The sequence below is a fragment of the Bulleidia extructa W1219 genome (assembly GCF_000177375.1).
Classification (GTDB): Bacteria; Bacillota_I; Bacilli_A; order Erysipelotrichales; family Erysipelotrichaceae; genus Bulleidia; species Bulleidia extructa.
The window spans coordinates 1-115,343 of sequence record NZ_ADFR01000009.1; the positions used below are offsets into that span (position 1 = coordinate 1).

Below are 115,343 nucleotides of genomic sequence, written 5' to 3' on the forward strand. Positions count from 1 at the left end.
TGGGAAATTAAATATAAATTACAAAAACAATTATTTTGGTTTTTATTCCCATCTTATACATTCATGAACTTATCTTTTCTCCTTTACAAAATCATATCCAGACGCTTTCGTTGTCAACATAGAAAATAATCTTTATTTTCATAAATCCATCAAGTTCATATAAAGATTTTCAAACAAATATATTTCGGAACATTAGACATTATTAGGAAGATTTATTCTGTTTTCAGACCTTTTTAAAATAGACATCTTGTTTCTTGGGTCATTGAGGTTACGGCGTTTAAACCATTTAGAACGAAGCGTGTTATTTTTAAGTCATAAAAAAGTACACTCCCTAATCAATGTTTGATTTATGGGAGTGCACTTTTCTCAACTTTATTAGCTGTTAATAATTTGATGGTCATAACAATTATACCTAATGAAATGGCAGAGAAAAAAGAGGTATAAAATTGTTTCGATATCACGCAAGAAAATATCACAATAATCATATCAATCATAAATATGATTTTAGATAACTTCCATCGATGATTCATTTTCTGTATTAAATAAGCAATTGTATCCGTGCCTCCTGTTGCACAACGTTCTCGAATGGCAATAGAAATCGATATACCGACCAGTATCCCGCCGAAAATAGAAGCAATGAGTATGTGATTGACCACATGTATCTGCGGTATCATTCGTAAGAATAACGGTATCATAACTGTAATCAGAATCGTTTTAAATACAAATTTATTCCCTAACACAAAAAAACTGATCATCAACAGTGGCACTGAAATACAAAGAGAAATAAAATCAACCGGTAATCGGAGCAAAGAACTCAATATAATAGCCATCCCCGTAATTCCACCAGGCGTTAATGAATACTCCACAAAGAAGAGCCTGACTGCCAAAGCAGTCAGACCGGAAGATAACACCAAGAAACCAATTTCTTTAAATGACGTCCTAAACATTATTCCAAATTGAACTTTTCGGCCGCATCATCGATTACTTTACGGCATTTTTTGACAGCGGCAGTGATCCCTTCTGGATCTTTAAAAATAGCTGAAGACATGATGATAACGTCAGGATTACAAGCAATTAACGGTTCCATATTATCCGCCCGTAACCCACCATCCAGTGCAAGTTCACACTTCGGATTTTTTTCATCAATCAGTTTGCGAGCGCGTACAACTAAATCAGTAACGCTTCTTCTCCATCCCCAGTTATCTGCGCCATCCGTTTCATCCACACCATGTGTAACAATTTGTAAGCGGTCAATATCATAAATGGATTCTTCCACAAAACAAAGTGGCGTATAACAACCGATCGTCAAACCAACTTTAATGTTCCTTTCTCGACACCAGTTAATAATATACGTTAGTTGTGCTCCTATAAAATGTTCGGCAGGAACAATCAACATGTTTGCGCCGGCAGCGTGAATTTGTTCAATAAACATTTTATCCATGGAAACCGTATAAATATGACATTCCACTGGTATTTTAACTTCCGGACGGATTGCCTGAATAATTTGCCATCCCCCCATCAACTTCATATTTTGCAAATCATGCATATCCGCCGCATCGGAATGGATATAATCCACACCCGCCGCTTCCGCTTCCCTAACAAGTTGTGTTAATTTTCCATAATTAATGTGAGCAAGTCCGGCCGCAATTTTAATGTGTTTCATCATTCATCTCTCCTTTTCTGACCATATTTCTTTTAATATATTCTCTATTGTTTCTTCTGATTCCATCGGTAAATGCAAATTTGTAATAAACATATGGATATGATCAATGGTATCTTGATCCATGTTGTAATCCGAAATATGTTTGTTTAATTCGCATTCCTGCATAAATGTATCTACCATTTCTATAAAGCATTTTGCGGCATCAATCTCATCAGAAAATTTCCTTGTTGGGAAAAGATACCGTGCAAGAGCGGCGTATTTCTTTTGATACTTTTGTAATGTATGATGCAAAAAAGGCGGATAAACAATAGCCAAAGCCTCACCATGGCATATATTTGTATAACTTCCGATGATTTCCGAAAGAGGATGAGGTAACATCGCACCACAATTACTTAATGAAATTCCTCCAAATGTATCCGCAAGCATCAATTCTTCTCGATATTCAATGCGATTTTCCTTTAGAACAAGCGGTAAATTCTTTGTGACTTTTTTAATCCCCTCTTTTGCCAACAGATTACAAATCGAATTTTCACTCCTTAGAAAAGATTCCACACAATGGGAAAAGGCATCAAACGCTGTTGCTTTTGTAATGGCTGGTGGTAATGACAAAGTCAGAGTTGGATCTAAAATGGCTAACGTGGCATAAAGATCTTGATGAAAAATCGTTTTCTTAAGTTTATCTGTATCCGTAAGCACACACGCTTGTGTACACTGTGATCCGGTTCCAGATGTGGTTGGAATAGCAAACAACGGTAGTCGATTCGTCATCTTCTCATAATGCTTTCGAAAATCATTAAAAGTATCAAACAAGAAATCCCATGTATACTGTTTATTCCCATACAGAATTGAGCTGATTTTCGCAACGTCAAGAACCGATCCGCCACCAACGCCAATAACAACATCCGGTTCAAAATCACGCATCATTTTCACTACCGCATCAACTGTACGAATAGAGGGATTGGGTTCTACTTGATAGAAAGTTTGAAATGTCATTTTTTTGGAAAGTATGTTTTCGATTCGTGCCAATAAAGGCTGTATCGCTTCACATAGAACAGGCCCAATCACAAAAGCTTTCTGACCATATTCAAGTGCATATTGAGCCAGTGAATCGACTTTATTTTTCCCAAATACAATCTTTGTCGGTTGATAATTTATGAACTCCATACTACCTCCTGATACAAGCATTATAAGAGAAAATAAAAGACTTGTTTTTTTCGCTATATACCAATAGAATGTGGTACTTTTATACCAAACAAATGCCTCCGAAACTTTTGCGATACAGTTCATTTTTATAGACATCATGTCATCGACATGTAGTGTATTTCCTATACACTACGGTAATCAGACATTACGACCATACAACTTTAAGGGATTATACTACATATATAGTAGGAGATGAAAAGTATGAAAAAACAACTAGAAAAACTGATTGATATCTGGTTACAAGTAGGCATCAACATTCAAGGCGGTCAACCGTTATACATTACATTACCGGATGAATACACCTACTTAAAAGAAATCTTTGATGTCAAAGCCCAGCAATTAGGAGTCACAAATATCACCTATCAATTCACCCAATCTTACGATTCGCTGTTGAAGAATTATCATGGTCATTTTACAACATACGATAATGATTTAAGAGAACGATACGCCATAAAAGAAGACTTATTAAAAAATAACTGTGCCTATTTGGAAATCAGAAGAGGAATTGATTATTTTCAAGAAAATCAAGCTGACGCCTTACAAAGCCTCAAACAAATCGAAAATCGCCACAATCTTTCATTTCGGAACAAGAAAAGACAACAAGGTAATATCGTTTCTTGTAAAACCGTAATCCCAACACAATATTGGGCCGATTATCTTTTCCCAAAAGAAAAGAATGCTCTGACAAAATTATGGGATTTGTATTTTGACATTACACTAGCCAATTTAGATGATGCTATTTCTTTATGGAATCAAAGGATTGATAACATTCAAAAACAGGTTATCTATTTGAATCAACAGCAATTTAAATCATTATCATTTACAACTGAAAAATCTCACTTAAATGTCGAACTGGTTGATAACCATGCTTGGGTAGGGGGATGTGAGATAACAGACAAGAATATTCGTTACATGCCTAATTTTCCAACACAAGAAATATTTACAGCCCCTAAAAAGACCGGTGTAACCGGTGTGATGTGCAACACCAAACCGCTCTGTCATACTGGTAGAGTTGCAGATGATTTTACATTGTGCTTTGAACATGGAAAGCTAATTCAATATAACGCTATGAAAAACCAGGAATTATTAGAAGAAATCGTCCATGCGGATGAGAATAATTCCTATTGTGGTGAGATTGCTATTTTACCGGGAACAACAGAAATTTCCAAAACAAATACTGTCTTTCATACGACAATACTAGATGAAAACGCAGCTTGCCATCTTGCTCTTGGATGTGCCTATCCATGTAGCATCCACCAAAAAATAAAATTCACAAAAGAAGAGTTTGAAAAAGCTCATTTGAATTATTCAACTTCCCATGTAGATGTTATATTTGGAGATCTCAGTATCACTATTATAGCCCACACGAAAAATGGTGAAGTAATTCCCTTGATGCAAGATGGGAAATGGTCTATCTAAAAAAACCATTTCTTTTTTCTTGACGGATATCTTGTATTTTTTCATTTAATAAATGTATGAACTCCGGATTCATCAACTCAGGGATTGAAATCACTTCTATATCAGAAGAGACGTGATCAACCGTACTCAAAATAAAATCGCCATGAAAGTTTTGTAATTCCACTTCATCTTGAAGCTCGATAATTTTCATATGAAAGGCAGATGTGTGAAGTATATTTAAAAATAACTTCTTTTTAAATGAGTGTGCTTGTGACCAAAATCCGCAAACAATTGTATCGGATTGAATTTCCTGCACCGATGCCAAAAGCAACGTAATTGTTGCAATAGCATCTTTTGGTAAAGTGGCTTGTAAAGTGTTTTCTGTAAAAGTATTTATAGAACCGGCAATTGAAAATAGTTTTGGAAATTTATGGATAATAAGATCTGTACTCGGATTATAGCAATCGTATTCAAAGTTGAATTTTTGCATCGTCTTTTCTAGAAATGGAAATAATTCTTTTTCAAATTGTTTTGTGTTTTTGATTTTTACAATCGAATTTATATGATTTGTAAATTGATGAATGATCTCTAGCAGCAAAATGGGATTGCTGGATTCACGATATATATTCATCTGTCGAACAAAGGTACACCGACAACTGAGCAATGAGATAAATCATTTCTTCATCGGATAATTCCACATGGAAATGACGAGTTAGTGTTTTTAGATGTTCTTCCAGATAATGGCGAACTTCAGAGTTTTTAATTTTTTGCGCTGTACCTGCATTCAGAGAAGTAAACTGGTGAGCCTGCATTCTGAAAATGGCAATTTGCACAAATAAAACGGCTCTTTGTAAGTCACTTTCTGTGATTTTTGTATGAGTTTCTTTAGCGGTTTTAAGAATGAAATTTCTGATTTTTTGTATGATAGATACTTGAGTTCTATCACTTAGATATTGATAAACTTCTGGCGATAAAGAGTAGACGGATATATCGTGATTCAGCATAGAACAAGTTAAATCCAACAAACAATGTCTAATCCGCTTTTCACCGGACAAAATACAAAGACCTGTTTTTCTGTTTTTAGAAATAGTGATGTTATATTTTGAGAAAAATTGTTTGATGTGCTTTAAATCATCATAAATACTAGGACGGGTAATATACAATTTCCTTTCTAACATGGAAATCGTCACTTTATGAAAACTGGTCAACAGAAGAAATGCAATAATATTCTGCCGTATTTCAGAAGAGACTCGCGTGCTTTTGGTTACTTCGGTTTCACAAAAGTGATAACATTTTAAAATGTCTTCTTTCGTTCCATGTAAGCGAATTCCGATACCTGGATTTTTCTGAATTTTTATTTTGTAATTATGAAATAGCGAAATGATTTCAGGCATGTTATTACGGACGGTTTTATTGGATAATTTTACCTTGTTTGAAATGATTTCATAGGTAAATGTCTCTGTTTCTGTTAGCATTGCAATAGCAATGGTATAAATATTAAGTGGCATATATAAACTCCATTTTTATCATTATAAACGTGGATATTTACATTTGTATATAATTGCCACAATGAAGTGTTATTTCAAGATAAATTTTGTAAGCGATTTCCTTGCTAAACTAAAACCATACTAGTAGGAGGAGAAAATGAAACTGATTCAAGAGAAATTACAATCATTTGCAGGCGCAATGATGGTTCCAATCATTTTGTTAGTGCTTGTCGGATTTTATGTAGGTATCGGCGCTGCAGTAACAAACTACATTATGCCAGGCAAAAATATCATAAATACAATCTTCACCATGTTTACAAAAATAGGATTCATGTTTATGAACAACTTGCCACTCTGGTTTGCTATCGGCATTTCATTCACATTAGCGAAAAAAGAGAAAGGGTGGGCAGGATTTGCCGGCATCATCATGTTCTTCTGTTATATTACCTGTATTGGTACTTATGCGAAAGCACAAGGATGGACAGCAGAAACCGTTGCCGTTAAGAATTTAATTAAAATCGGATATACACAAGGAGCAGCTTTAAATTTCAATGCACTGTGGGGAACTGTTTCGGGAATCTTCACCTTCAACATGGGTATTTTTAGCGGTATCATCGCGGGTATTTCAGCAGGATTTATTCACAACAGATTTTGTGAAACAAAGTTTAATTCCATGTTTGCTTTCTTCCAAGGAACAAAATTTGTCATTATCATGGTCACTATTCTGGCTGTACCGTTAGCCATCGTTACTTATTATATTTGGCCAATTTTTGCCGGTCTATTACAATCCATTACGAAATTGATCACGTCTTCAGGATACTTTGGAACATGGTTATTCGGTTTCATTGACAAAGCGCTATTACCGTTTGGTATTCATCATTTAATTGCCTTCCCAATTGAATACTCCGCTGTCGGTGGAACAATGACCATTGATGGGACGGTTTATGAAGGGGTTAGAAATATTATCGTTGGTCAAGCGGCTTCTGCCAGTGCTACGGGATATATCGTTCGTAACTTTACAACGGGAAGAATATTATTCCAATTTGCGGGCTTACCTGGTGCTGCATTTGCTATGTATAAATGTGCAAAAGTGGAAAACCGAAAGAAGGTTGCTTCCTTGCTAATACCGGCAGTACTGACATTAGCTTTGGTCGGTATTTCTGAGCCAATTGAATATACTTTCTTATTTGCTTCACCAATTTTATATTGGTTGGTATATGCACCATTATGTGGAATATGTTATGTTTTAACAGAATTAACGAAAGTATCTATTAATGGAAACGCATTATTCTTTATGATTCCAAATTTATTCCAACCAAACAAAGTACATATTTTCTCATTGTTATACTTATTACCTCTGACATTTGTTACCTATTATGTAGCATTTAAATTTATGATTAAGAAATTTAACATCAAAACTCCAGGAAGAGGAGATGATGAGGTGAAACTGATCAGTAAGAAAGAATATCAAAAACTTAAAAACCAAAATTCTGATAATGATCGTCTAGAAGCAAGAATTGTAGAAGCTTTTGGTGGTGCTGATAATATTGAAAGTGTTACCTGTTGTGCAACACGTCTTCGTGTCACTGTTAAAGATGAAACAAAAGTAGTGGAAGATGAAGATTGGAAAAAATACTTAGAAGCGATGGGTTGTGTTCATAGTGGAAAGAGTTATCAAATTATCTATGGTGTAAGCGTGAATACAATCACCACTGCTGTAAAAGATATTCTAAAAATAGACTAAGAATTTCATCTATCAAAACATTGAGTATCTATCCAGAAATGAGTTACTTATAAATCACTCATAAAAATGCCAAAAGTGTCGTTTATCACAACCTTTGGCATTTTTAATTTACTCTATAAACCTTTTATTTATCATTCTTTAAAACCATATCATGATGTATTTCATCTACCATTTATTTTCCATTTCTTCTCTTACATCAGTAACATCTAATTTATTTCCATTTTTAAATTTCTTCATTATTTTCATGATTTCAAAGTAGTCATCTATCAGAATATAAACATAGTAAACCATATATATCAGCTCAAAACAAAAAAAGTACCATAATCATTTATGGTACTCACTTTTGAACATTATAACTTGCCTACCAGATCCAATCCCGGTGTTAATGTTTCTTTGCCAGGTTCCCATCTAGCAGGACATACCTGATCGCCATGTTGTGCAACAAATTGAGCCGCTTGAAGCTTCCTTAACAATTCTTTAGCATTTCTTCCTATGCCATTGGAATTAACTTCATATAAAACCACTTCATTTTGTGGATTAATCACAAAAGTTCCTCTTAAAGCTTGCCCTTCTCCGTCAATTAAAACTTCAAATTGTTCAGAAAGATGAAAAGATCTATCGGAAATCATTGGATATTTAATTTTTTTGATTGTTTCTGAAGCATCCCACCATGCCTTATGAACAAATTCTGAATCTGTTGATACTGAATAAATTTCACAATCAATCGCTTTAAACTGATCATAAATCAAAGCTAAATCTTCCAACTCCGTTGGACATACAAAAGTAAAATCCCCTGGATAAAAGAAAAGAACACTCCATTTTCCTTCCAAATCTTTATCCGTTACCGTTATTAGTTCTCCATTGTGATACGCCGGAACACTAAATTCTTCTATTTTTTTCCCTATTAAACTCACGATATTTACCTCCTATCATTTTAGTTTCTATCTAAGGTAAGCATACTATATCACAACCAGGAATCATTCAACCACTCATATGACCACATTGAACATCTCAAATTTCATTTTCACAAACTTACCCATCGTTTCATTTCAACCTTTTTGATACTTGGTTCATCGTTTGATATAACATCCAAAATATGGTTATTGGTATTCATCCTGTAATGACAGACATGATAAGACCTGATTCTTTTCACATTTATTTTAAAATTTACGAAATATAAGTACTGAGGAAATCGCATATCTAAAAACAATTATCTCCCATACCGTTTTTTATCTCCTTTTTCAAAATTTTATTGGCTGCTATCATCATAGAAATGAAAAGTGGTGCTACTTGAATGATAAGTGCTGGAAACAACTTAATGAAAATGGTTAAAACAGTTCCTTTTTTCTCATACCAAGCACTTCCCCAACTTCCATTAACCAAAGGAAATGTCGATTCATAAATGCCGATAAACCACTTTACAAAAGTGTTATCTACATATTTACTATTTCCGATAAAACCGAATATAAACCAACAAATAACAGGTATGTATATCGTGATGATAAGCCAAGTTATTTTTCTGGTATTTTTCGTAGCTTTCATTAAGATTTTTTCTTTCTCATCTTCGCTTAAATTTTGTAAAGCTTCATTTTTAAGGCATTCTCGCTTAAATTTATATTTGATATACCTATACTGAATAGACTTTCGCACATCAAATTTTATCACTGTACTCCTCCTGATTATCGTTATTTCGGATAGTATCTTATTTTATTATTGTTAAAAAGTCAATGTAACTCTCTCGTTAGTTCTTTCCAATTGACAAGACTTTCTAATCATTTTTATCGTCTGTAGTAAATTCCATACTCATCGTATCTTGGCATTATATTATCTCTAACAATAATGATTTTCCTAAAGAAATCATCAATTCGTTTTAGAGAGTTTCTTTATCCTATCTTTTAGCAACATACAAAACATAAGCTTTTTCAAAATATGCCAAATACTTTGGAATAGTATTATTTGATATATTTATCTTTTTTCTGAAGCATATTTTATTTGTTGGATAGCTTAAAAGGATTTGTAAGCGATCCTACTGATGATGATACAAAATCTAGTAAAACTTCTAATACTTTGAAGTGCACCCAATTTCTTGGACACTTTAATTGGCAGACATGATAAGGCTTGATTTCTTGCCTGACAAGGAGTTAGGCCTTTTAATTTTGTCTGTATTCTTCCAACGTATGGAATTCATATTCATGTCCATAGAGCATCTCATTCTTCATCTTTCCAAAGAAGTTCTCCATCACACAGTTGTCTAAGCAGTTTCCTTTGCAAGACATCAATGATGTTTGTAAAGACAACATTGAAAGAGGAAACAATGAGTCACCCTAAGTCTCCTACATCAAAAAAGGAGAACTTCTACACTTTAGTGTAAAGAGTCTCCCCCAATTATAACAATGAAAAATATTCCTATTGTATAATCTTTACTCATTCCTTATTTCTACTATACTTGATTTTTACGTCTATATCCTATTAGTACCAGTAATACTCCTGAGGTGAACATGAACCATGTATATTGGAATATGTTATTTCTATCTCCTGTATTTGGCACTCGTGGCTTATTAGATCCCGGATTATTTGGTGTTGGTGTGAAAGGCTTTGTTGAAGTTTCTTTTTGGCTGATTATTATGAAACCATCTTTCATATTTCCTTTATAAGCCACTTTATATCGCTTTCCACCAATCAAAACACTATTTGAATTTTCTCCAACTTCTTTTATTGTATACTTATGTTTTTTCCACCCAGCGTCGCTGATACCGGCAATCCCTTAAATGTTACTGTCCAGTTATTTCTTTTGTTCAACTCTTTTACATTACCTGTTGCTGTTCCATCTTTATACAGTTCTACTTTGATACTATCTACAGGTGCTTTTATCTTGTTACCATCTGATCCTTTCCAATCTATTGTTACTTTGACATCTCTTGTTGGTGGTATCATTGGTGTCCATGGTTTTTCTGGTGTTAGCACTTCTTTCTTATCTGTTACCGTTAATTTATTTCCATTTGTTTTCACTTCATTTCCATTTGCATTTTTAACTGTAACTTTTCCTTGCTCATCCACCTCAAAAGTAATATCTGTAACTTTTAAGTATCCGTTAGGAGCTACTTCTTCATGGAATATATAGGTTCCGGCTTTTAACTTAACTGTTTCACTTTGTCCTTCTTTAGATATCCACTCCTTTACCACTTGCCCTTGTTCATCTTTTATTTGAATTTTGGCTCCCGCGATTTCTTCTGACGCTATGTTTACCTTACTAAAAATCACTTCTTTTTCAACTATTTCCTTAGGTAAAATTGTAAATGTTTGTGATTTATCTTTCGGATCTTGATGTAATAACTCTTGTTTCTTATCCGGTTTTCCATCTCCATCCGTATCTATCACATTTCCTAATGAAACAACTTTTTCAAATACTACATAAGATTTTCCTGCTTCTAAATTAAGCTTGCCAAAATTTAATATCCATTCACCATTTCCTGTTGCATTCGGTTTTAAATTACTACTATTAACCAGAGAAACAGGACGCCCCGGATTAACAAGTTTTCCATCTTTTACTTCGTAAATTTCACCTATTACATCATATTCTGCATTTGGATAAAGTCCTTTATATGTTATCTTATCGGAAACTTCAACTCCACCTTTAGTATCATTTCCCTTTAATGTCGCAATTTCATTTTCAGTTGAAGTTTTTCCCCCGGCTGTTACTGTTGTCTTTATTTCTCCAACAGGTTGGTCTTTTTTTAATCTACCGGTTACAATAGCTTGATATCCGATTTGACTAGGTTTATAACCACGAAGTTCAAAATCAGCAGGTACAGTAATATTGTCTACAGCCTCACGCAATAAATATACCGCTTTTCGAGCCTGTTCTGAGTATTTATAAAACCAATATTGGTTACTATCTTTATCAACTTTGTAACCATCTGTATAACGCCATATTTCATTTTGAACAACAGTATGGAATTCATTAATTGCATCTTGTTTAGTTGCCCAACCTGATCTTCCAATAACATTTGTAGGATCTTTTAAATAAATATAAATAAGCTTAGATACTTTATTCCAAAGCACGTCATGACTTGTAGAAACGCTACCCGGTAAGTGATTATCTCTAACCAGTTTATTAAAACTTTCTTTGTTTAGATTTAATATTTGTTCATATACACCAAAATATTCATCCTTAGCAGCATTGTATCCGGGGTATTTCTTGCTGTTTGCCATACAAAAACCGAACAGTTCTACCGGAGTATGAGACTCGTCCGATGTAACCATACCTAAACGATTATTGTTACCTGCTGAGTAATATCTACCATCTGGGGATACCCCTGTGGCATCATTAGGGAATCCACCAGAATTAGTTTTTGAAGATAATTGAATTGTACTTGATATTATCATCAAAAAGATAACCAAAAACGAAACTGTGCTTTTAAAAATTTGCTTGCTTCTTTTTTTCATTTCATTACTCCTCCCATATTGAAGCGCAGATCATTTACACCTTAATAATTTCACAGTAAATACTCATAATATTTTAGGTCACTTAACTTTATGTAAAAAATATAAACAGATTTTAATTATCATATAAAACCAATCAAAAATGGTTTCAATTTCTTCTAGTTAACATTTCTAAATTTTTGTCAGCTAAATTATAGCATAAGCTAAAATAAATTGTTGACTGTTTTTACGTACTTTTTATAATATTTATTTTCATATACAAAATGTAAAGATTGCAATACATATTGCAATTATCTCATCAATCATGCCCTCCTGATGCAATTTGCCGATGGTTACTACTTCAGGTATAATCTACTCTAATCTCTTAAACAGTTGTTCAAGTTCAATCCGATCACGGATGATTTCTTTAACTGACAGAACATTATCGCTAAGGTGTCAATTAGTGAGCACGTGTCTCTATCTTCCTTTCCCGTCTGGCAGTCCAAGGAAAACATCATCATAACGGGTGTGCTCGCGGTAAAATTTTTCACTTACCTCTACCTATTTACGGGTACTTTTGAGGTAGATATCATCCAGTTAACATTTATGTCCAGGAAACTGGATATACATTAATTCCTCTATCCTCCTTTTTTATCCGCTAGAACCAAATAATGAATATCTTTAATCACCCTTTCAAAGATCTCAATGTTTTTACTAACAAGTTATTTTACATACTCAAATGTTTCTTTAATGATTTTTGGCTAATTGTAAGTTCCCTAAGGACCATATCGGTCTCTTGCAAAGTCAAAGTATTCCCTTCAATTGCATTCAAATTATACGCATATTCCATAGACATTTTATTTTTAAGAATAAGCAAAGTTTTTTCTCTAGTGTTGTAAGCACTCAATTTATCACTCCTTAATATATCTCATAAATAAGTTCTGAATCCGGTTGGAAATTATCATCAAATTTTACTAAAAAATATAATTCTCCAGCAGGAGATTCACCGACATGGTATCCGAAAGCAAATGCGTTATAGCAACCACTGGCATCAAATAAGATATCTGTGAGAGATATTGTTTCGGTATTTTCGCTATGGAATGTATCTTCGATAATCCGATGTGCTTTTTTATCTAATTCATTCAGTTTGGTAGCAAGCTTTTCCATAAAGTGACATGGAATGGAATGGATATCTTCTTCACAATATCCGCTGAAGTTAAACTGTAATTCTTGTTCAAATTTATGTCCTATAAAATAAATACCACTGCTACGAGAGTCCCAATATTTTCCATTCCACAGAGCAAGTAATTCTTCTTTTTTCATAACTCACCTTCCGTCTTATAAAAACCAGTGCTATTCGTATTTCGTGACATCATACCCCAATTCTCTCAATGCATCTACCTGCTTTCTTTGATGTTCGACAGTGCCACAAGCACAGTTAATATTTGAATAAATATAACTTTCCGGCCAATTATCGTACACATTGTCCAAAAATCTGGGAATGCTCTCGTACATGGGCAAGATATTTGAAAGAAAGCCTTTTTTTAGACACTGTATATATTCATCTTTAGTGATTAATGTTGAACACCCGTTTTTGTCAGATGCATTGCATCTCTCAAGAGAAGCTTTAATGTCCCAAGGAGTGAAATAAATTAAGTAGGAAGGTGTGCTCCAACGCTCGGAATCTTTTTTATCCGGAGACGGTAAAATTTTTCCCCAGAATCCTCTTTTTACTGCAAAGGAGCCTGTAGAAATATATAGACGATATGGTGTTTTTTCGAATGTTTCGTGACAAATTTCTTTGTCTGTTCGTTCAAATATACCGTATACATCGTGTGATAAGAGACGAGCGTAGTAAGGTATTTGTGCGGGTATCTTATAGATTGCGCCAAGTTCATATCTTGCCATTTTTTCCTCCTGTTTTCTATTTTCACTTTTTGAATGCAACCACTCATAGTCTGAACATAAATATTTTCTCTTTCACACTTTCTGAACCTATCATTTATAAAATCTCTGCATATTTTCTGATTTCATCTTCAATGCCAAGAATCTTGCTGTATTTAATAAGATTTCTGATATTTTTATCTTGATTCTTAAAATATCCGGTCATTGCATTAATAAATATCTGCTCATCAATTGATTTCCTTCCCAAAATAATATCACAGATACATCTTTCCATGTTATAGCATTTAACAGAAGCACCAAGCGGTGTTTTTTTATTAATAGCTCCTAAATGAAAAAATCTCTCTTTATATAATGCACCTTGATGTTAGGAAATTTACGTTTGATATGCCCTGCATTATACCCTTGTGGAACACTGATATGAAAAACATTAGGTGTTCTGTCACTAAATCCAAGAAGATACAAAGCTGTATGAAAAGAGAAGACAACTTGCTCATTATTAAGTGATATAGCAGCAAAATCATCATCTACGGCATCTTTTTTCTTGTAGACGCCATTTTTAACTCTCTCCAGTTCACCTTTTTGGGCAAGTGAAGCTAAGACATGCCTTTTGATACCTATTCTTTCTGCCTGTTTATTTGTAATAATATTATTTTCCAAAATCTATATGTTTATCAACATCAAGTTTGGACAATAATGCTATCGTCTCCACATGGATGAACTTTACAAAATACGCAAAAACTATGGAATTTATATGGGTAAGGAGATGGAGCGATAGCCATCTCCTTATTGTTTTTAATGTCTTTCTAGTGCAGCTCCATTTAGCCAGCTCTTTAGAGAAGCATATCTACTACTATCGCCTTGATCTATAACCCAGAACTCATAAGTACTCTTTCCACTTATTTTTTCATATTCTATGTATGGATAAAGACCTAAATATTCAAGACCTTTAAAAGTACTAGATTCTTCCATTACTGGCAGTATACATGATTTTCCATTTAACATGCCATCTGCTAACCCCAATTCCCATGGACACCATTTTGAATTAACAATATTTCTAGTGGCGATATAAGATAAGCCTTTACAATTAGATATTCTATTTTTAATAACATTAGCCGTCTTAGGCGATACATTATTTCTATCCAAATTTTTGTCATCTATCCAATCTACATATACAGAATAACCTGCATTGTTAAATAAATCAATTAGTGTTAGTATCAGTTTTTTATCTAAAAAACTATGTGATATAAACAAGTCATATGATTCTTTTTTTGAAAAAACCATGTAATTTTCATTTAAAATCCTTGTTTCCGATGCATTACTAATGTCTCTTTTTATAGATTCTCTTCTTAAAAATTCATTTGTTAAAATCATATATATTCCTCCTAGAATCTTTTATCTTTTGACAATTTCCAATAATGCAATCCTAAAGGAGTCAACCTGCATGACTTACTATTCATTGCCGCAAAATACATATGTTCCTCATCGACTGGTTCAATCAAACCAACACTCTCATACAGTTGTAGTTCTTTAAATTTATTAATATTTTCATCTTTTGCATATGGTTCCTTAATTTCAATTTCATACTCTGGATTATTAGTAAATTCAAAAGATGGGTCTAAAGAATATTCACTATCAGGATTTTGAAAATAATCACTTAACTTCCTTAAAACTTCAATAGGAACTTTAGGTTTTATTTTTCTAATCGGAAGAAATCTGGATATATTTGTTTTAAAAAGAGGTCGTTGTTCCCATGCTCCCAACGATTGATCAACAAATGAATATAAACTTGCTGGTGTGATATTTCCGCCAACATCAGCGGCTCCACCCAACAATCCCTGAATTAACAATTCAGTAAATACTCCATGGCCAGTAATTCCATTTTCTACAGCGTATTGATCTCTACTGCTGGCAGTCATAATTGTCACACCTTCGCCTAATACTGTTTCATTTGATGAAATGACTCCCAACTCTCCAAATTTGCCAGAAAAACAGCAATCCAATATGACAACTTTGTTTTTACTTTTTGACTGTTTTAATAAAGCCAAGATATCCGACATTGATACTCCCATATCTCTGCCTTTAAAATCAGGTGTAACTATCTTCCCCGTAACTTCATCTGTTCCATGACCTGAAAAGTAAAACAATGAGATATCAGAATCACCTTCACAAAAAAGAGCATTTAGCAGATCCAAAAGCTCATCCTTTGTCTGTATATTTGGAGCAAACTTAACTTCAAAATTCGGAGAGCCATCTCCATTTGTTTCAAGTAAGTTTTTTATTTCTTCTGCATCATTTACACATCCATTTAAAGGGCAACTCGGATAATCATCAATACCAACAACAAGTGCTTTTCTACTCATCCTAAAACCTCTCTTTCATTATATATTATCAATCCACTTTGAAATGTTTGACCATGTCCAATCCATTAGTCTAATATATCCGCATTCACTTGGAATGGTAACTCCAGAGTGACTATCATTTCCGTATATTCCAACAATTGGAATATTTTCATCTTTTGCACACTTCATTTCCCAAATTTGTCCATCTGCATTTTTTGTGTTCTTTGTGACTATTGATATCACACCGTCACAGCCTTTTATTCTTGTTCTACAATTTGTTTTCCACTGTGAATCCCATGGTTTTTTAACTGACATATCCACAAATTCAAAGGGGCTATTTTCATTTTTCGCTTGTCCTTTTAAAAAATCTCTTAAATGTTCATCCTCAATTGCAAAACTAATAAAAATTCTTTTCATAATTATTTGACCTCCTTAATGTCATTAATTTCTATAATATCTTCAATATTACATTCTAAGGTGTTACAAATTCTAAGCAAAACATCTGTGGTAACATTTTGTCCATTCTTTATCTTATAAAATGTACTTTTACTGATATTTGCCTTCTCCATCAATTCATTATTAGTCATATCCAAATCTATAAGTTTTTTAAACAACTTCTTATAACTGAAAGTTCTCATCCTTTTTCCTCCATTCATCAAAATATAGAGTAATAATATTATATCATATTTTTTCTGTTTTTACATCAATATATTCTCTTTTCCAATACTATCGTATGTAAAAAGAGCCGGTGCAGTCCTAAGACCACACCGACCATATATTTATCTCTCAGCCTCTCTGTTTGCTTCTTTCTTTTCTTTAGGCTTTTCCTTATCTCCAGCCTGATATTTCTTGATAGCTTCAAGCACAGATTCTTTCTTTTCTTCCTGTCCTTTCATCTGCTCTTTTGCCTTTAACAATTTTGAAGAAAGTATCCTTACACTACTATGTTCCTTTCCATTGTCGTCAATGGAAGTTCTGATTTGACCAAAGAGCTTCACAAAATCTCCCTGCTTAAAGTCCTTGGGAATATCACTCTTTTCTCCATAAGCGGAGCAATTATGATACACCTTATTACCCTCATCATCTTTGGATACTACGGAGAAATTTACCACCTTAAAGGCTTCTCCACTCTTATTTTCTCTTTCAATGACATCGACCTTGCCTACAATATTTCCGACAATATTGATAAGATTATCCTTTTCTTCCTGAACATAAGGCAGGTCTTTTATCTGTCCCTGTTCCCTTAAATCCTCAATCATATAGTCAAATTCCTCATGCAGTAAATTAAGGCTGTCATTATCCATATAGGCATCGTATAGCTTATCTAAAGCACTTTCATCGTTGATACCTTTTTCCATGCTGATAACCGCCTTAACAAAGTTCTTGTGATTATCATTTACCATATCCTCAATTTTATCTCTCATTGTTTTGTAATCCATATTTTTATCTCCTTTCATGGTAAAAGGGAGCTTTTCGCTCCCTTATCGTACATATTCCTGTTCTTTTGTTGTTTGTTTTTCTTCTGCCTTACTCTCGCTTTGATAAGCTCTTATCTGTCCTAAGATAGATGGTTTATCACCCGTTTTCTGCGTGGCTTCCTCTTTGGTATGCAAGTTATCTTCCACATCATAAGTTGACTCAAAATAGTCGCTATCCTTAAAATCATTGTCATATCTATCAGGAATACCGTCATTATCGAGGTCTTTAGAAAGTGGATCATAGAAGTTTCCTTCATCATCAATATCAAGTCCAGTTGCTGCTCTTAAATCTTCAGAATCAACATAAACCAAATCACTAAAAGAGGACAGCTCTATTTCATTTTTCATATTCCTTAGAGCTTCATTCTCTCCTTTATTCTCATAATCAAAGCTCACAGTTTTTATGGGTGTATCATCAATGTACTGTGTCCAAGTTTTCTCCTCTAAATCAAGCTCATACTGAATACCATGCCTTTCATCCGGTGTATTGGTATAGGCGATACCGATATGCTTCAAGTCAGGATACAAGGTATCAAACTCATCATAGCTGTGGTTTTCTTCATACTCTCTGTTACAGAAGTCAATAATCGCTCTCTTTACATCTTCCACAAGAGGATTGTCATTTTTCTTTTCTTCCACCTCTCCCATGTCGAGCAGTTTATTCAGTTCCGCAAGTCTTAATACCTTACTTTTCAGCTCATCGGCTTTTTCAAAAGGCTTTTTTAATTCTTCTTTGGCATTTTCCAGTTGTTCCTTTGTGCTGATAAGTTTTTCTTCAAGTCTATTTAATTTCTCAGGCATTTTCTCAATGGCATTATCCAATCTTATGATATTACCGTCTGCACTTGTGCCAAGCTCTCCTGAATGCTTTGCAGCACCATTTAAGCTGAAATTATGCTCATTGGTAAAGAAGTTATAACTGACCTCTAAATCCATATTTCTATACTTGCCTATCATCTTACTTTCATTGATTTTTACTTTAGAAATAGCTTCAAGTAGCTTTTCTCCTGCAATCTTTTTATCAAATATTCTCTCGTCTTTTATGGTAATCGAAGTAAACTTTTCCTCACCCTCTGCTTTAGGTTCTACATTTGCCATATCTTTCTTTACAGCTTCAATGAGTTTTTCCGTTCTTGTGATTTCTTCAGGATAATTTTTTGCGACCTTATCCTCTAATCTGTAACGGTTGGACTTGTAGTTTGCTTCCAGCATTTTAAGTTTTGTAACCTCATTGTCCAAATCCATTTTTTCTTTGATTTTCGGATCGCCTGTCGCCAGTGCTTTAATCTCCGCATAATTAAGGGAGCTTTCGTCTACATCTTCCGCCACTCTGACAGGTGTTTTACTTGTCATAATCTGAGATATGAACTTCTGTTTATTCTCTATGGTCTGCCACAAATACGCATCAAAGGTATTCTCCGTTACATAACGATAGATATTTACCTCTTTATTTTCATTTCCCTGTCTTACAATTCTACCCGCACGCTGCTCTAAATCGGCAGGACGCCAAGGGACATCGAGGTCATGAAGTGCAATCAACTTGTTTTGGACATTCGTACCTGCTCCCATCTTCTGAGTAGAGCCGAGTAATATCCTCACATCTCCTTTTCTTACCTTTGCAAAGAGTTCATCTTTTTGTTTGTCGGAGTTTGCTTCATGGATAAAGGCAATTTCTTCCTTTGGTATCCCTAAATCTACAAGTTTATCTCTAATATCATCATAAATGTTAAAACTACCATCACCCTTTGGTGTAGACATATCGGAAAATAGAAGCTGTGTTGACCTATCTTCTTTTGTCTTATCCCAAATGGCAAACACATTTTTCACGCATATATTGACCTTGCTATCAGGATTGTCAGCAAGCAACGGATTGATTAAACGCTGATCTAAAGCAAGTTTCTTACCGTCATTGGTAATTTTCAGCATATTATCTTCATCAGGTTCTACCACTCTGTTTCTGACATCATCAGCTCTTTCGGATAAGCTCTTTAGGATTTCCTTTTGCTCCTCACTTGGCAAAGTCTTAATAACTTCATAATGTGCTTCAGGTGTTGGAAGATTCAGCATATCTGCTGTTTGAATATCTGCAACTTCCTTAAACATAGACATAAGCTCCGGAAGATTATAGAACTTTGAAAATCTTGTCTTAACTCTGTACCCTGTTCCCTCCGGAGATAATTCAAAGGCAGACTGTGTTTCCCCAAAGGTAGATGCCCAGCTATCAAAATGCTCTAAATTATTCTTTTTAAGACTTTCATACTGAAGATAACGCTGCATTGTATAAAGTTCCGTCATGGAATTTGATACAGGAGTTCCTGTGGCAAATACAATACCTTTTCCACCCGTCATTTCATCCATATATCTACACTTCATAAACATATCGGAGGACTTAAAGGCTTCAGACTGCCCAATCCCTGCTACATTTCTCATTTTTGTGTAGAGATAGAGATTTTTGTAATTGTGTGCTTCGTCGATAAAGAGCTTATCAACGCCTAATTCCTCAAAGGTAATGACATCGTCTTTCTTAAAATCATCATTTAATTTTTCAAGCCTTGTTTCCAGTTTTTTCTTGGTCTTTTCAAGCTGCTTTACCGTAAAGTTCTGATTTCTATCATGCTTATATTCCTCAACATAGTTGATGATTTCATCAATCTGATCCTGAATGTGTTTTTCCTGATATTCTTTACTCATCGGAATTTTTTCAAACTGCGTATGCCCGATTACAACCGCATCATATTCGCCAGTAGCAATTCTTCCTATGAACCTTTTTCTGTTTTTCGGCTCAAAGTCTTTCTTATCTGCCACCATAATATTAGCTGACGGATAAAGCTGCATAAACTCTCTGCCAATTTGACCTGTCAGGTGATTCGGTACAACAAATAAAGACTTGGAACACATCCCAAGCCTTTTAGATTTCATTGCGGAAGCCACCATTTCAAAGGTCTTTCCGCTACCAACCACATGGGCAAGAAGCGTATTTCCTCCGTAAAGGCTTCTTGCAATAGCATTTTTCTGATGAGGTCTAAGCTCTATTTTAGTATTCATCCCCTCAAAAGACAGGTTGCTTCCGTCATATTCACGATTCCTGATAGAGTTAAAACGCTCATTATACAGTTTTACAAGTCTGCTTCTTCTTTCCTGATCATTAAATATCCAGTTCTTAAATTCTTCCTTTAGAAGTTCTTGTTTCTGCCCTGCAAGAAGCGTTTCTTTTTTATTTAGCACAGAAGTTTTGGAGCCGTCAGGATTTACAATTTGGTCAAATACTTTCGTTTCTTTAAGGTTTAATGCATCTTCAATCAGCTTATAGGCACTTACTCTACTTGTACCGTAGGTCATTTCAGCAAGGTCATTTCCTCTGTCTTTGCTTTTTCCTTCAATATTCCATTCGCTTGTAAGATTTGAAAACTTAACCTTAATATCCCATCTTGCCCAGCCCGGAGTTTTCAGTGTTTCAAAGATGAATTTCTCAATATCTTTAATCGGTATCCAAGTAGCACCAAGTCTTACATTGATTTCATTTGCTTCAAGCTCCTTTGGTAAAACTTTTACAAGCTCTGCCTTTTGGTATTCTAAACGGTTCATCTCATAGCTTATCAGCTCTTTTTCTTTGCCATCTTCCGCATATCCAAGATGAGGTAGCTCTCTTTCCGTTTGTCTAAGTTTTGATAGATAACTGTCAACAATGGCGATTTTATCCCTGATATTTCCTGATAAATATTCATCTTTTGTTACATAGCCATACTTATATGAATTGCTGCCGTTTGCACAGGCGAAAGGTAAATCCCCATCTTCCAAGTTAAAGGATAGTGGTCTGTAAAAGTTCTGTTCTTCCCTGATGTTTAGGTATATTTCTCCCCTTAATTCTTCTATCAAAGTCGATCTGTCTTTTCCTGTCAGGCTTTCCATATAGTCAAAGTCCACATAACCCTTTTCGGACATAGATAACACAAGAGCTTCTAAAGAAGTATCTACATGGTCGATAGTCTTTGCCTTTGTAATTGTTCTTTTTGAAAAAATATCACCTTTTTCCTTAAAGTTTTCTTCTTCATCAAGGATTTCAATGGAGGAAACAAGAGGGAAGTTACTATCTTCTTTTAAGGCTCTGGTATTAGAAAGGTTATTAACATACCCATGCTTTTTAGAAAAACTGTCATAGACTTCATTTAACTTCTCCTGAACTTTCCTTACTTCATCATCAGAAAAATCTTCCTTTTGCTTATAGATAACATCTTTAAGGGCAGCATTCAGCTCAAGATAATCCTTAATCTTTTCCTTGTTTTTATCCGTTACTTCTTTCTTTACAAATAGAGAGTTTTCTCTGTAATACACCTCATCGTCAATAATGGTATAGGAAAAGTTCTTGACATCGTCTGTTGCGGGTATTGTGCTGATTTCATCATCAAGTAGCTCTATTTCTTCATAATTAGCATCTTTAGAGATTTCTTCACTTGCTTTTGTAAGTAATTCCTTTAAGTCAGCATTTTCTTTCGGTAGACAAGCAAGGGTATTTCCAAATCTTCCTGATACTTCACGCATTGTGCCGAGTACCTGTTCGGGATGATCTACAAAGTATTTGTTATATACAAGTCCCTTTTCATCTTCAGATAGATGTACCCAGTCCTCATCCCTTTCTCTAATACTATCTCTTTTCTTTAGGAAAATAATGTCCGATGTTACTTCCGTTCCTGCAACGCCCTTAAAAGTATCATTTGGAAGTCTGATTGCTCCTAAAAACTCTGCTCTTGCTGCAATATAGCGTCTGACACTTTCGTCCTTTTTATCCATTGTGCCTGAAGATGTGATAAAGGCGATAACACCACCATTTCTTACTTTATCAATGGATTTAGCAAAGAAATAATCATGGATAAGGAAATTATTTTTGTTATACTCCCTGTCATTTACCTTATATTCTCCAAAGGGAACATTACCGATAACTGCATCAAAGAAGTTATTGGAAAAGGTAGTTTCTTCAAATCCCTTAATTTGCACTTCACTTTCAGGATATAAGAGTTTTCCAATACGACCGCTTACCGAATCAAGCTCCACACCATAAAACTTGGACTTTTTCATTTCATCAGGAAGATTACCGATAAAGTTTCCTACTCCCATACTTGGTTCTAATATATTACCGCTCTTAAATCCCATATCAGAAAGTGTCTTATATACGCTGTCAATAACTGCTTTCGGTGTGTAAAAGCTCGTTAAGGTAGATTCTCTTGCAGCTTCATATTCAGATGGTGATAGATTTTCCTTTAAGAAACTTCTTGCAACTTCCCATTGTCCCTCTTTACTTTCGTCAAACACATCAGCAAGTCCGCCCCATCCTACATACTTTGCCAAAGTTTCCTGAGCGGTACTATCAAGCTCTCTTTGTCCACTCTCTACACGATTAAGCATAGAGATTACTTCAAGGTTATTGTTTAATCTCTCACTTGGAGATAACTTTTCAGGCAGCGTTTCTTCTGTGATTTTGAAGTTATGAGCCTCAGTTTTCTTTATTTCTACTTCCTCAATAGTCTTTTCAAGTTTCGTATAGGTTAGATTTTGAAATACCCTCTCAAGGTCACTTTCAAGACGATAAGAAATTACATCGGAGCCTGTTATCATACCGCCAAGATATTCTGTATTGTCCTTAACCGTTACTGTCTTTAGGTTATCTCCCATATCATCAAAGCGTGTGATGGTATAGGCTTTATCCTTATATTTAACTTCATCACCAACAATAAAATTTGGTCTTTCAATGCTTACCTGCTTTAATAAATCCTCATCCCCATCAAATGCTACAATCGGGATTTGATGATTGCCACTTCTTACCGGATCAAGCCATAAATCATTTCTTCCTGTGATTTTGTTTTTAGAAATCTCCCTAACCCTGTATTCTTCATGGTAAAAATAGACGGTATCGCCTTCTTTAACTGCAAATTCATCGGTAAGACTTTCCTTTTCTTCATTAAGTTCTACTTCCTCTCTTTCCTTTAGATAGTCAAATAGCGTTCCTTGAACAGGTGTTGCAGCTACTCTTTCTTCTGTTTCTTCAGATACATCAAGCTCTGTTTCTTCTTCAAAGCTAAGCTCCCCATTAAAGGCTGATTGAAGCTCCTGCTCATCCATCTGCTTGACAAGTTCCGTATCTTTAAGTTCTCTAAAGGTCTTTGGAAAATCTTCTAAAATAAGCCTTTGGGCATTTAATTCTTTCAATTCTTCAAGATTGAAATATCCCCATTCAGGTTCAATCCCAAGTACAAGTCCGAAAGCATCACCACTTTCCCTATCGTATTCTGTCATATACCAAGTCCAATTACTTCTCAATGGAATGATATATGCAGCATGAACTTGCTTATCTGCTAAAGATACATCTTCTTGTGCATAAAGTTCAGGCACTCTTTCAAGCATTTCATCCGTCATTAAGTTTTCAGGATTGTCTTTGGAATAATATTGCGGTTCTTTTTCTTCTATCTCTGTATTACTTTCTATTTTCTTTTCCTCAAGATAAAGATTTTTAGAAAGCAGCTCATCAATATGTTTTGCCACACTTGACCAAGTAAGAAATACATCACTGCAATCTTTCTTCTGTAATTTAAGTCCCTTAGCATCGTGCCATTCATCACTTCCCATTGCACCTGAAACAGCATGAGAGCTTCCACCTATGCCATACTCATCTTTTAAAAAGTTAGCTTTTTCTTGAAGCGTATGGTTTTCCTTGAAAAATTTTGTAATTCGCTCTTTTCCCTTATCTATTCCGCTTCCTCTTGACAGGGTAGCAAGAACTTCGTCATCTGTAATAAATGGCTTTACTTTAGGAAATTCTGTCAGATTGGTACTATATTCCTTTCGTGGCAGATCAAGTTCCTGTAATTTCTGATAAAGGTTATCTACCTTGTGATAATGAAATCTTAGTACACCTCTGTTTTCTTTGTAGCCTGCTAAGAACCTACTGTATTCTTTGATTGTTTCCTTTAGGTATTCAGGATTTTTTAATGCTTCAGACAATCTTTTCGTTTCTTCCGGAAAGTCACCACCTCTTTCTATAAAATCAAAATACCCATGTGCTTTTCCTTCTTCGCTTAAATCGTGATATATATACCATAGGGATTCTGAAATTCTATCTCTTTCATAATCAAGGGATTCTGAAAGTTCCACATTTGTGGCAAACTCTCCAGTTTCCAAAAGCTCATTTATTCTACTTGCTGCATCATTCCAGCTTAGAATTTGCGTATCATCTTCTCTTGCTGAAGTCCCATAAGCTAAATGAATGCCTTTATCCGAATACCAGGAAGATGCCCCTCTTTCATCAATGTAAAATCCGTTTCCACCCCCAAAGGTATCTTTGAGGTATTCTCCTAATTCTTCATTGCTCTTTCCTTTGGAAAACTCAGCAATAAGAGGAAGTCTACTTCCATCGTGGTTCCCTCCGTTAATAAGGATAGTGTCTATCTCTTTCTGATTAAGAGGAATAGTAAGCCTCATCTGTCCATAAGAATTCTCAGGTAAAGAAAAAGAAGCCTTATCAGCTTCTCTTATCTCTACTTCAATATTTTCTTTTAGATTTCTACCACTTCCTTGATGGTCATCTCTTTCAGAGCTGAGATCATTGCCCCATACTGCAGATTGTTCTCGTCCTCTATCTTCCACGCTGCCATCAATTTCGGCTTCTCCGTTCTCATAAAGTCTATCGCTTGTTTCTGAATATCCATCAGGTGTCCTGTCAGCTTCTTCTCCTTGTATAGGTCTACCAACATCTCGAAGTGGCTCTGCTCCTCGCTCTGTGATAGATAATCCAGCCTCATCACTGCGTAAGTCGGATTCGGGAATTCTTTCATGAAGTCCGCCTGTTCCTCCAAGCTGTTTAGCGTATTCTCCCTGATTTTCTCTATTATCTCGTCCGTACTCTCCATTTCGGAGAACTCGCTCGTTTTCATTTCTTTTCTGATCATCTCGTCGAAGTACATTTTCTTCTACCTCCTCAATTTCTTCTTTAATCTTATTATATCCTGCTTCTTTTCCTCTTAAAACTTCTTTTTGAAGCTCAATCTCTTTGCTCTTTTGAATCGTCTGATCAATGACTGTGCTGCTAATATCCGATACAGTTTCACCAAGTAGCATAAGGGATATGCTATCAAGTCTTTGAAAATTCTCTCTTAAAAGTTCGTTATCCATAGTATAATCAAGCTGAAATCTTGAAGCAACTGCATAGCTTATTGAGTCCCTCACAAACTTTGTAAAAGATATTCTATCCTCATCTGCTATTCTAAGCTCATTCATAAGTCTATCTATCTTTTCATCTCCGTAAAGCCTGCTTAAAGAAAAGATATTTTCTAAGATGCTTTCACTCTCTTCATATCCCTCACTTTTTATCATTTCCTTTAAGACATCTTGATGAGCTTCCTTATCGAATCTCCAAAGATTGACTTCATTGACATCTCTGTTTCTTGAAACTGTCTGACCTATATCAAAGATGTAGTCCACTTTCTTGTATGTGCCATAGTCCTCTAAAATAGGGATACCTTTCTGCCCTCTCATAACAGTTCGGTTAAATCGTTCCCTCCAATAATCGAACTTGGCACAGGCTGTCGCTTCAGGATTTCTATCATAGATACTTAATTGACTTCTAAAGTCATATCTTTGATTGTTTCCGACAACCCTTAGGAGCTTCAGATATTCTGCATCACTTTGTAAAATATCTTGTTTTACAAGCTCCAAAATGTTATGAAAATCATTTATTCGCATTTTTACCTCCTTCTTTTTTCCAAACAAAAAAGGTGGTTAGATTTTACTCTAATCACCTTTTGATTCCGTGTATTGCAACTTACTGCAACTTAATTTTTCTGCTACAAAACCTTATTGCATGGTACTTTTAAAAATCAATTACCTACTAAAAATCATGGTTCTGCAACTTACTTTTACTCGTTAAGTTCCCAATGACCATTATTTCCACTACCTACATATTGCAAATTATCTATTTCCTTCAAAGTTCTTTGTATCGTCTTTACACTTACCCCTGCACCTTCTGCAATAGCCTGTCTTGTAATTTTATTATTTAATCTTACTTGTGCTTTTATAAATTCAATCAGTTCATCTCTGCCCTGAGGGACACTGTGAGGGACATCGTGAGGGACACTGTGAGGGACATTTCCTCCTCCAACCTTTTGTGTCGCTATCTTCTTCAGCGGAATAATCGTTCTGAATATATCTCCTTCCTCAAATAGCGGATTTTGTCCTGAATAAAGCTGTGTGTACTTGTAGGTATTTCTCATTCCTGAGCCTAATTCATCAGCAAGACCTATTTCTCTAAATACCTTTGATATAGCAGGGTTTTTAGGAAATGGCTCAAATTTCTGCAAGTCTAATGCTCCCATACCATGAGCCAAGTTACTGTTTTCAACAGTAATTTTCTCATCATCAATAATCATCTTTGCAGGATACCCACTTGAATAATCTCTATGAGCCAATGTATTGGAAACTATCTCTCTAAGTATCCTATCTCTTGCATTAACATTTACAATTCCGTCCAATACAAACAAATCATTCAAGTGCTTCTGTCCAAACTCTATAAGCCTGTCATAGCTATCAATCAGATTTGTTATGACAACATCTCTATCATCATATCTATCTTTATTTTCAACCCTGAATATTGCATCCGTTTTATGCTGTGGAAGAACGGACATAATCGAGTTGTCTTTTCCAAATAATAGAATAGCTGCTAATGTAATTCCCTCACGCCTTGTTTCCGGATCAGTCAAAATCAAATTGGCACTTCTAAGAAGCTCCTCATTACTCATATTTTCCCAAACATGATTTTTATTTCTTACTACAGCCATTTTCTTAGCCTTATCAATTACAGAAGCATCAAGAAAATCAATATCAAGATTCGGATATACTTTATTAACAAAATAACTTCCTTGTTTTCTTGCGTATAGCTTATATACAAGTTCAGAATGATCTGTGATATTGATGTCTCCCTCATAAGACCTATCCCAAATTCTTCCGTTATGCCTGCACACCTGATAACCTTCCGGCACTCTGATGTAAATTACTTTTTTCTCATCTATATCAAAGACTTCAGGAAGCAAATAAAGTGGTGGATACATCTTTTGCGAGTTATTGATTGCCGTAGTAAATTCCTTAATCACTTTATCAACTTTCTCTTTACTGACACCGACAATCTCTCTTTTATCATTTACACCAAGTAAAATATGTCCGCCATTTCTATTATTGAAAGAGCATACTGTATCAAAGACATCTTTGGTTAAAGCATTTTTAGATTCTTTAAACTCAACATCTATCTTCTCTCCATTTTGAATTAACTTCTTTATTTCATCTATCGTCATCTGCTTTTTCACCACCTTTATTTTCCAATGTTTTCTTCAATAAAAACTTTGGAATTTTGAATTTCAACTTTATCTTTATTGACTACAAAAGTAACATAATCTCCATTTTCTAAATTCAAAAGTTCCCTTATCCTTTTCGGAATAGTAACCTGTCCTTTTGCCATAACTTTTGCAGTATCCATAAATATATCTTTCATACTTACTTCCTTTCTCCCTACTTTTCCTACAAAAGATTATAGCACTTTTAGGATATTTTTTCTACTCTGAGATTAGCTGCCTCTTACTTTGCATATATCAGAACAGCCTCTTTTATCTCGTTTTCAATATCTTTCAAAAATTCTTCCTTTGAAGATTTTCCCTGAGCAATATCCGATAATTCCATTTCCCACTTCGCAGTAGTTTCTGCTGACTTAAAGGTATCAGATACTATCGTTACAAGACTAATTCCTTTATGCGTGGCTACAAGATTTTTCTTATCTCTCTCTACAAAGCCTTTATAAATTAAGTTCTCTATAATTCCTGCCCTTGTTGCAGGTGTTCCAAGTCCTTTTCTTTCCACTTCTACACCTTTTTCGAGTGCGTCATTTCCTGCAATTTCCATAGACTTTAGAAGCGTATCTTCAGTAAAGTGTTTCGGAGGTTGGGTAAATTTTTCTTTAATCTCTTTATTTTCAATGCTTAAAACATCACCAACACTTAAATCAGGCAGTACAGCACCTTCACTCTGTTTTGATTTGTATTCTTTAAGGTATTTTATAAAGCCCTCATCCTTAATTACCTTGCCTGAACTTGTAAACTCAAAACCGTTAAATTCAGCTACAATCTTCGTTGTGCTTTCCACTAATGGATAACCTACACTTGCGTGGAATTTATCAGATATAAGCCTATATACCTTTGCTTCACTCTCAGGAATGCCTGATAAATCTTCACTCAGTGAGCTTACTGTCGGAATAATAGCATGATGGTCTGTAACCTTTTTAGAGTTAAATACTACCTTGATACGCCCTGTATCAAAGTCATTTTTACCCAAAATGTTGTTGACTGTACTCACAATCATATCCTCTGTTAAACATCTGCTGTCTGTTCTGGGGTAAGTAATCAGTTTCTTTTCATACAGGCTTTGAGTATAATCAAGTGTTTGCTTAGCTGAATATCCAAAATATTTGTTGCACTCTCTTTGAAGTGTTGTCAAGTCAAAAGGCAAATCGGGCTTTGTTATTTTCTCTTTTTGAATAATATCGGTTATTTCAATCTTATCGCCTACTAAACTTATAAGCTGTTCAGCAGCAACTTCATCATCAATTCTATCCGTTGATAGTGTAAAACCATTTGTAGAAAGCTCTACTGTATAGTATTTTTCCTTTTTAAAGTTTGCTATCTCATCATCTCTTTTTACAATCATGGCAAGAGTAGGTGTTTGTACTCTGCCAACAGAATAATTCTGTTTATAAAGGCAAGAATAGAGCCTGCTAATATTCATTCCGACAAGCCAGTCTGCGATAGCTCTTGCCTGTGCTGATTCAAAGAGATTATCATAGTCCTTTCCGTCTTTTAGATTATCAAAGCCCTCTTTAATAGCACTATCTTCCATTGAAGAAATCCAAAGGCGTTTCATCTTCTTTTTGCATTTCGATTCGTTATATACAAGTCTAAAAATACTTTCTCCCTCACGCCCTGCATCGCAGGCATTGATAACCATATCAATCTCTTTATTATTCATCAGCTTTTTAAGGATGTTAAACTGCTTCTTGGTTGCTTTTGCTACTTCATACTTGTAGTCGCTCGGAATAATCGGTAAATCAGCCATATTCCACTTGGCGTACTTTTCATCATAAGCATCCGGATTTGCCATTTGAATTAGGTGTCCTACGCACCAGCTCACCCTATATCCGTTTCCTTCATAATATCCGTCTTTCTTTTTATTTGCTCCAATAACCTTTGCAATTGAGATTGCAACACTCGGCTTTTCTGCAATAACTAACTTCATCTGTGTTTTCCTCCTGTTATAAATCAAAATAGGGCGAAAGATGTCACTCTCCCGCCCTAACTTTGCACCTAAAATAATATGTTTTTAGGTGCGTTTATTCTTCATCTTCTACTTCATCTGCATCATTTATTTCTTCCTCGCTTTCAGCTTCAGAAAAGAGATCATCATCTTCCTCCTCTAAGGCTTCAAGTTCTTTATCTTCTTTCTTTTTCACAACCTTAAAATAGTAGCCTGCTCCTAATGCACCACCTACTACAAGAAGCAAAATAATATAGGTTCCTAAATTACTCTTTTCGTCCTTTTTCTCAGGCTTTACTTCTTCCTTAACAGGTTCTTCTTTTACTACTTCCTGCTTTGGTGCTTCTTTTTTCTCCACCATGTTAAGCAAATCATCTTCAGATACTTCCGTAAGAAGCATTACATTCTCACTATCTTCATCATGATTGATGATTAAATAAAAGGTCTTACCGTTTTTCGTTTGAAAGGTAATAAACTGCCTTGCATCGGCTGAATGCTTGTCGGTTTCTTTACTATCCTTATTATCGCCATGATGAATTGGATAATCCTTATTGGCATTATCCTTATTTCCCGTAACAGAAGCTCTTGCCTTTGACGGAGTGGAAGCTACGCCTTTATTGGTATTTACATTTTTACTTGTTCCATCCATAGATGAACCCTGATTGTTGTTGGCAGGAATTTTAGGTGTCAGCTTATTCGGATAGCGAACTTCCTTTTCTTTTGTTTCTGTATGAGATGTATCTTTTGTAGTAGTCCCTGAATTTGTCTGCGAAGTCATTTCTTTCCCACCATTATTTACAGGTGTTTGACTTGAACCTCCTGAGCTCGCCTTAATTCTGGAAATAGGACTGTTCGGTGTAGTCGGATTAGATGTTACAGGAGACTTATTTGCTTCATTTGCCTTTTTCTCAAGTTCCCTAATCTTTTCAGTAAGCTTATCCATTTCCTTTTTCATATCTGCTGATAAGTCCTTATTTTCCTTATCTTTTTTAAGCTTATCCTTTAAGCCCTCAATTTCAGCTTCAAGGTCTTTGATTTTTTCTTTCTGCTTATCACTTATCTTGTTTTTATCCTTGATTTCGTCATTTAATTTATCAAGTTTTTCTTGAAGCTCCTTAGCCTTTTTTTCCATTTTGGAAATATCGTCTTTACTAAGTTCTGTCTGAGTTTCTTTATCCTTGACATCAGTCTTTGCTATCTTACGAATAATTTCATCTTTTCCATCACCCTTTACCTTATAAAATAGAAACTCATCAATGAATTTCATATCATCAGAAAGTATTGGAAGATCTCCACTATCAAGAAGCTGCCCTTTCTCCGCTTTTACCTTTTCTTCCTTATAAACTTTTTCATCTTCAAAGATATACTTTACATTCACTTCCACTTCCCTTTGAACAGCTTTATCGTTTGTAGGTATTTCTGTCGGACTGATAAATGTTGGAATTAGATGCCCTTGTGCAAATACAATCCCACTGCTTGCAACCATTCCAACAACTATGGCGGTAATTATAAACAAAATTCCAAGTGCTGACGACCAAAATTTCTTATTCTTTCTCAAACTGGTTTTCATTTGTTTTCTCCTTTTTCATTTCTACTTTTTGTCTGTTTACTTTTGCCATCAAATCACTGATTGTGATGTTATTTTTTCTGCAAATCGTAATGATTTCTTCATTTTCAAGTTCTTCTTCACGAATAAACAAAGACTCCAATTCTTTATCAATCAGAGCCTTTTTATCCTTTAACTTCTTTATTTTATTTTTAACTGTTGTGAGTTCTTTTTTCACATTATTCCCTCCTTATCTTCTTACATTTGGCGGAAAACCGAAACCTACAGGATGATGTTTACAAAATGTTGCAATCCAATCATCTAAAGTGGTTACTCTTATTCGTCCAATGTTATCAATGACCTTACCATCCCCGATATAGATCCCGACATGACCATAGGTAAGTCCTGCACTGCCTCCACTGCTACTGCTTTCCACTGCTACAAGCATTCCAACCTTTAGTTTTGACCTGTCTGACGTAAAGGTATAGTTTCGATACATATCACAGGCATTTCCGCCTATATATCCAAGTCCTGCATTTTGATAAACCTGAGATACCCACATGGCACACCAGCCTGCACCCGGAGATGGCGTAATGTATGCTGCTCTTACTATTTTCTTTTGAACTTCATCAGATGCCTCATATTCTTTACCTCCACCAACACCTCCATTTGAAGCACTTAAGTCGCTATTTCCAAATGCCTCTCTCATGTTTCCTTGTGCAACAAATAACGCTTCATAATGCTTTAGATTATCAGGATGGTTTGCAAATACCTTTCGAATAATGCTATCCATCTCTTTTTTATGAAGTGTTACAATAAGCTTTTTATACTTATAAGGTTCTTCATGGCTTTCGGTATGTTCATTCCCATTTTTATCGGTATAAGTTTTTGTAACTGTTCTGTACCTGATTTCTACTTCTTCCCTGTACTCAAGGTCATACATGGATTCAAACAATTCTTTTAGTATGGAATTTACTTCAAAAGCTTCTTTTACTTCTCCGCACCTTGATGTAATGTAGGATAAAAGCTCATGGACATTATGACCGATGTACTCTGTGTTATTTAAGATGTACTCATCATAGCCGGGATGGTTACTTTTAACATTATCAACTTCATTTTGAAGTTCCTTTTCCATAGCAGAAAAGTTCTGATTGATTTCACTTAGAACATTCGGCTTTGACAAATAGCTTGTTGTAAGAACTGAACTTGTAGAGTTCGTAAAGCCTGTCATTCCTGTTCCTGCAAAATTAATAAAGAAAGTTCCCAAAATAATAAGACCTATGAAAATAATCATAAGTCCCTTTGCTTTTCTTACTATAAATTCCTTTGAGCTTTTCAGTGTTCCGATAAGTCCCTCTTTAATTCTATCTCTAATCCTTGACTTATTCTCCCGACGAATCGCTGCCTTTACTTGATTTTTCTTTTGAATTCTTTTATAGGCACTTGCTCTTTTATACTCATCTGTCTTTTTAAGATTCTCTTTGGCATCACGAAATTCAAGTTTTGATTTACGCTTCCTTATTTTGTAATCCTTTTTTGTAAGGTCACAGCCTTTTTTCGCTCTTTTCCTATTTGAGTAATTCTTTATGCCATGAATTAGTTTAGAGCTTGCGTCCGCTGTCTTTTCTCCTGCTTCTACCCCTTTATTTTCATCACTTCCATGAGATAAATAATCTCTTACCGTTTCACTTCCTTTGGCAAGTCCAGAAAGTGCAGATACTTTTACCATATCTTTCTTTAGCTTTTTCTTCTGCTCTTTATAAATACTGCTATGAACTTTTTTGCTTGCAGTATCTTTTCCAGTCTTTTTATCTTCAGGTTTATTCTCCTTTAACACATCATCCTTTTTCCTTGTATAAAGGCTTTCGGTATAGTTTTTTCTCTTATAATTTCTCTTTTGAGCTTTTTGGCTTTTTGAGAAGCTATTTGTATTTTCTGCTTTATGATGAAGATTATCCTCGACATCATAGGTTGACTCAAAATAGTCGCTATCCCTAAAGTCATTGTCGTATCTGTCTATAATCCCATCATTATCAAGGTCTTTTCCTAAAGGATTATCATCGTCATTTATCTTACTTGTCTTTTTATGAACTTTATCCTGAAATCTCTCTTTATCGTGGACTATCTTCCCCCTATAATCATCGTTATGCTTTAGTTTACTTTCTTCAGGTGTAATGCCAGTTTCACTATGGAGAATTTCCCTTTCAATACTTGCCTTATGCCTTTCCTTGAAATCCTTTTTCAGCTTCTTTCCCATAGGCTACCTCACTTCTTCCGGCTTGGTAGTCATCTTCTGATATAAAATTGTATCTTTCGGAAACTTATCAAGGAAAGGCACAATGGTATTTCCAAAGAAAAGTAGTCCCTCACCTTCATTTGAATTAGTAACATATCTGAGCTGTGGAAGTGAGATTTTAAGTTTTCTTGCAAGTATCTCTCTATCTCCTGATGCTTGATTAAGCATTAAGACAAAGTCTGTATTGTCAAAGATATTTTCTATCTCATTACTCATAAGTAGGTCTTTGACATTCTGCGTAATACCTGTTGGAATACCTCCCCATTTACGAAATCTTTTCCAAATCTCTACGGAATAGGATGCTGTCTGCTCATCTTTTAAAAGCAAATGGAACTCATCGATATAGTACCTTGTAGCCTTGTTTCCTCTGTTTTGTGACACCTTATTCCACACCTGATCCTGAATAACAAGCATTCCTATTTTCTTTAGCTGACTTCCAAGTTCTTTAATATCAAAGCAAAGGAGCTTCTTATTTAAGTCCACATTTGACCTGTGATTAAAGACATTAAGAGAACCTGATACATATATTTCCATCTCTGTTGCCAGCTTCTTACCAACCTTTTCCTCCTGTCCTTTTAACATATCGTATAGGTCTTGTAGTATTGGCATATTACAAGGCTCTGGGTTTTCAAAATACTTTTCATAAATTTTAGGCAGACATCTATCTATAACGGACTTTTCTTCTGCTGTAAGCCCACTACCGCCAACTACAAGCTCAAGCATAGACATAATGAAATTTGCCTTGTCTTTAAGAGGTGCGTCCCCATCACCGTAGTTCATATTTATATCAAGGGGATTTAAGTAGTCTTTTGATTTACTGCTGACTTTTATCACTTCTCCCTTAAATTGTCTTACAAGGTTTCCGTACTCTCCTTCCGGATCGCAGATAATCACATCATCATCCGTTACTAAAATCGCATTTGCCATCTCTCTTTTGGCACTAAAGGACTTACCACTACCCGGAGTTCCTAAAATTAAGCCGTTCGGGTTTTTAAGTTTCTTTCTGTCCGCCATAATGAGGTTATGGCTCAAAGCATTTAGTCCATAGTACAGACTGTTACTTGAGTTGATAAAAAGTTCCTCTGTGGTAAAGGGCATAAAGACTGCTGTTGATGAACTTGTCAGTCCTCTGTCTATTTCAATCTTATTTACTCCAAGAGGCAGCACACTCACTAAACCTTGTTCCTGCGTATGGTCAAGCCTTTTTATTTTACAGTTGTGCTTATTGGCAATAGAGCTTATCTGAGCGATAGTGTTATCAAGCTTTTGCACTGTCTTTGCAAAGTTCATAAAAACAATACTTACCACAAACATACGCTCATCTCTTGTCTGCAAATCTTTTAAGAGGCTCTTTACATCTTCTCCATAGGTAATTAAATCACTTGGGAGAATATCCATATCATAACCTGAGCGAACCGCCTTTTTGTTTTCTTCAATCCTCATCTTATCAATATCAGTGTTTTTTCTTTTTACCATCTTGATGGCTTCAGACTGGTCAATCGCCCTTATATGAAAAGAGATATTGATGTTATCATCAATATCCAAAAACTCCGAAAGCATACGGTCGGACAGTTCACTGGCAAGGATTTGAAAATGACTTGTTGCACCGATGAATTTTCCAAACTTAAAGTATCTGCTTGGCATAAAATTAAATTCATCCGGCACGATATATGTTTTGGTACCTTCTTTTTTCTTTAAATCTTTGTAGGAAAATTCAAATGTTTTATTTGGATTTAAAACATCATGAAGTATCTTTAGCCTTTCTTCTCCGTTTAGGCTTTCTGCTCTCACACCCATGCTCTTTAGATTAGATAATATATCCATCTCCAGTCTTTCAAGTTTTGATGTTGCCTGCTCTAAATTATCCGCTTCCACTGTAAAGGTTACATACTTTGATTTTTTAAGTCCGTTATTTCCCTTTACAATCTGGCTTTTAAGCATCTCTCTAAATTCAAAGCGTATATCGTCAAAACCGTCCTTTTTATCCGGTATCTGAATTGCCGACTTCATTTCTTCGTTTCGTCCGAGCTGATTGATATATGAAAACTCAATGCTGATGCTTGGATCGAAAGAGTTTAGGAAGTTTGCAAACTGATTAAAAATCAAGTCCCTATCTTCATCTAAAGCAAGCTGATAGTTAATGTCCTGAAAGGCTATACTTTTACTGAAGTGCTTTTCATCAAGCTGGCATATTCCGCTTTTTAGAAGCCTTAGATAGGGAATGGTATCTTCTACCGTATATCTTTTCGGTTCTTTCTTAAAGATAAGGTCAAGGATTCCTCCCTTATCTTTTTTTGACTTGCAATTACTTTTCTTTAAGTCCCGCTTTTGACTTCTCAATGCCTTTTCGTTTTGCATGAGTTTTATTTGCTGAATTTTTCTTTTCTTGTTCAAGGTAAACCTCCTTTCTCACTCTCTTTTTTGGCTGATAAAACTTATGAAGGTAGATATGCTTAAAATATTTCTCAAAGGTCAGTCCGTCCTTTTCAAATAGTGTGATGAAAAAGATAGGAAGCGTGGACACGATAAGGAATATGACAGCTATGTCATTTGGCACAAGCTTCCTCATAAATAAATATACTGGTATTCCAACCAGTCCTGCAAGTGTGAAGCCTATGAGCTGCCTTTTCGTTAGGTTAAAAGCAACCTTTGTCTTTACCCTATTTAAGTCTTTAGGGATTGGTACATACGCCATATCTTACCTCCCATCTTCTTTACCCTTTGACAGCTCCTCAAAGTGTTCATATACAGAGCCGATTTCTTCCTGAATACTCTCTATCTGTTCATTCGTACTTTTGTTATATCTTTCCTGCATTAAGCAAAAATCATTATGGCAGCGACCGATGTCATCTGTTCTTTCTTCCAATTCTTTTACCTTGTTATGAAGCCTGATTCTATCAATTATCGCCATAATACCTGCTCCAATTATTACTGCTGTAAATGTTGTTTTTCTTTTGTTCATCCTATCATTCCTTTCTTTTAGTGTGCATTTAATACGCTTTTGGCCAGTGTTCCGCTCTTTAGCATCATTAACCCCAGCAAAACCGCATAGCCAAGTATCGTCATGGTGCTTGTGTGTATATCTGTTATCTTAATTGTCTTAACTAATACTGCGTATATTCCAAGACAAACCATTAAAAAGAGTCCCTGTAGTCCAAGTGCAAATAGTCCTTTGATGTAGTTTGTTCCAATCTGTCCCCACTCCTTGTTTCCCATTGTGGCAAATGGAATGGCTGAAACTGATGAGTAAACATAAATCTCAAACATTCTTCCATAAACTACAAGCATAATCACAACGGATATTACCTGTATAGCAACCTTTATGAGTGAGGTTTCAAAGAGAATCATGACAAGTTCTCCAAGTCCCTTTTCTTTTAGGGTATCCATCATTGCCACTATCTGATCTCCGGAAACGGTGGCAGAGGTATTTATCACCCCTGCCGCCTTATTTACCATGTGCTGTGCCACATCAAAAACTGCCATTGAAAACTCAAAGGCATGGGATACTAACCATACAGCGATCCACATCTTGATGATGTACTTGAAAAATTCAAAGGTATCTGTATCGTGCATATTGTTCTTTTGCATTACCATATTGATAAGCTCGATACAAAGAACTGCTGTGATGATTAGTCCCGCTATTGGAATGATAACGGAATCGTTAATGCTTTTGATAAAGGCAAATACATCTCCGTTCCACCCCATAGGCGTTTTACCTACATCTGTTGCAACCGCACCAACTTTATCGTTGATGTCAAGAAACATGGACTCTAAGTTTGCTTGGATACCGCCCAGTAGAAGTTCCTTAAAGAATTCTTCTATCTTGTCGAATATTCCAAACATCTAAGCTCTCCTTTTCTTCTTAATTGAGTACGTTGGCAAGTAGTGGAATGAGCTTAAGTCCGATAAGAACGATCCCTCCTCCAGCCATAAGCTGCTTAATACCCTGGCTCTTAGCACCGGGATTGTCATTACCATATCCTTCCATCAAGTTGATGACGCCCCATGCTCCAAGTCCTGCACCTACTGCCATAACCAAAATCTTTAATACATTAACTGCCTGTGTAAAAAATGCCATAAGTTATTCCTCCTCGTTTTCTTCTTTCTTTTCAATCTTGTTATATGACTTCACTACAAAGTTTTTGTAAGTCTTTCCCTCTTTTTCACGCTTCTTAAAGTAACCAAAGATATGAATTAAATCACCTTTTTCAAAGTCCTTTGCTTTCTCAGCTTTTTCTCCATAGGCTGCACAGTTAATATACTCCTTGCTTTTACCGTACTTTTTTATAAGCGTGAAGTTTGCAACTTCTACTTTCTCTCCTTCATTTTCAAAACTTGAGAAAGTAGGCTCTGCCAATAAGTTGGCGTTGATGTTAATCATTTCCTGCTTCATTAAAAATTTCTCCTTTTCAATTCAATAAAAAAGCGACTGGAGTATTTCTTTTCCAATCGCTGATACTCTTTCTATTTAGTTTTTTCTTAGTGGGACTTCTGATCCTTATCATCTTGCCTCCTGATTTTGAATAAAAAAAACAGCAAATCTTTTTAAGACTTACTGCATTCTTGTAATAACCGTTTCTCTATTTAATTTTGCTTTTCCTTTTCGCTTCATGTAACTTTCTATATCAAACAAATTCTTCTTATCATAGTCCTCAAGTAATCTATAGTTCTTATGCTTTGTAATATCGAATTTGTCTGATAGAAATGGTCTGACACCACGAAGCTGAAAAATACATTTGCTACCGTCCATTACGGTAATCTCATCTTGGCTCATAAGCTCCTTACCTGTCTTTTGGTAATTAAGTCCAAAGCTCTTTTGATTACTCCTTGTTTCCGATGTGTTATATAAATCTATCGTTTCTTTTCCCAGTGTTTCAGAAAGTTCCTTTAATGTGGTCTTTTCTTTGCCACCAAGGAATATGGTAGAGTCACAATTTCCAACAATTGTATCTGCATTATCTTTATATATTGCCTTTAATTGTGATTGTGCCTGTAAGATAATACTTGCTGATATTTCTCTGGAACGGATTGTTGCAATTAACTTCTCAAACTTAGGTATTAAACCAATGTTTGCAAATTCATCAAGCAAGCATCTCACATGGACAGGTAATCGTCCGCCATATACATCATCGGCTTTATCACATAAAAGGTTAAATAGCTGCGAGTACATAATTGACACTACAAAATTAAAGGTGTCATCAGTATCCGAGATAATAACGAAAAGTACTGTCTTTCTATCTCCAAGAGTATCAAGCTCAAGCTCATCCTCTTTCATCAGTTCCCTAAGTTCCTGAATATCAAAGGGAGCAAGCCTTGCCCCACAGCTAATAAGAATAGATTTTGCTGTTTTTCCTGTAACAACTTGTCAAGGACTTTCTAATCATTTTTATGAGTTTTTTTATCTTTTTCTTGCTCCATTTCCCTCAGCATTATCCTTTTCAATTTATCTTGCATAGTTTCAGTTGCATTTTTATTAAAGTGGACAACAACCTCGTAAGTTGCCTTCCCAATCTTCTTTATGGTCTTTGTTCCTGTATTCTGTTCATTTTTATTTTCATACATATTATTTTCCTCCTGTTTGTTGCAATCAAAAAAGACGATAGAGTTTTATTTTCTACCGCCTTTCACAAGTCTTATGGTTGTTCATTTAATAACGCTTTACCATTTACATATTAAATTTTCAAATCCTTATTGCTCAGCATTACGCCAAACATCGTATGATACATATCCTTGGAAGATTCCTCTATCTTTGTAATACTTGATATTTTATTTCCTGCATCTTTTGATGAAGCTCCGCAAAGATAAAAGGCTTCACTGTCTGTTCCATAGTCAATGGCAATATATCTATCGTGATACTTTTTACCTGCAATTTTCATCTTCAGATTGATATTAGGGTAATCTTTTCTAAAATCGTTTAGGATATTTTTTGTCAGCATATCCTTGTTTTTCACATTGTCGCTAAAAACTATGACTTCAACATTGTCTTTTGCAGCCCTTAATAATTCTAAGGTTTTCAAGCCTATATAATTATCTATTACATAAATGCTTTTCTTCGCAGACTTATATATTTTTGTATAGGCAACATCTGCTTCAATCTTATCTCCGTTCATTAAAAGGAAATGCTTGTATGTGTCTGGATCGATAAAATTATCCATAACCTTTTTCAAATCTTCTTTTGTAGCCATTTGCGACTTTATTTCAGCTATATCCTTTGTGTTTTGGTTTGTCTGTACTGCTATTTGTACTAATTCTTTTGAACCGATAAAATCTTGGTTTTCTATGATAAAGTCTTTCATTTGCTTAAATGTTCTAACTAAGGCTCTGCTTTGCTTAACAGCAAGTTCACCTCTTAGTACAGTCATAAGCATATAGATTCCTTGTTCTGTAAAGGCATAAGGATTGTATTTAATATTACTTCCTCTACCAGTCCCTCTGTTCAAGGTGAAATTTTTGCACCTTGAAAGTTCTGCCATTTCTTCGTCCGTTAATTGGAACATGAAGTCTTCACCTTCAAATTTTTCTGCGTTGTTTTTCACCTGTCTATTAAAGTTTTTAGTTTCATAACCATATATTTCAGCTAAATCTACATCAAGCATTACTTTCTGTCCACGAATAAGATATATTTTTTTCTGTATGGTTTTATCATCTACAATAACAATCTCTTTATTTTCATCTGCCATTAAATGCACCTCCAACATTATCTAAATTCTTTTCCAATTCGCCACGCACTGAGTAGCTTTTTGAATAAGTCTTATATTCTTTTGTATTTTTCTACTCCACCTTCAGCTTTTCCGATGTGTTCTACATTTTTTACAAGTCCCTTATTTACATTTTCATAAAACCATCTACCAATCAATGCCGGCGGTGTTGCGATTAACTCTCTTAAAACAAATTCTTTGCCCTTCGGTAAAGAGCTAATTTTGTTTAATAAGGTAGTATATAGGTCAACATAGCTTGTATTTTCTTGTAAACTACTACACTTACAATATTCAGTAATGCTTGGGAAACCTCCCTCTATTGCTTTTTTAGTTAAAATTTCAAGTTCTTCATCGGTTACAGTAAATTGAATTCGCATTTATATATCCTCTCCTTACAACTGAGTTTATTACCATATCATTATCATTTTATCATAAATACGATATTTTTTCCATACTGCAATTTTAAGCCCTTACATGATGTTTTTACACTTAGCTATAATCTGATACCTATTTTATGATTAAAGCTCTAAAAACACCTTTCCACCGTCTTATACGAGGTCTACAGGTGTACTCCCTTGTCATAATCTTCAAAGGTATATACTTTTGATTTACTGCCCTCCTTTAGTTTCCCTTTGTCTTGCTCGTACCAATGAACTAAGGTTGCATAATGGTCTTTATAGTTTCTTCCTGTGCTTTTTATATAAGTGGATAACTTATCTATCATTGTTTCTGTATGGTCTTGTAATTTGTCCTTTAACTTCTCATATTCTTCATTCGTTAAGGAGATATTTTTATATTCTCCATAAAACGAAGATGGGGGATTGTGGTTTCCTTGCTCTACTCTCCCCTCATCTATACTAACCCCATCTAATCTCCCCTTACCTAACCTAATCTGCGTATCCAAACTGGATACATTCTGGATACATATATTTTCAGTTTTTTCATAAGTGTTGGTATTCGTGATTTTTAGATATGCTTTCTCGTCTTTATAAATGGTTTCTTTGTATCTGTCTTTTTGGATATAGTTATTTCTTTTCCAATGAGTTATCACTATAATTCCTGTCTTAAAAACAATGACAAAGCCTTTTGCTATTAGAAGTTTTAAGTCATCTTCTCCGGCTCCTGTCATTCTTAATATAGTCTTTGGATTACTAACAAAGCCGTCATCATCTGCACAAACATTAAGGTGCATATATAAGGCTTGTGATGATAACGGCATTTCCAAAAACACATCCGATTGAATAACAGACTTTGATAACATTCTTCTTTCTGCCATTTCTACCTACCTTTCTTTCTCCATCTTTATGTCTTCTTTAGTTCGTGCCTTTGGTCTATTTTTCTCTCTTTGCTCCATTTTCTTGTATCTTTCAATCTCTGCTTTAATACTTTTCTTTTCCGTATTTTTATCTCGATTGATTTTTACTGCATTTACTTTTTCTCTCATATTTTGGAACACTTCATTTTGTATTTTCTCGGCTTCTTCTGTTGTTAGGTGATAGAATTTTTGCAACAGCTCTTTTACCATCTGTTCCACCTTTGAATACATTTCTTCTTGCACTTGGCTCATAGTTTACCTACCTTTCTTGCCCGGAATATTTTTCTTTTGCTTTTTGTTTGTATTTATCTGTCTTTTCCTGTTGCTCTTGGAATTTTTTCAGTTGTGCAATTACGCTTGGTTTCTCTCCACGCTTGATTGCTTTGTCTATTTCAATGGATAAATCTATTCCATACTCTTCATTGACAATCTTTACTGCGTATTTGATATGGTCTATCTGCTTAAATTCGTCTTGTACTTTAGCTTTATCTTTGGTTAGCTCTTGTATCTGATTTTCAAGGCTTGATATTTCTTTTTGCCAATCACTTAATTTGATGGATGATGTCCCGGTAAATTTTTCTATGGTCTTTCTTGCTCTTAGGTATCTGTCTATTTTCTTTTTATGAGAATTGTAAAAGCTGTCTTTGAATAGTGTTTTATTTTTATATTCCTGATAAATTTCTTTATTTTCTCTGATAGCGTCTATGCAACTTACACATTGGTTTAGGTCTTTTATTCTTTGTGTCTTTTCTTGAATATCACCACTTATCTTTTTACTTTGCTTTGCCAGTTCAAAGACTTTTCCTTGTAGGTCTGCTATGGTTTGAAGATGATTATCTTTCAAATAATAAATTGCTTTTACAAATCTCTTTAGGTCTGCATTTCCTTTTTTTATCTGTCCATAATAAGACAGATTTTTTGTTTTTTCTCCCTGTATTTCGTTATAAATAGAAATGTATTCATAGAGGTTAAAGAGTTCCGCTTTGTTCTCCAGTTCATCTTTCTTGGTCTGTTTATACTCATCGTATTTTACTTGCAGATTTCCAAGTAAAGAGTCTATCCAAGAAGTGATTTCTTTTATCTTGTTCTTAATGGCTTTTACTAAAGAATTATGCTTTTTGATTTCTCTGTTGATATTTCCTTTGTCGGTTTCGATTCCTTTTTTCTCTAAGGCACTGGCACTTGCTCCTAAATGAATGGTTGGAATTTCTTCTATCCCTTGCCTTTTATAGGAACGATGATCTACTCTCTTTTCCTGATGATTTTTTTCTAAATACTGATTACAAAGACTTGCAAAATTCTCTCGCCATTTCTCAGCGTTGCCTTTGTCGTTCCAGTCTGTCAGCTCTACTTTTCTTGTTTTGTAGTTTCCGCTTTTTAGTTTTATCTTTTCTCCCTTTTCATCAAGGATATATTCCTTTTTTGATTTTGGTTGCCACTCTCCTTTTTCATTGATTGGTCTAAGGGTAGTCATAATATGTGCATGGATATTATTATTTTCTTCATCACTTTCATCATGGATTGCAAGGTCTACTATCATTCCTTTTGATATAAAATTTTCTTGTATAAACTCTGTGATTAGTCTTTTGTTTTCTTCAAAGGATAATTCTTTCGGTAAGGCGATAATGAAGTTTCTTGCAAGCTGTGCGTTGCTTGCTTTCTCATTTAGTTCAACGCTATTCCATAAAGTAGTTCTATCTTTTAATGCTATAGGGACATTCTCCGGCAAGAAGATTTCTGAATGTAAAAGTCCTTTTTTATTATGATAGTCATGAACTTCTCCATCCCATTCATTTTTGATTTTCTCGCAAGAGATATATGCTGCACTTGCAACTGCCGATTTACTCTTACCTCTACTTATCATAGAAATACTAAAGTGAAATGTTTCTGCCATCTGTTTAAGCTCCTTTCATTTTTTTATTTGTTTTCAGGTAAAGGAAAAAGCAGACAGGTTATTTTTTGTATCTTTTCCTATCTGCTTTATCCGTATGTTTTTATTAAGTTTTGGATTTTCAAAGACTTGCTAAAATCCCTTAGTTTTTCTAAGGGCGCAATTATACACCCTAAAGGGTGCTTTGCGTCCTGCGAAGCTTTTTACCCTTGCAGGGAGCATCTGAAAAAAACTAAGGTTTTTTATTCTGTTTACTCAATGTCTGTTTCATCTTCCATATCTTTCCCATTTATCATTTCGTCATAGGCTTGTCTGTATTCTTTTGTGTGAGTAGCAACTTTAAGTAATTCTTCTATCTCATCGTTAGTAAACATGAGAGGATTTTTAATGACTCTTTCTACTATCAAGCCTCTTTGTATAAGCCTATGATTTCTTCTTTTTCGTTCCTTTTCGTTTGCAAGTTTTTCTAATTTCTTGCCTTGATTTTGTAATTGTTTCAGCTTCACATCGCACTTTTCTCTTTCTTCCTGAAGTTCAGAAATTTGTTCCTGTACTTCCTGTAATGTGTTTTCTTTCTTCATTTTTCATTCCTCCGTTTCAATTTTTCTCAAATAAAAAAACAGTAAACTGTTCCTTTCAATTCACTGTTTTCATATTAGTTGTTAGTTATATAAGCTATAATTTACCTATCGCAGTGTGTACTTCATGATGGCAACCAAAACGATAACATCACACTTTCTCAAATATCAAGATTTTCTGTGATAGTTTGTGAGCAATCGGCAACCAGTTAATAAGCTTAAGCACTGGAAATATAGCAGACATCCCCCTCGTAATATCATCATCCTTTACACTACGGAAACCTCTTGCAATATCCTTAATATCATCAAAGGAATCCGCCCCAAATATAAATTTTGCTCCTGTTTTTTGTATGGACTTTTCAACATTTTCTTTCGCCACCCACCTTTTTGACAGGCACTCCATAAGAACATAAGCATTGTCAAAATTCTCTCGAATAATTCTGAGCATTTGGGCATTGTCTTCCCTTGTCAAGTACATTGACAAGCCCTCAATGATAAACAGAATGTTCCCATCTGCTTTTATTTCTTTTGCCCACGCCGAATCCGTTGCTGAAATACCGATGTTTGAAACTCTGCCGGATTCTGCAAAAATCTGATTCCTTACCTCAACTGTTTCAGGCAAATCAAGGTTGTACCATGTGATTTTTCCGTTATCCATGCGATAAAATCTCGTGTCAAGTCCACAAGCAATATTTACGACTGTACAGGTTGGATTTTCGTCAATAAACTCTTTTACCAGTTCATCAAATACAAGCGTTCTTGCAATCACGCCATAACTCATAAGGGAATCATTTGTGGCGACAGTAAAATCGTAATCAATTTTTTCAACCAATTCCACCGCTTTGGCATCATAAAATTTATGTCTTTTGCTCTTGGAATATTGTGCTCTTGCATAAAAACTCTGAAGCATCGTTTCCGCAGCACCGTTCAAAACAGGTTTTATTTTTCTTGCATTTCTATTTCTTCCAAGTATAAACACCTCCTACTAATTTGAATTTAGTTTTTAAAATAATGTGCATATCCATGCAATGACTAACGATCCGATAATCATAAATAACACTTGAATAATGTGTTCCTTTTTGTTATATCCAAAGAGTTTAGGACTAAGCTTATCTACCACTTCCGGATAATAATGTTCAAAAAAACTAAAACCTCGATTGCACAAAAGTATCCAATCAAAAAATACAATATCAAAGGCTTTCAGCAAAAGAAGTATCATCAGAAATCTAATGAAAAACTGAATGTAAGTAAAGTTATTTTGAACACCATCCACTGCACCAACGATAATTGAACTCCCCATGAATAGTATTGCAATAATAGCTAATATCCATCCAACTAAACTCTGACCACGAAAGCGTTTTTCCTTTGGTTCAATAACATCAAACACTTCTTTAGGACACGAAGAAAAGAAGTCTTTGTTTTGAATAAATCCAACTCCTGCCCACAGCAATAAGAACAATCCAATCATCATAATAACTGCAAGCAGTATCGTCATATACATAATTATCAATCACCCCACAATATCCACTTTTCTTCTGAAAGCTACCTGTAGAATATTACAAGAGAAAGCTATCATCTTTATCTCCTCGTATTACGGCATATATGTTGCTTCTTACTTCCTTTGCCTCAGGTAAAAATCCTGCCGCCGCCCAAGTATGCATCATTCTCTCTCCTATATATGTTTTCATAACCACGCCATCCATTTTAGCTTTTTCTTTTGCCTCCGGCAGCTCTGCTATCAACACTTCATAAGAACCATAAATGATATACATGTCAGGTAGCCCCTTCCATGAGTACTCAATTGGCGATTTCATATATTCCACATTATTTAAATTTATTCTTTGCATTACTTGATCTTGTTCTTTCATGTAGCAAGCCGGAATAATGCAATCAAACTTATCAAGTCTCTCCATCTCTTTCATCTGTTCTTTAGTCGGAGGAATACGAAAGGTTGGCGAGTGCATAATCAATCTTTTAGGCATTGGTAAATTCATGTCGTTTTCAAGAATATGCAAACATATATTTTGTGCAAGGCTTGCTCCACTTGATAAACCAAAAAATATAATATCATCTGCATTAAACACCTTAAGTGCCTCGCTATAAACGTTTAGACCTGCGTCGATAATTTGCAAGCCGGTTGCTTTTGGAAAAAGCGGATACCATACAAGCCAAACTTCAGCCTGACTTTGATTAGCTATATCTTGAGCAAACTCAAAATCACCGGAATTCCCCGGAATGGTATATCCCCCACCAAAGAAATATAACACAAGCCTATTTGTTACTTTATTTTTTGGTTTGACTGCATAATACAAAGTGTCATTCACATATCTTTCTTCAAAATCATAAGATTTATGAAGCTTTTCAAGAGGTAGTTTAGATTTCTGTTTCTTTTCTTGTTTAGCAAAATATTCATCCGGATTTTTTATCGCTTTTTTCATCATAGGTTTCACAGTATGACGAAATAAAAATTCCGTTAATTTATATCTAATACTCACAATGCATACCTCCTTAATTCCAAACATGGCAAATTATTCTATTTCTTAACTTCCATTAAATCTCTGAATTGATTAACCATTTTCACAGGATAAAGACTTGCCATGCTGCCATGACCCATATTTTCAAATTTGATAAACTCTGTATTAGGAAAATGAATTTTCATATATTGGATATCCCATGCACGAGCTTTAGACTCTTTATCACCATACCAATATTGAATACGCCCGCTATGTTCTGACACGTTCTTTGGCATAACATAGTTGTTGCAAGATTCAAATGTTCTCCATATCGTTTTATAACTAATAAAATTAAGGACTTTAGCAACATACTTCAATTCCTCTTCGCTGTATTCATCTGTGGAAAATGATTTTTCAAGAAGCTTTAGCCCTCCAATTTTACCTATAGAAATCATAAGAAAATCTCTTATGGCAATCATTCTTGTAACAATCCAAGGAAGCTGATATGGTGTTATTGCTCCATCGCAAATAATGTTCCTTATTTTAACTCCGTGATTGGAGAACATTTTTAAAGCGATAGAGCCTCCCATAGAACAACCATATAAAAGATCAACTTTCTCAATTTTATGTTCTTTCAGCCACCCTAATAAATTATCGGCAATTTCTTCTACACTCGTAAAATTTTCGTTTGGATTTTCTTCATCATATCCGGGAAGTGCAGGAACAATAACATGATACTCTTCTTTAAGTATAGATAAAATGTATTCAAAATAGTCCCACATGACTAATGAAGGATGAATCAATACAATTATTTTATTTTTATCAGCTCCAAACTCATGTATGTTCATCACTAACTCTCCTCCAAAATCCCAATTTTAATATTACTTTTTATAAGCAATCATAACGCCGATGGGTGCAAGCCCTCCATGTATCAAATTCATTTCAACTACTGAAAATCCATGCTTCTCAATAAAATCTTTAAATTGTTTTTTATTCCATTCTTGATACATCTTAAATCCCGCAACGGACATTAGCCATTTCTTGAATTTACTTTGCTTTCCCTCTTTCCATAAAAAAGTAGGAGCAAACAAAATACCATTAGGTTTTAATACTCTGTATATTTCTATCATTGCCTTATCAGGATTTGGCATTATATGAAGTGCATTAGCAATGACCACACAATCAAATTCTCCATCTACAAAATTTAATGATGTTGCATCGGCTATTTCAAAGGCAAGATTTTCATATTCTCCATGCTTTCTCGCTTCCAAAATCATTTGTTCAGAAAAATCTGTCCCAATCCAATTTTTTGTATATTTTGAAAGGCTCAAGGATAGTTGCCCCGAACCACAAGCAAGTTCAAGTGCATTCATATCTTTATTCAAATAAGAGCAAATATATTCGCAAACTTTATCATAAACTCCTTTGTCTTTCCTCATAAAAGGAGCATATAGCTTGGCAAATTTATCCCAAAATTCTTTATTGCTTTTATCATTCATTCATAACATCCCCTTAAGTAAGATATTTTAACCAATCTCAGTTTTTATCGTTTTGCAATACTCTTCTATATTCGTTGTTATCTTTGTACAATGGTTTTGCCCATCCCATATTTTTAATGTTGCATATGGATATTCGTTAAAAATAACTTTCTTCGCATATTTTAAGTTAATTTCCTTAGAGCCATAACAGAATATGCACCTCTTTTGTTCTACTTCTGATAATTTGGGAAGATCTACAAATGCACAATCATGGCAGATGTTTTTAATGCTTTGTTTATCTATTCTGATTAAAGTTTCAGCCATCATTCGTCCCATTTTTTCTCCGTATATGCTTATAATTTTTCTATTAGCTGAGTCATTATTTTTAATCGCTTTTTTCCGTTCATATAGAAAAATATTTCTTATAATAAACTCTAAAATACTCGCATTTTGACATAAACTACATCCCTCAAATAAAGCTTTAGCTATTTTTATATCCTTGTATTTTAATAATTCTAGTAACACTACACCACCTATTGATGCTCCAAAGGCTAAAGAAATATCTCTAATATCATTTTCTTTAAGATAATTATGCAAATTTTCGCTTTCTTGTCTTACTGATAGATACTTTTTATCAATCAATCTACCATGAGCAGACAAATCCGGAATAATATATCTATACTCATTTCCAATATTATCGGCAATTAACTTTTTCATTCCCTCAGCAGAAGAAAGCATTGGATGTATGAGTAAAACTATTTTTTCCTTGTCTTTATTTATGTCAATATATTCCATTTTGAACACCTCACAAACGGAAGTTAGTCTACATTAACTAATAACATTTTATCATTTTTAAGCCATTTTTCTATATCAGCTTTTCGTGTTACATAACGGTATTTTACAAAGAAAGGTTAAGCACCTTTTTTGATACTTAACCTTTCCAAGTTTTTAGATTTTATCTTCTAAAATCTTTCTCAGTTTTTCTAAAATCTTATCCCTCCTTTTTCCGATTGTTTGATAGCTTACTTTTTCTTTTTTACCGATTGACCTTAGACTTTCCTCTCTGTAGAAGATGGCTTCCATTAACTCTCGTTCTTCTTTTGTCAGTGTAGCTAATGCCTTGTTTAATTCTTCAATTTGCATTTTTACTTCTACAATTTTTTCTAAGTCTATTTTTTCATCTATGATGTTATCTACAAAGTGTCCGTCATGATCCAGTGCTGAAAATGATATAACATTATGCTTCCAATCTTTTCTTTGGAGATACTTTTCATGCTCTGTTATCTTCCAGTAGGCTTTGTAAACTTCTTCACTTACAGGTACAGCTTTTCCTTTTACATAAAGGTAATATTCTTTAGCCATAGTGTTATCCTCCTTTTCCTGTTCTCTGTTTTGCTTTTTGAGAATAAAAAAGGAGGACTTCTACACTTTGGCGTAAAAAGTCCTCCAAAAAGAAATGAATCTATCTTTTCTTCAGATATATTTAGTTGCTTGAGATAATAAGAAACTATAAAGCAAGAAGAATTTTTTGTTATTTCTTTTTTCTATATGAAAAAGATTTTTCATCTTACTCACCCATTTCTTACATCTAACTAATATTCATATATCAAACCTTTCTAAACTACCCATTCTTCAGATTTTCTTCTATTTGCAATAAAATCTCTATATATACCTTCTTTTGATTTCAGTTCAGTATGTGTTCCTATTTGTTCAATAACCCCATTTTTCAAAACAATTATTTTATCTGCATTTCTTACAGTAGATAGCTTATGTGCAATAACTATTGTAGTTTTGCCCTTTAATAGATTTTTTAATGCAATCAATAATTGCTTTTCATTTTCAGGATCTACGCTTGATGTTACTTCATCAAGAATTACAAATTTACTTTGTTTCAACATTGCTCTTGCTATAGATATTCTTTGCCTTTCTCCACCTGATAAATTAGAGCCTCCTTCTTGTAAAATAGTATTGTATCCATCAGGAAGTTTCATAATAAAATCATGGCATTGAGCTTTTTTTGCAATATCAATCACTTCTTCGTCAGTAGCATTTGGATTACCAAATTTAATATTGTTTTTTACTGTATCATCAAATAAATATACATCTTGAAATACAAAGCTAAAATTAGATAGAAGTTGGTCATAATTATATTCTTTGACATTGCTGCTACCAATTTTCACTTCACCTGATTGCACATCCCAAAATCTTGCCATAAGATTGCATAAAGTTGTTTTTCCACTACCAGAGAACCCGACAAGAGCTGTTGTTTTCCCTTCAGGAATTTTCAAACTTAGATTTTTAAAAAGTTCACTATCATCATAAGAAAAAGAAACATTTTTCATTTCAATTTCTACTGTGTCAACTTTCGTTTTATTGCCCTCTTTAATCACTGGTAGACTTCTTAAATTTATCACGCTATTTAAATTTTGAACTGCAACCCCTTTAATACTCTGCATACTACCTGCTAATTCAAACCCGGAAAAAACTATAAAACTCATAACAATCAACATAATAGATTTAGTCGCATCGATACTTCCTGAAAAATATCTCATTAAAGAACTAAATATAATTACACATATACCTATTTTAAATACCAACAGAAATAGAAATTGTGTAGGTACTAAAATTTTTTCTACTGCAAAAAAACCTTTACGACTCTCTACGATACTATCATTCAATTCTTTAACTGTATTTTCATCTTTTCCAAACGCTTTTATTATTCCAATTCCTTTTACATACTCTATTATTTTCGAACTTAAATCCAACTTAAGTCCCAGTAATTTTCCAGTTAAAATATCTGTCTTTTTTTGTGTTGACATATTAACTAAGACTCCAACAATCAAAGTTAAAAGGATAATTATGGCTGTTATTAAATCATACGGAAGAACAAATAATACCATTATCATTGTCTGTATTGTTCCAACGAGCATTTGCTCAATGATCAAAACTGCCACTGTTTCAAGTTCGCCTATAACAGTTGACAATCCGCCTGATACATTTCCCAAAGAATTTGTGGTGAAATATCCCATATTTACATTCTTAAGGCGATCACCTATATACAGTCTGTTTTCAGCACCTAAGCTATAAGAAGCAATGTATTTATTCCTATCTGCCAAATAACCAAATAAAATTTTTCCAACTACGCTCATTGTTGCAATTGCAAAAACAGTATAAATATCCTTAATTACAATGCTTTGACCCTTAAAAATACTTTCACAAATTTTCATTAAGCAAAATAGAATAGCACCTAAAGAAACCCCTTCAAATATCCCTTTTATTACATCAAAGATAAGCATTTTGGTTATTCTTTTAGAATATGAACCAGAAACCTCGTATAAAGTTTTTAATAATTCTCTCACTTTAAATCACCTCAATTTCCTTAGCTTCTGTATATACATCCCACATTTCTCTATACCTACCATTTAATTCGAGTAATTTTTCATGAGAACCTTCCTCAACAATATTTCCGTTATCTACTACTATAATTTTATTAGCATTTACAATAGTTGAGAGCCTGTGAGCAATCATAATAACTGTCTTATCTTTAATCAGTGCATCAATTGATTCTTGAATAATAGCTTCATTATCTGGATCTGAATATGCAGTTGCTTCATCAAGCAATACAATCGGACTATTTTTAAGAAAACTTCTCGCAATTACAATTCTTTGTCTTTCTCCGCCTGAAAGACTTGAACCTCCCTCCCCTACAACCGTTTCATATCCATTAGGGAGATTCGTAATAAAATCATGACAACTTGCTTTCACACAAGCTTCTTTGATTTCATCCATGTTTGCATCTTCTTTTGCTACTCTTAAATTCTCTAAAATAGTTTTATTAAAAAGAAAATTTTCTTGAGATACATAGGTGATAAGTTCCATATTTTGTTTCAATGGCATGTCGTTAAGGTCAACATCTCCTATAAAAATTTTGCCTTTGTCAATGTTCCAAAAACCAGCTATTAACTTTGCAATTGTTGACTTTCCTCCACCGGAGTTCCCAACTATTGCGGTAAGCTCCTTTTCATTTGCTTTAAATGAAATATTATTTAATACATTTTTAGAGTCATCATATGCAAATGATACATTTTGAAACTCTACATCATATGATTTTATATGTTTTAGTTGTTTTCCTCGCTCAAGATCAGGAATTTCCATAACTTTATTTATTTCTTTCATAACCATTTTCACATTTGCCATAGTTTCCAAATGGCTCATTGCTTTTATAAGAGGTTTATATGAAGCATAAGACAATAAAATACACATAATTAGTGAACTCATTTCTACGCTTCCTTGCATAAATAAATATAATGATGTTGGTAAAACAAAAATCATCGTTGCAGGTATAGTTTCCATTGCCCCAGTCATCGAAAAGCAAACACTTAAATACCAATCAAGCATTGACTTTTTATTTTCATTAACCGTCTCTTTAAATTTTCCAAATGACGATGCTGACTTATTAAATGCTTTAATGACCTTAATACCATTAACATATTCCACCATTATAGTATTCATAGCCTTAGATGCTTCTTGGTACCTTTTTGATTTTTCTTCATATCCCCTCATCATCATCATAAAAAATAGCAAACCAAGTGGAATCGTAAGTAAATTAGCTACCCCTATCCTCCAATCCATAATAAAAATTATTACTACTAATACAATTGGTATAAGTAAATTTGCAATTACCTCTGGGATTACATGAGCAATAGGCTGTTCCATCTTATCAAGCGTTTCTACCATAAATTGTGACCATTGACCGCTACTTCTTTTTTCAATCTCTCCCATGGAAATTTTACTTAGCTTATCAACTAATTTTTTCCTTTTTCCCTCAATTACCCTATATGCTAAATTGTGAGAAATAATGGTTGAAAATTCATGAAATAATATACTGCCTAAAAGCCCAACCAACACTGCTAATATATATGGAATATAAGCACCTATTTCTACTTTTCCTTCAACAATATTGTTAATAATATTTGCAACTGAAAAGTAAGGAATGACACCTAACCCAACTCCTATTATTGCAATTAAAGCAGATGCAAATACTTTTCCCTTATGCTCTTTTAATACTTCCATCTTTTACCTTCTTTCACTAAATCCGTATATTTCTCCATCAGATATTTCAAATAATTTGTTACAAGCGTTATCAATTAGCTCTTTATCATGTGTTACAATAAATACTATTTTATTTTTTGAGAACTCTTTAATAACTTCGCTTATTTGCATCATATTCAAATAATCTAAACCACTCGTCGGCTCATCTAAAATAATAATTTCTCTATTCATTAACATACCAACTGCTACAGCCAGTCTTTGCATTTGTCCTCCTGACAAGCACATAGGATGTCTATTTTTCATTTTGATGAGTTCTAATTTAGTTAAGATACTATCTATCTGTTCTTTATCAACGCTTGAATCAAACAAAGTGAATTCATCCATCAAACTCTCGGAAAACAATTGATGAATCACATCCTGCATCACCATATAGCAAAGCGTTCTTCTTTTTTTATATTTATAAAGACTACCGTTATAGCTTATAGTCCCAGCATTTTCTTTTAATAAACCACATATAATTTTCATCAATGTAGTTTTTCCTTGCCCATTTTTACCGGTAATTGCTATAATATCTCCCTTGTTAGCAGAAATATTTATATTTTTCAAAACACATTTATGATTATTCCTATAATTTAAATTTGATATTACAAACTCATCTGTTTTATGGAATTCAATTGGAATTACAAAATCATTATTATCTTTTTTTGTAAAGGCTCTCAGCCCCATTTCTTTTCTCATTTTATTATCGATCAGAGCAAATTCTGTATTTGAAAAAGTGTGTTTCACCTTTCCGTCTTCTAAATAAATTGCTTTATCAATTAAATCAACAAGAAAATACAATCTATGTTCAGATATAATAATTGTCTTACCTTGTTCTTTAAGTTTAATAAGCATTTCTCTTATTTTATCAATGCCACATTCATCAATATTTGCAGAAGGTTCATCAAACACATATATCTCCGGATTTGTAGCGTATACAGAAGCAACTGCAAGAATCTGCTTTTCTCCGCCTGACAATTCAAATACATTCCTATTTTTTAAATTCTCTATATCTAATTCATTTATTGTGTTTTGAACTTTAGCCTTTATTAAACAAGGTTCTATCCCCATATTTTCTAATCCAAATGACAATTCTCCATCAGAATCCAAATTAAAAAAATTGTGTTTTGGGATTTTGAAATATAGAACCAACTTTTTCAGCAATTTCAAATGTTTCCATTTCTCTTACTGATTTATTGTAAATTGTAACCTTACCTTGATAATTGCCCTCAATAGCATGTGGAATTAAACCGTTTATCATTTTTAATATAGTAGTTTTTCCACATCCACTTTTTCCACACAATAAAACAAATTCACCTGCTTTGATTTCTATATTTAAATCACTAACTTGTATCTCATCTTCTGCTTTGTACGAGAAAAATACTTTTCTCATTTCAATCATTAAATTCACCTCTCTACTACAAAACATTCCCGATTAACAAATATAAGACTGCTAAAAAACTTGCACCAATAACAAAAACATCAATCACCTGAATTGACGATTGAATTTCATATGTTCTTTTAGCAGGGTTATCAATTCCACGAGCTATAATTGCTTGACTTAATTCTTCTGCCGTATTCGATGCCGAAACCATTAAAGGCATTAAAGCAAACTTTATTTTTTTAATGCCCTTTATATTTCTCAACTTTAGTGCATTTGAAATATGGTGTAGCTCTTCTTTAAGTGCAGGGAAATACCTCATGCTAATTACCAGTGCAATAATAAGTGCTTTAGGAAACTTAATTTTTTCTAAGGCTTGCATCAACATTCGTATTGATGTGGTTTGTATTAACATCTGAGCAGCCAAATAACAAGGAGTTAATTTAATAACAGTAACAATGAGAATGTTAAAATTAGCCACCAAAACTTCAGGCATTATAGGGAAAAGTTTGTACTCAATTATGCTTACAAAAGCATAATTGAGTACTGCTGTAAATATTTTGTTACCAATCCCAAGTAAAAATGAAAGCAACATAAGTATGACAATAAAAGCAGTTACAACAATGTATTTCCCTGTAGAAAAAACACAAATACTTGTTGATAATAGTAAAATTATCTTAGTCCTATCGTCTAACTTAATTACTCCATTTGGGATAACGCCCATTATATAAGCCCCGCCTTCTCAAAATGTTTTTTTAGTATAACCTTACCTATAAGTCCGCCTATCATTCCTACAACAAAAGCTAAAGCCAAACAGCCTATCAAAGAACCAATAGAAATCATATTTTTTAACTGACTAACATATTTAGGATCCATCCCCATATCAATAATTGATTTCATGTAGCTTTCTTGGAATAACCACATTGGAAGCGGAGAGCCTATAAACCCCATTGCTAAAATTCCTGATGATATTACCGCTCCTTTTACACTTTTATATCCTGTTATTGCTCTTGTAATTTCAGCTAATACTCCAACAATTGCAAAGCTCATCAACATTGTCCATGTGCATTCACCTGATATAAAATATATAAGTCCAGTTATCAAAGAAAGTAATAATGCTGTTCCTTTTTTAGGTACTTTTGTAACCAAAAACATATAAACAAAGCTGCACACAAGTCCTGCTATTGATGGCCATAGCAACCATATTATTGGAGAAAACATTGCTAAAATCATTGTTAACAATGAAACAACCATATATATAGTCGAAAAAATTCCTATATTGACTAAATCTTTTATTTTTAATTTGTTTTCATTCATTTTTAATACCTCCGTTATTTAGTAAATAATTTTTAATTCTGTTTACTTCCCCTAAAAATGCAGAAAATCGGGATTACCCCGATTTCAATAGTCTCTTATATAGTTACCATGTTTAAGTTTTCATTTAATAATCCTCCCCCATCCAAAATTCATCGCAGCCTCCATCATGCTGATAAAGTTCAAGGCGTTTTTATAAGAATATTGATGTGTTATTATCTCAAATAAAGGAGTACAAGCCATCGTGTAAAGTATGTGAAGTTCATCATCATTTAAGTCATTCACTTCAATCTCTTTTTCTTTTAAAACTTCAATTAGTTTCTTTGCTCCTTGAACTTCTAAATTTACCAAATCATTACGAATAAATTCATATTCAGTGCCTTGTGAACAATTAAAAAGCAAATTAAACACAGAAAAATTCTGATAAATAAACCTTAATAATTCTTCGTTGCTATTATCAGACTTTTTTTCAAAACACTCCAATCCATTTAATTTAATTTCATTTATTGCCTGATTTGTAAGTTCTTTATTTCTTGTGTATAGATGGTTTAATATTGGACTCACAATAGCCTTAAAAATGTCTTCTTTAGACTTAAAGTGTTTATATATTGCACCCGGTGTAACTCCCGCATTTTTAGCAATTACACGCACAGATGCCTGTTCAAATCCATGCTCTGTAAACTCATCATTTGCACTCTGTAAGATTTTTTTAATTGTAGCTTCTTTGTTCCTCACTAATTTTTCACCTCTATCTAAGATAACACTGTTTACCATATGTTAGCATAATCTAACCTCAAAGTCAATCCACAATATTCTACTGAAAATCTCTTGCCGGTATTCCAACTCTTTTCAGAACCTTTAATTTTTCCTGTTTCTTCTGCTCCCTTCTTGCCTTATATTTATCTTCATACTCTTTCTGTTTTCCACTTGCTTTTCGCTTTAGATAATTTTGATGTAGCTTATCTTTTCTTTCCTTGATTTTTCTTTCTTCTTCCTCAAGTTTTTGTTTTTCTTCATCACTTAACTCTGCCTGTGGCAGTTCGTAATTGCCTATGAAATTAAAATAAATTTCTATCTTTTGCTTTGATGTTTGACTTCCTTTTCTATCTCTTTCATGTACGATAATTTTTTCTACAAATTCATTTATCATTGTAGTTGTAAGTTCATCAATGTTTTCATAGCGACTGATAAGGGATATAAACTTCTTGGCTCTGTCTGTTTCTTTTTCATATCTTGCAACTTGCTGCTCCAAATCCTTAATTTCTTTACTTAAAGCTACCTGTTCTGTTTCATATTGGTTATTTAGTATCTCATATCTGCTATTTGGTATTTTGTTAAGGATCATATCTTCATAGATACGGCACATCAGTCTTTCTAATTCCTGTAATCTCCCTTTGCTGTCAATAAGCCTTGTGCGTTTCTTTTCTATCTCTATTTTTCTTTTTCTTCCATTTCATTTTGAATGGAACGGATAAAGGCTTCGTTATCTTCATCAAGATATTTTTTAATATCTTTTAGTGTTTCCTGAATAAGATTTAAGACTACTTCCGCTTTTATCCTGTGAGCGGAGGGACAAAGTGTGCCACAAGGTACTTTCTTGTAATTGCTGCAAACATAGTATGGGACATTCTTGTAGTTGCTTGTTCTATGAACATACATCTTGCTTCCACAATCTGCACAATACATCAGTCCTGTTAGTGGGTGATATTCGCCCCAACCGTCAGGATATCTTTTTACATTTCCTCTTATCCTTTGCACATTATCAAAGGTTTCTTGGTCTATGATTGGTTCATGCGTATTTTCAAATATTAGCCAGTTATCTTCCGATACATATTTGCTTTTCTTGTCTTTAAAGTGTTTTCTTGTTTTGAAATTGACTGTATGCCCCAAGTATTCTTGTTTCTTTAAAATGCTTGCTATGGTTGAGCTGCACCAACGATAGGGATGTTCAAAGTTTTTGCTTTGATATAGTCCATAGCCTAATTTCTGTTGATGATAGGCGGGTATATCTACTTTTTCACTCTCCAATATCTTTGCTATTCGATACGGACCATTACCTTGCATGGTCATATTAAATATTCGTCTTACTACTTCGGCTGCTTTTTCATCTACTATCCATTTGTTTTTATCTTTTTCATCTTTGATATAGCCATAAGGCGGTGTGCTTGCAGTATGTTTCCCACTTTCGCCTTTTGACCTGAAGGTAGATTGGATTTTTCTTGATGTATCTCTTGCATACCATTCATTCATGATATTTCTAAAGGGGGTAAAATCATCTTCTCTGTAAAAGCTATCTACATTGTCATTGATAGCGATTAGTCTTACTCCCTTTTGTCTTAGTATCTCCATACATTGACCGACTTTGAGGTAATCTCTGCCAAGTCTGCTCATATCTTTTACGATGATACAACCGATATTTCCTTGATTAACTCCGTTCATCATTGCCATAAATCCCGGTCTGTCAAACTGCGTTCCACTGATTCCATCATCTGTAAAGTGAATGATGTTTGACAAATTATTTTTGCTTGCGTATTCTTCCAATATTTTTTTCTGATTGATGATAGAGTTACTCTCTCCTTGCAGTTCATCATCACGACTTAATCTCTCATAGAGTGCTGTTATCTTTTCAAAATTCCTCATTTTTACCCCCTTTCTCTTAATTTTTCAATAAAAAAGAATTAAGAAGTACATATTTCACTAAAATAGTGATTAAGCGTTCTCCTTAATTCTATTACTCCCGCAGCCAATTTGTACTTTTTATATTGCTTCACTGCAAAGTGTGTAGGTTCTTTCTTCTCCAGTGCTTCAAAGAGTCTATCTATCGGATTCATATAGCTCTCATCATCTTCTCTAACTTCTGAAGCGTCTATCATATCGAGAAGCGTTGCGAAGTTCTTTTCCTCAAATGGAGCTTCATACCAAATGTATCCAATAAGTGCTGTGTAGTAGAGCTTCTCAGCTTTTACCCAAAAATCTTCACCTGCTTTTTCTCCCTCTCCTTTCGTATTTGCTATAATTGTCTGCACCAATTTCAAAATATCTTTCTCAGAACGGATATAAGCAAAAGGATTGTATTTCATAGACTTTTTGAAGTTAATGGTATTTAAGATTTTTATCTCATAGCCGTTATCTTCAAGCATCTTTCCACATTCAAGGACTATCGTTCCTTTTGGAAAGATTTGTCAAGGACATAAACAAAATTTCTTTGACAAATTTATATCTTCTCTGTTTCTCTCTTGATTAGCTTTAGTATTTTATCCTTGTATGTTTCCCCTGTACCTTGCTTGAAATGTAAGTTTACGGTGTATTTTGTTTTTCCAATATCCATTATTAACTGTTTATGTTGTGGTTCTTTTATTACTCTTTTTTCTTCTTCCATGTGTCCTCCTTTCCGTTTTTAAGCAAAGAAAAAACAGCAAACCTTTTTGATTTACTGCTTTCGTGTTAGCTTTTATTGAATTGTTAGTTTAGCAAGCTAAAAATATCCTACTTGCAATACTCTTTTATTTTATCGGCATATTCAGTCAAAAGATTCTTTGAATAAATTTTTTCATTTCTTGAATTTCTGACTTCTTTCCAAAGAATAGAAGCTACTTTTAATTTGTTTGAGTAGTTGCAACTATTTTCGTCTGCACAGAAATCCTTTAAAAATTGATTCCATTGACAAACCGAATTATCATACTTTGCATAATCTGATTTCCCATAATAAACTTTTAGCATATCTTGAATTGTAAAACTCAAATCATTTTCTCTTTTTACTTTTCTCCAAACTGTTGCCATATCAGCAGTAAATTTAAATGGTGAGATACCTGTTAAAACAGTGAAATATTCTCTGAACTTTGCATTAAAAGAAAAACCACATTCAAGTAATGGTGTATCTAAAGTAATATTTTCCACTTGCTTCTTTTCATTTTTTATTGATGATTTTTTAATCAAATTGCCCTTAAAGTATTGCTCAATAATATAATTGAGTTCCTGTTTTGTGCCTCTATATTCTAATCCTAATGACTTGCATATCTGTGAAAGTTCTTCACGATACCAATAGTATTTAGTAAATTCATCAAACGATGTAATTTTGTCAAACTCAGGTCTACTTTCCATCAATATTTTATCTCCTCAAAACCAATTTACTTTTTCATCTCTAAATAATGGTGTTTCACTCTCTTTGTAAGGATTGTAGTTGTTACAATTACAACCAAACTCTTTCAACGCCTTTATCTTATTATCGGCTGTCCAAACAATCAAAGAGATACCGTCAAATTCTTCAACTTTCCCCTCATTCATTTTATTTTTGAAGTGCCATTCTACAATAGTTTGATTATCCTTATGAAAAAATTGCTTTATATCCCACGCAAGAACTTTTCCTCTTGTATTCCACTCATTAAACCAGTGCTTTACTGTTTGCCGATTTTCATACTTAGGACACCAACTCTCAATATAAATCACATCATCCAAAAAAATATCATCTATTCCTAAGTCTTGTTGTGTAAGCCACATATCAAACCATAAACGAATGATTTTCTCTCTTTCATCCATGAATTTAAGCACCTCCAAAATCAAATACTTGTTTAATATTATACCATTTTTTCGCTTGATTTTATAGGTCTAACTCGTTCCATTTTACCTGTGTTAGTTGCTTTGAATGTTCCTGTAACTGTTCAATACAAGTCTTAACTTTTTCAGCTTGTTCAACTTCTTCTCGTATTTCTAATATTTGATTGTATAGGCTCTTTTTCTCTTTCTTCAAAGTGATAAGTTCTGATTTCCATTTACTGATGGCTAAGGTCTTGTTTTCTCCTAAATGCTCTTTCAGATATTTCTTAGCACTCTCAAACAAAATAAGCTCTGCGACATGTTCGTTGTAAAAATATTCCTGTTTGCTTTTCTTCAATTTTGTATAGGCTTTGTAGATGTCTTTATGCTTCAAATACTTCTCTGCTTGTTCGATAAGTTTGGTGTTATCATCCACTTTCTTTTCAACATCTTTTAAGACTCTTGTAGTCTTGTAGTTCTTATCTCTTAAAGCAAGTATATTTCCTTTTAACTCCGATAATGAAGTGATGTTTTTCTCTTTAAGTAGCTGATAACTCTCAATATATTTTTCTAAGTCTGCATTATAGTTATCTGCATTGTTACGGATAAGATTTTCAAAAACAGATAATAGGTTTTCTTTTGGTGGGAGGGTAGATTTTATGTTTTCCGTTTCTGCTTTTTCTTCTTTTCCAATTCCCCTTATCCAATTTAATAAGGCTTTTATTCTTCTTGAGATTTCTCTTAATATTTTGTTCTGATATCTGATTTCCCGATTGATATTTCCTCTGTCTGTAACAATACCTTTCTTCTCCATTTGAGTTGCTGATACTCCTAAATGAATTGTCGGTATTTGCTCTATGCCCTGTCTTTGATAGGAACGATGGTCTACTTTTTCCTGTATGCTGTTTCCTTCAAGATATTTGTTTGTAATACCTGCCCATGCTTTCCTCCACTGCTCAGCCTTTTCTTGCTCGTTCCAGTCCGTTGTATTTATCTTTCTTGTTTTGTAATTGCCGTTTTTAAGTTTTACTTTTTCTCCGTTTTCATCAAGGATATATTCCTTTTTTGATTTTGCTCCCCATGTTGTATCTTCATTTAACGGTCGCATTGTTAGTAGGATATGTGCGTGTGGGTTTCCATCATTTTTATCGTGTAAGGCAATGTCGGCACACATACCAACATTTACAAAATTATCTTTTACATACTCCCTAACAAGTTCAATCTGTTTTTCTCGATTTAGTTCTTTAGGTAAAGCAATTTCGATTTCTCTTGCAAGCTGTGAGTTTTTACTCTTTTCTATTTTCTCTACGCTATTCCATAATGTTCCCCTGTCTAAAAATGCCTGTGGTGCATTTTGTGGCAATAGGATTTCTGTATGGGCTATTCCTCCTTTTCTTGTAAAGTCATGGACTATGCCGTCATACTCGTTTTTTATCTTTTCGCCACTTCGATAGGCGGAAGCTGCTACTGCACTTTTGCCTTTGCCTCTTGAGATAATCTTTATGCAAAGATGATATATCGCCATAGTCAAAAACCTCCTTTCCATTTTTGATATTGGTGTGGTGGCGATGATAAAGACTTACTAAAAAAATCGGATAGCTTTTATCCGATTGCTTTTGGTAAGTACACAAGGGGTAGGAAATTTATTTCCGTAGGGGAGTGTAGCTCCCCTGTATCAGCTTTAGCTGATATGCTCTCTGCAAGAGCTTTCGGAGAACGCACACACCCTTTAGGGTGTATAAGTGCGCCCTTGTAAACAAGGGACTATTCCTCTGTTTCCGTTACTCCCTCTTGTGTTTCTGTAATTTTATTTTCGCTTTGTCCTCGTTCTTCTACTATTTTTAAGATTTTTTGATTGACTATTTCTTTTATATTCGGAAGTGTGATTAGCTGATAAAATTCGTCTTTGGTAAAATCCCTACTCTCGTTAAAGATACTTTCAAAAACTGCTCCTTTTTCATATATCCTTTTATCTCTCTTTTTTCTTTCTTCCTGTTTCTGCTGACTGATGAGTTTTCTTCTTTTGTTTTGTAACTGCTTGATTTCTTCTTCTGCCATTAAAATTTTTTCATCTATATTTTTCATTTTGATTTCCTTTCTTCTGTTTTTGGACAAAGAAAAACAGTAAACCTTTTTTGATTTACTGTTTCGTAAGTTGTTATATCATTGCTTGTATTTAATTGTTTTACTTCGACAAACTGGAATTTGGCGAGCTATTGATTTTTCTTGTAGAAAAAACTTCCTAAAAAGTTACCAGTCAGTGAAATCACGCCATATGCCAATATATAAATAGATGCACTGGAGTTATAAAAAATAAATAGGGTCGGTGCAAATATTAGCATAATAATCACCGGAAACAACCAGTTAGAAGAATTTTTAACTCCAAAAATTAACGAAACTAAAAACAAATTATTGGAATTACAGTCAACAAAATAAACATTCCACTTCCAGTATCTTTAATGAGAAATGGTAATAGATAAAAAGCAAGAGTTAATACAACCAAGTATGGTATCATTTTTCTAAATTTTTCCATTCCAAGACCTCCACAAATTCTAATTTGTCTATCTCAATAATTAGTAAGATTATACCATTTTTAAGCCATTTTTTCTATATCGGCTTTTTGTGGCACTTGACAGTTGCCTATAAAGTTAAAATACACATCAACTTGCTGTTTTCTGTCTTTGCCTTTTCTTCCTCCTGTTGCTTCATGGACTACAACTTTTTCTATATACTCATTTATCATTGGTACTGTAAGTTCTTCAATATCAGTATATTTCTCTATCATTTTTAGGAATTTATCGGTGTCAACTTTTCTTTGATGATAGCTTTCAATTTCTTGTTCAAAATACTGTATTTGTTTTTCTAAGTCTTGTTGCTCTGTATCATAGGTATTAAATAATCTATCAAAGTGTTTTACAGGAATTTTTCCAAGTGCGTGGTCTTCGTATAGTTTTGTAATAAGGGTGGTTAGTTCTGTATTTCTTGATGACAGTTTTTCTAACTTCTCTTTATCTCCTTGATACTTTTCTTCTCTTTTTTCATCGGATAATTTGTTCATCACTTTTAGGAATTCTTGCTTTTCTTCTTTGGCAAAGTCTGTGATTTCTTTGATTGATTTTAGGAGAATTTCATTTACTGTTTTTACTTTGATGTAGTGCATACTGCAAGTGCCTTTTCTGTGTCTGTAATGTTGACATACAAAAGAGTAATCACTATCGTATTTCTTTTCTTTATGTTCTGCCGGCTCTCTGTAGCTTAATTTACCTCCACAATCTGAACAGATTAAAAGCCCTGTAAATGGGTGTGAGGTTGTCCCGTACTTCGGACTTCTTCTTACTGTTTTTCTTAGCCTTTGGGCGTTATTCCATGTTTCTTCATCAATGATGGCTTCATGGGTATTTTTGAAGATAATGAGTTCATCTTCTTTTGCCTTTCTTCTTTTCTTAGTTTTGTAATCAAGGCATATTGTTTTACCAAGTACATTGTGTCCCATATATTCTCTTTTTTCTAAAATATAACCTACTGTGGTCGGTGTCCAAAAATATGGATCGTCTATTCCTCTTTTCTTAGAACTGTGGTTATTTTCAGGATAATGTATTTCTGCATAGGCTGATGGTATAAGAACTTTATCCTTGGTTAGTATATCTGCTATCTGCGTTACTCCATATCCCTCTATTACAAGATGGTAAATGCGTTTTACGACCTTTGCACTCTCTTTATCGACAAGTAACTCCTGTTTGTTCTTAGGGTTTCTGTAATAGCCGTATGGTACGCTTGGTGATACTCTTTTACCCTCTTCCATTCTTGCTCTGAATATAGATTGTATTTTCCTTGAGGTATCTCTTGCATACCATTCATTCATGATATTTAGAAATGGAGTGAAGTCGCTTTCTGCTTGTTTCTCGCTATCTATTCCGTTATTGATGGCGATAAACCTTACTCCCTTTTCTTTGAAAAGTATTTCGGTGTAAAAGCCTACTTTGAGGTAATCTCTGCCAAATCTACTCATATCTTTTACTATCACAGTAGATACTTTGTTTTCTTCTACTGCTTTTATCATCTTTTGAAATCCCTCTCTATCGAAGGTTGTTCCGCTTACTCCGTCATCGGTATAGTGATAGATATTTACAAAGCCGTTTCTTTTAGCATAGCTTTCAAGTAATTGCTTTTGATTTGTGATGGAATTGCTTTCTCCTTGCATTTCATCATCACGACTTAAACGCTCATAAAGGGCTGTTTGTCCTGTTCTTTTTGTATTTGACATGAGAATTACCTCCTTTCCAAGTTTTTATTATTTTCTCTGTCCCTAAGAGGTTAATCCTTTCGGATCGGTTACGCAATATGACGAGTGCATCTGCATTAAGTTCGGCTTTACATAAAATCTTGTCTTACCGGAGCCTGAACCACCAATAACCAAAACATTCTTATTTCTTGCATACTTTGGATTAGCCGGTCTGCCATTCATAGTTAATCGTTCTGTTTGCGTAAGTATGATATTATTTTGAAACTTTTCATCCATATATGGCTCTATATCTTTTTTCGTTCCCCATCTTGCTGAGCCATACTCTTTCCCCTGTCTAAACTTTTTAGCATTTTTCCCTTTGGTATATACGATAAATTTGATTAAAACAGCTACTACCACGCCCATTATAATATCCGTAGGATGAAGGCTTGGAAGAAAGCTCATCGTATTAATCTCTAATATCCCTTGAAAAATTTTGTCAATAATATCGCCACCTATATAGGCTCTTACATGATGTGAAAAGATATTACCTATATAGAAAAATGCAAGATAGGGAATGTTCTGCTTTAGAAACTTTACCTTATCTTGCACCTTAAATAAGCCTTTGATGTCCTTTAATATTTTATCTATCATAGGCTCTGCTCCTTTTGTTTATTCTTGATTTTATCTTTGGAAACAGAGTTTTTAGCCATCTCCTTGAACTTCTCAATATTCTTATGAATGGACTCCTTCCTTTCCGTTTTCTTTTCTGATTCTGAAAGGGCATGCTTAAATGCTTTGTCCATAACCTTCATATCTTTAGCTTGAAAGAATACTGAGTATTTCCCACTTTCCTTATCTTTCATCACTGAAAACTTTACCCCATACCGATTAAGTTCCTTTTTGAGTTCCTTAAGTTCTGCTTCTTCAACTGGAATTTCTTCAAGCTGTCCCTTTTTAACCATATCTTTTAGCTTTACTTCATTTCCGTTAGTATTAACCAGCTTTTCAAGTCCTCCAAGTTTTTCTGCTTCTTTCATCAATTTCTTTAACAAGTTCAGAATTAGCTTTCCTGTTACTTTAGCAGCTCTAACTTCCATATTCAGTGTTTTTCTTGCTATTTCTTCATTGATCAACTTCTCTCACCTCCATTCAGCAGTCTGTCCTTATTCCGATTCAGTTTGTCCTTTTGAATAACCTTTCTAAAATCTTCTCCTACAACCATAACAGGAATACACATCTCTATGATTCTTGAGTAGATTCTTTGATACTCTACGCTATCCTTACAATTTTGGATTGTGTCGTAGGAAAGGTTAGTGGTAAAGATAGTCGGTTTCTGTTTTAAGTACCTGTTATTAACAATGTTATATACTTGCTCTTTGGCATAGCTTGTATCTCTTTCTATTCCTAAGTCATCCAAGATAAGAACGGAAGTATTTACAAGGGATTCAATATATGCGTTCTTGTCAAAATCAAATCCTCCCTTTTGCAGTTCATTGATAATCTGTGAAAAATTTCTTATTTTAACGCCTATTCGATACTGTTCAATAAGGCTATTTGCAATGGAGCAGGCAAGATAGGTCTTTCCGCTACCTACTGAGCCATAAAAAAGGAGTCCGATATTTTCTTTTTTCATTTCCTCATAGTCTTTTACAAAGTTCTTTGCAATTATAAGGCTTTGATTTTCTTCTCCCTGATAATTTTCAAATGTGTATGACCACTGAATAATCGAGTTAAAGCAGCTACTCTTTAATCGTTCAATCTCCATCTGCTTTTGTCTTTCTTTTTCTCTTGCCTCTCTATCTCTATCGCATTTGCAAGAAATCTTAAATATCATCTTGTTATCAAAGAACTCCATCACTTTTCCGTCTTTTCTTTCATGGCAAACTTTACAAAATGCGTGTCCGTCCTTGATATATTCTTTTTCAGGATCGTAAGAATACTCTACATCTTCTATCATTACTTTTTCTAATTCTTTCATCATAGGTGTTCTCCTTTATCATATTCTTCCCATGTCGGGATATTTGATGTTTTCACTTTTTTACTTCTTCCCTGATCTTTATAGAACCAAGAAAGGATTGTCGCTTTATGGTCTTTATAGGTCTTTCCGGTGCTTTTGATATATGCAGATAATCTCTCAATGTAATTATCAAGCTGTGAGTTCATTATGATTTGTAAATCGGATATATCTTCTGCCGTTAAAAATACATTTTGAAATGTTCCAAGCCCGTTTTCGCTAAAACTATATTCTCTCTTACTATACTTACTCTTATTATTCTCTATATAGTTAGAGTCAAGATTTTGAACTTCCTGAAGTTCATTTTCTTTACTTCTGAGGTTAAAATCTTTTACTTCTGAAGTTAAGTTTTTTGACTTCTGAAAGTCATTTTCTTTTACCTGAAATACGCTCATAAAGTCTTTAACATATATGACATTCGGCTTACCAAGCCCAAGCCTTACTCTTTCAATCAGTCCGATTCCTTTTTCATATCGAGTTCATCTAATGTTTTTATAGCTGTCGGCTTTGAGATATTTCTTCTTCTCATAATTTCTTCGACTGTGAAATAGATAAATACTCTGCCTTCCTTGTCCACCCAATTATTCTTAAAGGACATTCCTGTTCGTTTCAAAAGCATAGAATAAAGGATAATTGCTTCAGCAGACAGTCCCTTAAATTCTTCTCCGTCTACCAATATTTCAGGTACTTTTAGAAAGTTAAATCTTTCTGCTTCTCTGTTATAGAAATAGTCAAAGTCCATCGCTTCACCTCCATCCTTAAAAATTGGCAAAGAAAAAGACGATAGTTTTTTATCTATCGCCTTTGGCAACCATTTGTATGAATTTTTTTAGATTGATTTTATTGCTTCATTGATTCCCTGAAGGAACGCTATAACTGTTGCTCCAACCATTGGTATTCCATAAGGACTTAACAAAAATCCTAATACCAATGCCTCAATGCCAAGTGATATATCTTTTTGCATAAATGATCCTATTGCAGCAACTATACACATAAGCATTAAGAAATACAGAATAGTTGTTCCTATGCCAAGTATAAATGTCAAAAAGGCAGTGATGATACTAAGCAGCAAGCTGATTGGAAACAGTATTATTTTCGTTATCCACCTAATCATTTTTTATTCCTCACTTCCCAATTCATCCTTTGTATCTCCACACACCATATCAATGCAAACATAAACATCAATATAATTTTTCAGGACTTTTTTTCGTCCTCCATCGCCATCTTCATTAAAGACATAATGCTTGTAAAACTGCTTAAAATGCAGGATTTTTACTATTTCACTCTTTGTATCAACGCTATGCACTCCACATGTACAGTTTGCGGAAAAAGATCAACCGGCTGAACCGTTTCAACCTTAAAACCCATTGATTGTAGAAATTCTAAATCTCTAGCCAAGGTACTAGGATCACAAGAAATATACACCATTTTCTTCGGCTCCATCTTTTGAATCGCTTGAAGTGTTTCTAAAGAACATCCCTTTCTTGGCGGATCCACAATCACCACATCAATACTTTCTTTTGTTTCTACAATTTTCTTAGCCCCATCTTGTGCATCCATGCACCAGAATTCTAAATTATCCTGACAATTCAATTGAGCATTCGCTTTCGCATTATCAATCGCTTCTGGAACAATTTCAATACCAATCACCTTTTTAGCTATCTTAGCAGCTAAAATGCCAATCGTTCCCGTTCCACAATACAAATCCACAACCGTATCTTCTTTTGAAATATCAGCCAATTCTAAAGCCTTCACATATAAAACCTCTGTCGCATAAGGATTCACCTGAAAGAAAGACTTGGCGGACAATTGAAAATTCATCCCCAATAAAGATTCCTCTAGAAATAAAGGACCAATCACTTCAAAAATAGGGCCATCTAGAATGACATTAGTTTCTTTAGGATTCTTCAAATACGAAAACGAAGTGATATTTGGAAACTCTTTGACCAACTCCAAAGCTAATTTTTTTGACTTCTCAAAAGGATATTCACGAACAATAGGCATCACCATCACTTCATTCCTTTGGTGAATATGGCGGATAAACAAGTATCGAAAATTGCTGGTCAAATGATGTTGATTCAAAAACCTTTTCACAAAATGAGTAATTTGGTTCGACTCTTCGGTTTCCACCATACAATCCTCATACACAACCACATCATGTGAATGATTTCGATAAAAACCCAATTGAGCCAATCCATCTTTTTCTTGAATGGGCACCTGAACTTTATTCCGATACCTTTCTTGTTTAGGGGAAGGAAGAATGGGATGAATCCGGTTTAAATCCAATTGGTGCCTCAAAAAATGTATTTGAACGATTTCTTGTTTCAAAGAAAGCTGTTCCTGATAGGCCATATGCTGAAGTTGACATCCACCACATAAGCGAGCAATCGAGCAACTTGGCTTTACCCTCTTTTCTGATACTTCTAAAATTTCTATAACTCGTGCAAAAGCATATGTTTTTTTCACTTTAGTTAAAGCCACTCTTGCCTTTTCCCCCCTTAAAAGACCAGGAATAAATAGAACAAAAGAATCCAGCTTCGCTAACGCAAACCCTTCTGTCGTATATCCACTAATTTCAACCACATATTCTTCATTCTTTTTCATATCGATAATAAAAGGGGATTTCCCCCTTTTTTCCTTTTTATTGCGTCGACTTTTCTTTACTGCCTGTCACTTCTTCAGTCTTAGCTGCTTTTTTTTCAGCATCACTCTTGGCCTTTGCCTTCTTACGATCTTCCACAGCCTTTCTTAAAGACTTCGCCACTTCTTCATTTACCGGTTTAGAAACCAATTGTTGAGAAGGAGATTTCATTGAAGAGTTCTTTGTTTCAATGACATAGGCAAATCCTTTTTTCGTATTATCATTCACATTATAAACATGCACTTCCAAATCGTACATCTTCTTACCGTCCTTTTGAGTGAAATACGTATCTACAGGTAAGATTTTAACGATCGCCTGATAGGCTTCATTCGCTTTTTTCTTAAGCGTATCCGCCGAGGCATCATCGTTCATGTCCACATAAACTCTTAATGTTGCTGTTTTCAAATGAACTTCACGTGCTTGAACACCATTAATCTTGGCAATAGCTTCCTCTATCTTAGTCAACTGTTCTTTTTGAATAGCCGGATTTAAATCTCCCTTAAAACGGTCTCTGATAACTGGAGATCTCGACTCCATATAACTAGATAAGAAAGTCCAACCAAAATAAATAAATGGTAGAAGAATGAGTACTAATAAGACCACAAATAAAATTCCTGTGGTATGTCTTTTTTTCTTTTGAGTATTTTTTTGTTTTGTCATATCTTTCTCCACTCTTAGTTTAGCCTATTTTCCCAAGTTTCACTAGTTCCGTCTTTTTTCTAAAGCTTCCTTGACCAAACCATTCACTATTTGAGGATTAGCTTGACCACGAGATTGTTTCATGACTTGACCCACTAAAAAACCAATTGCTTTATCCTTACCATTGTTAAAATCTTCAATAGCTTGCGGATTTTCTTCCAAGACGGCATCAACCATTGCTTGAATCGCTTTCATATCCGATACTTGAACAAGTCCTTTTTCTTTAGCGACCATTTCCGGATCTTTACCAGCCATCAAATCTTCTACAAGCTTCTTAGCTTGTGCATTGGATATCGTTCCATCGTCAACCATCTTCACTAATTTAGCCAATAACATTTGACTTAAATGAACTTCTTGAAGGCTCATTTCATGTTTGTTCAACCAAGCTGAAATTTCACCTAACAACCAATTACAAATACCTTTTGGATTATCACTATATGGTAAAACCGTCTCGAAATAATCTGACATTTCCTTATTGGCAATCAATACATGAATATCGTGTGCATTCAAATCGTAGTCATGTTTATATCGATTCTTTCTTGTTTCCGGTAGTTCCGGTAAACTGGATTGAATCTCTTCTATCCACTTTGGATCTAAACGAATTGGAAAAATATTCGGCTCCGGGAAATATTTATAATCCACCGTTCCTTCTTTAACACGCATGGAAATCGTTGTGTTTGTCTTATCATCAAAACGTCGTGTTTCTTGGTGAATCTCTTCACCAGCCTCCAATAAAGCAGACTGCCTTTGAATCTCATATTCCACAGCTTTACCAATATGAGAAATCGAGTTAATGTTTTTAATTTCATTCTTTACACCAAGCGTCCTAGATCCCTTAGGGGCTAACGAAATGTTCACATCACAACGCATTGATCCTTCTTCCATCTTCACATCTGAAACCCCTAAATAGTACAAAGTTTGACGAAGGGCTTCGACATAAGCCTCTGCTTCTTGTCCATTTTTCATATCCGGTCTAGACACGATTTCAATCAATGGAGTTCCTGCACGATTGAAATCAATTAGCGAAAAATTCGTTAAATGGAATTGTTTCGCTGTATCTTCTTCCATATGGATTCGCTCAATACGGATTTTCTTGATTTGACCATCACTTTCAATTTCCACATAGCCATCTCGACCAATCGGATGAAATTGCTGAGTAATCTGATATCCCTTTGGTAGATCCGAATAATAATAATTCTTACGATCAAACTTCACTAAAGGATCAATGGTTAGATGAAGAGCCGTGCAAGACTGAATGGCTTTACGCACAGCTTCCTTATTTACCTCCGGTAAAGTACCCGGATGGCCTAAATCAATTTCATTGACACAAGTATTCGCTTTGCGACCAAACGAAGTTGGAGCTCCCGAAAACATCTTGGTATTCGTTTTTAATTGGACGTGAATTTCAATTCCGATCGTAACATCATATTCCATTATTTCACCTCCACATAGCTATCTTTCAAGCCTGTCACTTCTTCAATTGCTGCACCAATTTGAAACATCACTCCTTCTTGCCAAATATCTGTATTCAAATTGATACCGACCGGCATACCATCTACAAATCCCATTGGTTGTGTCATGGATGGCGTCCCTGAAAAATTAGCAATGGCCATATAATTTTCTGAAATCAAATAGGCATCAGACAATGGGTTAATATTATCCACTTCCTCAATCTTAGGAGCAATCGTCCCAGCTGATGGAGCAATAATAGCATCATAGTCTTGAAGAGCTTTCTTCCACATATCTACAATTTGACGGCGAACTCGTTGCGCTTTACGGAAAACACGCTCTTGGTTTTCATCTTGAAGTCCATAAGAACCAATCACAAAACGTTTACGAATCTTTGTTCCAAATCCTCTCGTTCTGGTATTGATCATGATTTCTTCCATATGGTCACCCTCTTGACGACAACCATAACGAATACCGTCTAAATTCGAGTGATTCGAAGTGGCCTCGCAATTGGCAATAATCATATAACTTGGATAAATCGCAGCCATAAGTGTTTCATCTAATTCTATCATTTCCACCACAGCCCCTTTTTCCTTCAAGCCGTCCACAATTTTATCAAACAGATGATTGATGCGCTTATCTTGAATGTGGTGATACACATTTCCCAAAATTGCAATCTTCTTGCCCTGAATGTCTTTACCCACATAAGCACAATAGTCATCCACCGGTTCAAAACCGGAAGTCATATCTTTTTCATCGCGCCCACTTAAAACCTCTAATGTCAAAGCCGCATTCTGAATATTTCTCGTGAAATAACCCACATGATCCAAAGAAGACGCATATGGAATAATCCCGTAGCGACTGATTCGGCCATAAGTTGGTTTTACCCCAATCACACCACAATATGAAGCAGGTTTCCGAACAGAATCTCCTGTATCAGAACCAATGGCCATTGGCACAATGCCCGCTGCCACCAAAGCCGCTGAACCTCCGGAAGAACCACCTGTAATACGACTGGTATCCCAAGGATTATGAGCTGGACCAATAAAAGAACTCAAGTTCGTTCCTCCCATAGCCAATTCATCCATCGATGCTTTTGCAATGGTTACTGCACCGGCTTGGTTTAATTTTTCCACGATAGTCGCGTTATAAATAGGTACATAATTTTCTAAAATACGAGAACCTGCTGTGGTATAAATGCCTTTAGTATTCACATTATCTTTAATCGCAATCGGCATGGATAGCAACTTACCTTCACTTGGTAATCGTTCTAATGGTTCTTGCGGATCTACAAAGGTGATGACCGCATTCAATTTTTCTTGTAAATCCTTCGCTTTTTCATAAGCTTCTAAAACCTGTTTTTTCGAATATGCCATTATTTCACCACCTTAGGAAGCACAAAATGTCCTTCTACCTTCTTTTTAACATTTGCCACAGCCTCTTCTTGACTAATCACATGTGTCACCACATCTTCTCTTAAGAAGGACGTTTCCACATCCAAAGGATAAATCATTTCTTCCGTTTGACTGGTGTCAATTGTATCTAACAACGCCAATTGTTTATCCAAAATTTTAAAATCATCTGATAAACTACCCGCTTCTTCATCACTTAATTGAAACATCAATTGTTTTGCCAAAGATTGGAAGTATTGACGATCTCTATTTTCACTCATAAATACCTGCTTTCTACCGTATTATTCTAGTCTTTTCAACCCTATTTATCAATAAATCTAGTCATAAAGTCAGCTTCACTTAAAATCGGAATTCCCAACGATTTTGCCTTTGCGTTCTTGGAAGAAGTGCTATGGATATCATTGTTAATCAAAAAGTCGGTTGATCCACTCACTACCGAAGCGACTTTCCCGCCCCTAGCGCTGATCCATTCCTTTAATTCATTACGATTCTTAAAATAATGAACCTCTCCTGTCACCACAAAAGTCAAGCCATCCAAAACACTATCATGACTCACCTTATGTAAATCTTCTATCGTCAGAAACGAAAGCAAATCCTCCATTTCTTTTTGGTTATTTAAGTCTTTCATCCAGCGCACAAACGCTTCCGATTTTTGTGGACCAATACCATCAATATGTGAGAAAAAATCTAATTCTTTTTCTTTGGCTAAAGTAATCAATTCCATCAGCGGATAGACACGAAGAAGTCGACTTGCGACATCAATCCCCACTAAAGGAATGGATAATGCAAATAAAAATTTATCTCCCCGAACCACCTGCGCTTTTTCTAAGGAAGTTAAGATATTTTCAGCTGACTTCAACCCAAAGCCATCCAGATTTTCAATCGCTTCTTTTCGATCCTTCAAACGATAAATATCTCCATAATTCTGAATCCAACCTTGGGCAATAAAAGTAGATAATGTCGCTTCTGAAATACCATCAATATCCATACCTTGCTTCGAAACAAAACGAACATATTTCTTCAAAGCCTTAGCAGGACAATGGGCATTACTACACTTCAGTGTTTTTGTTTCCGAAATTTCTGAAACGTGAATCTTCGTCGGTTTTCCACAAACCGGACAAAGGGTTGGGATTTCTAAATTGCCCACTTTTTTTACAACTGAAATCACCTTAGGAATGATCATATTTGCCTTGATAACTTCTACTTCTGTTCCACCAGAACCAATACCCAACCGTTCACATTCCGAAATGTTGGCTAAAGAAGCCCTTTGAACTGTAGTACCTTCTAATTCAACCGGTTCAAAGACGGCAACCGGTGTAATCGTAGAAATCGCATTAGACCACTCCACCCGAATTAATTTAGAAAGTTTGGATTGATCCGCCCATTTAAAAGCCAACCCGGATCTAGTCGCATGATGCCCTGTCACCGTTCCGCTAGACGCATACTGAATATCTTCATAAACAATTACCAAACCATCTACTGGATAAGGGTTCTTTCTCTGCTTTACCTTTTCACTAAACTGTTTCAAGACTTTCTGAACCGATTCTTCACTCGGTTTTTCAATGAATGTATGTTCCACCACATCAAATCCAAGCTTGGTTAGAAACCCCATTCTATCGCCCCAAGAATTGATCTCTTGATCACAATGCACTAATGTAAAAGGACGGAAGTGAATTTTTCTTTCTAATACTTCTGAGGCTTTTTTTAAACTTAAAGAACCCGAAGCTAAGTTTCTTGGATTCGCATAATTTTCTCCTGTCTCCCTCACATATTGTTCAAAGTCCACATAGGAAATAATTGCTTCACCTCGCACAATCAGCCGACCAGGATATCTAATTTCCTTGGGAATACCAAATAATCCATCCACCAAATGTGTGATATTAGTACCGACATGACCATCTCCTCGAGTGACCACTTTCTCCAGTTTTCCTTTTTCATAAGTCACGACCAACGTCAAACCATCAAGCTTCCAAGACATCCAAATCGGATGACCATCTGCCCATTTCACCAGTTCGTTTACACTCTTTGTTTTAGCCAATGATAGAGCTGGAAATTCATGAATTTCCTTTTGCCCAACGATTTCATCCGCCGATACTTTCTGCGTTGGAGAGTCGGGTAAAATAAGGCCTGTTTGTTCTTCTAAAGCTTTTAATTCATCAAACAAACGATCCCATTCTTGATCACTTAAAATTTCTCGTTGACCATTATAGTAGGCATTTGAAGCTTCATTCAATTGTTGAATCAACGCTAGCATTCTTTCTTTTTTTCGCATATTAGCTCCTTACTTTTTTGCTGTTAAAGAAGGATGAGAAGCTTGTAAACGCTTAGTGCCAAAAGGATACGCAAATGCAACCGTCACAAATTCCCCTTCTTGTAGAATCACAACACCCTCACCAAATTTAACGTGTTCAATGATGTCCCCTTTCTTCCACTTTTTAACCTCTCTTACCGGTTTTTCCATAAATTGACTATAGAAAGAAGATTCCTGTTTCTCTTGGGATTTGACTACCCCTCTATGTTCAATATAGAGATCTTCAATTTCATCAATAAAGCGAGATGGTGTCTTTACCCTTTGTAACATAAACGAATAACCTCCAGCATCGGTTAAATAGAGATGCTTACGTGCTCGTGTAAAAGCCACATACGCTAACCGTCTTTCTTCTTCCACCCCATGATATCCTTCTTGAAGCGAACGTTCTGATGGAAAAATCCCTTCATTTAAATCAGATACAAATACTGTATCAAACTCCAAGCCTTTCGAGGCATGAACCGTCATTAATTGAACAAAATCATTTTCTACTAACTCTTCTTTATCCCCATACAAAGCCACCGATTGTAAATATTCTTCTAACGTCGCTTCCGGATGATACCTGGAGAAATCTCGAATATCCTCCATTAATGACTTCAAATGGCCTAAATTATCCGTGTCTTTTTCCGCTTCCAGAAAAGCACGATAACCCGACTCATCCATAACCAGTTCAAAAAAATCAAATAATTCCAATCCTCCTTTTTGTTGCAAAGAACGCCACCTTTCAACACGTTGCACAAATTGTCGAATCGTATCTTGTGTTTTTCCTTTGAACAATTCTTCCTTTTGTAACAATTCAAATTGCGAACAATTTAATTCCCTGGCTCTATGGGCAATCATCTCTACTGTTTTCAAACCCAAACCACGCTTTGGACGGTTTAAAACTCGGGTCAAGGATAAATCATCGCCTACCACAATCAAGCGCAAATACGATAAAGCATCTTTGACCACCTGACGTTCAAAGAAGCGTAAACCACCATAAATAATATATGGAATCCTTTCATCCATAAGTGCCTTTTCCAAAGCACGAGATAAGTAATTCGCCCGGTATAAAACTGCCATTTCTGAATAAGTGCCTGTTTTTAGTCGAATGGATTTCATTTCTTGAGCAATCCAAGCCGCCTGATATTCATCACTTCCAGCTGAAAAATGATAAATCTTTTCTTTCGATTGATTATCTGTAAACAATTCTTTATCCACCCGTTGCTTATTGTTTTTAATAACTGAGTTAGCTCCTTTCAAAATAGAACTGGTGCTACGATAGTTTTGCGTCAATAAAATCGTCTTTGTATTAGAAAAATCTTTTTCAAAATTGACAATGATACGCACATCCGCTCCACGCCAAGTGTAAATGGTTTGGTCAGGATCTCCTACTACCAGTAAAGAATTATCTTTCCCTGTTAATTGCTTGATTAATTGGTATTGAATACGATCAATATCTTGAAACTCATCTACTAAGATATAGTGAAAATGCTGCTGCCACTTTTGTAAAACCACTTCAAAACGATCAAACAGACGAACCGTCCATAAAATTAAATCATCAAAATCCAAAGCAAACAATTCTTTTTGTCGATGAAGGTAATATTCATAAATTTTGACTTTCTTCTTTTCCAAAGAAGAAAAATCTGCAATCTTATTTGCTTCTTCCACACTCACATTTTCTGTTTTATTATTCGAAATGTAACTTAAAGCACTCGCAAATGAAATTTCATTTTTATCCACGGAATGCTCTTTATAGTACTCCTTTAAAATAGCCTTTTGATCTTCCACATCTAAAATCGTAAAGCTCTTCGGATAGCCCATAGCTTCAATCTCTTGACGAAGAATTCGTACACACAAAGAATGGATCGTACAAACGGTCGGCTTGGAAACTTCTTCTTTCATAAGACTCAAAACACGGGTTTCCATTTCCCTAGCCGCTTTGTTGGTAAAGGTAATTGCTAAAATCTTACTTGGCCAAACTTTTTTTTCTTCCATCAAATATGCAATACGCATCGTTAAAACGCGGGTCTTTCCTGAACCGGCTCCGGCAATGACTCTTAAATATTGATGCTCATCCAGCACCGCTTCTTTTTGTTGGGGATTTAAGGATTGTATATCTAACACAAAAGGCCTCTTTCTAACGAACTTGTATTTTTAATTATAAAGTTTTAAAAGGGCCTTGTAAATTTTAGAGTCCGGTCCTGTGATATAATGAAAACGAGGTAAATTATGATCAAAAAAGCAGAAAATTGGAACGATTATGAATGTATTGATGCCGGTGATTTTGAGAAATTAGAACGTTGGAAAGAAGTCATTTTAAGAAGACCGGATCCTTTAGCTATATGGCCTAAAGACAAAAAAGTCAATTGGAATCAATATGACGCTATTTATCATCGTTCCAAATCCGGTGGTGGTTCTTGGAGTTTTAAACAGAAACTACCGAATTATTGGACCATCGGCTATCAAAATCTACGCTTTAAAGTTTCTCCAACCGGCTTTAAACACACGGGGTTATTCCCTGAACAAGCTGCTAACTGGGATTGGATGCATGATTTAATCCAAAGTCGCCAAGGAAAAGAAACTCGTATTTTAAATTTATTTGCGTACACAGGAGGGGCTACCCTTGCTTGCGCTGAAGCTGGTGCTAGTGAAGTTGTCCATGTAGATGCCTCTAAAGGTATGGTGCAATGGGCAAAAGAAAATCGAGATTTTTCTCATCTTCAGAATCATAAAATTCGTTTTATTGTCGAAGATTGCTTGAAATTCGTCGAAAGAGAAAAAAGAAGAGGAAGAACCTATCATGGTATCCTCATGGATCCTCCAAGCTATGGTCGCGGTCCTAATGGTGAAATGTGGAAATTCGAAAAAGAAGTGATGGTTTTAATTGAAAAAACATTAGCTATTTTGGATGAGGACGCCTTATTTTTCTTAGTCAACTCTTACACCACCGGTTTTTCTTCAACCGTCTTTGAAAATCTTTTTAAAACTTGTCCTTTACCGGAAGGGAAAATTGAAACAGGGGAGTTAGGCCTACCCGTTTCCTCACGGGATATTATTTTACCAGCGGGAATTTACGCAAGATGGCAGAAACAATAAAGATCATTTACGAAGACAATCATCTTCTTGTCGTGGAAAAACCTGTTAATGTACTATCACAAGCGGATAACAGCCAAGAAGACGATATGGTCAGCCGGTTGAAAAAATTGATTAAAATCAGAGATCAGAAACCCGGTCAAGTGTTTATCGGATTGGTGCATCGTCTAGACCGACCCGTTGGTGGTCTGATGGTCTTTGCCAAAACTTCAAAAGGAGCCTCACGTCTCAGTGATTCTATTCGATGCCATACTTTTAAAAAAATCTATTTAGCCATTGTAGATAGCGTTTCTTTACCACAAGAAGGTACTCTCGAAGATTATTTATACAAAGACAGTCAAAAGAATCGTGTTTTTGTAGTGGATGCCAAAAAAGGAAAACTGGCTCGATTACATTACCAAGTATTAGCTAAAAAAAGGGGGAAATCTTTAGTTCGCATCGTTTTGGAAACAGGTCGTCCTCATCAAATTCGGGTACAATTTGCCAGTCGAAATTGGCCTTTAGTAAATGATCAACGCTATCATCCACACCCAAATAGAGGATCGATTTGTTTATTTGCTTACCAACTCAGCTTTCCCCATCCCACCAAGAGAGAGGAAATCAGCTTTCAGTTATATCCCAAAACCAGTGGAATTTGGTCTTTATTCCAGGAGAAATTGCAATGAAAAAGAAACCGAAAAGACATATCCGAAAAAGTTTTCTTACCCTTTGTATTCTCTTCATGATTGGTATTGTTTATCTTTTTCTAGAACCCGCTCATCGAAAAAAGAAACAATTGGAAAAACTTGGCTATCACCAAAACCATATTGAAGTCCTTATGAAAGAAAAGAAAGCCGATGAAGTGATTCAAAAATCTATTCGTTCACCAATCTTAAAAAAGGCGATTGATGACCACCGTTTTTATCCTGCTTACTTTACTTTATACAAAGCCAGCTATCAAAACCGTACTATTCAAGCCAAAGACATTCTTTTATTCCAACGTTTAAAAGATAAAGGATACGAAGAAGACCAACTGGAAAATCTCTTTCAAAAGGCCTCTTTCGCAGAACTAACTCCCCTATTGGTCTTGGATTATCAATGGGATGAAAATCGCTATTTAAAAGATGTGCAAAAAAACCGAGTAAAAAATACGAATGGGAAATTTCAGCTGAATCACACTTATCGAAAATTATATAAAATCAGTAAAGAAATTAGGAATCCGAAAATTGACACTCTCGTCAATCCCAATCATTATTACTCTTCTACCTATATTCCAAAAGATCTTTCACTCATTCCAACTTCCTACGCATCTAAACATCAAAAATTACGGAAAGAAGCAAGTCAAGCAGCCATTGAATGGATACAAGCTTCTATTGAAAATCAAAGCAATTTTTTCATCACTAACACTTATTTAGATTATAAAAGCCAAGAAAACCTCTATCTTAAAAATGAAAATCTAGTTGATAAAGCAGGATATAGTGAGCGTCAAAGCGGTTTACAGATGAAAGCTACTATCACCTATGCGAAACATAAAGAAAAAGCATTCCCTTGGATACAGAAAACGGCTATAGAATATGGCTTTATCCTACGCTATCCGATTGGTAAAGAACTCATCACTGCTCATCCTGGAAATGATTTGATTTTTCGCTATGTCGGTAAAGATTTAGCTAAGCGAATCCAGCAATCTTCTTTAACTTTTGATGAATATAGTGAACTTTATCTACAGGATTGGAATGATCCATCACACAAACCGATGGATTCAATTCTTCAGCAAGCACAAAATATAAAAGAAGGAGATCACTAGTCTTCTTCTTTTAAAAATGTCATAATTTCTTCTTTCCGATTCTCCATATCTGAATAACCCAAATGATACAATTGTTGAGCCTGTTCAGGAGAGCCTTTCCAACGAGAAACCGGTACATTGACCGTTGGATAAACGTTTATAACCTGACCTTTTTTGATGTATTCATCAATCAGTTGTCTTTGTTTGTAATAATTAAGATGACGAACTGCATAATCTTTCGCTATTTGTGGATATTTTCGATACACTATTTTCATTAAGCATTGCATCAAACCGCTAGATGGCTTGCGCACATAATCCGCTGCTTTTGTTGTAATTACTACCATATGAGTGCATCCTTGCTCAATGGCTCTTTCAATAGGAATCATCTTCGTAACCCCACCATCCAACAAATGTAGACCCTGGTATTCAATCACTTTTGCGGCTATCGGTAAAGAAGCCGAACCCAAGACCGTTTGAAGTTCCTCATCCACAGGGAAGTACTCCGTTTGTCCATGATCCAGTACATAGCACCCCACTTCCAATGGAGCCTTCTTTCCTACCAAATTCTTTCCGTCAAAGTGACCAATCCCGCGAAGATAATAGTCAAACAAACGCTTATAAGCGACATAGTGTCCTTCTTTTAATAAAGCTTTAATACCAACAATTTCCGGTGCAATAGAGTATTTCGTTGCTAAATCATAAGCTAACTGTTTCTGATTATCCCAATGCAACACTAAATAAATCGCTCCTGAGGAAATGCCAACCCCATAATCAAAGTGAATTTGTTGATCATAAAGCCACGCTAAAGCTCCTGCGGTATACGCTCCTCGAATCCCTCCGCCTTCTAATACTAATCCCAGTTTCTTCATTCTCTCTATCTCCTAAACCATTGGCACAAACAAATTTAAAATATCTCGGAAAAGACGCAACACTATGTTGGCTTTACATTTTTCTTGACTGATCCATTCTGATTTTGCAATAGCTTCTTCAAAATTCCGACGCATCGCCAAAGCTGTTGGCCGATGCACAAATAACACTCCATTCTCAAAATGCAAAAAATAACTTCGATAATCGGTATTGATAGTTCCAACTAAACCAATCACATCGTCTACCACAATGTTCTTCGCATGATTAAATCCCGGTGTATATTCGTATATCTTAACACCAGCTTGAACCAGAACTTCATAATTCCCTCGAGTGATTTGAAAAACCCAGGCTTTATCCGGAATATGGGGAGTTAAGATACGTACATCCACTCCTCTTTTCGCTGCCAATACCAACAAATCACGAATAGTATCCGTAATTACTAAATAAGCTGAATCAATATAGATATATTTCTTAGCACAATTGATGAGATTAATGTGAATATCCAACCCCAAGTTCTGACTATCCGTCGGAGTATCCGAAAAAGGTTGAAAAAAACCATCATTTTCCATAACATACTTCAAATCGTACTTTTCGTATTGCAACAGTTTTTTATCTTTCTTCAAATACGTCCACAAACCTAGAAACATACAGGTAAAAGACCATACCGCTTTTCCTTCTAGGCGAATAGCTGAATCCTTCCAATACCCAAAACGACGAATGTGATTGATGTACTCATCCGCAATATTCACACCTCCTGTATAGGCCACTCGATTATCCACCACTGCAATTTTTCGATGATCACGGTTATTCATCTTAATGGATAAGGCGGGCTGTAAAGGATTAAAACGATATACTTCAATTCCCATTTCCCAAAGCTTTTTATCGTAACTCATTGGCAACATAGCACTTCCAAAATCATCCATAATGATCTTGATTTCCACACCTTCTCTGACTTTCTCTTGCAAGATTTGGACAACCTGATCCCAAAGATAGCCATCTATTACAATATAGTATTCTAAAAAAATAAAATGCTTCGCTGATTTCAAATCTTCTAAAAAGGAAATAACCCATTCTTCACCACTTGAAAAGTACGTAGCCTTTGTCCCTTCATACACAGGAAAATCACCATAATCTCGTCCAAAACGGAATAGAGGTTCTTCTTCCGGATAATGAATTTTTAATTGTTCGATGGCTGTTTCATCTTGTGTGAATAAATCATTCATGGCTTGATTGGCTTTGACCGTCCCCCTGTCTAACTTGCGGGGTACTCGACGATTACCTGCCAACAAATAAATCGCAACACCTGTCAAAGGAAAGGTTAATAGCACTAATAACCAAGCAATTTTATAGCGGGCATCACTTGGTCGGTTAATAATATATATCGCAAAAGCTAAAGCAATGGCTCGAAAAATTCGATCAATGGAGCCATTATAATGCGAAGTGCCCGTCACAATCGAAAGGTATAAATAAAGCTGGATAAGGATCAATGGCCCAATCCACATTAACTTTGACGATAAAATCTTCAATAATCGATGCATATACGCAAGTTATTATACCAAATCTATCACGTAAATTCTTTTTCTTTTTTCTCCTCGTTTATATAGCCAATGGCTCCTAGGCACATCTACTTCCTCTAAAAAACGAGTGGGTAATTTTTCAATGGTTTTTCGAGAAGGCATGTTCTCCGGACTACAAGTGATAAAAACAGAATAAGCCAGTTCATATTCATTCACAAATTCTAATAAAAGTCGTGTGGCTTTTAAAGCATAATGGTGTCCTCGATACGCAAAACCAATTCGATATCCAATATTACCGGCATAATAAATAATTTCATAAGGACCAGTTCGATAATCTACATAACCAACACGAATATTTTGATGGACAATCGAAAAAGAATAGCAGCGTTGCCGATGAAACCACCCTCTTTCTTCAATGGATTCTAACTGTATTGTTATTTCACCATCACTATTTTGATACGCCATCAGGTTCATGATTCCATTATATAGCTTATTTTATATTTTTTAAAAATCATCTGATATCCTTTAAAATAAATCCGTAATCTATTTTTCTTTACTGGTTTCTAACAAAAGCATCTTGCTTTTTCATTTTTTCAAACGTGGAAACAGCTTATATTTTTGACATATATTGACACCGCATCTTCATATCTCACATAATCAAAAATATCATACATAGATTCTTAACAGCCCCCTCTTTCTAAACTGGGTTCCCTTAATGAAGCAACTTTTTTGTTTGGAAAATATATTGGCCAGCGAATACTTATCTTCTCATTCACCCCACAATCAATTCTGATAATTCTAAATCTGATAAAACAGAATCTGTATATAGCTTTCTCAACAAATTATCATCGAATTTTATAGAGTAATATTCTGTAACAAATTCTCGGAATCTTTCATACGTATCAAAAGCATATCCTAATAACCAATGACCTCCATCGTTTTCATCCGTTTGATTTTGATGAACTTCTCCATCATACCAAATGAAAAATGTTGTCTTATCCCTTTCGGTTACTGAAAAAAGATTTATCAATTTCTCATCAATTCCTTCGTACATCTTATCGATAATGTTCTGATTCCATTTGTCGGCAGTAAATTGATTCAGACTGTTTTCGTGTGCGAAGCCTTTTACCAACACCGCCGTTTCTGTAAAGATTACAGATAATGAATCTCCTGCTCCATTATCAATAACATATTTGAGATTCGATCCAAGTTTCTTCTTTCTGACCAATCTCAAGTCATCTTCTGATGAGGCAGTCAAAGCATTGTCTAAAACATATAGTGCCTCCAAGCTTGTATGCATATTATCCCAATCCATATACTTCATATTGTCTTTCCTCCATGTTTTAAGAAACAGTTTCCTGTTCCTTTAGTTCAAAAGAATGCTCTCATTCAATCTATAAATGTCAAATAATTTAAGGATGTCTGTTTATGGTTGATACCTTCAAACCTTATTGAATAATATCAAAAGTAATGATAAGTGAACCTTGCTTTCCACCATCCAATTTTTTCCTGCCAATCAATCCACATAAACTACTAATTTATATAGACAAGATTTTTGCAATATATATGATTTCAAATAGCACCTCAGTGTCTATTTTTTCATCTCAGACCAAAGTTTCTTTTCCATACAAAAAATCATTGCTCTTTTTATAACCTATTTCTCCCTCAACATAATATCTCCATTCTAGAACATCTCCAAATGCTTCAACACATTTGCAATCACTCCAGAAAGCGTTTTGCTAAGTACCTTTTTTGATTTATTGACGCTTTTCTTTTTAATTTTAAGCAAAGAAAAAGACGATAGATTTTTATTTTTCTATCGCCTCATAATCATAGATATTTAATTCCGTTAGTCAAACTTCATCAAAAAAACTAAGCTGCTTTGAGATGTCCTTTCCCTCAAATAGTCCCAAATAGTTAAATATTGCTTCATTATCATGAACGATACCGTTCCGCTCACAGAATTCGTGAAATACACCCATTAGTTTTTTATTGTTTACGCTGTTTGCTACATAATTGTTTCCGTATTCTCTGATGTATCGTTCTTTCAGCTTTGGAAACTTTTTATCTAACTGCGAATAAAAATACTCTCTATTTCCCTCTTTGAGTGTAACTCCCATACCAAAGCATATTATTCCAAACACTTTTGCTTCCTTGCAATAATTTAAAATACCAATAATGTTTCCCTCCGTATCGTTGATAAATGGCAGTATCGGAGTTAGCCAAACTACTGTTGGTATTCCTTCATCACGCAATATTTTTAATGCTTCAACCCTTTCTTTCGTTGTTGAAACATTAGGCTCTATCTTTTTACAAAGTTCTTCATCATAAGTTGTTAATGTCATTTGAATAACGCATTTTGCTTTTGAATTTATTTCTTCAAATAAATCTAAATCCCTTAAAACATTAGCTGACTTTGTTATAAGCGTTACACCGAAGCCATATTTATTATCTCAAGTGCCTGTCTTGTATAATTTAGTCCAAGTTCCTCTTCAATGTATGGATCAGTCATAGAACCTAAACCAATCATACATTTTTTCCGCTTTCGTTTTAGGTCCTCTTCCAAAAGACTGATTCCATTTTCCTTTACTTCTACATCTTCAAATTTGTGGTTCATCCGGTAGCAGTTGCTTCTTGAGTCGCAATAAATACAACCGTGAGTGCAGCCTCTGAACAAATTCATTCCATTTTTTGAAGATAATATTCCTTTTACCTTTGTAAAATGCACTTTACTATCCTATTCCAATTATTTTGATTTGCATTTTTTCTGATGGGCTTTTAATTTTTTCATTGCCCAATCATAATGGCTTGCAGTGGTACTTACAAAATAGGAACCCAGTGTACTCCCCCCTGTCCACTTGTAGACGCCTTTGGAAAACAATTCTTCACTTGTAAATTTTTCAGCCAACTCTAAAACATCTCTATGGGATTTATGAAACATTTTAGTTGCGTCTTCAAGAGAAGTATTTTGATGTTTCTTCCAAAATTCTACATTCATATCTCCATAAGTTTTCCAATTGTACGGCTCAGGCAAAAACGGTTTTTCTTCTCCCTTTTGATTGAAATGTACCCAATTCAAAATAAGCTGATGCCATTCATAGAGATGGATTAAAACATCTCTTAGATTCTTATCTCTTTTCCAGTGGGCTTCTTTTTTCTTTTCATCTTTTGAAAAGTCAAATGGTGTATTTAACTCTTCCTCAGTCATCTTTGAGATAAATAAATTTAACTTTTCATAGTTTTCCTTAGCAGCAATCATTAAATCATTTTTTGTCGTTGGTCTTGGCATAATTTTTTACTCCTTCCATCTCTTTAGAGTTGGGAAAAACTCCATCATCATTTTTCTTGCACTATCTTCATTCATATCTTTATTGGCTTCGACTACATGAGGAACGCATATCTCAATCATTTCCTCCATTGTTCCCTTAAAAGTAAATTCGCCTTTCTCAAAGCAATGCTTACAATAATCTTCATTTACGCTTCCATCTGAATTTGTACCATAAAGCTCTGTTCCCTCTCCCATAGGCATGCCACAGCATTGACAATATTTCGTATCCATTTTTTATTCCTCCTTATCTTTATTTAAGATAATTATATCTCACCATACTTGACACCATCTGTCATATTATATATTTTTCTGCCATTTTATTTATCATTTTTTTAATTTGCATTCTAACTTCTTCAGGTTCCAATACTTCTGCTTCATCTCCAAATGAAAAAATATAATTATATAAGTTATAGTCATTCGGTATTTCTATTTCAGTATATAAATTTCCGTCATTATCTTCTGTAATTTCTCCGTTTAGTTCATCATATACCCTGAAAGCAACTTTTCGATCAAACTTAACTTTTATATTCACTGTATTCTCATGTGGCGTTTCTTTTTTGAGTATTACATCTTCAAAGTTGTCATCAAACTTTTCAGTATGGATTTCTAAATTCTTTATCCTGGACAATTTGAAATATCTGAAATCATTTCTGAGTAAACATAGGGCATATAGATACCAATCCTGACTCTTGAAAAGTAATCTCACAGGTTTAACACTTCTGTCTGTTTCTTTTTCATTGCTGCTAAAATATGTGAATGAAATAATGTTTTTACTTAAAATTGCAGATTTGATATCATCAAATGTTTTTTCATACATCTTATTGTTTTGCCAATTATTAAAGTCAACCTCTATCCAACTGGTATTTTTCATTTTAAAGAGTGCAGAGAGTTTTGTTAGGAGCTCATTCTCACGCTGTATTGTGGTATTATCCAATCCTTGAAGAGCTGACATAATCTGTTGTTTCTCGTTTTCAGACAGTAGTGATTTACTAAGCACAAAATCTTCAGCAATTTCTATTCCACCACCCTTTCCTTGCAACGCATAGATGGGAATACCTGCACTGCTGATAGAGTCAATATCTCGATATATTGTCCTGACTGACACCTCAAATTTATCTGCAAGTTCACTTGCCGTAACTTTTCCCTTTTCTAAAATATAATATAGTATCCTAAATAGCCTATTATCTTTCATCGTTTTAACATCTCCTATAATTATTATACCACTATAACTTGACATATGTTGTCATATTATTAAATATTTTTCCAAATCATGGTAGTACTACTTATCTCTCCTATTCACTGTTATAAAAATAGTCAAAGTTCATTCTTCCGTCTCGCTAAAATTAAATTTATTTCACCCAATATTATTATTGTTAGATTTATATTTTACTAAGTTTTACAACCCTAACTCTTGCTTCTTTACCTTTGTTAATCCTCTCTTTTCTTGCAGTAATTTATCTATACAGCTTCTAACACTTTCAGCCTGTTCCACTTCTTTTCGTATATCTGTGATTTGAGAATATAGAGTATCTTTTTCTTTCCTCAAAGTGCCTATTTCTGATTTCCATTTGGATATATTTATGGTTTTGCTTTCTCCTAAATGCTCTTTCAGATATTTTTTGGCACTTTCAAATAAAATAATCTCTGCGGTATGTTCATTGTAGAAAGTATCTTGTTTGTTTTTCTTTAGCTTGGTATAGGCTTTATAGGTATCTTTATGCTTCAAATATTTCTCGGCGTGGTCGATAAGTTGTACTCTATCATCTATTTTCTTTTCGGTATCTTTAATAGTTCTTGTAGTCTTGTAGTTCTTATCTCTTAAAGTAACTATGTTTTCTTTCAGTTCAGATAAGGAAATGATGTTTTTTTCTTTTAAGAATTGATAGCTTTCGATGTATTGTTCTAAATCTGTATTATGGTTATCTGCATTTTTACGGATAAGATTTTCAAAAACGGATAGCAAATTTTCTTTGGATTGGAGGGTAGATTTGAGATTATCAGTTTCTGCTTTTTCTTCTTTTCCTATTCCCCTTATCCAATTTAACAAGGCTTTTATTCTTCTTGAGATTTCTCTTAAAATCATGTTTTGATGTTTGATTTCTCGGTTGATATTTCCTCTGTCGGTGGCTATGCCTTTCTTTTCCATTTGGGTAGCTGATACGCCTAAATGAATGGTCGGTATTTGTTCTATGCCTTGTCTTTGATAGGAACGGTGATCTACTTTTTCTTGTATGCTATTTTCTTCAAGATATTTGTTTGTAATGTCTGCCCATGCTTTTCGCCAATGTTCTGCTTTGTCTTGCTCATTCCAATTCACTGTATTGATTTTTCTTGTCTTGTAATTTCCATTTTTGAGTTTTACTTTTTCTCCGTTTTCATCAAGGATATATTCTTTTTTTGATTTTGCTCCCCAGAAAGCGTTTTGCTAAGTACTTTTTTTATTTATTGATGCTTTTTCTTTTGACATTTTGATTTTAAAAAACAGTAAACTGATTTACAATTTACTGTTTCTCAAATTGTTATATTCAATTAGACAAACTGAAGTTTATAATCATCTCTTTTTCTTGATGAAGTAAGTAATAGCACTCAGTACGCAAATCAAAACAACACAGAAAAAAACCAATCTAATCAGCACTGTTGGTGTCGGTATATCACCAAAATGATACCAACTCATAGCCGCAAAGAAGAAGAATGTCGTAATTACTGATACTATTACCACAAAAATATATGGAATTATTTTTTTCATGGTCATCACCTCCCACAATTTCAAATTTATCTATTCCTATAATTTAGCTGATTTTGTTGCAATATATGTTTTAATATTCAGTTCATGCAGCCTACCAAAACCATTTGTATCCTCATACATATCAAGCAAAGTAAACCCTGCCTTTAATTGTCCGCCTATCTGCTCCGTCATATTGTGAGAAAACTGCATTCCGGATTTTTCTTTAATCATATATTCTTTAGCCACTTTATCTTTTAATGGATTAAAAGGCATTTTCCAAATAATTTCTTTTTCTTCATTATCCACAATGTAATTTATCTCATTATTTAAACCCGCAAGAAGAATACCACCCTTTTTCAGAACTCTATAGGCTTCATTAAAAACATGTTGCACATCTTCAACATAACAGTTAGAAACCGGATGAAACACTATATCAAAAGTTTCATTTTCAAAAGGCAAAATTTTTGTCATATCTCCTTCAATAGCTTTAATATTATAGCCTTCTCTTTCAGCAATTAAAAATTCGCTTTCTATTTGCTTTGAAGAATAATCAAGTACAGTACAATCTGCCCCTAATGCATTAAATATAGGCATTTGTTGCCCTCCACCTGATGCTAAACCTAAGAGTTTTTTTCCTTTTAAATCCCCAAGCCACTCATGTGGAACTGAAACAGTCGGAGTAAGAAAAATCCTCCATTCTCCATTTTTTGCATTAATGTACTCATCATGCGAAATTGATTTCCCCCATTCCCAGCCTTCTTCAACCCATCTGTCAATAGTTTCTTTGTTTATATCCTGATATGTTTTCATTATTTCGCTTATCTCCTGAACAATTTTGGAGTTTATTTCTCTAACTATTTACTAATATTATACTATTCTTCCCGTTCCGATTGTACTACCTTTAACCGCTTATCTTGCCGGTTATTTTATCAAAAAAGTAAGTCATCATTTGACTTACTTTGCGATTTTTTGAAAAATACGAATGTAAATATTTTGCAGTTCTTTCTTTTGTTCTTCACTCATCTGTGAATCTTCACTAGTAATCTCATAGCTTTTTAATAAAGAGGTATGTTCCGCTACAGGAACACCATCCCGTATCGCCACCACTAATGGCACATAGAAACCATCGGTATTATCCCCTGTTTTTTGAAGAATTGGCGATAATTTAGCTAAAGCTGAATTGATATCCAATTCATTTGCCTTCGTTGTGTCCACATAATAGACTGAAACGCCCGTTCTCTTCATCGCTTCATTCAATTCCGGAACAGCCCTGATACAATAGGCACACTTGGTATATCCAAAATACACAATACCCGTTCCTTTTTCATTGATCAAACGCAACGCCTCTTTTGTACTTACTTCTTTAAAATCAGCTTTCTTCCCCCGAATCCACTTATAACCACTCATATCTGCTTGACTGGATTTGAGTTCCAACTTATAGTCAGCTTCAATTTTTTGATCTACTTTTGGCTCTTGATAACTATTGGTACAACCACCTAATAAACTGAGTGCCAGTAAAATCAATATCACTTTTTTTATATTCATCTGATCCCTCTCACTTAGATGCAATCTTTCGAAACATCTCTAAATAACGATTTTGAACCTCTTTTTTCACCTCAGAACTCAAACTATCTTTTTCATCTTTAATGATTTGATTATTCTTCAACGAAATCTGACCATCCACTATCACTCCTTGCTTAACAACCACTACAAACGGCGTCAAGAAAATTGAATGGCCATTTTTATCTTTTTTTAAAAAAGGTTTTAAAATCTTAACCATGGTTTGATACTCTTTTTCCTGAATTTCTTCATTGGTATTAATGTAATACACCGTTACATTGCTACGTTTCATCGCTTCGTTCAATTCCGGAAGTAACACTTGATCATAAAGACTTTCTACTTTCCCAAAATAAAACACACCTGTTCCTTTATCTTGGATGAACTTCAAAGCTTGTTGAAAGCTCACCTTTTGAAAAGAACCTAACTTTCCTTGTAGCTTAGCATAAGCCTTCGCCTCTAAACGATCACCTTTCAGTGAAACGGAAGACTCAATTTTCAACGGTGTATCCACCTTTGGCTCTTGATAACCTTTTTTTGCAGAACAAGCACTCAAACAAATAGCCATCCAAAAACAAAGACTATTCTTTTTCATCTTCCAACCTCGTCACTTCAATGCTTTCAAATTGTTGATTGATTCTCTCCATCGTTGCTAAGCTTTTCGAATAAGCGGTAGCGGAACCGCAACCTGCCGCAAAACGGAAACTTTCCATTCCATCATAAGAACGCTGATAATTCATTAAAAAACCAGCTACGATTGAATCACCAACACCAACCGTATTCACTCGCTGTTCCCCATCGCTTAAGGGAGCCTTAAAACTACCTTCTTCACTAATATAAAGAGCGTTTTTCTTACTCTCCAGAATGATCACATGACAAGCCCCTTTCGCTAATAAAGATTGGCCATGCGCCACTAATTCATCCCGACTTACTGAATGCCCTACTTTTTCCTGATATTCTTCTAAATTAAATTTCACCAGAAAAGGTTTAAAAGACAAAGATTTTTCAACAATCATAGAATCACAATCATCTAAGACAAGTTTCACTCCATCTTCTGCCTCATGACATAAAATATCCACGACCTCATTTTCTAAATAAGAAGGGGTCGAACCGGCTAGCACAAAGTAATCCCCTTCATAAAGAGAACTTACTTTTTCCGCTAGACTCTTCATATCGTCATGGGTAATATACGGACCTGCCGCATTGTAGTTTGTATGTGTTGGGGCATGAGCTTTTACATTAATGCGTGTCATTCCATCAATATAAACAAAAGAAGGTCGAATTTGTTCATATTTTTGTAATAAAGAAATATAGAAGTCTTTTGTGAAACCACCCAAGAAGCCAAAAGCACGACTAGGAATATGAAGATTATTCAAAACAATCGATACATTGACTCCTTTTCCACCAGCTTCATAATATTCTAAGTTCGAACGATTCGTTTTACCAAGTTCAATTTCTTTTTCAAATTCCAGATAATAATCTAAAGATGGATTTAAGGTACAAGTTCCAATCATAGTTCTGCCACATCTTTCACAATTTGGACAATCACTTGGATGGCCTCTAACATTTCATCTAAAACCAGATATTCATAAGGGCCATGGAAATTTGCTCCTCCTGCACCCAGATTAGGACAAGGTAATCCCATATAACTCAATTGAGCTCCATCCGTCCCTCCTCGAATTGGAGTACGAACAGCCTGTATCCCTACTTTTTCCATTGCTTTTTGAGCAATCTGTACCACTTGTGGATATTTCTCCAAAACCAATTTCATATTGCGATACGAATCGGTAAATTCTACCGTGCAAATTTCTTGACCCACCTGTTTATTGAGAAGTTGTGAAGCTGATTTTAATAATTCTTTCTGTTCTTGAAGTCGATTGAAATCGTGATCACGTAAAATATATTCCAAAGTCGCCTCTGTCGTATTTCCATTTACTTCAAGCAAATGAATAAATCCTTCTCTAGCTTCTGTGTGCTCGGGGCTTAAAGCATCGGGAATCATCGTTTGAAACACACAAGCTTGTTTTGCTGCATTAATCATTCGATTTTTTGCACTGCCCGGGTGAATAGAGTTACCTGAAATTTTAATCACAGCACTGGCCGCATTAAAATTCTCATCTTCTAACTCTTCAATGTCACCACCATCTATCGTATACGCAAAATCAGCTCCAAAATTTTCAACATCAAAGTATTTTGGCCCATTTCCAATTTCTTCATCCGGAGTAAAACCAATGCAAATCTTACCATGCTTGATTTCAGGGTGTTCCACTAAATATTTCATAGCTTCCATGATAGCGGTCACTCCTGCTTTATCATCAGCTCCTAACAAAGATGTTCCATCCGTCACAACCAACGTTTTACCCACTTTACGCTTTAAAGCCGGATATTCTTCCGGGCTCATGTGTCGTTGTTCATTCAATACAATAACACCGCCATCATAGTTTTCAATAACTCTTGGGTGAATGTTTTGACCATTAAAATCAGGTGCTGTATCCATATGAGCAATAAATCCAACGCTTGGTCCATTCACATCCGCATTCGCTTCTAACTCTGCATACACATAACAATGTTCTTCCACACGGACATGGCTTAGACCAATTTCCTTTAAATCTTTTTCTAATTGACGAGCCATATTCCATTGATGATCTGAAGAAGGGGTTATATCTTCCCTTTTCGGATTGGATGTACTCGGAATCGTAATATAACGAATAAATCTTTCCAAAGCTGTCATATCATGACCTCCTATGTAAAATCATCCTAATTTTATCATGATTATGAAGAAGCTTTCATCTTGGTACTTCTAATTTCAAAAACATACTTTCTTATAGAATCTTTCCAGATAGATAAAAAACTACTCCATAGGTTCTTTTCCAACATATGAAATAGTTTCACCTTTTTTATTTGCCTTCTTCTCTTTCAATACGACCAATATCACGAGCATGTCGACGACGATCAATTTCTGTTAACCATTTTTTACGAATACGAATGTTTTCCGGTGTAATTTCAACCAATTCATCATCATTGATAAATTCAATCGCTGTTTCAAGTGTTAATTGGCGAGGTGGCACAAGCTTCATCGCTTCATCATTTCCAGTTGAGCGAACAGCTGTCATCTTCTTGTTTTTCAATGGATTGACACCCATATCCATATTCTTAGACGACACACCGATAATCATGCCTTCATACACCGGAGTTTGTGCCCCAATAAACAATTGACCACGTTCTTGAATATTCCATAAAGCATAAGTCATGGCTCCACCTGTATCTGTAGAAATTAAAGCTCCATTTTCACGCTGTGGAATTTCACCCTTGTATGGTTCATAACCTGAAAGGCGTTGAACTAATGTTCCTTCCCCATGTGTCATATTGATGAAATCTGAACGGAAACCAATCAAACCACGAGTAGGAACGGAATAGGTAATGCGAGTATAGCTACCAATATCCTCCATATTTTGCATTATTCCTTTACGCAAGTTTAGACTGGAAATAACTGAACCGGAGTATTCCGTAGGCACATCAATCACTACTTCTTCAATCGGCTCCAAAGTATGTCCGTTTTCTTTCTTTAAAATAACCTCCGGACGAGAAACCGCAATTTCATAGCCTTCACGACGCATCTGTTCCAAAAGAATCGTTAAATGCAATTCGCCACGACCGGAAACTTTAAACGTATCGGTTGAATCCGTATCTTCTACTCGTAAGCCTACATTTACTTCCAACTCTTTTTCCAAGCGTTCCCGGATATTACGGGATGTCACAAACTTACCTTCCTGACCTGCAAAAGGAGAATCGTTCACCATAAAATTCATTGATAATGTTGGCTCTTCGATTTTCAACTCAGGCATTGGATCGGGAGCTCCTATAGGACACAAAGTATCTCCAATATTGATATCTGAAATGCCAGAAATCATACAAATTTCCCCACATTGAATTTCATCTTGAGCCACACGACTCAATCCTTTGTATACAAAAATTTGATTGGTTTTACCATTTTTAACTGTACCATTTGCATTCGCTACAGTCACTTGACTGGCTGCTTTTAACGTTCCTTTATAGACACGCCCAATTCCCAATCGACCAATGTAATCATCATAAGCTAATGCTGATACTTGCATTTGAAGGGGTTCTTCCATTAAATTCGGATAGGCTTGAGTATGATGAATGATGGTTTCAAACAAAGGAACGATATCAGTGTTAGTGTCCTCTTTTTCATATCGAACAATTCCATCTCGTGCGATACCATACAAAATTGGGAAATCTAATTGATCATCGCTAGCATTCAATTCTAAGAAAAGATCATAAACTTCATCAATAACTTCATCCACTCTGGCTTCGGCTTTATCTAATTTATTGATTAATAAAATTGGTTTTAATCCACATTCTAAACTTTTTTGTAAAACAAAACGTGTTTGAGGCATTGGTCCTTCTGCTGAATCGACTAACAAGATAACTGTATCAACCGTCTTAATAATGCGTTCTACTTCGGAAGAAAAGTCGGCGTGACCAGGTGTATCTACAATATTGATTTTATAGTCCTTATAAGTGACGGAACAATTCTTGGAATAAATAGTGATCCCTCTTTCACGCTCCAAATCGTTAGAATCCATCACTAAATCTGCAACCTCCTCATTATCTCGGAAGACATGACTTTGGTGTAAAAACGCATCTACAAGTGTTGATTTACCGGCATCTACGTGTGCAATTACCGCAATATTAATAATTTTTTTATAGTCCATCCCTTTGCCCCTTTCTTTCTCATAAAAGCCTTATAATTTTAGTCGTATTTACCTTGAAATACAAGTGTCGCACTACTTTCCCATCTTTTTATTTTCAAAACAAAGAGAGCTTGCTATAATGATGGCACTGCACCGGTGGTGGAATGGTAGACACGTACGCTTGAGGGGCGTATGAGGTAACTCATGCAAGTTCGAGTCTTGTTCGGTGCATTTTAGCTTATTCTGAAAGTCCTTATTTTAAGGGCTTTTTATTATATTTTTTCTATTTTGGAGAACATTTTAGAGAACAAATCATTTTTCCCCTTTCCTTATTTTAATATAGAGCAATAAAAAATAGCCTACCCCCATGCGGAGTAGGCTTTACTATACTATTCTTTATTTTCTGAATTAATTTGAGGTTGTGCTTCTGCTTTCTGTTTTAAAGCATCTAAGGCTTTGGTTATAACGGCGGGCATTGGAAGTCCCATCAATCCGAAGTTTTCAATAATTGAAATTCCTTCGCTTGCGATAAAGCCGGTGACTACGGCGTTTCTAATAATTTCCATGCCGGTTACTTTTTCTAATTGAACAGCCATGTACACAATCACTAAAATGCCGCCTTTTCTAAACAACCCTTTTAAGGCTGCACGGCTTTCTAAAGTCCCAGTCTTTGATTTTGGTGAAGCTTTAAATACACCGGCAGTGATGAGCCCGGTAATGTAATCGATACTCATAAATGCAATTAAAGCCGTCAACATCACATCTCCACCGCCTAAAGCTGTGGCGATCGTTCCACAAACAATAGCGACAGCCCCAAAGGCTCTTTCACTCATTCCTAAAAAACTATCTATTTTATCCATTTTATTTTCCTCTTACTTTCTCAAATTCGATACTTTGATAGCACAAGTAACTGTGCCATTCACACCAATAACGGCTCTATCACCTCTTAATTCCATGACGGTGTAGCGATCGTAATACAAAGCAATTCTTGTGCCGTTGTAATCAACTGGATTGATGACCTTGACACTATCCCCAACCTTAATAGCAGATGAACTGCTAGAAGAGCTATTAAACATAGAATTTACTTTAGATTGAACTGCTTCATAGTTATATCCTGCTTTAGTCAATCTTTCCTTACGTTCCACACCGTTCCCCCATTTACCCGCGATCACTTCTGTTGCTAGTTCGCTGATGGACTTAGATGGTGGTTTTTGTGTTGAATCTTCTGTTTTAGCCCCTTTAGGATTAGCGTATTTATCCCAAGCCTCACTATCACCGTAAAATTTATTGACGTCTAAACGACCACTATATCCTTGAACGTAGGTAGTGGATGAATATTGACGAATAGCACAAGCGTATGCCCCTTCATTCCATGGATTCCCTTGATACCCGATGTGAGTATCTGTGTCGGCGTATTGTGCGATATGTAAGCCGCAGTTAAAGCGTTTTCCAACTTCCGCTACCTTCGCATAATCCTTGGCACCAGCATAAATCATAGGTGGTACGCCGGTTAGTTCAATAAACCGTTCAACCCACGCCGACAGATAGCTATAATCACCAAACACTGAATTGTCGTCATTTTCCCAGTCAACCATAGGGATCCCTTTATGAAGATATCCTTTTGTGTTATTCACGAAGAATTCAGCCTCTTCTTTTGCCGACTTGCGACCTCTAATATAGTGCATATAGCCCATCTTTTTCCCTCGTGCTAAACACTTTTGAATCATGCCATCAGCACCCGGCCAGACTGAATTAATAATCCCATTGACTGTTAATTCTCCACCACCCCATGTGCATTGAACAATTAAAAAATCATAATCCACTACACTTGGGTTAAAATCCGACTTCCAATTACTAATATCAATACCTCTTAAACTCATAATTCTTTTCCTCTCTTTCTTTCTTATTCTTCCCACTTACCAATTAGTTCCCAGTTCTTAGGATCGCTAAATGGTGAACCGTCGTTACCGGATTTATTAATTCTTCGATAGACTTTATCGCCGAAAAGCACGTAATCACCTATCGCATAAGTTTTATCTGCTTCATAAAAGGCGGGCTTTTCTTTTGGTAGGTTCGGGTTCTTTGGCTTATCCGGCTTGTTTTTAACTAATTCCCAGTACTCGCCTAAAAGTTGTGGTAAGGCTTGATAATCCTTTTTGTGCACTTTTTTGCAACGATACAAAATACCGTATTGACTTCTTAGATCGCCAACTTGGTAGGTATATCCGTCTTTATCGTCTCTGTAATTTGGATAGAAAGCCGAATACTTTTGTTTGGTGTCATCATCAGCCTTTTTCAAAGTATCCTGTACCAAAGGTTTAGCTTTTTCAATTTGAGTCTTTAAGATTTGTTCCTCAGTAGCTTCAAATAGCACCAACTTTAGCACGTACTTTTCTTCTTCTTTTGAAATTTCAAGACGATCCAAGTACTGATAGCCTAAGTCAGTTTCAATGACCGTCTTTGGCTTTAATTCGTCCAAGACTTCTTTGAAATCTGACAAGGAATCACGTTTAATTAATTTATTTTTGATTTTCATTCTTCCTCTTTTCTAAATTTTTACAAATAAACAATACAAACGAACATAACTATCCGGACACACCCAATTATCATTGTAGTTGTGAGCAATAACCGAAACTTTATTCCCGCTAAATTTCTCAATGGTACAGGCTATATCCCTATGTTTTGTTGCTTGTGCAAAAAGTGGAGCCAGTAAAACATAACCCGTAGGAGATAAGATATCAAAGTTCTGTCTAATTCCAGTCGCTTTATCAATTTGACCACCATCTGAACTCTCAAAACTTTGGATGATAAAGCTATCTGCATTTAGCAGTCGTTTACCACCAGCCGAACACCCCTTTTTAACCATTAAGTAGTCGTTGATTTGAACCGTTCTTTTCCCTAGCCACATCACGGGGATAGAGCTCGGAAAATCTATTCTTTGTGACACTTCCATGAAATCATCTTTAAAATCAACGATAAAGGTATAGTTGTTTTCATAAAGGGTATTTTCAAGCTCCATTTCAAAACTAAAATCAACGGACGATGGATCATATATAAATTTTGGTTGTTTTTTAATGACAGCGTTATCCTCTTCAGTGGCGTTATCCCGATAAGCTCTAACTTCGATATTTAATTGATTATTAAGCTGATTGAATATTGTTCCTGTAGCTTTTAAGGTTCCACCATTAGCTGTGGGAACTTTTCTAGATATGCTTAATTCTGGCTTTATATCAGCGTATACATAGCTTGCTTCCTCTACTAATACCTCCGTCATCAGCCCGCGACTATCTGTAATAGAGAACAAATAAGATCCATTTAGTATAGATTTGCTTTCGCCCTCATAAGTATCTCCAATGGTTTTACTTAAAGTAGCGATATTGCTGCCATTTTGCTTAACACTAACACTTCGTATTGAAGCCCCTAATTTGGCTATAGCCTTTATACTCAATCGCTTTTTAGATTGTCCTATAAGCGTTATGCCGTGTCCTTTAACAAGAACCCTTTCATTAAGCTCAATAACATTAGGATTGATTCCATCAGCCTTTGCATTTTCAGGAACTGTCACAGTTCCATAATCATGCCTGGTATTGCCGATTTTCAAGCCATCGTAGTAAGTGTCTATGTACACATACCATCTATGACTTAAAGCGGTAGGAAATTTTTCTGCCCACTCCAGTGGAATTTGAAAAGATAGATCAGTGCTACTTGGATTATCCCAAGCCATGATTTCCTCTGTTGACCCTTCTTCTTTTACATAGATTCTATCTGTCAAAAAGTCAAACCTTGGGCTTCTAATAACACTTAGATTAAACTTTTCTCCGACTGGGGCTCCTGTACTCTGAACTGTTCTAGTTGGCGGATTAAAAACCGTAAAGAAATCGCTAGTAGTAGAACCAATCTTCGTATCTCCACTATAGGTATCAGCGTACACATAAGCTTTTTCGCTTTCTTTATATGGAAATTCCTTTATCCACTCTAGGGGAACTTGGAAAGAAAAATCTGTCGCACTCGACTTTGTTCCTAAAACTAAAGTTTTAGATCCATACTTAACCAAAACAGTCGTCGTGAAGCCACTATACTTTTTAGTTACTAAAATGACGGCTTTCGATTTTCCGTCAATATAATCTCCAAATTGAGAGGTTATTGTGCTTTCTCTTGGGATCTGTGGAAACTCCAAAACCCCGGTCATAACACCCGTACTTAGTGGACTAAAGCCATGAGCTGTAACTTTAACATCTACTTTTTTTGTAGCATCTCCCTCTGAGTTGTGTTTGATTGTTAATTGTTGTACCGCCCATACTTTCACGCTAGAATTGATAGAAACATAGCCTAATTCCCTATTAATGTCTCCGCTAACAACCACACCGCTGGATGATCCACTACCACTAAGAGCTTTAGCTGTTAGTCTAAGCTCATAGGAAGAGGAGTTATCAAACTTATTTTGACTAAGCAAGCGGGCTTCAACTGCCCATTCAATATTGGAACTACTGCCAGCTTTTGCTGTTGTTAATGTTTTCCAAGTTGTACTTATCAACATATCTACTTACCTTCATTTCTAGTTAAAAACGTGCCTGTACCGACGATTCTGTTGTTCTCATTAACTCCGCCTACGGAATCATCGTCCCATTCAAGGCCATAAAAAGCTTCAAAGCGGTGTGAACCGTAGGTAACATACTTACCAAAATAGGTCTCATGTCCGTTAATTCGAACCGCATCTGTTCCATCTTCTCTAGTAAAGCGAAGCTCGTCGTCATTCAAAAGGGCTTCCTTTTTAGTCTCTTGACCGTTGATTTTTCGCTTAACGTGAATACCTTTTTCATCAAAATTCTTTTGAATTTCAGATATTGCGCCATCATACTCTTTTTTAGAAACAGTTTGGTTGAATTTTTCAGCCGTTTGACCCTGAAAAGTCTTAAGTTCAGTTCTAGTATCTTCAGTTTCACCCGCCAGTTTTGAAACCTTGGATTCGATGGCTCCACTAGATACTTTCAACTCAGCTATACGGCCTTTTGAATTTTCTAAATCTTTGGATATGATAGACAATTTATTTTCAGTTTGATCGGCAAGTACTTGCAGTCTTTTAATCCGCACCCTATCCGATACTTTAGTTACCACTGTATCTGTATTTTTAAGAGCTACTTCACCGTCTAACTCAAAGGCGGATTCTTGGCCGGCATAATCTCGTTTAATACTTAAAACAATGCACTTAAGACCGTCATAGGTAACTGTATCGCCAAGCCATACGCCATCTTTACCTAATGTTTTTAGACCTGATAAGCCATAAAAGGATTGCCCATTATATAGGGCTAGTATTGAGTCTGTATAAGCTTGGTTGTTGCAATATGAATTACTTTGGTCAATGTATAGGGTTTTGCCTGTGTCGTTGCCTGAAACTATCAAATTGACGCCGTCGTCATATGCCACTCTTGATATCGTAATTAGATCTGTCTTATCAAAGTCGGAAGCGTATTCGATGTCGTGATTAGCAGTTAAAAGGCTTCTAAAAACAATTCTGTTAGCCCGATCTATAAGAGCGTTTTTGCCATCCAATTCAGCTATCCATCCAATGTAGTTTCGCATAATAATCGTGGTATCTATCCATTCAGCTTTTGAGTTCAAGACTAATTGCGACAAGTTAGATTTATCTATACTAATTCCCGATAAGTTTTCCATTTCATCTAGCTGTTGTGAAATGGTTGGATATTCGCCATTCTTATAGCTAAAAGCACTTTTATATGGCTGATTAAATTTAATCATTTTGTCATATAAAGTAAGAGATATCTTGCTAGTGTACTTTTCTGGCGCTTCTTGAACTAAAAACTCTTGAGCAGGGATGTCTGAACCGTCAATCTGATTAGTGTCAATATAGAAAGTGCCTTCAGCACACCCCGTTAAAGTTCCATCAACGTTATTCAAATCGATATCCAGCATAAGGCTTGGCGTGTTCCCTAAAAGTCGGTTTTCTTGAAAGCTATATGAAGACTTAAAAGATACAACTAAGGATGTAATATCTTCAGCTGTATCTGTTCCTTTTTTTATGTAATAAATTCTCATGTGTTAGCACTCCGTAAAATCGATGGAAAAGCCTTTAGCATAGACACCTCTTCCAATTGAAATTAGCTGAAATTTCTTTTTTGAACAGTACATCTTATACGTTTTTCTTTTTGACGTTTTAATATCTACCGTCTCTACATTAAAATCTTTTGACTCAACCATTTTCATGATTTTAGAAATTGTATCTAACTCATCCAGTGTATATGTTAAAGATATCTTAAGTACATCTTCTCTAATCCGGACTCTATGGAGCACCCCTCGTTTAATATCGCGTAAAGATTTATCACTATCTAAGTCTTCGTAGCTAAAAGAAAAGTTTGTAGGTGTAGGGAGTAGTGCTCCATTCACTTTAATTTTAATATCTTCATATGTAATCACTTATTATCCCCCTTTTGCTAAGTCTAGTTGCTTGTTTCTTTGATCTATAAGCTTAAGCAGTTTATCTCGATCTATCTCAATTCCTAAGTTTTGAAGCGTATCAAGTATTTCGTACATAAGCTGAATGATTACATCAGTTCCAGTAGCTGTACCTTGACTCGCCATCAAAGCGTCATCAACAGCACGCTTGGTTTGTTGATAAATCTTACTTTCAGGAGAAACGATCTCCCCTTCATGTCTATTATCACCAATCAGTGCTAATTGAGGGGCATTGGCACCAACATACCCACCGTTTGCTAACATTGGAATTTTCGGAACATTAACTCTAAACTGTTTACCGCCCATAAAAGGTACCCAATCCGGTACGGTGAAGCCTACACCGTTGATTCGATTAATTGCACCATTCACTAATCCTATCACGGCGTTAAGTGGTGCCTTGACTAGTCCTCCTATCGTTTGGAAGATACCACCAAAGGCTTTTACAATTCCATTCCAAGCTTGTTTCCAATTTCCTGAAAATATCCCAGTTATAAACTGAATAATTCCACTAAAGACTTGCTTAATTCCAGCCCACGCTTGCTTAATACCACTGAACCATCCGACTATTACCCCGTTCACAACATCAAATACGGCTGTAAATTTAATACCGAAAGTCCGTTCTAAGAAACTCAATAGCGTGTAGAAGATTCTTTGAATCCCCGACATTGCTTTATCAACATTCAAAGTAAAGACTCCTACCAAGAAATCCGACAAACCCTTAAACAATTCTGTAGCATTGTAGATAAGCTCATCTATAAAGTTACCAAACACTTTGAAAGCTTCCATAAAGGCACCTTTCATGAAATCGGCTAATGGAGATAAAAGGTTAATCCAAATCCAGTTGATTGCCTTGAAAATCGTATCGATGACTGGCTTCCATTCATCCCAAATATCAATGACCGTCTTAAGTGCTATTCCTAATACGGTTACTAAAAATTTAGCAATAGGTGTAAGCGCGCTAATCCATAACTGCATAAGTATACTAAATACAACTTCAACACTTTTGACAAAGGTTTGAGCTATGAAAGTTCCCAACGGTACTAGCACCGTATTAAATATATCCATCAGAAAAGCGCCTAGTGGCTGTAAAACATTAGTCCACAAACTATTCAAAATCCCGGAAATACTGTCTAATGCAGTTTGAACTAAATTTCTAAAACTATCGCTCGTTTGATATAGGTATATCAATGCTGCAGTTATCACAGCAATGGCTAAACTTATAGCTATTATCGGTCCTAAAGAAGTCCCAAAAACAGCACTAAAGGCTTTCATAACTCCACCACCATTTAAAATAGTGCCAAAGAAGGTTTTAAAGCATAAACCTAGAAACTGTATTTTATAAATCATACCTTTGAAAGCAGTTTTAATAGCTCCCCAATTTTTTAGTAGTTCATAAGCTGTAAAGCCGGCAAACATACCACCCAAAAGCGAAGTGATCGTCACTTTATTTTTACCTAAAAAATTAGTTATTTTATCAAAAGTCCCTTTAACCCTGTTATAGATTTCATCAACTCCGCTTAAATCGGCTGAACCTTTTGGAACATTCATATTTCCAAAATCAGCCCCGCCAGCACCAACCCCTTTTGATCCTTTGCTAGACGAGTCATCGGTACTACTAATCACGTTCAAATCATCAAAACCAGCTAAAAAACCTTTTGCTTTTTTCAGATTATCGGCTACTTTACCCGCATTTTTACCAGCTTTGCCTAATCCTGATGTTAAGCCACCAGTAGACTTTCCAGCTTTTTTCAAATTGTTAGCCATTGATCCAGTTGCATCCGAAGCACCTTTTTTGCCACTAATTAACCTAGTAAAAGCGACAAAATAATTAGCCAGCGTTTGTAGCTTAGCTAAAACGCTATTTATGATAGCTATAATGGGTGTGAATACATTTATCAATCCTTGCCCAATAGTAGCTTTTAATTCCTCGAACCGAAGAGATAGCACCCTTGTACTGTTCGCCCAGCCATCAGATGTTCTAGCAAAGTCGCCACTAGCATTAGCTAAAGCATTCTGCACGAAGGCTAAGCGTAAAGCAACCTTTTCTTGCTCTGACATCTTATCAGTGGTTTTACCAAAACCGTGAGCCATTGCGTATTCATCAAGTGCCGCTTGAGTCATGACTACACCCAAACTCTTTAGTGATTCTGTCTCACCTGTAAACACCGATTTCAGTTTGGTAAAAGCTTCATCGTTGGATAGGTTATAAAACGAAGCTACATCACCAGTTAAATTAGTGATAGCTTTTGCCATCCCAAAAGAAGCTTTTTCACTATAACCAAAAGCTTGAGCCATAGAACCGAGTTGACCCATATACTCTTTAGCTACCTTTTGTGACATGCCAATACTGGTTATTGCATTTTGTGCAAATTCATTCACTTGTTTTGACATGGTCGGAAAGGTAACATCAACTACGTTCTGTACTTCAGCAAGGTCAGAGCCCAATTGAATACATTGTGATCCGAATTTCACTAAAGCCCCTAAAGCTAAGACCTTACCGATAGTAGCACCTATAGAACTGAATTTGTTTGTGAGAATACTTTCAGCTTTATTTGCAACTTTTGCTGAATCTTTTACGAGGTTTTCATTAAGTTTAACACCCAGCTCTACTGAGCCTACTTCCATTCCCATTTTCACCTCTCATTTCTAAGAAGCTAATGCTTTCATAGCTTCTTCTAGAGCTTTCATAGATTGCATATAGGTTGCTTCATTGATAGGCTTCTTAACTTGTCTTGCCTGCCACTCAGCACGTATCCTTCTATCGCTTGCAGACATGTTTTTGATGCGTTCTTTATCCGTAGTGGATCTAACATCAACTACATGCCCTAATGGCGTATCACCATTCAATCCAGTAAGTAGAGTACAGAACTCTCCCCACTGCATTTCAGGCTCATATCTTAAACGGATTCCGTATTGCTGAGTAACTGAAGCATCGATTAAATCCCAATCCTCAAACAAGTCATAGTACATTTCATTATTCTGTGGAGCTACGAAACGTTTTATTCATGTCCTCATAAGATTTATCCATCATTAATGCCATCATTCCGATAAATAAAGATTGATACGCTGTAATAGATAGATCCATGGCTTCAATTTCTTTAAACGCTTTTTCGCCTAGGCCTAACTTTATTGCTTTATCAATAGCATGAGCAGAAGCACTTCCACCATCTAACAATTCATTCATTTTTAATACTGTATTTTTACGATCATCGACCTTATAAGTCTTTCCTTCTGCAACTTGTAAGAATTTAGGTTCGTTAACAAGTTTAGAACTAATATCAATAATTTTTCCCATATGTAAATTTAAAAGGGCAGCCCACATGACCGCCCATACCCTTTCTATTTTTTTGTTTTAAATTGCTGGCGTATAGGTTGGTTTACCGTCACAGTTAACTGTGAACTCTAAGGATCCAACATTTGTGGAATCGCCACCTTCAGCAGATGTCACATCCACTATAGCTTTAAACGCTAATTTGGCACCACTAACCATCGTCCATTCGAAGGGAATAGTTACATCTGCGCCTGTCTTATAAGCAAGGCCGGCAATGAAGTCATTACCTTCATCACCAACGTTTCTCTTCCCTTTAAATTCAATTTTTAAAGACTTTGCGGTCATTAAACCACGTTGCCAGCCCTCTGTGTCCATTGGTGTCCATGTTTCAATTCCATTAGAAAAAGACACAGAAAAAGATTCAAGGTCTGCAACCTTTACTTTTTTAGGTGTTCCTTTCGAGCCAATATCAAACATGAATTGATTGTTAAAGACCGGAAATACTCCTGTATATTCCATATTTATTCCTTCCTTTCATAATAAATTTCAATTTCAATGACTGATTCATAAATTCCTTTATCATCCGTTCCGACGTCTTGCGGTTCCGGAACTAGCATGTTAATAAACTGCACTTTCCAATCACCTATAGTTGGATGTTTTGCATTCATGATTGTTTCAAACAGATCATTGGCAGCACTATCCGTTTCCTTAGCGTTGTTGTTCCAGTGAATCAATAGTGATGCACGTTTAATGTTGTAAGAAGACTTATTGCCTAATGCCGTTATCGGACTACCAGAAGTTGACAACTGGTAAACACCTATCGCCTTATCAGGCTTTTGATCCAACTTACCGATGTAATAATGGCTAAAAATATTGAATGTTTTTAACCAGTCTCTAACTTCGTAAAGTCTCATTGTTTTAGACATCCGAACACTCCTTTATAAACGCTTCAAAGCGTCGTTTTACCCATCCGGCGTATTTACCTTTAGAGGTCCACGGCTCAAACCACTTACCACCTGCATTGGGGTTATTTTTTTTCTGGAAATTGTATTCCGGATGATAGTATAGTCGTCTCGCATAAGGAGTTGATGACACTATATAGGCCTTATTAGGGTCTCGCTTATCATCAATAAAAGTGGATTCCTGAAGCGTACTTTTATCAAAAGGTATCATCTGCTTATCTATCACATCAGTTTTGATAGCTTCCGCGGTTAAACCAATCGCTTTTTGAAACCCTCTTTTTAAGATAGCTATGTTCCTATAATTGATTGTTACTTTACCCAAGATCCACCTCACAGTAATTCACGCTACCATCAGGGTTACGTGCCTTCTTCCCAGAAACGATGGTCCTCTTCTCTCCGAAGATAACCGCCTCGCCTGTGCCAATTTCAAGCACGCTAGGGGCTACATCTCCGTTAAATAGGCAAATACCCGTCAATTGCACAAACGTCTCTTTATCGGTACGTACGCGCTTTGCAGAGCCTTGATAATTGCACAAGGCATCCAACTCTAAAGCTTTGACCGGTGCTCCGTCTTCATCAATTCCTTCTTGATGGAATACCAGATGAATTGGTGTTTTACAGAATTGTGGCAATACCAAGGAAGGCCAGTTACCCATAATAACCAAAACCTCTATAGCAAAGCCCAGTTCTAAGTAATACCTGATACAACTCTCTATGCATCGCAATTCCATCTTCCACGTGTAGATTCCACGCCTGTCCAAACTGCATAACTACACCGTTGATAGCGTAACTGTTCAAGTACGTTTCTAACATGCTTTCGTTTTGATAAAGGAATTCTGCTTGTCGACATATCACCTCTTGGATGGAAGACTTACGAAAAGGAGACAGGTTGTCAAAGCCCATCCCCTCAATCTGTCCTCTACAGATCGTATTAACCTGTCTGGAAGCGATCGATAAGTATCTATCGGCATTATCATCAGTCAAGATAATACCGTTATAGGTGCCCTTGTAATACGCTTTATCGACGTATTGCATTTACATCACCTCATTTCTTGTTACTATTTTTACCTGTTTCTTCGATTTCAGGCTGAATCTCCGGTTCAACAATTGGCTCAATAGGCTCAACTTGTTCAACCGCTTCTGTATCCACTTCTTTAACGAAGATTTTTCCTACTGTTTCTGCCATAATCTGTACCTCCTTGTTATGCAGCATGGTGGCAATATACACCAGCAAGCTTGTTTTCATACACATCAACTAAGCCATATTTGCGGTATCCGAAGATGTAACCGTCTGCCGTTTGGTTTTGTTCAGGTGTAACAATCTTTGGTGCAATGTGCTTGTTGTACTTTAAGATTGCAGACTTTTCAACAATCATGAAGTTGATTTCCTTACCGGCTGTGTTCTTTCTGAAACCACCCGCTTCTTCTCCACCAGTCTTCCCATCAAGTAAATCAATTGTTGTGTAGAAACGAGCTTGTGGAACTTCTACAACCTTTGAGAACTTGTTTAGAACAGCCTTAGACTTTGTTGTGTCTAGATCATCAATCAAGCCCTTTAATGTAGGCGTGATGTAAAGGATACGGCTTTCTGTTGGAACCTGGTCTTCATCCATCTTTGTAGATGCTGTACGTAACGCCTTAACCACAGCTTCACCAGTAGCTAATGCACCAGTTGCACTTGAAACGCCTGTCTTACCTGCTAACTTGGCAAAAGTAAATGCATCTCCTTCAGGAGCTACCCTTGTACGTGTGAACTCTCCCATAATCTTTGGAGCAATCACATTCATTGTTTCTTCTTCATCCATGTTGTCTACATTGAATGCACGACCACGCTCATAGTTGAACTTAACAGTTTCATACTTGAACTTAACATTGCCCTTTGTATAGCCTTCGTTACGGTCATACTTTCCTAAACCATCCATCTCTAACTTAGGAATAACGATTTCATTCGCATTTGCTCCTTCTTTAGCTAGTTCTGGATCAGATTCTAGATCGGCTGTTAATGATGCGAGTGCATAAACCTGATCTAAGAGTGGTACATACTTCTTTGCATATTCGATTGTATTTGGCATTTAATATTCCTCCTATTTTTTAACACCAAAATTTTTGGCAAGGACATCATCCAGTGATGCCTTTGAATTGGAGCCATCTGCTCCGATTTTTGTGAAACCCTGTACTGTCGCTCCTACCTGTGCTTTGAAATCAGGGAATGCCTTCACAACTTCTTCGATAGCAGCTTTAACACTGTCTTCAACAATTTCCCCTTTATCGTTTAACAACTTGGAACGATCAATAAGTTTTGCTAAGAAAGGTAATTTTTCAGCGCTAACACCTTCAGCAAATTCTGAAATCTTCTTATCGATTTCGATATTTTGAATCTGCAGCTTTAAGCGCTTATTTTCTGCAAGCATATCTGCTTGTTCCTTTTCTTTAGACTGCTTGTCTGCTTCTTTCTTATCTTTGAACTCTTTGATTGCCTTATCCATTTCAATAGCAGATACTCCTTGCTCTTTTAGATATCCTTTCAAGGCAGCATATTGAGCTTGTGATCCACGTTTGTCTAAAACATCAGCAATCTTGTCGTAGTCGATAGAAACGCTTGAATTTGCCCCTTGCGCGCTAGGTGAAGCACCATTGTTGTTATTTCCATCTCCTGTGTTTGGTTGTGCTCCATCATCAGCAAAATACTGAATCTGAAGCGGATACTTTAAAAAAACTTGTTCCATAGTTTCCTCCTGTTTTTGGGTGTCTCCCATAAAAAAACACGCACCTTTTTTAATGGCTTGTCGTGATTGGCCATAAAAAACAATTACCTAAACCATCCGCCAGTAGTTGCTTTAACTTCTGTATTTGTTTCATTAGTGGCTGGTGAACTTTCCTCTAGTTTATTAGCCACACCGAATGCAATTAAAGTATTTGCCCGTTCTTCATCACATTCAATTTCTTTTCCGGCTTCAATGGTTTCATCTAGCAACCTATCAAAGTAGGATTGAATACATTCGACTTTCATTCCCTTTCTCCTTTCATTAACTAAAAAAGCACTCTTAACAGGGTGCTTGACTAATAGACACAAAGTGATATATTGATGGCGAAGAAGCTAATCGCCGTACACTTAACGCGTTGCGTTCGTACAGAGGGTTAGCTTTTTTTATACACTTTTACAACGCAATTATAGTTTTTACAAAATTTGTGTTTTTTTGGATGAAAAATATAGTGTTTTTCTTAAAAAACATCCACTAGCTCGCCTTTTTTTATCGCTTCAATAAAACTCTGATAATGATCAGTTTCTATCGCTTTTTGTAATCGCTCATTGACTAATGGCAATAAATCACTTGTAAAAGGCTCATTAAAATCATCATGTTGATAAAACGTTTCTAGATGATTACTTAAGTCAACCCATATATCTGCACTTGATGAAGGATATGCCGTAGTCAAAACACATGCATATTTTGCGAATGCTTCATCGCCTTCAATCTCGCATACAACTGCGCGACCATTATAGCCCAGTATTTTTTTACAGCTTATCAACATTACCGCCACCTTTCTCTACATATATTGTAATACCTTTTTTCTTTAATTTACCAATAGTTTCTTGGGGTACGCTAACGTCTTTTCTTATAAATATAGATTCCACTTTATCAATCCCTACCTTGCCATGATACTGTAATTCAAAATACCTCGCTTGCATATTATGGGAACTTTTCTGATACTCTTTAATAATCTTATGTGGATTATCTAAAGTTTCTTCAGAATAATGATTTAGCACTTCATACATTTCATTGGTTGCTCGTGGGTCAACCCCTGCAACTGATATACCATTTTTACAAGATCCAGCATGTATCTTACTAGCACTACCATAGCCCAAGCTATCCTGATCAGTATATGTAACATTGCTTCCCATTTTATCTTTATTAAATCTAACAATAATGCCGCCATATTGATCAACACGTGCAGTGTTTGCGTCTTCCAAAAAATCTCTACATCCTAAATAACCATATTTTTCATATTCGTTTTTCTTAATTTTTTCTTCATACCCAAATAAATTCTTTGAAGTTTCATTTCTGAATTTTAATATGTTTTTCGGATATTTCCCGACTTCTTGAGCATTCTTAAACCCTTCATCAACAATTTTATCTAATGATTCAGGACTTACCGCCATGTGTAATTCGCAATTACTGAACAGCTTTTCTAGTTTCGTTTCAATAATCTGTATCTTTTCTTGTGATATATTTGAATATTTTTCTTTTATCCATCTTTTCTCATCTTTAACAAAATTGGAAAGTGTCTTTGGAATGTCTTTTAATTTTTCGATATTTTTCTCATACAACTCTCTTCTCTCATTCTTGATTTCTGCATACTGTTCCGCTTGCTTCAGGTATGCTTCATCTAAATCAACCAGCTTTCGCTCTTTGTTCGCGTGCTCCTGTATCTTATTCTCGTCAAAAGAGCCAATCTGTAGGCGTCTTTCTCTTTGAATTTGATGTTGGAGGTAGTGGTGCTCTTGTGTTCCTGGTGGGTTCTCATAGGACACTTGACCTGATGGTGTTCTTAAGTCGTCGTCGTCTTCGTCATCGGCCTCAGGGAAGTAGGTACTTAATTGATGTTTACAGTTGGGGTGAAATAGTCCACCGTGTATAGCCTCACTTAATAAAGGAAGTTTCAATTGCTTAGCTTCGTCCGCTGTACCACCACTATATACATCATCAACATAGACTCTGCCCTGCCACGGTAGACAGGTCTTAGAACACATTCCATACTTCGATACCTTGACGGTATGTATTCCCATCTCCTGGCGTCTTGCACCATCTGCATATAGAGCCACTCGCTTATTAGCCGTTCTTAGCGACATCTCGGCATAGGTGGCTATGTTAACCCGACGGCCACCTTTATAGACCACACAGTTAATGCCTTTCGTCAAAAAGTCATCACTAGCCATGTCTATTGCCTGTTTAAGCGACCCAGCACCACTGGCCATATAAACCTGAGCGTTGTATATGACCTTACGATAGGCGTCGTTAGTCGTCCGTAACATGGCCGTTTCAGCTTTAACGAGGTCGTGCGTGGAGGCCTTAATTAAAGCCCGCATTCTGTCATGGTTGACACCGAAAAAGTTAGTCTCTCGTTGACTTAGCAGGGTGTTCAAGAAATTCTCATTGATGGCTTGGAAACGGCTTGAAAAAAGCTTGGGGTTCTTCTTTTTGAAGTCCTCAAGCCCTTTTAATTGCTCCGCTTGCCATCTTGACCAAGTAAAGCCCGTCTCTTTTTCTTCAAGGTTGTGCTTCTCCCAGTTCCGCTTCATCGACCCGATAAGCTCTAGCTCTATGCGTCGAAGCGCCTCGGCTATATCGTACTCAGCCATTAGCTAAAGCCCATCCCGCTTCCTATGTCTGTTGGCACGTTTGGCTCAGGCAGATCAACCGCTCCGCTCTCTTCAGCAATACGTTGTGCTTCTTCATCTTTCCAAGCATCTTCTTTAGATTCGCCATACATCTCGTCTAGCGCGGTTCTAATTGACATTACTCCGCCTTGCTTAGCTTTAGTGACAGTTTCGACAACAGCCTCAAACGATGGATTTGCATACTCACCGAAATCAACATTCACGTCGATGTCAAGCAATTGTGACAATCCCTTATTTGTCATACCATCTTTCGTCATAAGCACACTTGTAATTAGCTTAGGAACCATCTCTGTAAAGGCCTCAATGATCGCATTTCTTGTATACAGAGTTGTTTTCTCTTTTTCTCTCTGTGCTTCGGCATTCTCTAACTTCTTTGTATCAATGCCTAATGTTGACGGGCTAATCAAGCCTTGTAGGCATAGATCCAAATAAGTAATGTAGCTCTGCAGATAGTTCTCTGTTGGGATTGAAGGCTGTACAACGCTGATTTGCTGTTTTGCATCCTCACCAATAGCGTTTCCTGTTTTTATAAAGCGATCATCAAAGTCATTTGGTAGAAGGTCCATTCCATTAGCGCCTTTAGGCACTAACGAATCAGGGATATACTTTGTCGCACGCCCTGCTCTAACTGCATCTGCCCATTGCGAAACAACCTCATCAAGCGCATCGTATGAATCCTTTTTCTTATCAAAAATTGATTCACCTCGACCTTTGTACATGGTTGATTCAAAGATAGAAAAAGGGATTGCCATCATAAAGCTTCCCTTTGTTTTTGTTTCCTCATCATATCCGCCAAACTGCACATCTACTAGGTCCTTTGTTTCTTCTAGCTCATAAAGGTCCGTCTTACCCAAACTATATCCATTGATATGAAATAGCTCATACTTAACATAGCCATACCCGTAGCGTTCCTTTAGTAAGTACTTACGTGTTGTGCCTTCTTGAATCTTAACAGTCTTAAAAACAATCTCCACTAATCTTCCACGCTTGTGGATTAAATCAATCTTGTCTCCTGGATAAAACTCAATGATTGGCTCATTTGAAATGTCGCTATCGACTGAAATTTTGAAAGCGCCATCGCCAACAAACAAAGTTTCTTTAATCGCTTGTTTGAATAATTTCTTCAGATTGTTATCATCTGCAATCTTCTGCCATTCGTCATTACGCTTATTGACTTCGATTTTATTCAAATCACGAATAACAATATCCGTTAGCACTCTTACCGTTAATCCTGGCAAGCCTGTATGAATCTTGTGAATAGGTGTAGACGGCGTTGCTCCCCAGAATGTTGCATTCTTATTACCAGCGCCCTTTATTTGCTTATAGAGCGCCGATAATTCTGCTGGCTGACCACGCATCCATACTCGGTTGATTCCTGCGTTAAATTCATAATCATAAGCTTCATCAATCGTTACTCCTTCTCGATCAGCAGGTTTTATTTCAAGCCATGATTGAATAGCTTGCTTGATGTTCATTCCAATACCCATTGGTTACTTTCCTCCAATTCCTATTTCTCTCTTAAATGGCAACCATGCATACTGATTTGCATTAATCGTGTGATCGTTACCATCTTCAGGTTCATATTTGTTTTCCTTCCAGCTGTAGACTTCCATTTCGTGGATGTGATTCTTGCAGTGGTCTAATACCAGGTAATCACCTTTAGCAATCCATCCTAGCTGCAAGTTGATGCGGTCGATAATCTTTGTTTTCTTGTAGGCTGGTATCACCTCGTAGATGCTACCGTTCAAGCGTTTGCATTTCTGCCATTCTGTGAAGGTCGCTTGATCAGCCGAATCCAAGAACATGTACTTTGCATATCCCCACTTCTCTCGATTTCTTTCCGCAAAGTCAACTAATCTTTGTACTGTGTCGCTTGGAGCAATCGGAATCTGCAGATCTGCATTGTTGTAAACTTCTTCATCAAGCGTTATCAGTTTACCGTTAAACGTTATTCCCTGAAACAGCATGGCGATCGTATCAGGTGACTTTTGTGAGTAGGCTGTATCGATGCCTACCGTGAAAACCTTAAAGGCCTTCCTGAACTTGTCTTTGCCGCCTATTTGAGCGATTAGTTGCTCGTACGTGATAACATTCGTCTTGCGCTCAAAGTTGCTAAAAACGAGCCCTGTGGCCCTTCCACGAAGCCCCTTGATCTTATTCTTCCAGAGTTTAGTGCCTACTGGTACAGATTCAATAATCTGAGTTTTCTTTTCTTCAGATAATCCATAGTTGTCATCAAAGTTAAAAAACCAGTGTATCCAGTTTGGATGCTCCGGCTCGTTTAAATCATTTAGAATCTCTTGTGGTGTTTCTTTTGTCCATTTCTGAATGGGACGGCAACGATTGATGTACTCTTTGTATACAGGGAGTGATGGGTCATCAGGGTTCAATGTCATCATGGTATAGTCTGCACGCATAATAGACTCGCGCACAAATTCCATGTTTGCTGTGTTTACCTCGTCAATAAGTAGGCATCCATACTGGCCACCTAACGCATCTTTCCACTTCTCTTTGGTAGAATAGCCAACTATAAAGACAATCTTATCTCCAGTTGTGGCGTGCACGATTAAGTGTGGCATCTTGTATTCTTTTGATCCGTTGCCTTTGTACTCTACAAGATCGCCAAAGTCATCTAAAATCCCTAGGTCTTTATTAATCAGGTTCTTTTCTACCGTACCTGTATCATCACCTGCGATGATGTGAATCTTCTTAGGGGATTGCCAAACTTTCAAGATAAACTTGTAGACCCCGACGGTTGTCTTGCCTGCAGCAGTTGAGCCTTCAAGTGCTTCCAGTTCTGCATCATGCTTTAGAAATGCTTTGAACTTAGGTGATAGAATTAATCGCAAATCGCTCATTCTTCATCAGCAACCTTCAATTGTTCGATTACATCATCAACCTTAGACTGCTTTGTTTCTAAAGAGCCTGATAGGTCAACCTTGCTGACGTATTCGCCATCCATCTTGTTATCGACATCAATAGCCTTGATACGCTCGTTTGGACTAATACTCTCATCTTCGGCCAGCCTTTTAAGAATTTCCTTCTTACGTTCGCGAGTCAATCCTGCCGTTTTTGCATTCTCTTCCTGAAGCTCTACATACCTAGCCCAAACCTCATCATCCCTTAACAGCTTAGATGCCTTGTTATCGACAGTCTCACTCTTCCATTTAGAAGCTTTAGGGTAAGCCACAAGATAGGCCTTTCGCTGTGACAAACCGCTAATAAGGCCTTGCACGTATTTCTCCTTCCTTGCATTTTTTAATACACCCATAAACTTACCCCCCTTTCTAAGAACTCAAACTCTCTTGCACAAAACCGAAGCCACCAGCCAGAAAGGACAAAGACATACCAAAACAGAGTGAATTAAAGGATAAACTCTTATGAATAAAAGTTACTGGTGACCTCGATTTCATGCAAGAAAAAAACCACAAGTGCTCTACTCGTGGTTCTTGCCCTATGCCCATTATAACATCAAAATTGGTGGGACATGTCCCAAAATTAATGTTTCCCGTGATCGTATAATGAAAAATCTAAATCAAACCCCAGTATATGTAAAACTCTATTACAGTTATGAGATTTATACCCTATCATACGATATTTGTCCGTACAACCAAACCTAAAAACATGAATCTTTCTATCTTTAGCAAAAGATTTATTTGTACTTTTCCAATAGTTATCTATTATTTCCGAATTCAAATCACCGTAATCCAATAGTTCAAATCCACCTTTTGTTCTTTTACCTCGGGAACCAAGATCTTTCCAATTTGATTGTGAAATAGTTAATATTAAATCCATAAATTCTTCTATTGCCTTACTATTATTTTTCTTTTCACGTTTAAGTGCTTCAAAGGAATACTTGTTTTTAGATGTAATGCTTCCAAATTCTAACAGTACATCGTCCTCCCACTGTTTACATCTTTTACCTAAAATAGCAGGATTGGAATTAATTTGATTCGATTCTTTTGGCCCCCTTAATTTTCCCATAATAAAACAATCCTTGTTTATGCAATATAGTGTTCTTTAAAATACTTTTTAATACTATTTTGAGAAATCTCACCACTTTGTTGAGTATTTATCCATGGTGTTTCCTGATGTGTCATATTTCTAAGACCCCAAGCAGAATATTTAGCAAAAGTGTTATACACTTCTTCTAGCAAACTCTCTTCTTCATCATCAAACTCATTAATAAAATCCTCATCAAAAACGATTCCGTTTGCTCTATTAACTTTGTATTCCTGATAAACCGATTCAACAACTGGCCCATGTTCCCATGCAACGATTGGCTCATTGAAAAGTGGTCTATCAAAACAAGCTAAAAAACAACCTTGCGCATAATACAAAAGTTTTTGTAATTTCAAATTTGAAATCAAATCCGCATCGCTTTCACTCATAATCAAA

At 35.4% G+C, this 115,343-nt stretch carries 116 protein-coding genes, 1 tRNA gene and 4 pseudogenes (1 of these 121 running past the window's edge); 7 read left to right on the top strand and 114 right to left on the bottom strand.

Translation table 11 applies throughout. The features are described from left to right. Positions 1-347: 347 nt before the first annotated feature. Genes HMPREF9013_RS04480 through HMPREF9013_RS04490 form a run of 3 tightly spaced genes read right to left on the bottom strand, consistent with a single transcriptional unit; the run spans position 348 to position 2,827 of the window. Positions 348-947 (bottom strand): YitT family protein, encoded by a 600-nt coding sequence (locus HMPREF9013_RS04480; RefSeq protein WP_006627193.1) that lies wholly within the window; start codon positions 945-947, stop codon positions 348-350. Beyond that, positions 947-1,663 (bottom strand): ribulose-phosphate 3-epimerase, encoded by a 717-nt coding sequence (locus HMPREF9013_RS04485; RefSeq protein WP_040333592.1) that lies wholly within the window; start codon positions 1,661-1,663, stop codon positions 947-949. Before HMPREF9013_RS04485 ends, HMPREF9013_RS04480 begins: the two co-directional genes overlap by 1 nt. A 3-nt stretch (positions 1,664-1,666) precedes the next feature. Then, on the bottom strand, positions 1,667-2,827 hold the full coding sequence (locus tag HMPREF9013_RS04490; protein ID WP_006627195.1) for an iron-containing alcohol dehydrogenase: 1,161 nt from the start codon (positions 2,825-2,827) through the stop codon (positions 1,667-1,669). A 240-nt stretch (positions 2,828-3,067) separates the two neighbouring features. On the opposite strand from HMPREF9013_RS04490, the gene HMPREF9013_RS04495 reads away from it, so the two are divergent. Continuing rightward, a complete protein-coding gene (locus tag HMPREF9013_RS04495) occupies positions 3,068-4,285 on the top strand; it encodes an aminopeptidase (protein WP_156780640.1) in 1,218 nt (405 codons plus the stop codon). Here HMPREF9013_RS04495 and HMPREF9013_RS04500 read toward each other — a convergent pair. Together HMPREF9013_RS04500 and HMPREF9013_RS04505 are read right to left on the bottom strand one after the other, a co-directional pair. Next, positions 4,278-4,895: a PRD domain-containing protein gene (locus tag HMPREF9013_RS04500; protein ID WP_006627197.1), complete on the bottom strand. Its 618-nt coding sequence runs from the start codon at positions 4,893-4,895 to the stop codon at positions 4,278-4,280. The two genes, HMPREF9013_RS04495 and HMPREF9013_RS04500, sit on opposite strands and share 8 nt — an antisense overlap. Next, positions 4,879-5,772 (bottom strand): helix-turn-helix domain-containing protein, encoded by an 894-nt coding sequence (locus HMPREF9013_RS04505; protein WP_006627198.1) that lies wholly within the window; start codon positions 5,770-5,772, stop codon positions 4,879-4,881. Before HMPREF9013_RS04505 ends, HMPREF9013_RS04500 begins: the two co-directional genes overlap by 17 nt. A gap of 136 nt (positions 5,773-5,908) precedes the next feature. Between HMPREF9013_RS04505 and HMPREF9013_RS04510 the strand changes: the two genes are divergently transcribed. Continuing rightward, on the top strand, positions 5,909-7,495 hold the full coding sequence (locus tag HMPREF9013_RS04510) for a PTS transporter subunit EIIC (protein WP_006627199.1): 1,587 nt from the start codon (positions 5,909-5,911) through the stop codon (positions 7,493-7,495). A 350-nt stretch (positions 7,496-7,845) separates the two neighbouring features. Here HMPREF9013_RS04510 and ahpC read toward each other — a convergent pair whose 3' ends face one another. From ahpC to HMPREF9013_RS07465, 3 genes and pseudogenes are all read right to left on the bottom strand, one after another. Further along, positions 7,846-8,409: an alkyl hydroperoxide reductase subunit C gene (ahpC, locus tag HMPREF9013_RS04515; RefSeq protein WP_006627201.1), complete on the bottom strand. Its 564-nt coding sequence runs from the start codon at positions 8,407-8,409 to the stop codon at positions 7,846-7,848. A gap of 286 nt (positions 8,410-8,695) precedes the next feature. Then, positions 8,696-9,160: a hypothetical protein gene (locus tag HMPREF9013_RS04520; protein ID WP_006627202.1), complete on the bottom strand. Its 465-nt coding sequence runs from the start codon at positions 9,158-9,160 to the stop codon at positions 8,696-8,698. A 485-nt stretch (positions 9,161-9,645) separates the two neighbouring features. Beyond that, positions 9,646-9,771, bottom strand: a pseudogene (locus tag HMPREF9013_RS07465) (IS3 family transposase); the annotation flags it as partial. Between the two features lie 222 nt (positions 9,772-9,993). On the opposite strand from HMPREF9013_RS07465, the gene HMPREF9013_RS07470 reads away from it, so the two are divergent. Continuing rightward, a complete protein-coding gene (locus HMPREF9013_RS07470; RefSeq protein WP_006627204.1) occupies positions 9,994-10,149 on the top strand; it encodes a hypothetical protein in 156 nt (51 codons plus the stop codon). 58 nt (positions 10,150-10,207) lie between these two features. Here the strand turns inward: HMPREF9013_RS07470 and HMPREF9013_RS04525 are convergent, their stop codons facing one another. The 64 genes and pseudogenes from HMPREF9013_RS04525 to HMPREF9013_RS04850 form a co-directional block, all read right to left on the bottom strand. Next, positions 10,208-11,941: a thioester-forming surface-anchored protein gene (locus tag HMPREF9013_RS04525; RefSeq protein ID WP_156780642.1), complete on the bottom strand. Its 1,734-nt coding sequence runs from the start codon at positions 11,939-11,941 to the stop codon at positions 10,208-10,210. Between the two features lie 894 nt (positions 11,942-12,835). Beyond that, positions 12,836-13,240 carry a hypothetical protein gene (locus HMPREF9013_RS04535; RefSeq protein WP_006627207.1) on the bottom strand — a complete coding sequence of 135 codons (405 nt, stop codon included), beginning with the start codon at positions 13,238-13,240 and terminating at the stop codon, positions 12,836-12,838. A gap of 30 nt (positions 13,241-13,270) precedes the next feature. Then, entirely contained in the window at positions 13,271-13,825 is a 555-nt protein-coding gene (locus HMPREF9013_RS04540) for a hypothetical protein (RefSeq protein ID WP_006627208.1), read from the bottom strand. Positions 13,826-14,146: 321 nt separating this feature from the next. Continuing rightward, the gene (locus tag HMPREF9013_RS07565) at positions 14,147-14,479 is read right to left on the bottom strand and encodes a type IV toxin-antitoxin system AbiEi family antitoxin domain-containing protein (protein ID WP_198002130.1); all 333 of its coding nucleotides are present in this window, start codon (positions 14,477-14,479) and stop codon (positions 14,147-14,149) included. Positions 14,480-14,614: 135 nt separating this feature from the next. Beyond that, positions 14,615-15,193, bottom strand: coding sequence for a TIR domain-containing protein (locus tag HMPREF9013_RS04550; RefSeq protein ID WP_006627210.1), 579 nt, complete (start codon positions 15,191-15,193; stop codon positions 14,615-14,617). 11 nt (positions 15,194-15,204) lie between these two features. Next, the gene (locus HMPREF9013_RS04555; protein ID WP_006627211.1) at positions 15,205-16,182 is read right to left on the bottom strand and encodes a caspase family protein; all 978 of its coding nucleotides are present in this window, start codon (positions 16,180-16,182) and stop codon (positions 15,205-15,207) included. Between the two features lie 18 nt (positions 16,183-16,200). Further along, positions 16,201-16,578, bottom strand: coding sequence for a TIR domain-containing protein (locus HMPREF9013_RS04560; RefSeq protein WP_006627212.1), 378 nt, complete (start codon positions 16,576-16,578; stop codon positions 16,201-16,203). A gap of 2 nt (positions 16,579-16,580) precedes the next feature. Continuing rightward, positions 16,581-16,817, bottom strand: a complete 237-nt coding sequence (locus HMPREF9013_RS04565; RefSeq protein WP_456297472.1) for a helix-turn-helix domain-containing protein — start codon at positions 16,815-16,817, stop codon at positions 16,581-16,583. A gap of 123 nt (positions 16,818-16,940) precedes the next feature. Then, entirely contained in the window at positions 16,941-17,600 is a 660-nt protein-coding gene (locus HMPREF9013_RS04570; protein WP_006627214.1) for a hypothetical protein, read from the bottom strand. Positions 17,601-17,642: 42 nt separating this feature from the next. Next, positions 17,643-26,369 carry a helicase-related protein gene (locus HMPREF9013_RS04575; RefSeq protein WP_006627215.1) on the bottom strand — a complete coding sequence of 2,909 codons (8,727 nt, stop codon included), beginning with the start codon at positions 26,367-26,369 and terminating at the stop codon, positions 17,643-17,645. 173 nt (positions 26,370-26,542) lie between these two features. After that, the gene (locus HMPREF9013_RS04580) at positions 26,543-27,970 is read right to left on the bottom strand and encodes an AlbA family DNA-binding domain-containing protein (RefSeq protein WP_006627216.1); all 1,428 of its coding nucleotides are present in this window, start codon (positions 27,968-27,970) and stop codon (positions 26,543-26,545) included. 17 nt (positions 27,971-27,987) lie between these two features. Continuing rightward, positions 27,988-28,167 (bottom strand): AbrB/MazE/SpoVT family DNA-binding domain-containing protein, encoded by a 180-nt coding sequence (locus HMPREF9013_RS04585; RefSeq protein WP_006627217.1) that lies wholly within the window; start codon positions 28,165-28,167, stop codon positions 27,988-27,990. A gap of 83 nt (positions 28,168-28,250) precedes the next feature. After that, positions 28,251-29,957 carry a DNA topoisomerase 3 gene (locus HMPREF9013_RS04590; protein ID WP_006627218.1) on the bottom strand — a complete coding sequence of 569 codons (1,707 nt, stop codon included), beginning with the start codon at positions 29,955-29,957 and terminating at the stop codon, positions 28,251-28,253. Between the two features lie 94 nt (positions 29,958-30,051). Beyond that, positions 30,052-31,545: a CD1107 family mobile element protein gene (locus HMPREF9013_RS04595; RefSeq protein ID WP_006627219.1), complete on the bottom strand. Its 1,494-nt coding sequence runs from the start codon at positions 31,543-31,545 to the stop codon at positions 30,052-30,054. Then, complete coding sequence (locus HMPREF9013_RS04600) at positions 31,520-31,759, bottom strand: hypothetical protein (protein ID WP_006627220.1); 240 nt, start codon at positions 31,757-31,759, stop codon at positions 31,520-31,522. The genes HMPREF9013_RS04595 and HMPREF9013_RS04600 overlap by 26 nt, the downstream gene beginning before the upstream one ends. A 12-nt stretch (positions 31,760-31,771) precedes the next feature. Continuing rightward, a complete protein-coding gene (locus HMPREF9013_RS04605) occupies positions 31,772-33,778 on the bottom strand; it encodes a CHAP domain-containing protein (protein ID WP_006627221.1) in 2,007 nt (668 codons plus the stop codon). Positions 33,779-33,781: 3 nt separating this feature from the next. Beyond that, positions 33,782-36,211, bottom strand: coding sequence for a VirB4-like conjugal transfer ATPase, CD1110 family (locus HMPREF9013_RS04610; RefSeq protein WP_006627222.1), 2,430 nt, complete (start codon positions 36,209-36,211; stop codon positions 33,782-33,784). Beyond that, positions 36,123-36,512: a PrgI family protein gene (locus tag HMPREF9013_RS04615; protein WP_040333537.1), complete on the bottom strand. Its 390-nt coding sequence runs from the start codon at positions 36,510-36,512 to the stop codon at positions 36,123-36,125. Before HMPREF9013_RS04615 ends, HMPREF9013_RS04610 begins: the two co-directional genes overlap by 89 nt. A 3-nt stretch (positions 36,513-36,515) precedes the next feature. Then, positions 36,516-36,728: a hypothetical protein gene (locus HMPREF9013_RS04620; RefSeq protein WP_006627223.1), complete on the bottom strand. Its 213-nt coding sequence runs from the start codon at positions 36,726-36,728 to the stop codon at positions 36,516-36,518. A 68-nt stretch (positions 36,729-36,796) separates the two neighbouring features. Then, positions 36,797-37,660 carry a VirB6/TrbL-like conjugal transfer protein, CD1112 family gene (locus HMPREF9013_RS04625; protein ID WP_000466908.1) on the bottom strand — a complete coding sequence of 288 codons (864 nt, stop codon included), beginning with the start codon at positions 37,658-37,660 and terminating at the stop codon, positions 36,797-36,799. A 19-nt stretch (positions 37,661-37,679) separates the two neighbouring features. Continuing rightward, positions 37,680-37,895: a Maff2 family mobile element protein gene (locus HMPREF9013_RS04630; protein ID WP_000863833.1), complete on the bottom strand. Its 216-nt coding sequence runs from the start codon at positions 37,893-37,895 to the stop codon at positions 37,680-37,682. Positions 37,896-37,898: 3 nt separating this feature from the next. Beyond that, positions 37,899-38,210, bottom strand: a complete 312-nt coding sequence (locus HMPREF9013_RS04635; protein ID WP_000807043.1) for a hypothetical protein — start codon at positions 38,208-38,210, stop codon at positions 37,899-37,901. A 159-nt stretch (positions 38,211-38,369) separates the two neighbouring features. Continuing rightward, positions 38,370-39,182: pseudogene (locus tag HMPREF9013_RS04645) on the bottom strand (VirD4-like conjugal transfer protein, CD1115 family); the annotation flags it as partial. Positions 39,183-39,193: 11 nt separating this feature from the next. Next, complete coding sequence (locus tag HMPREF9013_RS04650; RefSeq protein ID WP_005542030.1) at positions 39,194-39,379, bottom strand: transposon-encoded TnpW family protein; 186 nt, start codon at positions 39,377-39,379, stop codon at positions 39,194-39,196. A gap of 110 nt (positions 39,380-39,489) precedes the next feature. Then, positions 39,490-40,497: an ORF6N domain-containing protein gene (locus HMPREF9013_RS04655; protein ID WP_005542032.1), complete on the bottom strand. Its 1,008-nt coding sequence runs from the start codon at positions 40,495-40,497 to the stop codon at positions 39,490-39,492. Positions 40,498-40,568: 71 nt separating this feature from the next. Further along, a complete protein-coding gene (locus HMPREF9013_RS04660) occupies positions 40,569-40,892 on the bottom strand; it encodes a hypothetical protein (RefSeq protein ID WP_006627225.1) in 324 nt (107 codons plus the stop codon). Between the two features lie 182 nt (positions 40,893-41,074). After that, positions 41,075-41,791: a hypothetical protein gene (locus HMPREF9013_RS04665; RefSeq protein WP_006627226.1), complete on the bottom strand. Its 717-nt coding sequence runs from the start codon at positions 41,789-41,791 to the stop codon at positions 41,075-41,077. Positions 41,792-41,797: 6 nt separating this feature from the next. After that, positions 41,798-42,082 (bottom strand): hypothetical protein, encoded by a 285-nt coding sequence (locus HMPREF9013_RS04670; protein ID WP_006627227.1) that lies wholly within the window; start codon positions 42,080-42,082, stop codon positions 41,798-41,800. 7 nt (positions 42,083-42,089) lie between these two features. After that, positions 42,090-43,724, bottom strand: a complete 1,635-nt coding sequence (gene mobQ / locus HMPREF9013_RS04675) for a MobQ family relaxase (RefSeq protein ID WP_006627228.1) — start codon at positions 43,722-43,724, stop codon at positions 42,090-42,092. Positions 43,725-43,972: 248 nt separating this feature from the next. After that, positions 43,973-44,302 (bottom strand): DUF3847 domain-containing protein, encoded by a 330-nt coding sequence (locus HMPREF9013_RS04680; RefSeq protein WP_006627229.1) that lies wholly within the window; start codon positions 44,300-44,302, stop codon positions 43,973-43,975. A 148-nt stretch (positions 44,303-44,450) separates the two neighbouring features. Beyond that, complete coding sequence (locus HMPREF9013_RS04685) at positions 44,451-45,278, bottom strand: class I SAM-dependent methyltransferase (RefSeq protein ID WP_006627230.1); 828 nt, start codon at positions 45,276-45,278, stop codon at positions 44,451-44,453. 24 nt (positions 45,279-45,302) lie between these two features. Then, positions 45,303-45,794: a hypothetical protein gene (locus HMPREF9013_RS04690; protein ID WP_232209569.1), complete on the bottom strand. Its 492-nt coding sequence runs from the start codon at positions 45,792-45,794 to the stop codon at positions 45,303-45,305. A 61-nt stretch (positions 45,795-45,855) separates the two neighbouring features. Next, positions 45,856-46,794, bottom strand: a complete 939-nt coding sequence (locus HMPREF9013_RS04695; protein WP_006001302.1) for an alpha/beta hydrolase — start codon at positions 46,792-46,794, stop codon at positions 45,856-45,858. A 38-nt stretch (positions 46,795-46,832) separates the two neighbouring features. After that, positions 46,833-47,600 (bottom strand): alpha/beta fold hydrolase, encoded by a 768-nt coding sequence (locus HMPREF9013_RS04700; protein ID WP_006627231.1) that lies wholly within the window; start codon positions 47,598-47,600, stop codon positions 46,833-46,835. 33 nt (positions 47,601-47,633) lie between these two features. After that, complete coding sequence (locus HMPREF9013_RS04705; RefSeq protein ID WP_006627232.1) at positions 47,634-48,251, bottom strand: class I SAM-dependent methyltransferase; 618 nt, start codon at positions 48,249-48,251, stop codon at positions 47,634-47,636. A 27-nt stretch (positions 48,252-48,278) separates the two neighbouring features. Next, positions 48,279-49,025 (bottom strand): alpha/beta fold hydrolase, encoded by a 747-nt coding sequence (locus HMPREF9013_RS04710; protein WP_006627233.1) that lies wholly within the window; start codon positions 49,023-49,025, stop codon positions 48,279-48,281. A gap of 153 nt (positions 49,026-49,178) precedes the next feature. Then, positions 49,179-49,592, bottom strand: a complete 414-nt coding sequence (locus HMPREF9013_RS04715) for a sigma factor-like helix-turn-helix DNA-binding protein (protein ID WP_006627234.1) — start codon at positions 49,590-49,592, stop codon at positions 49,179-49,181. A 254-nt stretch (positions 49,593-49,846) separates the two neighbouring features. Next, complete coding sequence (locus HMPREF9013_RS04720; RefSeq protein WP_006627235.1) at positions 49,847-51,589, bottom strand: ABC transporter ATP-binding protein; 1,743 nt, start codon at positions 51,587-51,589, stop codon at positions 49,847-49,849. 1 nt (position 51,590) lies between these two features. Then, on the bottom strand, positions 51,591-53,303 hold the full coding sequence (locus HMPREF9013_RS04725) for an ABC transporter ATP-binding protein (RefSeq protein ID WP_006627236.1): 1,713 nt from the start codon (positions 53,301-53,303) through the stop codon (positions 51,591-51,593). 3 nt (positions 53,304-53,306) lie between these two features. Further along, the gene (locus tag HMPREF9013_RS04730) at positions 53,307-54,431 is read right to left on the bottom strand and encodes an ABC transporter ATP-binding protein (RefSeq protein ID WP_006627237.1); all 1,125 of its coding nucleotides are present in this window, start codon (positions 54,429-54,431) and stop codon (positions 53,307-53,309) included. Between the two features lies 1 nt (position 54,432). Further along, positions 54,433-54,723, bottom strand: a complete 291-nt coding sequence (locus HMPREF9013_RS07670; protein WP_006627238.1) for an ATP-binding cassette domain-containing protein — start codon at positions 54,721-54,723, stop codon at positions 54,433-54,435. A gap of 16 nt (positions 54,724-54,739) precedes the next feature. Beyond that, the gene (locus HMPREF9013_RS04735) at positions 54,740-55,426 is read right to left on the bottom strand and encodes an energy-coupling factor transporter transmembrane component T (RefSeq protein ID WP_006001322.1); all 687 of its coding nucleotides are present in this window, start codon (positions 55,424-55,426) and stop codon (positions 54,740-54,742) included. Continuing rightward, positions 55,426-56,019, bottom strand: a complete 594-nt coding sequence (locus HMPREF9013_RS04740; protein WP_006627239.1) for an MptD family putative ECF transporter S component — start codon at positions 56,017-56,019, stop codon at positions 55,426-55,428. Before HMPREF9013_RS04740 ends, HMPREF9013_RS04735 begins: the two co-directional genes overlap by 1 nt. Positions 56,020-56,139: 120 nt before the next feature. After that, complete coding sequence (locus HMPREF9013_RS04745; RefSeq protein ID WP_006627240.1) at positions 56,140-56,790, bottom strand: TetR/AcrR family transcriptional regulator; 651 nt, start codon at positions 56,788-56,790, stop codon at positions 56,140-56,142. Positions 56,791-56,863: 73 nt separating this feature from the next. Next, a pseudogene (locus HMPREF9013_RS04750) lies at positions 56,864-59,189 on the bottom strand (DUF4368 domain-containing protein); the annotation flags it as partial. A gap of 41 nt (positions 59,190-59,230) precedes the next feature. After that, positions 59,231-59,395: a transposon-encoded TnpW family protein gene (locus tag HMPREF9013_RS04760; RefSeq protein ID WP_006627244.1), complete on the bottom strand. Its 165-nt coding sequence runs from the start codon at positions 59,393-59,395 to the stop codon at positions 59,231-59,233. Between the two features lie 107 nt (positions 59,396-59,502). Next, the gene (locus HMPREF9013_RS04765) at positions 59,503-60,120 is read right to left on the bottom strand and encodes an SAP domain-containing protein (RefSeq protein ID WP_009222501.1); all 618 of its coding nucleotides are present in this window, start codon (positions 60,118-60,120) and stop codon (positions 59,503-59,505) included. Positions 60,121-60,132: 12 nt separating this feature from the next. Then, positions 60,133-60,552: a nuclear transport factor 2 family protein gene (locus HMPREF9013_RS04770; protein WP_006627246.1), complete on the bottom strand. Its 420-nt coding sequence runs from the start codon at positions 60,550-60,552 to the stop codon at positions 60,133-60,135. Positions 60,553-60,613: 61 nt separating this feature from the next. Beyond that, positions 60,614-62,074 (bottom strand): MobQ family relaxase, encoded by a 1,461-nt coding sequence (mobQ, locus tag HMPREF9013_RS04775; RefSeq protein ID WP_006627247.1) that lies wholly within the window; start codon positions 62,072-62,074, stop codon positions 60,614-60,616. Positions 62,075-62,313: 239 nt separating this feature from the next. Further along, positions 62,314-62,634, bottom strand: coding sequence for a DUF3847 domain-containing protein (locus tag HMPREF9013_RS04780; protein ID WP_006627248.1), 321 nt, complete (start codon positions 62,632-62,634; stop codon positions 62,314-62,316). A gap of 508 nt (positions 62,635-63,142) precedes the next feature. Beyond that, the gene (locus tag HMPREF9013_RS04790; protein WP_006627249.1) at positions 63,143-64,813 is read right to left on the bottom strand and encodes a recombinase family protein; all 1,671 of its coding nucleotides are present in this window, start codon (positions 64,811-64,813) and stop codon (positions 63,143-63,145) included. Between the two features lie 42 nt (positions 64,814-64,855). Continuing rightward, on the bottom strand, positions 64,856-65,425 hold the full coding sequence (locus tag HMPREF9013_RS04795; protein WP_006627250.1) for a type IV secretory system conjugative DNA transfer family protein: 570 nt from the start codon (positions 65,423-65,425) through the stop codon (positions 64,856-64,858). Then, on the bottom strand, positions 65,422-65,907 hold the full coding sequence (locus HMPREF9013_RS04800) for a PcfB family protein (RefSeq protein WP_004832485.1): 486 nt from the start codon (positions 65,905-65,907) through the stop codon (positions 65,422-65,424). The genes HMPREF9013_RS04795 and HMPREF9013_RS04800 overlap by 4 nt, the downstream gene beginning before the upstream one ends. Continuing rightward, the gene (locus HMPREF9013_RS04805) at positions 65,904-66,755 is read right to left on the bottom strand and encodes an ATP-binding protein (protein WP_006627251.1); all 852 of its coding nucleotides are present in this window, start codon (positions 66,753-66,755) and stop codon (positions 65,904-65,906) included. Before HMPREF9013_RS04805 ends, HMPREF9013_RS04800 begins: the two co-directional genes overlap by 4 nt. Next, positions 66,752-67,183, bottom strand: a complete 432-nt coding sequence (locus HMPREF9013_RS07725) for a hypothetical protein (RefSeq protein ID WP_006627252.1) — start codon at positions 67,181-67,183, stop codon at positions 66,752-66,754. Before HMPREF9013_RS07725 ends, HMPREF9013_RS04805 begins: the two co-directional genes overlap by 4 nt. Positions 67,184-67,239: 56 nt before the next feature. After that, positions 67,240-67,530, bottom strand: a complete 291-nt coding sequence (locus tag HMPREF9013_RS07730; protein ID WP_006627253.1) for a replication initiator protein A — start codon at positions 67,528-67,530, stop codon at positions 67,240-67,242. 87 nt (positions 67,531-67,617) lie between these two features. Then, a complete protein-coding gene (locus HMPREF9013_RS04815; RefSeq protein ID WP_040333566.1) occupies positions 67,618-67,902 on the bottom strand; it encodes a CD1845 family protein in 285 nt (94 codons plus the stop codon). A gap of 161 nt (positions 67,903-68,063) precedes the next feature. Then, entirely contained in the window at positions 68,064-69,392 is a 1,329-nt protein-coding gene (gene rlmD / locus HMPREF9013_RS04820; RefSeq protein WP_006627256.1) for a 23S rRNA (uracil(1939)-C(5))-methyltransferase RlmD, read from the bottom strand. 37 nt (positions 69,393-69,429) lie between these two features. Continuing rightward, positions 69,430-70,089 (bottom strand): hypothetical protein, encoded by a 660-nt coding sequence (locus HMPREF9013_RS04825; RefSeq protein ID WP_006627257.1) that lies wholly within the window; start codon positions 70,087-70,089, stop codon positions 69,430-69,432. Between the two features lie 42 nt (positions 70,090-70,131). Continuing rightward, positions 70,132-71,562 (bottom strand): Asp-tRNA(Asn)/Glu-tRNA(Gln) amidotransferase subunit GatB, encoded by a 1,431-nt coding sequence (gene gatB / locus HMPREF9013_RS04830; RefSeq protein WP_006627258.1) that lies wholly within the window; start codon positions 71,560-71,562, stop codon positions 70,132-70,134. Further along, positions 71,562-72,953 carry an amidase family protein gene (locus HMPREF9013_RS04835; RefSeq protein ID WP_006627259.1) on the bottom strand — a complete coding sequence of 464 codons (1,392 nt, stop codon included), beginning with the start codon at positions 72,951-72,953 and terminating at the stop codon, positions 71,562-71,564. Before HMPREF9013_RS04835 ends, gatB begins: the two co-directional genes overlap by 1 nt. Continuing rightward, positions 72,953-73,249 (bottom strand): Asp-tRNA(Asn)/Glu-tRNA(Gln) amidotransferase subunit GatC, encoded by a 297-nt coding sequence (locus HMPREF9013_RS04840; protein WP_006627260.1) that lies wholly within the window; start codon positions 73,247-73,249, stop codon positions 72,953-72,955. Before HMPREF9013_RS04840 ends, HMPREF9013_RS04835 begins: the two co-directional genes overlap by 1 nt. Before the next feature lie 41 nt (positions 73,250-73,290). Beyond that, positions 73,291-75,261 (bottom strand): NAD-dependent DNA ligase LigA, encoded by a 1,971-nt coding sequence (ligA, locus tag HMPREF9013_RS04845; protein WP_006627261.1) that lies wholly within the window; start codon positions 75,259-75,261, stop codon positions 73,291-73,293. Between the two features lie 9 nt (positions 75,262-75,270). Further along, positions 75,271-77,403 carry an ATP-dependent helicase gene (locus tag HMPREF9013_RS04850; protein ID WP_006627262.1) on the bottom strand — a complete coding sequence of 711 codons (2,133 nt, stop codon included), beginning with the start codon at positions 77,401-77,403 and terminating at the stop codon, positions 75,271-75,273. A gap of 105 nt (positions 77,404-77,508) precedes the next feature. Between HMPREF9013_RS04850 and HMPREF9013_RS04855 the strand changes: the two genes are divergently transcribed. Genes HMPREF9013_RS04855 through HMPREF9013_RS04865 form a run of 3 tightly spaced genes read left to right on the top strand, consistent with a single transcriptional unit; the run spans position 77,509 to position 80,155 of the window. Next, positions 77,509-78,375, top strand: coding sequence for a class I SAM-dependent methyltransferase (locus HMPREF9013_RS04855; RefSeq protein ID WP_006627263.1), 867 nt, complete (start codon positions 77,509-77,511; stop codon positions 78,373-78,375). Further along, complete coding sequence (locus HMPREF9013_RS04860) at positions 78,360-79,037, top strand: RluA family pseudouridine synthase (RefSeq protein ID WP_006627264.1); 678 nt, start codon at positions 78,360-78,362, stop codon at positions 79,035-79,037. The genes HMPREF9013_RS04855 and HMPREF9013_RS04860 overlap by 16 nt, the downstream gene beginning before the upstream one ends. Continuing rightward, positions 79,034-80,155, top strand: coding sequence for a M15 family metallopeptidase (locus tag HMPREF9013_RS04865; RefSeq protein WP_006627265.1), 1,122 nt, complete (start codon positions 79,034-79,036; stop codon positions 80,153-80,155). Before HMPREF9013_RS04860 ends, HMPREF9013_RS04865 begins: the two co-directional genes overlap by 4 nt. Here the strand turns inward: HMPREF9013_RS04865 and HMPREF9013_RS04870 are convergent. From HMPREF9013_RS04870 to typA, 17 genes and pseudogenes are all read right to left on the bottom strand, one after another. Continuing rightward, positions 80,152-81,003: a patatin-like phospholipase family protein gene (locus tag HMPREF9013_RS04870; protein WP_006627266.1), complete on the bottom strand. Its 852-nt coding sequence runs from the start codon at positions 81,001-81,003 to the stop codon at positions 80,152-80,154. The two genes, HMPREF9013_RS04865 and HMPREF9013_RS04870, sit on opposite strands and share 4 nt — an antisense overlap. 12 nt (positions 81,004-81,015) lie before the next feature. After that, positions 81,016-82,539: a cardiolipin synthase gene (cls, locus tag HMPREF9013_RS04875; protein WP_040333568.1), complete on the bottom strand. Its 1,524-nt coding sequence runs from the start codon at positions 82,537-82,539 to the stop codon at positions 81,016-81,018. A gap of 12 nt (positions 82,540-82,551) precedes the next feature. Beyond that, positions 82,552-82,992 (bottom strand): GNAT family N-acetyltransferase, encoded by a 441-nt coding sequence (locus HMPREF9013_RS04880; RefSeq protein WP_083793766.1) that lies wholly within the window; start codon positions 82,990-82,992, stop codon positions 82,552-82,554. 298 nt (positions 82,993-83,290) lie between these two features. Continuing rightward, positions 83,291-83,842 carry a hypothetical protein gene (locus tag HMPREF9013_RS04885; protein ID WP_006627269.1) on the bottom strand — a complete coding sequence of 184 codons (552 nt, stop codon included), beginning with the start codon at positions 83,840-83,842 and terminating at the stop codon, positions 83,291-83,293. 529 nt (positions 83,843-84,371) lie between these two features. Next, on the bottom strand, positions 84,372-84,863 hold the full coding sequence (locus tag HMPREF9013_RS07625) for a radical SAM family protein (protein WP_006627270.1): 492 nt from the start codon (positions 84,861-84,863) through the stop codon (positions 84,372-84,374). 83 nt (positions 84,864-84,946) lie between these two features. Next, positions 84,947-85,135 (bottom strand): hypothetical protein, encoded by a 189-nt coding sequence (locus HMPREF9013_RS07630; protein ID WP_006627271.1) that lies wholly within the window; start codon positions 85,133-85,135, stop codon positions 84,947-84,949. 129 nt (positions 85,136-85,264) lie between these two features. Then, positions 85,265-85,807 (bottom strand): ClbS/DfsB family four-helix bundle protein, encoded by a 543-nt coding sequence (locus HMPREF9013_RS04895; protein ID WP_006627272.1) that lies wholly within the window; start codon positions 85,805-85,807, stop codon positions 85,265-85,267. A gap of 6 nt (positions 85,808-85,813) precedes the next feature. Then, a complete protein-coding gene (locus tag HMPREF9013_RS07570; RefSeq protein WP_006627273.1) occupies positions 85,814-86,077 on the bottom strand; it encodes a zinc ribbon domain-containing protein in 264 nt (87 codons plus the stop codon). 61 nt (positions 86,078-86,138) lie between these two features. Further along, a complete protein-coding gene (locus HMPREF9013_RS04905; RefSeq protein WP_006627274.1) occupies positions 86,139-87,038 on the bottom strand; it encodes a helix-turn-helix transcriptional regulator in 900 nt (299 codons plus the stop codon). Between the two features lie 204 nt (positions 87,039-87,242). After that, positions 87,243-88,256 (bottom strand): annotated as a pseudogene (locus tag HMPREF9013_RS04910) (MobA/MobL family protein); the annotation flags it as partial. Positions 88,257-88,397: 141 nt separating this feature from the next. Further along, complete coding sequence (locus tag HMPREF9013_RS04915) at positions 88,398-88,592, bottom strand: hypothetical protein (protein WP_006627276.1); 195 nt, start codon at positions 88,590-88,592, stop codon at positions 88,398-88,400. Between the two features lie 36 nt (positions 88,593-88,628). Then, positions 88,629-89,381: a class I SAM-dependent methyltransferase gene (locus tag HMPREF9013_RS04920; RefSeq protein WP_006627277.1), complete on the bottom strand. Its 753-nt coding sequence runs from the start codon at positions 89,379-89,381 to the stop codon at positions 88,629-88,631. 144 nt (positions 89,382-89,525) lie between these two features. Further along, on the bottom strand, positions 89,526-90,116 hold the full coding sequence (locus HMPREF9013_RS04925; RefSeq protein WP_006627278.1) for a thioredoxin domain-containing protein: 591 nt from the start codon (positions 90,114-90,116) through the stop codon (positions 89,526-89,528). A gap of 10 nt (positions 90,117-90,126) precedes the next feature. Next, a complete protein-coding gene (locus HMPREF9013_RS04930; protein ID WP_006627279.1) occupies positions 90,127-90,723 on the bottom strand; it encodes a hypothetical protein in 597 nt (198 codons plus the stop codon). Beyond that, a complete protein-coding gene (locus HMPREF9013_RS04935) occupies positions 90,710-91,642 on the bottom strand; it encodes a 1-phosphofructokinase family hexose kinase (protein ID WP_006627280.1) in 933 nt (310 codons plus the stop codon). The genes HMPREF9013_RS04930 and HMPREF9013_RS04935 overlap by 14 nt, the downstream gene beginning before the upstream one ends. Further along, positions 91,639-92,859, bottom strand: a complete 1,221-nt coding sequence (pepT, locus tag HMPREF9013_RS04940; protein WP_006627281.1) for a peptidase T — start codon at positions 92,857-92,859, stop codon at positions 91,639-91,641. Before pepT ends, HMPREF9013_RS04935 begins: the two co-directional genes overlap by 4 nt. A 166-nt stretch (positions 92,860-93,025) precedes the next feature. Continuing rightward, entirely contained in the window at positions 93,026-94,864 is a 1,839-nt protein-coding gene (typA, locus tag HMPREF9013_RS04945; RefSeq protein ID WP_006627283.1) for a translational GTPase TypA, read from the bottom strand. A gap of 129 nt (positions 94,865-94,993) precedes the next feature. Between typA and HMPREF9013_RS04950 the strand changes: the two genes are divergently transcribed. Beyond that, positions 94,994-95,074, top strand: a tRNA-Leu gene (locus HMPREF9013_RS04950). 158 nt (positions 95,075-95,232) lie between these two features. On the opposite strand, the gene HMPREF9013_RS04955 is transcribed toward HMPREF9013_RS04950, so the two are convergent. The 25 genes from HMPREF9013_RS04955 to HMPREF9013_RS05070 form a co-directional block, all read right to left on the bottom strand. Continuing rightward, positions 95,233-95,703, bottom strand: a complete 471-nt coding sequence (locus HMPREF9013_RS04955) for a phage holin family protein (RefSeq protein WP_006627284.1) — start codon at positions 95,701-95,703, stop codon at positions 95,233-95,235. 12 nt (positions 95,704-95,715) lie between these two features. After that, entirely contained in the window at positions 95,716-96,723 is a 1,008-nt protein-coding gene (locus HMPREF9013_RS07635) for a GH25 family lysozyme (RefSeq protein ID WP_006627285.1), read from the bottom strand. A gap of 23 nt (positions 96,724-96,746) precedes the next feature. Beyond that, positions 96,747-97,379, bottom strand: a complete 633-nt coding sequence (locus HMPREF9013_RS04965; RefSeq protein WP_006627286.1) for a hypothetical protein — start codon at positions 97,377-97,379, stop codon at positions 96,747-96,749. Positions 97,380-97,391: 12 nt separating this feature from the next. Continuing rightward, on the bottom strand, positions 97,392-99,380 hold the full coding sequence (locus HMPREF9013_RS04970) for a DUF859 family phage minor structural protein (protein ID WP_006627287.1): 1,989 nt from the start codon (positions 99,378-99,380) through the stop codon (positions 97,392-97,394). A gap of 2 nt (positions 99,381-99,382) precedes the next feature. Continuing rightward, complete coding sequence (locus HMPREF9013_RS04975; protein ID WP_006627288.1) at positions 99,383-100,897, bottom strand: hypothetical protein; 1,515 nt, start codon at positions 100,895-100,897, stop codon at positions 99,383-99,385. A gap of 3 nt (positions 100,898-100,900) precedes the next feature. Further along, a complete protein-coding gene (locus tag HMPREF9013_RS04980) occupies positions 100,901-101,275 on the bottom strand; it encodes a hypothetical protein (protein ID WP_040333574.1) in 375 nt (124 codons plus the stop codon). Between the two features lie 3 nt (positions 101,276-101,278). Further along, positions 101,279-103,945: a phage tail protein gene (locus HMPREF9013_RS07230; protein WP_050772084.1), complete on the bottom strand. Its 2,667-nt coding sequence runs from the start codon at positions 103,943-103,945 to the stop codon at positions 101,279-101,281. A gap of 15 nt (positions 103,946-103,960) precedes the next feature. After that, entirely contained in the window at positions 103,961-104,284 is a 324-nt protein-coding gene (locus tag HMPREF9013_RS04990) for a Gp15 family bacteriophage protein (RefSeq protein ID WP_050772085.1), read from the bottom strand. A gap of 4 nt (positions 104,285-104,288) precedes the next feature. Continuing rightward, complete coding sequence (locus tag HMPREF9013_RS04995; RefSeq protein WP_006627292.1) at positions 104,289-104,636, bottom strand: hypothetical protein; 348 nt, start codon at positions 104,634-104,636, stop codon at positions 104,289-104,291. A gap of 30 nt (positions 104,637-104,666) precedes the next feature. Then, entirely contained in the window at positions 104,667-105,104 is a 438-nt protein-coding gene (locus tag HMPREF9013_RS05000; RefSeq protein ID WP_006627293.1) for a phage tail tube protein, read from the bottom strand. Between the two features lie 2 nt (positions 105,105-105,106). Further along, the gene (locus tag HMPREF9013_RS05005) at positions 105,107-105,499 is read right to left on the bottom strand and encodes a phage tail terminator protein (RefSeq protein WP_040333615.1); all 393 of its coding nucleotides are present in this window, start codon (positions 105,497-105,499) and stop codon (positions 105,107-105,109) included. 4 nt (positions 105,500-105,503) lie between these two features. Further along, entirely contained in the window at positions 105,504-105,869 is a 366-nt protein-coding gene (locus HMPREF9013_RS05010; protein WP_006627295.1) for a hypothetical protein, read from the bottom strand. After that, complete coding sequence (locus HMPREF9013_RS05015; protein WP_006627296.1) at positions 105,862-106,203, bottom strand: hypothetical protein; 342 nt, start codon at positions 106,201-106,203, stop codon at positions 105,862-105,864. Before HMPREF9013_RS05015 ends, HMPREF9013_RS05010 begins: the two co-directional genes overlap by 8 nt. Further along, on the bottom strand, positions 106,196-106,582 hold the full coding sequence (locus HMPREF9013_RS05020) for a head-tail connector protein (protein WP_040333576.1): 387 nt from the start codon (positions 106,580-106,582) through the stop codon (positions 106,196-106,198). Before HMPREF9013_RS05020 ends, HMPREF9013_RS05015 begins: the two co-directional genes overlap by 8 nt. Before the next feature lie 10 nt (positions 106,583-106,592). Then, positions 106,593-106,733 carry a hypothetical protein gene (locus HMPREF9013_RS07480; RefSeq protein WP_006627297.1) on the bottom strand — a complete coding sequence of 47 codons (141 nt, stop codon included), beginning with the start codon at positions 106,731-106,733 and terminating at the stop codon, positions 106,593-106,595. 16 nt (positions 106,734-106,749) lie between these two features. Beyond that, positions 106,750-107,619 (bottom strand): hypothetical protein, encoded by an 870-nt coding sequence (locus HMPREF9013_RS05025; protein ID WP_006627298.1) that lies wholly within the window; start codon positions 107,617-107,619, stop codon positions 106,750-106,752. Positions 107,620-107,631: 12 nt separating this feature from the next. Beyond that, positions 107,632-108,273 (bottom strand): hypothetical protein, encoded by a 642-nt coding sequence (locus HMPREF9013_RS05030; RefSeq protein ID WP_006627299.1) that lies wholly within the window; start codon positions 108,271-108,273, stop codon positions 107,632-107,634. Between the two features lie 83 nt (positions 108,274-108,356). Then, positions 108,357-108,557, bottom strand: a complete 201-nt coding sequence (locus HMPREF9013_RS05035) for a hypothetical protein (protein ID WP_006627300.1) — start codon at positions 108,555-108,557, stop codon at positions 108,357-108,359. 212 nt (positions 108,558-108,769) lie between these two features. Further along, the gene (locus HMPREF9013_RS05040) at positions 108,770-109,078 is read right to left on the bottom strand and encodes a hypothetical protein (protein ID WP_006627301.1); all 309 of its coding nucleotides are present in this window, start codon (positions 109,076-109,078) and stop codon (positions 108,770-108,772) included. Then, on the bottom strand, positions 109,062-110,906 hold the full coding sequence (locus tag HMPREF9013_RS07235; protein ID WP_006627302.1) for a phage minor capsid protein: 1,845 nt from the start codon (positions 110,904-110,906) through the stop codon (positions 109,062-109,064). Before HMPREF9013_RS07235 ends, HMPREF9013_RS05040 begins: the two co-directional genes overlap by 17 nt. Beyond that, positions 110,906-112,432 carry a phage portal protein gene (locus tag HMPREF9013_RS05050; protein ID WP_006627303.1) on the bottom strand — a complete coding sequence of 509 codons (1,527 nt, stop codon included), beginning with the start codon at positions 112,430-112,432 and terminating at the stop codon, positions 110,906-110,908. Before HMPREF9013_RS05050 ends, HMPREF9013_RS07235 begins: the two co-directional genes overlap by 1 nt. A gap of 3 nt (positions 112,433-112,435) precedes the next feature. Then, a complete protein-coding gene (locus tag HMPREF9013_RS05055) occupies positions 112,436-113,803 on the bottom strand; it encodes a hypothetical protein (protein WP_006627304.1) in 1,368 nt (455 codons plus the stop codon). Continuing rightward, complete coding sequence (locus HMPREF9013_RS05060; RefSeq protein WP_006627305.1) at positions 113,800-114,216, bottom strand: hypothetical protein; 417 nt, start codon at positions 114,214-114,216, stop codon at positions 113,800-113,802. Before HMPREF9013_RS05060 ends, HMPREF9013_RS05055 begins: the two co-directional genes overlap by 4 nt. Positions 114,217-114,443: 227 nt before the next feature. After that, on the bottom strand, positions 114,444-114,929 hold the full coding sequence (locus tag HMPREF9013_RS05065; protein ID WP_006627306.1) for a hypothetical protein: 486 nt from the start codon (positions 114,927-114,929) through the stop codon (positions 114,444-114,446). 17 nt (positions 114,930-114,946) lie between these two features. Further along, a protein-coding gene (locus HMPREF9013_RS05070) for a Panacea domain-containing protein (protein ID WP_006627307.1) crosses the window boundary here: on the bottom strand, positions 114,947-115,343 show its 3' portion. 59 nt of this gene lie beyond the right edge of the window; only the last 397 of its 456 coding nucleotides appear in the window; its start codon lies beyond the right edge, outside the window — the gene reads right to left on this strand; it ends in the stop codon at positions 114,947-114,949.

Coding starts and splice junctions, on each gene's coding strand:
- HMPREF9013_RS05000 (WP_006627293.1), bottom strand. CDS start 105,104: ATGGAATATACAGGAGTATTTCCGGTCTTTAACAATCAATTCATGTTT.
- HMPREF9013_RS04665 (WP_006627226.1), bottom strand. CDS start 41,791: ATGGCAGAAAGAAGAATGTTATCAAAGTCTGTTATTCAATCGGATGTG.
- HMPREF9013_RS04735 (WP_006001322.1), bottom strand. CDS start 55,426: ATGGGCGTTATCCCAAATGGAGTAATTAAGTTAGACGATAGGACTAAG.
- HMPREF9013_RS04795 (WP_006627250.1), bottom strand. CDS start 65,425: ATGATAGATAAAATATTAAAGGACATCAAAGGCTTATTTAAGGTGCAA.
- HMPREF9013_RS04525 (WP_156780642.1), bottom strand. CDS start 11,941: ATGAAAAAAAGAAGCAAGCAAATTTTTAAAAGCACAGTTTCGTTTTTG.
- HMPREF9013_RS07230 (WP_050772084.1), bottom strand. CDS start 103,945: ATGGGAATGGAAGTAGGCTCAGTAGAGCTGGGTGTTAAACTTAATGAA.
- HMPREF9013_RS04745 (WP_006627240.1), bottom strand. CDS start 56,790: ATGGTAAACAGTGTTATCTTAGATAGAGGTGAAAAATTAGTGAGGAAC.
- HMPREF9013_RS04955 (WP_006627284.1), bottom strand. CDS start 95,703: ATGGATAAAATAGATAGTTTTTTAGGAATGAGTGAAAGAGCCTTTGGG.
- HMPREF9013_RS04895 (WP_006627272.1), bottom strand. CDS start 85,807: ATGCCAAGACCAACGACAAAAAATGATTTAATGATTGCTGCTAAGGAA.
- cls (WP_040333568.1), bottom strand. CDS start 82,539: ATGCATCGATTATTGAAGATTTTATCGTCAAAGTTAATGTGGATTGGG.
- HMPREF9013_RS04510 (WP_006627199.1), top strand. CDS start 5,909: ATGAAACTGATTCAAGAGAAATTACAATCATTTGCAGGCGCAATGATG.
- HMPREF9013_RS04620 (WP_006627223.1), bottom strand. CDS start 36,728: ATGGCGATAATTGATAGAATCAGGCTTCATAACAAGGTAAAAGAATTG.
- HMPREF9013_RS04655 (WP_005542032.1), bottom strand. CDS start 40,497: ATGGCAGATGAAAATAAAGAGATTGTTATTGTAGATGATAAAACCATA.
- HMPREF9013_RS07625 (WP_006627270.1), bottom strand. CDS start 84,863: ATGACATTAACAACTTATGATGAAGAACTTTGTAAAAAGATAGAGCCT.
- HMPREF9013_RS04855 (WP_006627263.1), top strand. CDS start 77,509: ATGATCAAAAAAGCAGAAAATTGGAACGATTATGAATGTATTGATGCC.
- HMPREF9013_RS04885 (WP_006627269.1), bottom strand. CDS start 83,842: ATGAAGTATATGGATTGGGATAATATGCATACAAGCTTGGAGGCACTA.
- HMPREF9013_RS05050 (WP_006627303.1), bottom strand. CDS start 112,432: ATGGGTATTGGAATGAACATCAAGCAAGCTATTCAATCATGGCTTGAA.
- HMPREF9013_RS04935 (WP_006627280.1), bottom strand. CDS start 91,642: ATGATTGGAACTTGTACCTTAAATCCATCTTTAGATTATTATCTGGAA.
- HMPREF9013_RS07725 (WP_006627252.1), bottom strand. CDS start 67,183: ATGAGCGTATTTCAGGTAAAAGAAAATGACTTTCAGAAGTCAAAAAAC.
- HMPREF9013_RS04625 (WP_000466908.1), bottom strand. CDS start 37,660: ATGTTTGGAATATTCGACAAGATAGAAGAATTCTTTAAGGAACTTCTA.
- HMPREF9013_RS04835 (WP_006627259.1), bottom strand. CDS start 72,953: ATGGCATATTCGAAAAAACAGGTTTTAGAAGCTTATGAAAAAGCGAAG.
- HMPREF9013_RS04605 (WP_006627221.1), bottom strand. CDS start 33,778: ATGGGAAAGAAGCTGAAAAAGGATTTCAAGGAAAGGCATAAGGCAAGT.
- HMPREF9013_RS04840 (WP_006627260.1), bottom strand. CDS start 73,249: ATGAGTGAAAATAGAGATCGTCAATACTTCCAATCTTTGGCAAAACAA.
- rlmD (WP_006627256.1), bottom strand. CDS start 69,392: ATGAAAAAGAATGAAGAATATGTGGTTGAAATTAGTGGATATACGACA.
- HMPREF9013_RS04790 (WP_006627249.1), bottom strand. CDS start 64,813: ATGTCAAATACAAAAAGAACAGGACAAACAGCCCTTTATGAGCGTTTA.
- HMPREF9013_RS05040 (WP_006627301.1), bottom strand. CDS start 109,078: ATGTTGATAAGCTGTAAAAAAATACTGGGCTATAATGGTCGCGCAGTT.
- HMPREF9013_RS07670 (WP_006627238.1), bottom strand. CDS start 54,723: ATGATTGAAATGAGAAAAGTATTTTTCTCGTACAAAGCAGAAGATGAG.
- HMPREF9013_RS05035 (WP_006627300.1), bottom strand. CDS start 108,557: ATGAAAGTCGAATGTATTCAATCCTACTTTGATAGGTTGCTAGATGAA.
- HMPREF9013_RS04930 (WP_006627279.1), bottom strand. CDS start 90,723: ATGAAAAAGAATAGTCTTTGTTTTTGGATGGCTATTTGTTTGAGTGCT.
- HMPREF9013_RS04565 (WP_456297472.1), bottom strand. CDS start 16,817: ATGAATGGAGGAAAAAGGATGAGAACTTTCAGTTATAAGAAGTTGTTT.
- HMPREF9013_RS04920 (WP_006627277.1), bottom strand. CDS start 89,381: ATGAAAACATATCAGGATATAAACAAAGAAACTATTGACAGATGGGTT.
- HMPREF9013_RS05005 (WP_040333615.1), bottom strand. CDS start 105,499: ATGAGACTTTACGAAGTTAGAGACTGGTTAAAAACATTCAATATTTTT.
- HMPREF9013_RS04710 (WP_006627233.1), bottom strand. CDS start 49,025: ATGGAATATATTGACATAAATAAAGACAAGGAAAAAATAGTTTTACTC.
- HMPREF9013_RS05060 (WP_006627305.1), bottom strand. CDS start 114,216: ATGGGTGTATTAAAAAATGCAAGGAAGGAGAAATACGTGCAAGGCCTT.
- HMPREF9013_RS07635 (WP_006627285.1), bottom strand. CDS start 96,723: ATGAGTTTAAGAGGTATTGATATTAGTAATTGGAAGTCGGATTTTAAC.
- HMPREF9013_RS04550 (WP_006627210.1), bottom strand. CDS start 15,193: ATGATTTTAACAAATGAATTTTTAAGAAGAGAATCTATAAAAAGAGAC.
- HMPREF9013_RS04780 (WP_006627248.1), bottom strand. CDS start 62,634: ATGAAAAATATAGATGAAAAAATTTTAATGGCAGAAGAAGAAATCAAG.
- pepT (WP_006627281.1), bottom strand. CDS start 92,859: ATGACAGCTTTGGAAAGATTTATTCGTTATATTACGATTCCGAGTACA.
- HMPREF9013_RS04595 (WP_006627219.1), bottom strand. CDS start 31,545: ATGAAAACCAGTTTGAGAAAGAATAAGAAATTTTGGTCGTCAGCACTT.
- ligA (WP_006627261.1), bottom strand. CDS start 75,261: ATGCGAAAAAAAGAAAGAATGCTAGCGTTGATTCAACAATTGAATGAA.
- HMPREF9013_RS04555 (WP_006627211.1), bottom strand. CDS start 16,182: ATGAGTAGAAAAGCACTTGTTGTTGGTATTGATGATTATCCGAGTTGC.
- HMPREF9013_RS04770 (WP_006627246.1), bottom strand. CDS start 60,552: ATGGATGAAAGAGAGAAAATCATTCGTTTATGGTTTGATATGTGGCTT.
- HMPREF9013_RS04480 (WP_006627193.1), bottom strand. CDS start 947: ATGTTTAGGACGTCATTTAAAGAAATTGGTTTCTTGGTGTTATCTTCC.
- HMPREF9013_RS04660 (WP_006627225.1), bottom strand. CDS start 40,892: ATGCGAATTCAATTTACTGTAACCGATGAAGAACTTGAAATTTTAACT.
- HMPREF9013_RS04690 (WP_232209569.1), bottom strand. CDS start 45,794: ATGACGATACTGCTTGCAGTTATTATGATGATTGGATTGTTCTTATTG.
- HMPREF9013_RS04825 (WP_006627257.1), bottom strand. CDS start 70,089: ATGACAAAACAAAAAAATACTCAAAAGAAAAAAAGACATACCACAGGA.
- HMPREF9013_RS04505 (WP_006627198.1), bottom strand. CDS start 5,772: ATGCCACTTAATATTTATACCATTGCTATTGCAATGCTAACAGAAACA.
- HMPREF9013_RS04815 (WP_040333566.1), bottom strand. CDS start 67,902: ATGATTAGGTGGATAACGAAAATAATACTGTTTCCAATCAGCTTGCTG.
- HMPREF9013_RS04615 (WP_040333537.1), bottom strand. CDS start 36,512: ATGGCGTATGTACCAATCCCTAAAGACTTAAATAGGGTAAAGACAAAG.
- HMPREF9013_RS04970 (WP_006627287.1), bottom strand. CDS start 99,380: ATGTTGATAAGTACAACTTGGAAAACATTAACAACAGCAAAAGCTGGC.
- HMPREF9013_RS04580 (WP_006627216.1), bottom strand. CDS start 27,970: ATGACGATAGATGAAATAAAGAAGTTAATTCAAAATGGAGAGAAGATA.
- HMPREF9013_RS04990 (WP_050772085.1), bottom strand. CDS start 104,284: ATGTACTATGACTTGTTTGAGGATTGGGATTTAATCGATGCTTCAGTT.
- HMPREF9013_RS04995 (WP_006627292.1), bottom strand. CDS start 104,636: ATGTGGGCTGCCCTTTTAAATTTACATATGGGAAAAATTATTGATATT.
- HMPREF9013_RS05020 (WP_040333576.1), bottom strand. CDS start 106,582: ATGCAATACGTCGATAAAGCGTATTACAAGGGCACCTATAACGGTATT.
- HMPREF9013_RS05025 (WP_006627298.1), bottom strand. CDS start 107,619: ATGCCAAATACAATCGAATATGCAAAGAAGTATGTACCACTCTTAGAT.
- HMPREF9013_RS07630 (WP_006627271.1), bottom strand. CDS start 85,135: ATGAACCACAAATTTGAAGATGTAGAAGTAAAGGAAAATGGAATCAGT.
- HMPREF9013_RS04535 (WP_006627207.1), bottom strand. CDS start 13,240: ATGAAAAAAGAAGAATTACTTGCTCTGTGGAATGGAAAATATTGGGAC.
- HMPREF9013_RS04965 (WP_006627286.1), bottom strand. CDS start 97,379: ATGAAAATCAAAAATAAATTAATTAAACGTGATTCCTTGTCAGATTTC.
- HMPREF9013_RS04630 (WP_000863833.1), bottom strand. CDS start 37,895: ATGGCATTTTTTACACAGGCAGTTAATGTATTAAAGATTTTGGTTATG.
- HMPREF9013_RS04495 (WP_156780640.1), top strand. CDS start 3,068: ATGAAAAAACAACTAGAAAAACTGATTGATATCTGGTTACAAGTAGGC.
- HMPREF9013_RS04880 (WP_083793766.1), bottom strand. CDS start 82,992: ATGAACCTGATGGCGTATCAAAATAGTGATGGTGAAATAACAATACAG.
- HMPREF9013_RS04715 (WP_006627234.1), bottom strand. CDS start 49,592: ATGGCTAAAGAATATTACCTTTATGTAAAAGGAAAAGCTGTACCTGTA.
- HMPREF9013_RS04635 (WP_000807043.1), bottom strand. CDS start 38,210: ATGAAGCAGGAAATGATTAACATCAACGCCAACTTATTGGCAGAGCCT.
- HMPREF9013_RS04860 (WP_006627264.1), top strand. CDS start 78,360: ATGGCAGAAACAATAAAGATCATTTACGAAGACAATCATCTTCTTGTC.
- HMPREF9013_RS05055 (WP_006627304.1), bottom strand. CDS start 113,803: ATGAGCGATTTGCGATTAATTCTATCACCTAAGTTCAAAGCATTTCTA.
- HMPREF9013_RS04975 (WP_006627288.1), bottom strand. CDS start 100,897: ATGAGAATTTATTACATAAAAAAAGGAACAGATACAGCTGAAGATATT.
- HMPREF9013_RS05030 (WP_006627299.1), bottom strand. CDS start 108,273: ATGGAACAAGTTTTTTTAAAGTATCCGCTTCAGATTCAGTATTTTGCT.
- HMPREF9013_RS04700 (WP_006627231.1), bottom strand. CDS start 47,600: ATGAACATACATGAGTTTGGAGCTGATAAAAATAAAATAATTGTATTG.
- HMPREF9013_RS04705 (WP_006627232.1), bottom strand. CDS start 48,251: ATGAATGATAAAAGCAATAAAGAATTTTGGGATAAATTTGCCAAGCTA.
- mobQ (WP_006627247.1), bottom strand. CDS start 62,074: ATGGCGATATATCATCTTTGCATAAAGATTATCTCAAGAGGCAAAGGC.
- HMPREF9013_RS04585 (WP_006627217.1), bottom strand. CDS start 28,167: ATGAAAGATATATTTATGGATACTGCAAAAGTTATGGCAAAAGGACAG.
- HMPREF9013_RS04490 (WP_006627195.1), bottom strand. CDS start 2,827: ATGGAGTTCATAAATTATCAACCGACAAAGATTGTATTTGGGAAAAAT.
- HMPREF9013_RS04500 (WP_006627197.1), bottom strand. CDS start 4,895: ATGAATATATATCGTGAATCCAGCAATCCCATTTTGCTGCTAGAGATC.
- HMPREF9013_RS04670 (WP_006627227.1), bottom strand. CDS start 42,082: ATGAGCCAAGTGCAAGAAGAAATGTATTCAAAGGTGGAACAGATGGTA.
- gatB (WP_006627258.1), bottom strand. CDS start 71,562: ATGGAATATGATGTTACGATCGGAATTGAAATTCACGTCCAATTAAAA.
- HMPREF9013_RS07470 (WP_006627204.1), top strand. CDS start 9,994: ATGAACCATGTATATTGGAATATGTTATTTCTATCTCCTGTATTTGGC.
- HMPREF9013_RS04650 (WP_005542030.1), bottom strand. CDS start 39,379: ATGTATGAAAATAAAAATGAACAGAATACAGGAACAAAGACCATAAAG.
- HMPREF9013_RS04925 (WP_006627278.1), bottom strand. CDS start 90,116: ATGAATATAAAAAAAGTGATATTGATTTTACTGGCACTCAGTTTATTA.
- HMPREF9013_RS04915 (WP_006627276.1), bottom strand. CDS start 88,592: ATGAAAAAAATAATTCCATATATTTTTGTGGTAATAGTATCAGTAATT.
- HMPREF9013_RS05015 (WP_006627296.1), bottom strand. CDS start 106,203: ATGGGTAACTGGCCTTCCTTGGTATTGCCACAATTCTGTAAAACACCA.
- HMPREF9013_RS07730 (WP_006627253.1), bottom strand. CDS start 67,530: ATGGACTTTGACTATTTCTATAACAGAGAAGCAGAAAGATTTAACTTT.
- typA (WP_006627283.1), bottom strand. CDS start 94,864: ATGGACTATAAAAAAATTATTAATATTGCGGTAATTGCACACGTAGAT.
- HMPREF9013_RS04740 (WP_006627239.1), bottom strand. CDS start 56,019: ATGAATGAAAACAAATTAAAAATAAAAGATTTAGTCAATATAGGAATT.
- HMPREF9013_RS04680 (WP_006627229.1), bottom strand. CDS start 44,302: ATGAAGAAAGAAAACACATTACAGGAAGTACAGGAACAAATTTCTGAA.
- HMPREF9013_RS04865 (WP_006627265.1), top strand. CDS start 79,034: ATGAAAAAGAAACCGAAAAGACATATCCGAAAAAGTTTTCTTACCCTT.
- HMPREF9013_RS07235 (WP_006627302.1), bottom strand. CDS start 110,906: ATGGCTGAGTACGATATAGCCGAGGCGCTTCGACGCATAGAGCTAGAG.
- HMPREF9013_RS07480 (WP_006627297.1), bottom strand. CDS start 106,733: ATGGCAGAAACAGTAGGAAAAATCTTCGTTAAAGAAGTGGATACAGAA.
- mobQ (WP_006627228.1), bottom strand. CDS start 43,724: ATGGCAGAAACATTTCACTTTAGTATTTCTATGATAAGTAGAGGTAAG.
- HMPREF9013_RS04725 (WP_006627236.1), bottom strand. CDS start 53,303: ATGGAAGTATTAAAAGAGCATAAGGGAAAAGTATTTGCATCTGCTTTA.
- HMPREF9013_RS05065 (WP_006627306.1), bottom strand. CDS start 114,929: ATGGGAAAATTAAGGGGGCCAAAAGAATCGAATCAAATTAATTCCAAT.
- HMPREF9013_RS04805 (WP_006627251.1), bottom strand. CDS start 66,755: ATGATGAAAGAATTAGAAAAAGTAATGATAGAAGATGTAGAGTATTCT.
- HMPREF9013_RS04905 (WP_006627274.1), bottom strand. CDS start 87,038: ATGAAAGATAATAGGCTATTTAGGATACTATATTATATTTTAGAAAAG.
- HMPREF9013_RS04590 (WP_006627218.1), bottom strand. CDS start 29,957: ATGAAGTTAGTTATTGCAGAAAAGCCGAGTGTTGCAATCTCAATTGCA.
- HMPREF9013_RS04540 (WP_006627208.1), bottom strand. CDS start 13,825: ATGGCAAGATATGAACTTGGCGCAATCTATAAGATACCCGCACAAATA.
- HMPREF9013_RS04575 (WP_006627215.1), bottom strand. CDS start 26,369: ATGCGAATAAATGATTTTCATAACATTTTGGAGCTTGTAAAACAAGAT.
- HMPREF9013_RS04485 (WP_040333592.1), bottom strand. CDS start 1,663: ATGAAACACATTAAAATTGCGGCCGGACTTGCTCACATTAATTATGGA.
- HMPREF9013_RS07570 (WP_006627273.1), bottom strand. CDS start 86,077: ATGGATACGAAATATTGTCAATGCTGTGGCATGCCTATGGGAGAGGGA.
- HMPREF9013_RS04570 (WP_006627214.1), bottom strand. CDS start 17,600: ATGGATTACAAAACAATGAGAGATAAAATTGAGGATATGGTAAATGAT.
- HMPREF9013_RS04560 (WP_006627212.1), bottom strand. CDS start 16,578: ATGAAAAGAATTTTTATTAGTTTTGCAATTGAGGATGAACATTTAAGA.
- HMPREF9013_RS04870 (WP_006627266.1), bottom strand. CDS start 81,003: ATGAAGAAACTGGGATTAGTATTAGAAGGCGGAGGGATTCGAGGAGCG.
- HMPREF9013_RS04760 (WP_006627244.1), bottom strand. CDS start 59,395: ATGGAAGAAGAAAAAAGAGTAATAAAAGAACCACAACATAAACAGTTA.